Source organism: Streptomyces sp. NPDC002619, from assembly GCF_042889305.1.
Lineage (GTDB): Bacteria > Actinomycetota > Actinomycetes > Streptomycetales > Streptomycetaceae > Streptomyces.
In genome coordinates, this window is sequence record NZ_JBIAQV010000008.1 from 55863 (window position 1) to 160821 (window position 104959).

At 67.3% G+C, this 104959-nt stretch carries 93 protein-coding genes, 2 tRNA genes and 2 pseudogenes (1 of these 97 running past the window's edge); 32 read left to right on the top strand and 65 right to left on the bottom strand.

Annotated features, from left to right (window positions below):
* The 16 genes and pseudogenes from ACFYXB_RS15870 to ACFYXB_RS15945 form a co-directional block, all read right to left on the bottom strand.
* Positions 1-477, bottom strand: partial view of an MraY family glycosyltransferase gene (locus ACFYXB_RS15870; RefSeq protein ID WP_389582205.1) — the 5' portion only. It extends 849 nt beyond the left edge of the window; 477 of the gene's 1326 nt are visible here — the first part of the coding sequence; its start codon is at positions 475-477; its stop codon lies off the left edge, out of view.
* A 138-nt stretch (positions 478-615) separates the two neighbouring features.
* Complete coding sequence (gene glyA / locus ACFYXB_RS15875; protein ID WP_389582208.1) at positions 616-1854, bottom strand: serine hydroxymethyltransferase; 1239 nt, start codon at positions 1852-1854, stop codon at positions 616-618.
* A 307-nt stretch (positions 1855-2161) separates the two neighbouring features.
* The gene (locus ACFYXB_RS15880) at positions 2162-2842 is read right to left on the bottom strand and encodes a protein-tyrosine-phosphatase (protein ID WP_351350259.1); all 681 of its coding nucleotides are present in this window, start codon (positions 2840-2842) and stop codon (positions 2162-2164) included.
* Positions 2839-3486: an L-threonylcarbamoyladenylate synthase gene (locus ACFYXB_RS15885; protein WP_351350261.1), complete on the bottom strand. Its 648-nt coding sequence runs from the start codon at positions 3484-3486 to the stop codon at positions 2839-2841. Before ACFYXB_RS15885 ends, ACFYXB_RS15880 begins: the two co-directional genes overlap by 4 nt.
* Positions 3487-3538: 52 nt before the next feature.
* Entirely contained in the window at positions 3539-4384 is an 846-nt protein-coding gene (prmC, locus tag ACFYXB_RS15890; RefSeq protein ID WP_351350263.1) for a peptide chain release factor N(5)-glutamine methyltransferase, read from the bottom strand.
* Between the two features lie 39 nt (positions 4385-4423).
* The gene (prfA, locus tag ACFYXB_RS15895) at positions 4424-5500 is read right to left on the bottom strand and encodes a peptide chain release factor 1 (RefSeq protein WP_388504726.1); all 1077 of its coding nucleotides are present in this window, start codon (positions 5498-5500) and stop codon (positions 4424-4426) included.
* Between the two features lie 105 nt (positions 5501-5605).
* Positions 5606-5830 carry a 50S ribosomal protein L31 gene (gene rpmE, locus ACFYXB_RS15900; protein ID WP_055720582.1) on the bottom strand — a complete coding sequence of 75 codons (225 nt, stop codon included), beginning with the start codon at positions 5828-5830 and terminating at the stop codon, positions 5606-5608.
* A 138-nt stretch (positions 5831-5968) separates the two neighbouring features.
* A complete protein-coding gene (locus tag ACFYXB_RS15905) occupies positions 5969-7105 on the bottom strand; it encodes an LCP family protein (protein WP_389582214.1) in 1137 nt (378 codons plus the stop codon).
* Positions 7106-7301: 196 nt separating this feature from the next.
* Complete coding sequence (locus tag ACFYXB_RS15910; RefSeq protein ID WP_389582605.1) at positions 7302-9038, bottom strand: trypsin-like serine protease; 1737 nt, start codon at positions 9036-9038, stop codon at positions 7302-7304.
* A 319-nt stretch (positions 9039-9357) separates the two neighbouring features.
* Entirely contained in the window at positions 9358-11367 is a 2010-nt protein-coding gene (gene rho / locus ACFYXB_RS15915; RefSeq protein ID WP_389582217.1) for a transcription termination factor Rho, read from the bottom strand.
* Between the two features lie 403 nt (positions 11368-11770).
* Positions 11771-12700 (bottom strand): homoserine kinase, encoded by a 930-nt coding sequence (gene thrB, locus ACFYXB_RS15920; protein ID WP_389582220.1) that lies wholly within the window; start codon positions 12698-12700, stop codon positions 11771-11773.
* 349 nt (positions 12701-13049) lie between these two features.
* A complete protein-coding gene (gene thrC, locus ACFYXB_RS15925) occupies positions 13050-14108 on the bottom strand; it encodes a threonine synthase (protein WP_389582223.1) in 1059 nt (352 codons plus the stop codon).
* A gap of 6 nt (positions 14109-14114) precedes the next feature.
* Positions 14115-15407 carry a homoserine dehydrogenase gene (locus tag ACFYXB_RS15930; protein WP_351350276.1) on the bottom strand — a complete coding sequence of 431 codons (1293 nt, stop codon included), beginning with the start codon at positions 15405-15407 and terminating at the stop codon, positions 14115-14117.
* Positions 15408-15572: 165 nt separating this feature from the next.
* The gene (lysA, locus tag ACFYXB_RS15935; protein WP_389582227.1) at positions 15573-16964 is read right to left on the bottom strand and encodes a diaminopimelate decarboxylase; all 1392 of its coding nucleotides are present in this window, start codon (positions 16962-16964) and stop codon (positions 15573-15575) included.
* A 107-nt stretch (positions 16965-17071) separates the two neighbouring features.
* The gene (nrtL, locus tag ACFYXB_RS15940) at positions 17072-18067 is read right to left on the bottom strand and encodes an ArgS-related anticodon-binding protein NrtL (RefSeq protein ID WP_389582229.1); all 996 of its coding nucleotides are present in this window, start codon (positions 18065-18067) and stop codon (positions 17072-17074) included.
* Between the two features lie 375 nt (positions 18068-18442).
* Positions 18443-18904 (bottom strand): annotated as a pseudogene (locus tag ACFYXB_RS15945) (response regulator); the annotation flags it as partial.
* Positions 18905-19057: 153 nt separating this feature from the next.
* On the opposite strand from ACFYXB_RS15945, the gene ACFYXB_RS15950 reads away from it, so the two are divergent.
* Positions 19058-19129 (top strand) — tRNA-Arg (locus ACFYXB_RS15950).
* 250 nt (positions 19130-19379) lie between these two features.
* Here ACFYXB_RS15950 and ACFYXB_RS15955 read toward each other — a convergent pair.
* The 15 genes from ACFYXB_RS15955 to ACFYXB_RS16025 all read right to left on the bottom strand — a co-directional run bounded on the left by ACFYXB_RS15955 (position 19380) and on the right by ACFYXB_RS16025 (position 29135).
* Positions 19380-19742: a hypothetical protein gene (locus ACFYXB_RS15955; protein WP_389582232.1), complete on the bottom strand. Its 363-nt coding sequence runs from the start codon at positions 19740-19742 to the stop codon at positions 19380-19382.
* Between the two features lie 467 nt (positions 19743-20209).
* Complete coding sequence (locus ACFYXB_RS15960) at positions 20210-21583, bottom strand: tyrosine-type recombinase/integrase (RefSeq protein WP_389582234.1); 1374 nt, start codon at positions 21581-21583, stop codon at positions 20210-20212.
* Positions 21580-21774: a helix-turn-helix transcriptional regulator gene (locus tag ACFYXB_RS15965; protein WP_389582236.1), complete on the bottom strand. Its 195-nt coding sequence runs from the start codon at positions 21772-21774 to the stop codon at positions 21580-21582. The genes ACFYXB_RS15960 and ACFYXB_RS15965 overlap by 4 nt, the downstream gene beginning before the upstream one ends.
* Positions 21750-23069, bottom strand: a complete 1320-nt coding sequence (locus tag ACFYXB_RS15970; protein WP_389582239.1) for a replication initiator — start codon at positions 23067-23069, stop codon at positions 21750-21752. The genes ACFYXB_RS15965 and ACFYXB_RS15970 overlap by 25 nt, the downstream gene beginning before the upstream one ends.
* A 130-nt stretch (positions 23070-23199) precedes the next feature.
* Positions 23200-23448, bottom strand: a complete 249-nt coding sequence (locus ACFYXB_RS15975) for a SpdD protein (RefSeq protein WP_389582242.1) — start codon at positions 23446-23448, stop codon at positions 23200-23202.
* A 14-nt stretch (positions 23449-23462) separates the two neighbouring features.
* Complete coding sequence (locus ACFYXB_RS15980; RefSeq protein WP_389582245.1) at positions 23463-23657, bottom strand: hypothetical protein; 195 nt, start codon at positions 23655-23657, stop codon at positions 23463-23465.
* Positions 23658-23668: 11 nt separating this feature from the next.
* On the bottom strand, positions 23669-23860 hold the full coding sequence (locus tag ACFYXB_RS15985; RefSeq protein WP_389582248.1) for a mobile element transfer protein: 192 nt from the start codon (positions 23858-23860) through the stop codon (positions 23669-23671).
* Positions 23860-24060 (bottom strand): hypothetical protein, encoded by a 201-nt coding sequence (locus ACFYXB_RS15990; protein WP_389582251.1) that lies wholly within the window; start codon positions 24058-24060, stop codon positions 23860-23862. The genes ACFYXB_RS15985 and ACFYXB_RS15990 overlap by 1 nt, the downstream gene beginning before the upstream one ends.
* An 18-nt stretch (positions 24061-24078) precedes the next feature.
* Positions 24079-24714: a DUF2637 domain-containing protein gene (locus tag ACFYXB_RS15995; protein ID WP_389582254.1), complete on the bottom strand. Its 636-nt coding sequence runs from the start codon at positions 24712-24714 to the stop codon at positions 24079-24081.
* The gene (locus ACFYXB_RS16000) at positions 24714-24920 is read right to left on the bottom strand and encodes a hypothetical protein (protein ID WP_389582257.1); all 207 of its coding nucleotides are present in this window, start codon (positions 24918-24920) and stop codon (positions 24714-24716) included. The genes ACFYXB_RS15995 and ACFYXB_RS16000 overlap by 1 nt, the downstream gene beginning before the upstream one ends.
* A gap of 82 nt (positions 24921-25002) precedes the next feature.
* Positions 25003-26382, bottom strand: coding sequence for an FtsK/SpoIIIE domain-containing protein (locus ACFYXB_RS16005; protein ID WP_389582260.1), 1380 nt, complete (start codon positions 26380-26382; stop codon positions 25003-25005).
* Between the two features lie 5 nt (positions 26383-26387).
* A complete protein-coding gene (locus tag ACFYXB_RS16010) occupies positions 26388-26738 on the bottom strand; it encodes a hypothetical protein (RefSeq protein WP_389582263.1) in 351 nt (116 codons plus the stop codon).
* Between the two features lie 125 nt (positions 26739-26863).
* Complete coding sequence (locus ACFYXB_RS16015) at positions 26864-27592, bottom strand: GntR family transcriptional regulator (RefSeq protein WP_389582265.1); 729 nt, start codon at positions 27590-27592, stop codon at positions 26864-26866.
* Between the two features lie 89 nt (positions 27593-27681).
* Positions 27682-28119 carry an ATP-binding protein gene (locus ACFYXB_RS16020; RefSeq protein ID WP_389582268.1) on the bottom strand — a complete coding sequence of 146 codons (438 nt, stop codon included), beginning with the start codon at positions 28117-28119 and terminating at the stop codon, positions 27682-27684.
* 275 nt (positions 28120-28394) lie between these two features.
* Complete coding sequence (locus ACFYXB_RS16025; RefSeq protein WP_389582270.1) at positions 28395-29135, bottom strand: GntR family transcriptional regulator; 741 nt, start codon at positions 29133-29135, stop codon at positions 28395-28397.
* 80 nt (positions 29136-29215) lie between these two features.
* Here ACFYXB_RS16025 and ACFYXB_RS16030 point away from each other — a divergent pair, with 80 nt between their 5' ends.
* The 6 genes from ACFYXB_RS16030 to ACFYXB_RS16055 all read left to right on the top strand — a co-directional run bounded on the left by ACFYXB_RS16030 (position 29216) and on the right by ACFYXB_RS16055 (position 40399).
* Positions 29216-30310, top strand: a complete 1095-nt coding sequence (locus ACFYXB_RS16030) for a DUF1152 domain-containing protein (RefSeq protein WP_389582273.1) — start codon at positions 29216-29218, stop codon at positions 30308-30310.
* Between the two features lie 819 nt (positions 30311-31129).
* A complete protein-coding gene (locus ACFYXB_RS16035; RefSeq protein WP_389582276.1) occupies positions 31130-32710 on the top strand; it encodes a type I restriction-modification system subunit M in 1581 nt (526 codons plus the stop codon).
* Positions 32697-33506 (top strand): hypothetical protein, encoded by an 810-nt coding sequence (locus ACFYXB_RS16040; RefSeq protein ID WP_389582279.1) that lies wholly within the window; start codon positions 32697-32699, stop codon positions 33504-33506. The genes ACFYXB_RS16035 and ACFYXB_RS16040 overlap by 14 nt, the downstream gene beginning before the upstream one ends.
* A complete protein-coding gene (locus ACFYXB_RS16045) occupies positions 33503-34675 on the top strand; it encodes a restriction endonuclease subunit S (protein WP_389582280.1) in 1173 nt (390 codons plus the stop codon). Before ACFYXB_RS16040 ends, ACFYXB_RS16045 begins: the two co-directional genes overlap by 4 nt.
* The gene (locus ACFYXB_RS16050; RefSeq protein WP_389582283.1) at positions 34672-37788 is read left to right on the top strand and encodes a type I restriction endonuclease subunit R; all 3117 of its coding nucleotides are present in this window, start codon (positions 34672-34674) and stop codon (positions 37786-37788) included. The genes ACFYXB_RS16045 and ACFYXB_RS16050 overlap by 4 nt, the downstream gene beginning before the upstream one ends.
* Before the next feature lie 544 nt (positions 37789-38332).
* On the top strand, positions 38333-40399 hold the full coding sequence (locus ACFYXB_RS16055; RefSeq protein WP_389582286.1) for a SpoIIE family protein phosphatase: 2067 nt from the start codon (positions 38333-38335) through the stop codon (positions 40397-40399).
* 358 nt (positions 40400-40757) lie between these two features.
* Here the strand turns inward: ACFYXB_RS16055 and ACFYXB_RS16060 are convergent, their stop codons facing one another.
* The gene (locus tag ACFYXB_RS16060) at positions 40758-41861 is read right to left on the bottom strand and encodes a PP2C family protein-serine/threonine phosphatase (RefSeq protein WP_389582289.1); all 1104 of its coding nucleotides are present in this window, start codon (positions 41859-41861) and stop codon (positions 40758-40760) included.
* 1107 nt (positions 41862-42968) lie between these two features.
* Positions 42969-44000, bottom strand: coding sequence for a PP2C family protein-serine/threonine phosphatase (locus ACFYXB_RS16065; RefSeq protein ID WP_389582292.1), 1032 nt, complete (start codon positions 43998-44000; stop codon positions 42969-42971).
* Between the two features lie 292 nt (positions 44001-44292).
* On the opposite strand from ACFYXB_RS16065, the gene ACFYXB_RS16070 reads away from it, so the two are divergent.
* Positions 44293-45306, top strand: coding sequence for an AraC family transcriptional regulator (locus ACFYXB_RS16070; RefSeq protein ID WP_389582609.1), 1014 nt, complete (start codon positions 44293-44295; stop codon positions 45304-45306).
* Between the two features lie 428 nt (positions 45307-45734).
* Here the strand turns inward: ACFYXB_RS16070 and ACFYXB_RS16075 are convergent, their stop codons facing one another.
* From ACFYXB_RS16075 to ACFYXB_RS16100, 6 genes are all read right to left on the bottom strand, one after another.
* Entirely contained in the window at positions 45735-47114 is a 1380-nt protein-coding gene (locus ACFYXB_RS16075) for a tyrosine-type recombinase/integrase (protein WP_389582295.1), read from the bottom strand.
* A gap of 80 nt (positions 47115-47194) precedes the next feature.
* Positions 47195-47389: a helix-turn-helix transcriptional regulator gene (locus ACFYXB_RS16080; RefSeq protein ID WP_389582298.1), complete on the bottom strand. Its 195-nt coding sequence runs from the start codon at positions 47387-47389 to the stop codon at positions 47195-47197.
* Positions 47386-48543 (bottom strand): AAA family ATPase, encoded by a 1158-nt coding sequence (locus tag ACFYXB_RS16085; RefSeq protein WP_389582301.1) that lies wholly within the window; start codon positions 48541-48543, stop codon positions 47386-47388. The genes ACFYXB_RS16080 and ACFYXB_RS16085 overlap by 4 nt, the downstream gene beginning before the upstream one ends.
* Positions 48540-49439 carry a bifunctional DNA primase/polymerase gene (locus ACFYXB_RS16090; RefSeq protein ID WP_389582303.1) on the bottom strand — a complete coding sequence of 300 codons (900 nt, stop codon included), beginning with the start codon at positions 49437-49439 and terminating at the stop codon, positions 48540-48542. The genes ACFYXB_RS16085 and ACFYXB_RS16090 overlap by 4 nt, the downstream gene beginning before the upstream one ends.
* A gap of 90 nt (positions 49440-49529) precedes the next feature.
* Positions 49530-49994, bottom strand: coding sequence for a hypothetical protein (locus ACFYXB_RS16095; protein WP_389582305.1), 465 nt, complete (start codon positions 49992-49994; stop codon positions 49530-49532).
* Between the two features lie 3 nt (positions 49995-49997).
* On the bottom strand, positions 49998-50462 hold the full coding sequence (locus tag ACFYXB_RS16100) for a hypothetical protein (protein WP_389582308.1): 465 nt from the start codon (positions 50460-50462) through the stop codon (positions 49998-50000).
* Between the two features lie 37 nt (positions 50463-50499).
* Here ACFYXB_RS16100 and ACFYXB_RS16105 point away from each other — a divergent pair, with 37 nt between their 5' ends.
* On the top strand, positions 50500-51006 hold the full coding sequence (locus tag ACFYXB_RS16105; protein WP_389582310.1) for a hypothetical protein: 507 nt from the start codon (positions 50500-50502) through the stop codon (positions 51004-51006).
* On the top strand, positions 51003-51476 hold the full coding sequence (locus tag ACFYXB_RS16110) for an NUDIX domain-containing protein (RefSeq protein WP_389582312.1): 474 nt from the start codon (positions 51003-51005) through the stop codon (positions 51474-51476). Before ACFYXB_RS16105 ends, ACFYXB_RS16110 begins: the two co-directional genes overlap by 4 nt.
* Here the strand turns inward: ACFYXB_RS16110 and ACFYXB_RS16115 are convergent.
* Positions 51469-51804: a metal-dependent phosphohydrolase gene (locus tag ACFYXB_RS16115; RefSeq protein WP_389582314.1), complete on the bottom strand. Its 336-nt coding sequence runs from the start codon at positions 51802-51804 to the stop codon at positions 51469-51471. The two genes, ACFYXB_RS16110 and ACFYXB_RS16115, sit on opposite strands and share 8 nt — an antisense overlap.
* Before the next feature lie 554 nt (positions 51805-52358).
* Here ACFYXB_RS16115 and ACFYXB_RS16120 point away from each other — a divergent pair.
* Both ACFYXB_RS16120 and ACFYXB_RS16125 read left to right on the top strand, forming a co-directional pair.
* Positions 52359-52715 (top strand): PRC-barrel domain-containing protein, encoded by a 357-nt coding sequence (locus ACFYXB_RS16120; RefSeq protein WP_389582317.1) that lies wholly within the window; start codon positions 52359-52361, stop codon positions 52713-52715.
* Between the two features lie 93 nt (positions 52716-52808).
* Positions 52809-52979: a hypothetical protein gene (locus ACFYXB_RS16125; protein WP_389582320.1), complete on the top strand. Its 171-nt coding sequence runs from the start codon at positions 52809-52811 to the stop codon at positions 52977-52979.
* Positions 52980-53257: 278 nt separating this feature from the next.
* Here the strand turns inward: ACFYXB_RS16125 and ACFYXB_RS16130 are convergent, their stop codons facing one another.
* The gene (locus tag ACFYXB_RS16130) at positions 53258-53674 is read right to left on the bottom strand and encodes a PAS domain-containing protein (RefSeq protein ID WP_389582323.1); all 417 of its coding nucleotides are present in this window, start codon (positions 53672-53674) and stop codon (positions 53258-53260) included.
* A 669-nt stretch (positions 53675-54343) separates the two neighbouring features.
* Between ACFYXB_RS16130 and ACFYXB_RS16135 the strand changes: the two genes are divergently transcribed.
* The gene (locus ACFYXB_RS16135; protein WP_388510227.1) at positions 54344-54760 is read left to right on the top strand and encodes a hypothetical protein; all 417 of its coding nucleotides are present in this window, start codon (positions 54344-54346) and stop codon (positions 54758-54760) included.
* 87 nt (positions 54761-54847) lie between these two features.
* Positions 54848-55090 (top strand): hypothetical protein, encoded by a 243-nt coding sequence (locus ACFYXB_RS16140; RefSeq protein WP_389582326.1) that lies wholly within the window; start codon positions 54848-54850, stop codon positions 55088-55090.
* 183 nt (positions 55091-55273) lie between these two features.
* On the opposite strand, the gene ACFYXB_RS16145 is transcribed toward ACFYXB_RS16140, so the two are convergent.
* Together ACFYXB_RS16145 and ACFYXB_RS16150 are read right to left on the bottom strand one after the other, a co-directional pair.
* Positions 55274-55362, bottom strand: a tRNA-Ser gene (locus ACFYXB_RS16145).
* A 158-nt stretch (positions 55363-55520) separates the two neighbouring features.
* Positions 55521-56138, bottom strand: coding sequence for a TetR/AcrR family transcriptional regulator (locus ACFYXB_RS16150; protein ID WP_389582330.1), 618 nt, complete (start codon positions 56136-56138; stop codon positions 55521-55523).
* 415 nt (positions 56139-56553) lie between these two features.
* Between ACFYXB_RS16150 and ACFYXB_RS16155 the strand changes: the two genes are divergently transcribed.
* The 3 genes from ACFYXB_RS16155 to ACFYXB_RS16165 all read left to right on the top strand — a co-directional run bounded on the left by ACFYXB_RS16155 (position 56554) and on the right by ACFYXB_RS16165 (position 60210).
* Entirely contained in the window at positions 56554-56784 is a 231-nt protein-coding gene (locus tag ACFYXB_RS16155) for a hypothetical protein (protein WP_389582333.1), read from the top strand.
* Between the two features lie 137 nt (positions 56785-56921).
* Positions 56922-58196: an FAD-dependent monooxygenase gene (locus ACFYXB_RS16160; protein ID WP_389582336.1), complete on the top strand. Its 1275-nt coding sequence runs from the start codon at positions 56922-56924 to the stop codon at positions 58194-58196.
* A gap of 1111 nt (positions 58197-59307) precedes the next feature.
* Positions 59308-60210 (top strand): hypothetical protein, encoded by a 903-nt coding sequence (locus ACFYXB_RS16165; RefSeq protein WP_389582338.1) that lies wholly within the window; start codon positions 59308-59310, stop codon positions 60208-60210.
* An 822-nt stretch (positions 60211-61032) separates the two neighbouring features.
* Here the strand turns inward: ACFYXB_RS16165 and ACFYXB_RS16170 are convergent.
* The 3 genes from ACFYXB_RS16170 to ACFYXB_RS16180 all read right to left on the bottom strand — a co-directional run bounded on the left by ACFYXB_RS16170 (position 61033) and on the right by ACFYXB_RS16180 (position 64390).
* Positions 61033-62244, bottom strand: coding sequence for an HTTM domain-containing protein (locus ACFYXB_RS16170; RefSeq protein ID WP_389582341.1), 1212 nt, complete (start codon positions 62242-62244; stop codon positions 61033-61035).
* Positions 62241-62834: a DUF5819 family protein gene (locus ACFYXB_RS16175; RefSeq protein WP_389582344.1), complete on the bottom strand. Its 594-nt coding sequence runs from the start codon at positions 62832-62834 to the stop codon at positions 62241-62243. The genes ACFYXB_RS16170 and ACFYXB_RS16175 overlap by 4 nt, the downstream gene beginning before the upstream one ends.
* 602 nt (positions 62835-63436) lie before the next feature.
* Positions 63437-64390: a helix-turn-helix domain-containing protein gene (locus ACFYXB_RS16180; protein ID WP_389582347.1), complete on the bottom strand. Its 954-nt coding sequence runs from the start codon at positions 64388-64390 to the stop codon at positions 63437-63439.
* A 736-nt stretch (positions 64391-65126) separates the two neighbouring features.
* Between ACFYXB_RS16180 and ACFYXB_RS16185 the strand changes: the two genes are divergently transcribed.
* On the top strand, positions 65127-65795 hold the full coding sequence (locus ACFYXB_RS16185) for a hypothetical protein (protein ID WP_389582349.1): 669 nt from the start codon (positions 65127-65129) through the stop codon (positions 65793-65795).
* Positions 65796-66218: 423 nt separating this feature from the next.
* Here ACFYXB_RS16185 and ACFYXB_RS16190 read toward each other — a convergent pair whose 3' ends face one another.
* From ACFYXB_RS16190 to ACFYXB_RS16215, 6 genes are all read right to left on the bottom strand, one after another.
* A complete protein-coding gene (locus ACFYXB_RS16190) occupies positions 66219-66506 on the bottom strand; it encodes a hypothetical protein (RefSeq protein ID WP_389582352.1) in 288 nt (95 codons plus the stop codon).
* Between the two features lie 737 nt (positions 66507-67243).
* The gene (locus ACFYXB_RS16195; protein ID WP_389582355.1) at positions 67244-68302 is read right to left on the bottom strand and encodes a zinc-dependent alcohol dehydrogenase family protein; all 1059 of its coding nucleotides are present in this window, start codon (positions 68300-68302) and stop codon (positions 67244-67246) included.
* Between the two features lie 30 nt (positions 68303-68332).
* Positions 68333-68779 carry a hypothetical protein gene (locus tag ACFYXB_RS16200; RefSeq protein WP_389582358.1) on the bottom strand — a complete coding sequence of 149 codons (447 nt, stop codon included), beginning with the start codon at positions 68777-68779 and terminating at the stop codon, positions 68333-68335.
* 488 nt (positions 68780-69267) lie between these two features.
* Positions 69268-69429, bottom strand: a complete 162-nt coding sequence (locus ACFYXB_RS16205; protein WP_389582360.1) for a hypothetical protein — start codon at positions 69427-69429, stop codon at positions 69268-69270.
* Positions 69430-69634: 205 nt separating this feature from the next.
* Positions 69635-70510: an alpha/beta hydrolase gene (locus ACFYXB_RS16210; protein ID WP_351359130.1), complete on the bottom strand. Its 876-nt coding sequence runs from the start codon at positions 70508-70510 to the stop codon at positions 69635-69637.
* Between the two features lie 1137 nt (positions 70511-71647).
* Positions 71648-72658, bottom strand: coding sequence for an NAD(P)-dependent alcohol dehydrogenase (locus ACFYXB_RS16215; protein ID WP_389582363.1), 1011 nt, complete (start codon positions 72656-72658; stop codon positions 71648-71650).
* A 661-nt stretch (positions 72659-73319) separates the two neighbouring features.
* Here ACFYXB_RS16215 and ACFYXB_RS16220 point away from each other — a divergent pair.
* Both ACFYXB_RS16220 and ACFYXB_RS16225 read left to right on the top strand, forming a co-directional pair.
* Complete coding sequence (locus ACFYXB_RS16220; RefSeq protein WP_389582365.1) at positions 73320-73847, top strand: YbhB/YbcL family Raf kinase inhibitor-like protein; 528 nt, start codon at positions 73320-73322, stop codon at positions 73845-73847.
* A 92-nt stretch (positions 73848-73939) separates the two neighbouring features.
* Positions 73940-74356, top strand: coding sequence for an SRPBCC family protein (locus ACFYXB_RS16225; RefSeq protein WP_389582367.1), 417 nt, complete (start codon positions 73940-73942; stop codon positions 74354-74356).
* A gap of 200 nt (positions 74357-74556) precedes the next feature.
* Here ACFYXB_RS16225 and ACFYXB_RS16230 read toward each other — a convergent pair whose 3' ends face one another.
* A complete protein-coding gene (locus ACFYXB_RS16230) occupies positions 74557-74772 on the bottom strand; it encodes a transposase (RefSeq protein ID WP_389582370.1) in 216 nt (71 codons plus the stop codon).
* 555 nt (positions 74773-75327) lie between these two features.
* On the opposite strand from ACFYXB_RS16230, the gene ACFYXB_RS16235 reads away from it, so the two are divergent.
* Positions 75328-76581: a PP2C family protein-serine/threonine phosphatase gene (locus ACFYXB_RS16235; protein ID WP_389582372.1), complete on the top strand. Its 1254-nt coding sequence runs from the start codon at positions 75328-75330 to the stop codon at positions 76579-76581.
* 72 nt (positions 76582-76653) lie between these two features.
* Here the strand turns inward: ACFYXB_RS16235 and ACFYXB_RS16240 are convergent, their stop codons facing one another.
* A complete protein-coding gene (locus tag ACFYXB_RS16240; protein ID WP_389582375.1) occupies positions 76654-77256 on the bottom strand; it encodes a TetR/AcrR family transcriptional regulator in 603 nt (200 codons plus the stop codon).
* A gap of 109 nt (positions 77257-77365) precedes the next feature.
* On the opposite strand from ACFYXB_RS16240, the gene ACFYXB_RS16245 reads away from it, so the two are divergent.
* The 4 genes from ACFYXB_RS16245 to ACFYXB_RS16260 all read left to right on the top strand — a co-directional run bounded on the left by ACFYXB_RS16245 (position 77366) and on the right by ACFYXB_RS16260 (position 85613).
* Positions 77366-78730 carry a carboxypeptidase regulatory-like domain-containing protein gene (locus tag ACFYXB_RS16245; protein WP_389582378.1) on the top strand — a complete coding sequence of 455 codons (1365 nt, stop codon included), beginning with the start codon at positions 77366-77368 and terminating at the stop codon, positions 78728-78730.
* A gap of 994 nt (positions 78731-79724) precedes the next feature.
* A complete protein-coding gene (locus ACFYXB_RS16250) occupies positions 79725-81335 on the top strand; it encodes an FAD-dependent oxidoreductase (RefSeq protein ID WP_389582381.1) in 1611 nt (536 codons plus the stop codon).
* A gap of 52 nt (positions 81336-81387) precedes the next feature.
* Entirely contained in the window at positions 81388-82668 is a 1281-nt protein-coding gene (locus ACFYXB_RS16255) for a cytochrome P450 (protein WP_389582384.1), read from the top strand.
* 878 nt (positions 82669-83546) lie between these two features.
* On the top strand, positions 83547-85613 hold the full coding sequence (locus tag ACFYXB_RS16260; protein ID WP_389582387.1) for a SpoIIE family protein phosphatase: 2067 nt from the start codon (positions 83547-83549) through the stop codon (positions 85611-85613).
* 449 nt (positions 85614-86062) lie between these two features.
* Here ACFYXB_RS16260 and ACFYXB_RS16265 read toward each other — a convergent pair whose 3' ends face one another.
* Positions 86063-86416, bottom strand: a complete 354-nt coding sequence (locus ACFYXB_RS16265) for a DUF6233 domain-containing protein (protein WP_351366161.1) — start codon at positions 86414-86416, stop codon at positions 86063-86065.
* A gap of 187 nt (positions 86417-86603) precedes the next feature.
* On the opposite strand from ACFYXB_RS16265, the gene ACFYXB_RS16270 reads away from it, so the two are divergent.
* Together ACFYXB_RS16270 and ACFYXB_RS16275 are read left to right on the top strand one after the other, a co-directional pair.
* The gene (locus ACFYXB_RS16270; RefSeq protein WP_389582613.1) at positions 86604-87353 is read left to right on the top strand and encodes an SDR family NAD(P)-dependent oxidoreductase; all 750 of its coding nucleotides are present in this window, start codon (positions 86604-86606) and stop codon (positions 87351-87353) included.
* Positions 87354-87991: 638 nt separating this feature from the next.
* On the top strand, positions 87992-89083 hold the full coding sequence (locus tag ACFYXB_RS16275; protein ID WP_389582389.1) for a PP2C family protein-serine/threonine phosphatase: 1092 nt from the start codon (positions 87992-87994) through the stop codon (positions 89081-89083).
* Positions 89084-89536: 453 nt separating this feature from the next.
* Here ACFYXB_RS16275 and ACFYXB_RS16280 read toward each other — a convergent pair whose 3' ends face one another.
* From ACFYXB_RS16280 to ACFYXB_RS16290, 3 genes and pseudogenes are all read right to left on the bottom strand, one after another.
* Positions 89537-89752 (bottom strand): hypothetical protein, encoded by a 216-nt coding sequence (locus ACFYXB_RS16280; protein ID WP_389582391.1) that lies wholly within the window; start codon positions 89750-89752, stop codon positions 89537-89539.
* Between the two features lie 150 nt (positions 89753-89902).
* A complete protein-coding gene (locus tag ACFYXB_RS16285; protein ID WP_389582394.1) occupies positions 89903-92233 on the bottom strand; it encodes a SpoIIE family protein phosphatase in 2331 nt (776 codons plus the stop codon).
* A 519-nt stretch (positions 92234-92752) separates the two neighbouring features.
* Positions 92753-93496, bottom strand: a pseudogene (locus tag ACFYXB_RS16290) (PP2C family protein-serine/threonine phosphatase); the annotation flags it as partial.
* Positions 93497-93593: 97 nt separating this feature from the next.
* On the opposite strand from ACFYXB_RS16290, the gene ACFYXB_RS16295 reads away from it, so the two are divergent.
* On the top strand, positions 93594-93731 hold the full coding sequence (locus tag ACFYXB_RS16295; protein ID WP_389582397.1) for a hypothetical protein: 138 nt from the start codon (positions 93594-93596) through the stop codon (positions 93729-93731).
* 184 nt (positions 93732-93915) lie between these two features.
* On the top strand, positions 93916-94914 hold the full coding sequence (locus tag ACFYXB_RS16300; RefSeq protein ID WP_389582400.1) for a pentapeptide repeat-containing protein: 999 nt from the start codon (positions 93916-93918) through the stop codon (positions 94912-94914).
* 48 nt (positions 94915-94962) lie between these two features.
* Here ACFYXB_RS16300 and ACFYXB_RS16305 read toward each other — a convergent pair whose 3' ends face one another.
* From ACFYXB_RS16305 to ACFYXB_RS16330, 6 genes are all read right to left on the bottom strand, one after another.
* Positions 94963-95169, bottom strand: a complete 207-nt coding sequence (locus ACFYXB_RS16305; RefSeq protein WP_389582403.1) for a winged helix-turn-helix transcriptional regulator — start codon at positions 95167-95169, stop codon at positions 94963-94965.
* 592 nt (positions 95170-95761) lie between these two features.
* A complete protein-coding gene (locus ACFYXB_RS16310; protein ID WP_351365838.1) occupies positions 95762-96118 on the bottom strand; it encodes a hypothetical protein in 357 nt (118 codons plus the stop codon).
* Between the two features lie 589 nt (positions 96119-96707).
* Positions 96708-96878 carry a hypothetical protein gene (locus tag ACFYXB_RS16315; protein WP_389582406.1) on the bottom strand — a complete coding sequence of 57 codons (171 nt, stop codon included), beginning with the start codon at positions 96876-96878 and terminating at the stop codon, positions 96708-96710.
* Positions 96879-97745: 867 nt separating this feature from the next.
* Positions 97746-98771 (bottom strand): IPT/TIG domain-containing protein, encoded by a 1026-nt coding sequence (locus ACFYXB_RS16320; protein ID WP_389582409.1) that lies wholly within the window; start codon positions 98769-98771, stop codon positions 97746-97748.
* A 165-nt stretch (positions 98772-98936) separates the two neighbouring features.
* Positions 98937-99683, bottom strand: a complete 747-nt coding sequence (locus ACFYXB_RS16325) for an IPT/TIG domain-containing protein (protein ID WP_389582411.1) — start codon at positions 99681-99683, stop codon at positions 98937-98939.
* A 1075-nt stretch (positions 99684-100758) separates the two neighbouring features.
* Positions 100759-101799: a Ku protein gene (locus ACFYXB_RS16330; RefSeq protein WP_389582413.1), complete on the bottom strand. Its 1041-nt coding sequence runs from the start codon at positions 101797-101799 to the stop codon at positions 100759-100761.
* A gap of 67 nt (positions 101800-101866) precedes the next feature.
* Between ACFYXB_RS16330 and ligD the strand changes: the two genes are divergently transcribed.
* Complete coding sequence (gene ligD, locus ACFYXB_RS16335; RefSeq protein WP_389582416.1) at positions 101867-102742, top strand: non-homologous end-joining DNA ligase; 876 nt, start codon at positions 101867-101869, stop codon at positions 102740-102742.
* A gap of 209 nt (positions 102743-102951) precedes the next feature.
* Here ligD and ACFYXB_RS16340 read toward each other — a convergent pair whose 3' ends face one another.
* Complete coding sequence (locus ACFYXB_RS16340; protein WP_389582419.1) at positions 102952-103755, bottom strand: nuclease-related domain-containing protein; 804 nt, start codon at positions 103753-103755, stop codon at positions 102952-102954.
* Between the two features lie 98 nt (positions 103756-103853).
* On the opposite strand from ACFYXB_RS16340, the gene ACFYXB_RS16345 reads away from it, so the two are divergent.
* Both ACFYXB_RS16345 and ACFYXB_RS16350 read left to right on the top strand, forming a co-directional pair.
* Positions 103854-104360: a protein phosphatase gene (locus ACFYXB_RS16345; RefSeq protein ID WP_351364441.1), complete on the top strand. Its 507-nt coding sequence runs from the start codon at positions 103854-103856 to the stop codon at positions 104358-104360.
* Positions 104361-104467: 107 nt separating this feature from the next.
* Positions 104468-104611 carry a hypothetical protein gene (locus ACFYXB_RS16350; RefSeq protein WP_389582422.1) on the top strand — a complete coding sequence of 48 codons (144 nt, stop codon included), beginning with the start codon at positions 104468-104470 and terminating at the stop codon, positions 104609-104611.
* The last annotated feature ends 348 nt before the right edge of the window (positions 104612-104959 follow it).

Consider the following 104959-nt stretch of genomic DNA (forward strand, 5'->3'; position numbering starts at 1 on the left):
GTTGACCGCGTTGATGGTGATGACGACCAGGGCCACCGTCAGGAGGGTGCCCTGCCACTGGGTCAGGGCCACCGTGCCGACGCCCGGCACGGGCACCCAGAGGATCGTCAGACCCTGCATGACCATGACGCCGGCGGCGATCATCTGTCCGCCCAGTTTGATCAGGGCGTCGATCTCGAACTTGTCGTCCAGGACGCCGATCAGCCAGATCAGAGCCGCGCCGGAGAGCAGCGCCCGGGGTTCGTTGGACTTCTCGAAGACCCAGTTGAGGTTCGTCAGATGGTCCGCGACCAGCAGTCCGGCGCACAGGCCGAAGAACATGGCGATCCCGCCGAGGCGCGGAGTGGGCTCCCGGTGCACGTCACGTGCCCGGATCTCCGGCATTGCTCCCGCCACGATCGCGAACTTCCGTACCGGCCCTGTCAGCAGGTACGTCACCGCGGCCGTGATGCAGAGCGTCAGCAGGTATTCACGCACAGGCTTCCCCACAGGTCTCGCTGGCCATCACAGCCCCATACCCTAGCGACGCAGGCATATCTATGGGGACTGCCGGGTAGCGACGATGGTTGCACGTGTGGCTGTGAACCAGGTGTACGGGACTGCGCCTACCCCGCCTCAGCTGGGGTAGGGCGGAAATCTACCGGCCAGTTCCCGCACCTCGCCACGCGCCCCCGGGACATCGATTTCCCCGCGCAGCACTCCCGCCATGAGCACGGCGATCCGGGCCATCTCCGGCTCGCCCATGCCCTGGGTGGTCAGCGCCGCCGTGCCCAGGCGCAGGCCGCGGGCGTCGCCGTGCGGCAGCGCGCAGCAGTCCAGGACCATCCCGGCCGCGGCGAGCCGGCCGCGGGCGGCCCGGCCCTCCACACCGAGGGGCGCGGGGTCGGCGGTGATGAGGTGCGTGTCCGTGCCGCCGGTGGTCACGGCCAGCCCCTCGGCGTCCAGCTCGGACGCCAGGATCCGCGCGTTGGCGACCACCTGATGGGCGTACCTGGTGAACGCCGTCGTCGCCGCCTCGCCGAACGCGACGGCCTTCGCCGCGATGCTGTTCATCTGGGCGCCGCCCTGGGTGAACGGGAACACGGCCCGGTCGACGCGCTCGGCCAGCTCGGCGCCGCACAGGAGCATCCCGCCGCGCGGGCCGCGCAGCACCTTGTGTGTGGTCGCGCACACGATGTCCGCGTACGGCACCGGGCTGGGCGCCGCTCCCCCGGCCACCAGGCCGATGGGATGGGCGGCGTCGGCGATGAGATAGGCGCCCACCTCGTCGGCCACCTCGCGGAAGAAGGCGTAGTCGATGTGCCGGGGATAGGCGATGGAGCCGCACACGATCGCCTTCGGCCGGTGCGAGCGGGCCAGCGTCCGCACCTGGTCGTGGTCGATCAGGCCGGTCTCCGCGTCCACCCCGTAGCCGACGAAGTCGAACCAGCGTCCGGAGAAGTTCGCCGGCGAGCCGTGGGTGAGGTGCCCGCCGTAGGGCAGCCCGAGGGCCAGGACGGTGTCTCCGGGGCGCAGCAGGGCGGCGTAGGCGGCCAGGACGGCGGAGGAGCCGGAATGGGACTGGACGTTGGCGTGGGCGGCCCCGAAGAGCGCCTTGGCGCGGTCGACGGCGACCCGCTCGGCGACGTCGACGATCTCGCAGCCGCCGTGATGACGGGCGCCGGGGTAGCCCTCGGCGTACTTGTTGGCGAGGGGCGAGCCGAGCGCGGCCAGGACGGCCGGGGACGTGAAGTTCTCGGCGGCGATCAGCTGGAGCGTCGTCGACTGCCGGTCGAGCTCCCCGAGCAGGATCTCGGCCAGCTCCGGGTCCTGGCGCCGCAGCACATCGGTCTCGAGGGTAGGGGTGACCGACATGGCGGGCTCCCGGGCGGTCGACGGTGAGGTACGTCCAATGTAGGCCGGGGGCCGGTGGGGTGCGCGGTGTTGGGAGCGACGGGGGGACAGCGCCCGTCGGGTGGAGTACGGCGCGGTCGGCCGGATGCGCGGGAGGGGCAAGGCTCGCGGGCACAACCTCAGCGCGGGACGCGGGGCTCAGCGCTGTGTACGGGCCTGAGCATCGGACGCTGCCTCGTCACTGCGTGCAGTCCTCGGCGTGGGGCGTGGGGCTCGGCGCTGCATGCGGGGCGGCGCCGGGTGCGGCCCCCTCACCGCCGCGGGTCGGTTACATCCGTGCCGGTACGCCGGTCAGGGCCGTGACGACCGGGTCCAGGGCCTCGTGTATCTCGTCGCCGATCGACCGGAAGAAGGTCAGGGGGGCGCCGTACGGGTCGTACACCTCGTCGGCCTCGGCCGTGGGCGCCAGGAGCCACCCGCGTAGAGCGGCGGCGGCGCGGACCAGGGCGCGTGCGCGAGCGACCACGCCGTCCTCCAGGGGCGGCAGGGTCGCCGGGTCTATCGCCCGCACGAGACGGGTGAACTCCTTCAGCGTGAAGGTGCGCAGGCCCGCCGAGTGGCCCATGGAGATCACCTGGGCGCGGTGGTCGCGCGTCGCCGTCAGCACCAGGTCGGCCATGATCACGTGCTCGTCCAGGAGTTCCCGCCCGGTGAAGCCGGAGGCGTCCGCGCCGAACTCACCGAGGACCGCCTCCGCGTTGGCCTCCATCGGGGCGCCCTCGTGGCCCCAGGTGCCCGCGCTCTCCACGATCAGCGCGCGGCCGAGGACGCCGAGCCGCTCCGTCACGAAATGGCGGGTCAGCCGCTCGGTGATCGGTGAGCGGCACACGTTGCCGGTGCTGACGTGGAGGATGCGGAAGCTGTCGCGCGGAAGCCCGACGAACGTCGTCGTGATCTCCGCGGCACTCTCCCAGTTGCCTATGCCACGCCCCGCCTGAGGGGCCGTCAATTCGCCACCTCAAGGTCGGGTACGACCTTCCGCAGCTCGTCCGGAGAGATCGCGCCCTCGCGCAGCAGGACCGGCACCTCGCCGGTGACGTCGACGATGGACGACGGCACGTTGCCCGGGGTCGGGCCGCCGTCGAGGTAGACGGAGACGGAGTCGCCGAGCATCTGCTGGGCGGCGTCACAGTCCTCCGGCGCCGGATGCCCCGTGAGGTTCGCGGACGACACGGCCATCGGGCCGACGTCGGTGAGCAGCTCGATGGCGACCGGATGCAGCGGCATGCGGACGGCGACGGTGCCACGGGTGTCCCCCAGATCCCACTGCAGGGACGGCTGGTGCCGGGCGACGAGCGTGAGGCCGCCCGGCCAGAACGCGTCGACCAGTTCCCAGGCCATCTCCGAGAAGTCGGTGACGAGGCCGTGCAGCGTGTTCGGGGAGCCGATGAGCACGGGGGTGGGCATGTTGCGGCCCCGGCCCTTGGCGTCGAGGAGGTCGGCCACGGCCTCGGCGGAGAACGCGTCCGCGCCGATGCCGTAGAGCGTGTCGGTCGGCAGGACCACGAGTTCGCCCCGTCGGACGGCGGACGCGGCTTCACGCAGACCTGTCGCGCGGTCGGTCGCGTCGTTGGTGTCGTATCGCCGTGCCATGTCTAGCGGGCCTCCTCGTACACGTACTGCTGGCTTGAAGTCCGGTGCCGGTTCACGGCAGCGCCCTGCGGGCGGTCGCGAAGCGCGGGCGCTTGTTCAGGTCGGGGTGGTCGGCCGCGTCGGCCCAGCCCCGTTCCTCGGTGAAGATCCACGGCACCTGGCCGCCCTGGGTGTCGGCGTGCTCGATGACGACGACACCGCCGGGGCGCAGCAGCCGGTGCGCGGTGCGTTCCAGTCCCCGGATGAGCTCGAGGCCGTCCTCGCCGGAGAACAGGGCAAGCTCGGGGTCGTAGTCGCGGGCCTCGGGGGCGACGTACTCCCACTCGGTGAGCGGGATGTACGGCGGGTTGGAGACGACGAGGTCGACGTGGCCGTCGAGGTCCGGGAAGGCGTCCAGGGCGTTGCCCTGACGCAGGTCGACCCTGGAGCCCTCCACGTTCTTGCGGGTCCACCGGAGGGCTTCCTCGGACAGCTCCACGGCGTGCACGCGCGAGCGCGGGACCTCCTGGGCGAGGGCGAGCGCGATGGCGCCGGAGCCGGTGCACAGGTCGACGATGAGCGGCTCGACCACGTCCATGGCGCGTACGGCGTCTATGGCCCAGCCGACGACCGACTCGGTCTCCGGCCGGGGCACGAAGACGCCGGGCCCGACCTGGAGCTCCAGGTACCGGAAGTAGGCCCGCCCGGTGATGTGCTGCAGCGGCTCGCGCTGTTCACGACGGGCGATGACCTCCCAGTAGCGGGCGTCGAAGTCCGCGTCCTTCACGGAGTGCAGCTCGCCCCGCTTCACGCCGTGCACGAACGCGGCGAGCTCCTCCGCGTCGTTGCGCGGCGAGGGCACGCCGGCGGCGGCCAGCCGCTGGGTGGCCTGGGCCACCTCCGCGAGCAGCAGGTTCACGCTGGTCCTCCGTGTCGTACTCGTGCGTGCGTACGGTCCTTATGCGGCTGCGAGCTTGGCGGCCGAGTCCGCGTCGACGCAGGCCTGGATCATCGCGTCGAGGTCGCCGTCCAGGACCTGGTCAAGGTTGTACGCCTTGAATCCGACGCGGTGGTCCGAGATGCGGTTCTCCGGGAAGTTGTACGTACGGATCTTCTCGGAGCGGTCGACCGTGCGGACCTGGCTGCGGCGGGCGTCGGCGGCCTCCCTCTCCGCCTCCTCCTGTGCCGCTGCGAGCAGTCTGGAGCGCAGGATACGCAGTGCCTGCTCCTTGTTCTGCAGCTGGCTCTTCTCGTTCTGGCAGGAGGCGACGACTCCGGTGGGAATGTGCGTGATGCGCACCGCGGAGTCGGTCGTGTTGACGGACTGGCCGCCGGGGCCGGAGGAGCGGTAGACGTCGATGCGGAGGTCGTTGGGGTTGATCTCGACGTCGACCTCCTCCGCCTCCGGGGTGACCAGTACACCGGCGGCGGAGGTGTGGATACGGCCCTGGGACTCGGTCGCCGGCACGCGCTGCACGCGGTGCACGCCGCCCTCGTACTTCAGCCGGGCCCAGACGCCCTGACCGGGCTCGGTGGCGCCCTGGCCGCCCTTGGTCTTCACGGCGACCTGGACGTCCTTGTAACCGCCCAGCTCGGACTCGGTGGCGTCGATGATCTCGGTCTTCCAGCCGACGCGCTCCGCGTAGCGCAGATACATGCGCAGCAGATCGCCGGCGAACAGCGCCGACTCGTCGCCACCCGCGCCCGCCTTGATCTCGAGGATGACGTCCTTGTCGTCGCTGGGGTCGCGCGGGACGAGCAGCAGCCGCAGCTTCTCGGTCAGCTCCTCGCGCTGCTTGTCCAGCACCTTGACCTCGGCGGCGAACTCCGGGTCGTCCGCGGCCAGTTCGCGCGCGGTCTCGATGTCGTCGCCGGTCTGCTTCCAGGAGCGGTACGTGGCGACGATCGGGGTGAGCTCGGCGTAGCGCTTGTTCAGCTTGCGCGCGTTGGCCTGGTCGGCGTGGACCGACGGGTCGGCGAGCTTCTTCTCCAGGTCGGCGTGCTCACCGACGAGTTCCTCGACGGCCTCGAACATTTTCGGCTCCTGTACTGCTTGGGGAAGGGAAGGGCGGGCGACCAAAAACGCCGGTCCCGGCGCGCCTGTGGAGGGCGCGGCCGTGGACCGGCGAATTGGAGCTCGCTACTTCTTGGAGCCGGCTGCAGCCTTGCCGAAGCGGGCCTCGAAGCGGGCCACACGGCCACCAGTGTCGAGGATCTTCTGCTTGCCCGTGTAGAACGGGTGGCACTCGGAGCAGACATCGGCACGGATGGTGCCGGACTCGATGGTGCTACGGGTGGTGAACGACGCGCCACAGGTGCAGCTGACCTGCGTCTCGACGTACGCGGGGTGGATGTCGCGCTTCAAGGTTTCTCCTAGGTTTCGGGAGGGCGCCGGGTCGCTGCCGCGGGGTGCGGAGCGTGAACCGGGGCCGACGTACCAGTCTGCCAGGACTGGGGCCATCCCCCAAAACCGGGGGTTGCTGTGATCTATTCCCCTTGCTCCTTACGGGGCGCTCACGACGCCCTTGGCTTTGCCTGTGGCCGTTCCCTTTGTGGCCGCTTCGGGAATCGGCTGGTCGTTCTTCAGGGCCTTCCAGACCAGCTTGGCCTTGGACTCGGCGACTATGACGCGGTTGAGGTTCGACGGGTCGTACTGGACCGGCATCGTGACCATGGTCATGTGGGACGCGCTGATGCCCTTCAGGCCGTTCGTGAAGTTCATCAGGGAGTTGACCGAGCCGAGGTCGGAGTCGGTGGTGACGGCCTTGGTGGCGGTGTCGGCGAGGTCGTACAGCTTCTTCGGGTTGGTGAAGACGCCAATCTGCTTGACCTGGTTGACCAGTGCCTTGATGAAGGCCTGCTGGAGCTGGATGCGGCCGAGGTCGGATCCGTCGCCGACGCCGTGCCGGGTGCGGACCAGGCCGAGGGCCTGCTCGCCGGTGAGCTGGTGCGTGCCGGCGGTGAGTTTCAGATGACTGTCGGGGTCGTCGATCTTTTTCGTCGTGGTGACCGAGACCCCGCCGAGCTCGTCGATGAGCTTCTGGAAGCCGCTGAAGTCGACCTCGAGGTAGTGGTCCATGCGGACGCCGGTGATGGACTCGACGGTCTTCACCGCGCAGGTCGCACCGCCCGTGGAGTAGGCGGAGTTGAACATCACGCCGGTCGCGGCGGGGTGCGCGGTGCCGTTGGTGTCGGTGCACTCCGGGCGGTCGATCAGGGTGTCGCGTGGGATGGAGACCACGCTCGCCCGCTTGTGGCCCTTGTAGACGTGGACGATCATCGCCGTGTCGGAGCGGGCGCTGCCGTCGTCGGTGCCGCCACCGAGCTTCTTGTTGGCGCCGGAGCGGGTGTCCGAGCCGAGGACCAGGATGTTCTCGGAGCCGTTGTCGGCCTTCGTCGGCCGGTCGGTACCCAGGGCCTGGTTGATGTCGACGCTCTTGATGTTGCCGTTGAGCTTGAAGTACATGTACCCGACGCCCACACCGCCCAGGACGACGATGCCGGCCGCCGTCCACGCCGTGGCCTGCAGGGCCTTGCGACTCCCCGTGCGGGGCCTGCGGCGGCGGCCCTTGCTCCCGTGGCTCGGGACCTTCGTGCCGGGCTCGGGTATGCCGGGCTCCGGCGTGCTCTCGGCGGACATGGGCTCCTCGGTTCCGTTCCGGTCGGTTACCCCCTGCTTTCAGGGCCAGGTGCGGTCGTCACCGCACCATCGTCGCTCCGCCTGGTCAGACGGCGAAACTCGGGAAAGGGTTGCACAATGCACTGTGCCCGCCCGGTGAACGGGCGGGCACAGGATGTAGAGGTTTATTCCGGATGGACCCGGCTCACCTGGGATTTCAGCCCCAGATGTCGTACGCCTGGTAGCCGGTGCCCATCGAGACCCTTGTGCTGAAGATCTCACTGGTGCCCTTGCCGCTGCCCTTGTACAGGTACAGCGTGCCGCCCTTCGTGCGGGCGAAGAAGTCGGCCTTGCCGTCACCGGTGAAGTCGCCGACCGCGGCGAAAGCGTCGAAGCCGGACCAGCCGGTGCGGACCTTCACCCGGGTCGAGAACGCGCCGGTGCCGGACTTGCCGGTGCCCTTGTACAGGTACAGGTCACCGCCGCTCGTGCGGGCGAGCATGTCGGCCTTGCCGTCACCGTTGAAGTCGCCGTGTCCGCGCAGGGAGTTGTACTGGCTCCAGCCCGTGCCGACCTTCACCCGCGTGGCGAAGGTGCCGTTGCCCTTGCCGGGGTAGATCCACAGCGTGCCGCTGGAGTCGACGGAGAGCAGGTCGGGCAGGTAGTCGCCGGTGACGTCGCCCGGGGCGACGATACGGCTGCGGGTCCTCCAGTCGGTGAAGATCTTGGTCTGGGACCAGGAGCCGCTGGAGATCACGTAGTGCATCCAGTAGACGTTGCCGGTGGCGCTGTCGCGGACGACGAGGTCCTGGATGCCATCGCGGTTCAGGTCGGTCTGCAGGACGACGTTGACGCCGTCCCAGTTGCCCCAGGAGATGCGGGCGGCGAAGGACGAGCCCTTGGAGTCCTTCTCCCAGCCGGTCTTGGTCCTGGCTTCACGCACCCACAGATCGGCCTTGCCGTCGGTGTAGCTCAGGTTCGCGTCGTCGATCTGCGCATAGGCGGCACCGACATACGTGGTGACCTTCGAGAAGACGCTGTACGCGCCCTTGGCGACACAGTTCTCGACGCCCCAGGAGACGACGCCCACGATCCGGCCGTTCACCACGAGCGGGCCACCGGAGTCGCCGTTGCAGGCGGAGGTGGTGCCGGTGTCGGAGCCGGTGGCGGGCTTGCCCGCGCAGACCATGTGGCCCTTGACGAAGTCGGCGGGGTAGGTGCCGGCGCAGGTGGTGTCCGAGTTGATCGGCAGCGTGGCCGTCTTCAGCGTCTCGGAGATGTCCTGGGTGGTGGAGCTGGTACGGCCCCAGCCGTAGAGCTTGGCGCTGGTGCCCGAGGCGTAGGAGGCGGTGTCGCCGGACGTGGTCATCCGGATCGGCGTGGCCTTGACCGGGGCGCCCAGAGTCAGAACGGCGATGTCGTTGTCGAGCGTCGTCGGGCTGAACGACGGGTGGTTCCACTGACGCAGGACACTGGTGACGGTGCCGCCGTGCAGGTCCGGGTTGCCGGCGCTGTCACTGGTCGGCAGCTGCGCGGTGCCGGTGACGATCGCGCCGTAGGCCTTCCAGTTGTAGGCCTTGTTGTTTTCGTCCCGGACGCAGTGCGCCGCGGTGAGGATCTTCGTCGGCGAGATGACCGAGCCGCCGCAGAAGAAGCCGAGGTCGTCGCTCTCGTCGGCGGTGCCCATGTCGTCGTAGTACCAGAGCTGCGCCATCCACGGCGCCGTCGAGATGGTGGTCTCACTGCCGCCGATGATCTTCGGGTCGACGGTGGCGGTGTTGCTGCTGGTGGTGCTCGCGCTCAGCGACGACTTCTGGGTCGTCTGCCCCGCGGTGTCGTCACTGGCGAGGGCGCCCGAGACCCGCTTCTCCAGCGTGGCGAGCGAGGGCTGCGCGACGACGGGCTTGACGGTCGGCGTCGGCAGCGCGGTGGCGGCACCCGCGGACGAGGTCATCAGCGCGGCGGTGACGGCGGCGGCTACACCGGCCGCGGCGAGAGGCAGGACGAAACGTATCCGGCGTCTGTGACGACCGCTGCCGGACAGGGGCGTGGTCAAGGAAGTCCCCCCACAGAGACATAGAGATGGAAGGGGTGCACGATGCACCCACTGGTATCTGCGCCAAAAGGCCGCCCCCCGTCACACATGTGACGGGGGGCGGCCTCAAACGCCCCGAAAGGGGCGCGGGACTGTATTAAATTTGCGGCTCCGCCGCGTGGGCGCGATCAACCACTGATCACCCGCAGCCGACGAACGACCACAAGCTCAACGGCGATCAGTCACCGTTACCGGGCGTCGGCGTCGTCTTCTGGATCTGCAGCAGGAACTCGCCGTTCGACTTGGTCTGCTTCATCTTGTCGAGCAGCAGCTCGATCGCCTGCTGCTGGTCAAGCGCGTGCAAAACCCTCCGCAGCTTCCAGACGACCGCCAGCTCGTCGCTGCCGAGCAGGATCTCTTCCTTACGCGTACCGGACGCGTCGACATCGACGGCCGGGAAGATCCGCTTGTCGGCGAGCTTCCGGTCGAGCTTGAGCTCCATGTTGCCGGTGCCCTTGAACTCCTCGAAGATCACCTCGTCCATGCGGGACCCGGTGTCCACCAGGGCGGTGGCGAGGATGGTCAGCGAGCCGCCGTCCTCGATGTTCCGCGCCGCACCGAAGAACCGCTTCGGCGGGTACAGCGCGGTCGAGTCGACACCACCGGACAGGATGCGGCCGGAGGCCGGCGCCGCCAGGTTGTACGCACGGCCCAGACGCGTGATCGAGTCGAGCAGCACGACGACGTCGTGGCCCAGCTCCACCAGGCGCTTGGCGCGCTCGATGGCCAGCTCGGCGACCGTGGTGTGGTCCTCGGCCGGACGGTCGAAGGTCGAGGAGATGACCTCGCCCTTGACCGACCGCTGCATGTCGGTGACCTCTTCCGGACGCTCGTCGACGAGGACGACCATCAGGTGGCACTCGGGGTTGTTGTGCGTGATCGCGTTGGCGATCGCCTGCATGATCATGGTCTTGCCGGTCTTCGGCGGGGCCACGATCAGACCGCGCTGGCCCTTACCGATCGGCGACACGAGGTCGATGATGCGGGTGGTCAGCACGCCCGGGTCGGTCTCCAGACGGAGCCGGTCCTGCGGGTACAGCGGCGTCAGCTTGTTGAACTCCGGGCGGCCACGGCCGTGTTCGGGCGCCATGCCGTTGACGGAGTCCAGGCGGACCAGCGCGTTGAACTTCTCGCGCCGCTCGCCTTCCTTGGGCTGCCGGACCGCACCGGTGACGTGGTCACCCTTGCGCAGGCCGTTCTTGCGGACCTGGGCGAGGGAGACATACACGTCGTTCGGACCCGGCAGGTAGCCCGACGTACGGATGAAGGCGTAGTTGTCGAGGATGTCCAGGATGCCCGCGACGGGGATCAGGACGTCGTCGTCGGCCAGCTGCGGCTCGTTCGCGCCGAACTCGTCGCGGCCACGACGGCCCCGGCGGTCCCGGTAGCGGCCGCGACGGCCACGGCGACCGCCCTCGAAGTCGTCCCCGTCCTCGTCGGGCCGCTGCTGGCGGTCCTGGCGGCCGCCCTGCTGGCTCTGCTGCTGGCGCTGGCCGCCCTGGCCCTGCTGCGGGTCGTCGCCCTTGCCCCGGCGGTCCCGGTCACGGTCACGGTCCCGGCCGCGCTCACGGCGGTCGCGGCGGCCGCGGCCGTCGCCGTCACCGGCGTCGCCCTTGGCCTCGCCCTGCTGCTGCGCGGGCGCCTCGGCGCGGGTCTCGCTCTTCGCCTCGACGACGATCGTCTCGGGGCTGCCCGCCTCGGCGGTGGCACGGCGCCGACGGCGCTCGGCTGGGGCGTCCTCACCGGCACCGCCCTGCTCGGCCGGAGCCGAGAGCTTGGGGGACGGCTGGCCGGGGATCTCGATCTGCTGCTGGGCCACGGCCTTCTCGGCGGCGGCCTCGCTCTTCGCCTCGGCCTTGTTCTCCGCCTCCTCGCCGGTACGGGTCCGGGAGGTGCTGCGGCGCTTCGGCTTGGCCTCGGTGTCGCTCTCGGCCTTGGCCGGGGCCGCACCGCCTCCGGCCTGCGCCTCCTTGATGACCTCGATCAGCTGGCTCTTGCGCATCCGCGCGGTGCCCCTGATGCCGAGGCCGGACGCGACCTGCTGCAGCTCGGCCAGCACCATGCCCTCGAGGCCGGTACCGCGGCGCCGCCGGGAGCCGGCACCGGTGGCAGGCGCGGAGGCGTCCGTGGCGGGCGCGGCAGCGGTCTCCTCGACACGTGCGCCCATCAGATCGGTGGTGTCGCTCACGAAGGGTCCTTCCCTGGAGCGGACGTCGGCCTGTCTGGCTCGGCGACCGGTTGTGCTGTCCGGCTTCGGTCCCATCCTTGTGGACCGTGCCGGGGCGGTGGTCCGCCTAAACGGCGGAAGAGATATCTGGTGATGGCGCTACCACTGAGCCGTGGCACTCGGTGTCACGTGGAGTGGTCGCACCGATTCCGGAGCGTGCCCAGCGTCCCGCTCAGTGCCCGCATACGTACTGCCCAAGTACGGGATACGGAACATCGAGTGGCTTGGGAGACTCCCGGAAGAATGTCTGTCCCGGACGGGGACAACAAGCACCTCGCCATGGTGGGGTCGGGTGCAGACTTGAGGTTAACACTACCGGATCCAACAAACATTCCCCCTCTCCAAATCCGGCAACCGTACGTAGTCAATTGTCGCCGGGGGCCATGAGCGGCAGCACACTCGCTCCCTGCAGGTCGAGGCCGAGCCGGTTGGCGGCCCAGTCCACGCCGGCCAGGGCCTCGATCTTGTCCGCGGTGCCGGCGTCGGCCAGCGCCATGACGGTGGGTCCTGCGCCGGAGATGACGGCCGGGATCCCGTCCGCGCGCAGCCGCTCCACCAGCGTGGCGCTCTCCGGCATGGCGGGCGCGCGGTACTCCTGGTGGAGGCGGTCCTCGGTGGCGGGCAGCAGCAGCTCGGGGCGCCGGGTGAGGGCCTCGACGAGCAGGGCGGCACGGCCCGCGTTGGTGGCGGCGTCGACGTGCGGCACGGTGCGCGGGAGCAGGCCGCGCGCGGTCTCGGTGAGGACCGGCTTTCCAGGCACGAAAACCACCGGAACGATGGAATCATCGGGGTCCATCCTGATGGCGCGGGCGGCGCCGGCCTCCATCCAGGAGAGGGTGAAGCCGCCGAGCAGACAGGCCGCGACGTTGTCGGGATGCCCCTCGATCTCGGTGGCGAGCTCGAGCAGGGCGGCGTCGTCGAGGCGGGCCTCGCCGCCTATGGTCACAGCGCGCGCGGCCACGATGCCGGCGCAGATGGCGGCGGAGGAGGAGCCCAGGCCACGCCCGTGCGGAATGCGGTTGGCGCAGACGATCTCCAGGCCGCGGGGCTGCCCGCCCAGCAGGTCGAAGGCGGTGCGCAGGGACCGTACAAGAAGGTGGTTCTCGTCACGCGGGAGCGTCTCGCTGCCCTCACCCGCGATGTCGATGTGCAGCCCGGAGTCGGCCACCCGGACGACGACGTCGTCGTAGAGCCCCAGCGCGAGGCCCAGGGCGTCGAAGCCCGGACCGAGGTTGGCGCTGGTGGCGGGGACGCGCACCCGGACGGCGGCGGCGCGGAACGCTGGACCGGCCATCGCTCGTTGACTCTCCTTGAGCTGCGTGATGGTCGAATGACATTCGATACATATGTGAGGGCCCTCGGGCCGCGAAGACGGCGCGACGCCCTGCCACCTGCGAAGGCATATGCGGCGGGCGGGTTCAGTACAGCCTATCGAAGGAAGGTTCTGTGGCGACATAGGGCGCACAGGAGGCGCACGATGCGTGTCGCAAGCCCCCCGTGCACCCCTGGTAGGGAGTCCCCGTGTCAAGACGCCACGGGGACTCCCGGGGTTGCGCGGTCGAGGGTCGCTCGAGCGGGGCCCGAGCGACCCTCGTACGACCCTTGTACGGCCTTCAGATCTACGGCGCTCAGATCCACGGCCCTCAGACGAGGCCCAGGCGCTCGGCCGCCGTCGCCGCGTCCACCGGTACGGTGACCGGCTGCGGGGCGCCCGCCACGGCCCAGTCGGGGTCCTTGAGGCCGTTGCCGGTGACCGTGCACACAATGCGCTGGCCGGGGTCGACCTTGCCCTGCTCGGCCGCCTTCAGCAGACCGGCCACGGACGCGGCCGAGGCGGGCTCCACGAAGACGCCCTCCTGCGCGGCCAACAGCCGGTAGGCGCGCAGGATTTCACGGTCCGTCACCTCGTCGATGAAGCCGCCGGACTCGTCCCTCGCCTGAAGGGCGTACTTCCAGGACGCGGGGTTGCCGATACGGATCGCGGTCGCGATCGTCGACGGGTCCTTGACGACCTCGCCCCGCACGATCGGGGCACTGCCGGAGGCCTGAAAACCCCACATTCGGGGGGTCTTGGTGGACACGCCGTCGGCGGCGTACTCCCGGTACCCCCTCCAGTACGCCGTGATGTTGCCCGCGTTGCCCACCGGCAGCACATGGATGTCGGGGGCGTCGCCGAGCATGTCGACGATCTCGAAGGAGGCGGTCTTCTGCCCCTCGATGCGCGCCGGGTTGACCGAATTGACCAGCGCCACCGGGTAGTTGTCGCTGAGATTGCGGGCGAGGGTGAGGCAGTCGTCGAAGTTGCCGTCGACCTGGAGGATCTTCGCGCCGTGCACCAGGGCCTGGCCCATCTTGCCGAGCGCGATCTTGCCCTGCGGGACGAGTACGGCACAGACCATCCCGGCGCGCACCGCGTACGCGGCGGCGGAGGCGGAGGTGTTGCCGGTGGAGGCGCAGATGACGGCCTTCGCCCCCTCCTCCTTGGCCCTGCTGATGGCCATGGTCATGCCGCGGTCCTTGAAGGAGCCGGTCGGGTTGGCCCCCTCCACCTTCAGGTGGACCTCGCAGCCGGTGCGCTCGGAGAGCACCTGCGCGGGCACGAGCGGCGTGCCGCCCTCGCGGAGCGTCACGATCGGCGTGGTGTCGGATACCGGCAGCCGGTCCCGGTACTCCTCGATGATTCCGCGCCACTGGTGGGTCATTGCTGGTTACTCTCCTTCAACCCGCATGATGCTGGCGACACCCCGCACGGTGTCGAGCTTGCGCAACGCCTCGACGGTCCCGGACAGGGACGCGTCGGACGCACGATGAGTGACGACGACGAGGGAGGCCTCCCCGTCCTTGCCCTGCTGCCGAACCGTATCGATGGACACCCCGTGCTCGGCGAACACGGTGGCCACCTGGGCCAGTACACCCGGTTTGTCGGCGACGTCCAGGCTGATGTGGTAGCGCGTGACGACGTCGCCCATGGGCGAGACCGTCAGGGCGGCGTACGCCGACTCGCCCGGACCCGTCGACCCGTTGAGCCGGTTACGGCAGACCGCGACGAGGTCGCCGAGCACGGCGGAGGCGGTGGGAGCGCCGCCCGCGCCCGGGCCGTAGAACATGAGCCGGCCGGCGGCGTCCGACTCGACGAACACGGCGTTGTACGCACCGCGCACGGAGGCGAGGGGATGGCTCAGCGGGATCATCGCGGGGTGCACGCGCGCGGTGACGGACGTCCCGTCCTTCGAACGCTCACAGATGGCGAGCAGCTTGATGGTGCAGCCCATCTGCTTGGCGGAGGCGAAGTCGGCGGCGGTGACCTCGGTCATGCCCTCGCGGTAGACGTCGTCGAGGCGCACGCGCGTGTGGAAGGCGATCCCGGCCAGGATCGCGGCCTTGGCGGCGGCGTCGAACCCCTCGACGTCGGCGGTCGGGTCGGCCTCGGCGTACCCCAGGGCGGTGGCCTCGTCGAGGGCCTCCTGATACCCGGCCCCCGTGGAGTCCATCTTGTCGAGGATGAAGTTGGTCGTGCCGTTGACGATGCCGAGCACGCGGTTGACCTTGTCGCCGGCGAGGGACTCGCGCAGCGGGCGGATCAGCGGGATGGCACCGGCGACGGCGGCCTCGTAGTAGAGGTCCTTGTCGTGTTCGTCCGCCGTGGCGTGCAGGGCGGCGCCGTCCTGGGCGAGGAGCGCCTTGTTGGCGGAGACGACGGAGGCGCCGTGCTCGAAGGCGGTGGTGATGAGGGTGCGGGCGGGCTCGATGCCGCCGATGACCTCCACCACGACGTCGATGTCGCCGCGTTTGACGAGGGCAGTGGCGTCGGTGGTGATCAGTTCGGCGGGGATTCCTTCCCGCACCTTGGAGGGCCGCCGTACGGCCACGCCCGCGAGCTCGACCGGGGCTCCGATCCGCGCGGCGAGGTCGTCGGCGTGCGTCGTCATGATGCGCGCCACCTCTGAGCCGACAACCCCGCAGCCCAGCAGCGCCACCTTCAGCGGACGCGTACGCATCATCCGACCTCGTTTCCTCATACCGTCGACGGTTGGACCAGTCTCACGCACCGGACGGGAGTTTCTACCCTTCGTCCGGATCGTGAGACATCTATTCCATTTTTCCGGGACCGGAAGACGGGAGATCTTCCGGTGCCTTCGCTTGTTGTGCTGGTTGTTCTGGTGCGGTCATCCGACGTCGAGCCGCAGGAGGTCCTCCTCGGTCTCGCGGCGGACGATCACCCGGGCCCCGTCGTCGTTCACCGCGACGACGGGCGGCCGGAGCACGTGGTTGTAGTTGCTGGCCATGGAACGGCAGTACGCGCCGGTGGCCGGCACCGCGATCAGGTCACCCGGTGCCAGGTCCGCGGGCAGGAAGGCGTCCTTGACCACGATGTCGCCGCTCTCGCAGTGCTTGCCGACGACGCGGACGAGCATCGGCTCGGCGTCGGAGGCGCGGGAGACGAGCGCGACGCTGTATTCGGCGTCGTACAGCGCAGTGCGGATGTTGTCGGACATGCCGCCGTCGACGGAGACGTACGTGCGCAGCCCGTCGAGGGGCTTGATGGTGCCGACCTCGTAGAGCGTGAAGGCGGTGGGCCCGACGATGGCGCGCCCCGGCTCGACGGAGATGCGGGGCGTCCGCAGCCGGGCGGCCTCGCACTCCCGGCTGACGATCTCGGTGAGGGCCTTGGCGATCTCGTGCGGCTCACGGGGATCGTCGTCGCTGGTGTAGGCGATCCCGAGGCCACCGCCGAGGTCGATCTCGGGCAGCTCGACCCCGTGCTCGTCGCGGATGTCCTTGAGCAGTCCGACGACCCGGTGGGCGGCGACCTCGAACCCGGACATGTCGAAGATCTGCGACCCGATGTGGGAGTGGATCCCGATGACCTCGAGCCCGTCGAGTTGCAGCGCACGCCGCACGGCTTCGGCGGCCTGCCCACCGGCGAGCGGAATCCCGAACTTCTGGTCCTCATGGGCGGTGGCGATGAACTCGTGCGTATGGGCTTCCACACCCACGGTGATCCGGATCTGCACCTTCTGCCGCTTGCCGAGTTCCTGCGCGATGTACGCGACCCGCACGATCTCCTGGAAGGAGTCGAGCACGATGCGCCCGACGCCGGTCTCGATCGCGCGGCGGACCTCGCCGGTCGACTTGTTGTTGCCGTGGAAGGCGATGCGGTCGGCGGGCATGCCGGCGGACAGGGCGGTGGCCAGTTCGCCGCCGGAGCAGACGTCGAGGTTGAGCCCCTCCTCGTCCAGCCAGCGCACGACGGCACGCGACAGGAACGCCTTCCCGGCGTAGAAGACGTCGGCGTCGGGCCCGAAGGCGGTACGCCACGCCCGGGCACGGGCCCGGAAGTCGGTCTCGTCGAGCACGTAGGCGGGCGTACCGAACTCCTCGGCAAGCCGCTTGACGTCGACCCCGCCGACGGTGACGACGCCCTCGGTGTCCCGGGTCACGGTCTGGGCCCACACCTTGGGGTCGAGGGAGTTGAGATCGGTGGGCGGCGCAGAGTAGTGCCCCTCGGGCAGGACGTCGGCGTGCCGGGGCCCGGCGGGGTGTGCGGAACGGCTCATGTCGGTGGCTCTCTGACTCTCAGTCTCGTTCTCTGGGCTCTAGGGATTCGCGGGGGCTCTCGGAGGATGTCGTTACTCTCGTGGGCTCTCGTGTCTCTCTCGGGCTCTTAGAGGTGTTCGGGCGCGTCGATGCCGAGCAGGGACAGGCCGCCGGCCAGCACCGTCCCGACGGCTTCGGCGAGCGCGAGCCGGGCGCGGTGGGCGGCCGAGGGTTTTCCCTCACCGTGCGGAAGAACGGTGAGAAGGAAGGGCAGTGCGGCATCGGCGACGGTGACGAGGTGCCGGGCAAGCCGATCCGGGGCACGGTGCGTGGCGGCCGCGGTGAGGGTGCGGGGGTGGTCGGCCAGGGCGGTGAGGAGGGGGCGTACGTCGGTCTCGGCGACGTCACCGGGACGGGCTAGGTCACCGGGTTCGGCGGTGAAGCCGAGGCGGGCGGCGCCACGGCCGACGGCCCGGGTACGGGCGTGGGCGTAACGGATCCGGAAGAGGGGGTTGCCCTCGCGCTGGACGAGATGATCGGCGGTGATGCGGGGCCTGTCGTGCGGGGCGGGGTGCAGCAGGGCCCAGCGGGCGGCGTCGGGCCCGAGCGGCGCGGGGTCCTCGGGAGTCGGCACCGGCCGCAGATTGACGGGCTCACGGTGCTCGATCTCGACCCGCCCGCCCTGAGTCGCCACGATCCGCACCAGCGCGTCGGCGACGACCTCGGCCCGAGCCTCGTACGGCACGCGCAGCTCGACGACCTGCCCGGCGAGGGCGTCACTGTGCCCGTACACCGCCCCGAACTCAAGGATCTCCCGCACGAGCGCGGTGGCGTCGAGCCCCTGGCGGAGGCTGATGTTGAGGAACCCGGGCCCGGTGACGACGACGCCCTCGACGCCGTCGGCCTCCTCGATGTGGGCCTTGAGGATCTCGGCAACGCGCAACGGCTGCTGCTCGGCGGCACGGGCCAACTGCAGGGCGATGTTGCTGGCGTAATCGCCACACCCCCCGGGCCCCGGCACGGTGACCACGACCCGCTCAGGCACGGTGACACTCAGCTCCCCCGCCTCGACAGCACGCCGCACCGCGCTCAGCACGGTACGGGAGAGCTCTACGGGGGTCACGGGACAAGCGTATGGGAGGAGGGGGGCGGGTATGCGAGCAGGTTTGGGGTGGGTCCGGGATGTGGACGGGGTGGGGGGACGTCGTTGGCCCTTGGTCCGGGGGACCGGGCAGCGCCGTCCACCTAGCCGAAGTACGGACCAGGAAGTCGAAGACATGAAGGAAGCGGAGGAAGATCAGCGCCTGGTACGACCGGCACGCTCGGCGGACATTTCGGCGCCGCCGATGCCGTCGTCACTGAGGTCACGACTCAGGTCACTGTCGAGGTCACCGCTGGGAGGTTCCGGAAAGCCACGGCCGAGGTCCGGCCCAAGGGTGTCTCCAAGGTCACGAAGGTCACCGACGAGGTCACGGCCGGAGTCGTCACTGAAGCCCTCACCGGAGCCGTCACCGGCACCACCCGGCACCCCATCGCCCGAGTCCCCGAGCCCCAGCCCGTACTCACTCCCCGATCCCATCCCCCTCCCCAGCTCGATCAACTCCCGTACGAGGTGTACGAGTTCGGCGGGCTCGAAGGGCTTGGCAAGAAAGGCATCGACGCCGGCGTCGAGCCCACTCTCCACTTCAAACTGCGTACAGGCACTGACGATGGCGAGGGGCAGATCACGAGTGCGGGGATCGGCACGCAACCGAGCGGCGGTACGCAACCCGTCCAGCCGGGGCATGACGACGTCAAGCGTCACGACATCGGGCCGCACCTGATGAACCACATCAAGACACTCGGCACCATCGGCCGCGGTCACGACCTCGAGACCCTCCAGCTCGAGATTGACCCTGATCAGCTGCCGGATGACCTTGTTGTCGTCCACAACAAGCACCCGACCCGACGCGCCTGGCACCCCTCGAGAGTAGGTCCGCACCGGCCACCGCGTCCGCGTTTTCCCCACTTCCACCCCCGCGAGCGACGCCCCCGAAAACCGGTTCCTGATCACCCCGACAGAGCTGGTAGTGTTCTACCCGTCGCCGCGAGCAAACAGCTACGCGCCGGACACGCCCCCGTAGCTCAGGGGATAGAGCAACGGCCTCCGGAGCCGTGTGCGCAGGTTCGAATCCTGCCGGGGGCACCCAGCATGAGGTGCCCAAAGACCCCGTCACCAGCGGAAACGCTGAGGCCGGGGTCTTCGCGTATGTGCAGGCGTGTGCGACTCGAAGCGGGCGTATGCCGGGGTCTGTGGACTATTCGTGGACAGGATCTTTGGACGTCTACCCAGGTCAGCCCGACAAATGAGAAGGCCCCCGGACACGTCCAAGCTCCTTCGTTCCCAGACATAACGGAGGGGCGGCCGGACCGCTCCGACCGCCCCACGCGCGTGATCACCCCGCTAGGGCGTCCAGGGCGTCAAGCCCGTGGTTGCAGCACCCGCCGCAGTACATGCGCTTCCGGCCCTCCGCGTCCGCGATCCGGTACGCCGAGCCCTCGGCCCGCAGGTCCGTTCCGCAGTCGGCGCACATCAGGCCCATGCGAAGGGCCTGCTTGTCGGTCCACCACAGCCAGTGGCACGCCCACACCCCCCTACACACTGCCATGCCCTCCGGCCGGGGCTCCAGGTAGACGAACTCGAAGACCTTGCGCGCGTCCTCCGGCAACTCGTCCATGTGCTCTCGGAGGGACGGCATCCAGCGCACAAGTGCCGCCAGCTCCGACCACGGGACACGGACCTCCCGTCCCTTCCGCATCTCCCCTTCTTGCGACCCCGGAGGCATGAGTCGCAAGCCGGTGATCGTGCTGCGGACCCCCAACAACTTCAGGTCCGCCGCCACAGCGTCCGCGTCGGCGCTCCCGTCGAATACATCGTCGTCCGGCCGCCAAAGCGCCAGGCCGTCACGATTCAGGACGCTGTTCGCACTCACGGTGGCGACCACGCGGCTCTGTGCCTCTCGCTGTTCCGGCGTAGCGTGGCCTTCCCCCCCGTCCCCTGCGCGGCTTGTTCGCCTTCTGTCGTCACATCTACTCCTCCTCCACCGGGGCCGAAGGTGCGTCACGGCCCCACCCCAGGCCTCAAGACTCGATCAGGTAGCGGACACATGCGGCTCCTCCGGCCTCTGCCGCGTGAATGAGCGCCAAGCGGCGGCCCTTCAACGCACCAAGTAGTTCCTACCGGACATGTCCATCTGTGGAGTATGAGGGTTCCTTGGGTGGTTGATCATTCATACTCCCGTAGCAACTCCTCGATCTTGCGGTTGGCGATCTCCTGACGTCCGTCGAGGCACTTGGCATAGCGGCTCAGCAGGACCTCAACGCTGTTACCCGCGCGTTCGGCGACCTCGGTCGGATCTACCCCGGAGTTGAGCCATGTCGACAGCGCCGAGTGCCGGAGGTCGTACGGTCGGGCAGCGAGCGGCGAGGCGACCGCAGCCGGCGGGAGCGCCAGCGCACGGGCCTCCTGCCAGACGCGGTAGTACGTGGACGAGCCGACCACTCCCCCACGCTCGTTGGTGAACAGCCGCCCGTCCTCGGCGGTGCCGAAGGTGTCGAGGTGTTGCCGGAGGATGGCGACGAGCTGGGGCGGGATCGGCACGATGCGGACCTCCTCCGCCGGCCGGTTCTTCAGGCCCCGGTCGTCGTGGGTCTCGCCGGAGTCCGTCCACTGCTTGCCGACACTGGGACGCGTCCGATTCAGCAGGACGGTCCCCCAGCCGACCTCGGGCAGCTTCACGTCCGCGCTGGTGAGGCCCACGGCCTCAGCCGGTCGCAGAGCGCCGTAATACATGCAGGCGAACAAGCCAACGAGTCGACGGCCACGCGCACGGCCGTACCCACCGACGTACGAGACCGCGGTCAGCAAGGCACGAGACTGCTCGGGATTGGCGACCACCCGGGGATCCACCTCCCCGGCGACCTTCGGCTTCTTCCACCTGATGCCCGTGATCGGGTTCTCCTTGAACTCCCCGAGGTCCACCGCGTAGTGCAGCGCGTTGACGAGTGTCCGACGCTTGCGCCGGACGGTCTCCGCGGCCGCCGCCGTCCCATCCAGCTTCAACTTGAGTGAGTCCAGGACGGCCCTGCCGATCGCGGCGTCACCGAGGTCCGAAAGCGGACGCGACGCCTTGGCCACCCAGTGCAAGGTGTTCGCGATCTCGCTCGGCAATTCGCGCTCGTCCGGGCCCGGGAGGACGAAGGCCCAGTTGCGAAGCGCCTTCCTGATCAGTTCCTCGGACGGCTGTCCCGGTCGCTCGTCGAGGAGCGCCATCGTCACGGCGGTCAGCGCCTCATTGATCCCGTTGCGCGTGTTCGGCGCTGCGTGCGGCCACTTCATGGCGAGGTACTTCAGAGCGAAGGCGTACCAGGTCATCGAGGCCGCCTTTTCGACCATCGAGTCGGGCAGCCCTGTCACCGTGTCGAACTCTTCGCCGGCATGAGTGGCGCGGAGCAACTTGGACCGGTAGTGATCCGCTAATCCTTTGGTGCGGAACTGTTCGGAGAACACGTTCCCGGTGACAGTCCATCGGACGTCATAGGAGGACTTCTTGGTGCTCCTCTTCCGGACGCCCCATACCTTCACGTCGAGTGACTTCACGCCGCTGCCTCCAGCTGCCGCAGCCAGGTGGTGAAGTCGCTCCGCCAGACTCGTAGCTCACCGTTGGGCAGCTTGAAAGCTGCCGGGCCATGCCCCAACTCACGCCACCGGTAGAAGGTCCGCCGGGAAACCCCGCCCAGCTCGTCGAGGACCTGGGGCACGGTCATCAGCTCGTCGCGTCGGCGGTCCATGTCGGTTCTCCTTCCGTTCCGGGGGCGGGTTCGAGGGAGGCGGTGAGCCAGGCCTCAGCGCTGCTGAGACCGGTGCCGGCGAACACCCAGTGGGCGAGGACGAGCGTGGTTTCGCCTTCCTGCGGCATGGCCGGAGCGGCTTGGGCTCGGCGCCATTCGGCGCGGGCGTCGCGGAGGGCGCCGAGGGTGGTGGAGTAGCGGCGGGACTTGGTGGAGAAGTGGCCGCGGAAGCCGAGCATGTGGGCCCAGGCCCGCAGGCGGAGGTCTGCCAGCTCACGGCGTACACCCAGGGTCCAGGCAGTCCGGATCATGCGCCGGGCATGTTCGGTGATCCGCGCTTGCGCCAGCTCGGCTAGGAAACGTAAGGGCCGGTCGAGGGTGCCCGTCGCCGTCTCGGCGCCCTTGGTGGCGTACTTGGCGACGTATGACGCGACGGCCCGCTCGGTCAGCTCCTGGCCGCCCTCGAAGTCGGCGGAACGGATCGGGCGGACGTCGAGTTGGCGGCCGAAGACGAAGGCGTGCGGCCGGCCGTCGACTTCCGTTCCCTCCACTCGCGCGGCAGTGGCGGCAGCTCGGATGGCGTCGGTCAGCAGCTCGGCCGTCGCCCAGGCCGGGGGTGCGGTCTCACCGCCTTCCGGGCCGTCGAGGCGGATGACCGCGTGGAAGTGGACGGCACCCCGCTTCTGGTACTCGGCCACCTTCGCGAAGGAGACGCGCGCGTGATCGCGGAAGGCTCGTTGGGTGAGTCCGGCTCGCTTGGCGACCTCCCGGCGGAGGTAGATCGAGAAGCGCCGCCACAGAGCGCCGGCATGCGCGTTCCAGAGCACGGCCGCTTCGTAGTCGTAGGCGTCCTCGTCGAGGGGGGTCCCCAGGGCCGGGTCCTGGTCGTCGTGGCGGATGCCGCAGCGGCAGGGACGACCGCTGGAGGGGCGGTTGTGGACCGGGCCGAAGCTGGGGGCGGTGAAGGTGGCGAAGACACGCGGGTGCGTGGCGACCCGTTCGGGGGTGCCCTTGCCGCCACGCAGACCGGCGGTGATCAGGTGGTAGGTGTCGCGTCGGTAGGTCTCGGCGCAGGCCGCGCACCGGGTGGCCCGGCGGTTGTTGCAGCGGACGAGGAGCTGACCGGCCGGGAGGGCGGTGGAGTCCAGGTGGTGCAGGGTGCGGCCGATCTCGCCGGTCGTGGTGTCGATCTCGTATTCGGTGCGGTGGCCGTCGAGGCGGACGGGGCGGGTGCAGCCGCCCAGGCCGGACAGCTGGCGGGCCAGCTCGGGCAAGGTGCCGAGGGAGGCCAGCATGGAGAGTTCCGCCAGCGGGGGCGGTGTCTGCCGGGTGATGATGGCAGTTCCTTTCGACTGTTTCGGCGGTTGCGAGGGACGGCCCCGGGGCGGCGGGATGCTTGGCGGCGTTTGCCGCCCCGGCGGCCGGTCAGCGCTTGTTCGCGCCGTTGATGAGCGAGCGCAGGACCACGGCGGCGATGGACACGGACACGGCCGTGACGGCGACCGCCGCCAGGAGCGCGGTGAGCACGACCCCGACGACGACCACCGCGGCGACCGCGCCCACGTAGGGGGTGAGGGAACCGCCGGCGGAGGGCACCGGGGCGTGGCTGTGCTGGGGGCTGATGGTGTTCGACGTGGGCAGGGTCGGGATGTCGGGCAGCTTTGGGCGGAGCACGGCGTGCCTCCTTGTCAGTGGTGGGTGCCGTTGACGACGTCGACCCCGGAGCGGGTGCCGGAGTCGATCGCGGGGGCGAGGAAGGTCCGGGAGAGCAGGAAGCCGAACAGCGCGATCACGACGACGATCCAGACGCGGACGCCGAGGAACTTGATCGCGCCCCAGGCGATGAGGCCCAGGACCAGGACGAGCGGCAGTGAGACGGTCACGGGAGCTCCCTTCAGCGGACGCGGCAGCGGTGGGTACGGGCGGCCAGCTCGGCCGCGGCACGGGTGTCGTAGTCGGTGGAGAAGCCGCAGCGCGGGGCGGTGCAGGCCGCGGTGTGCCTCTCGCGGCCCCGGGCGTCGTAGTAGGTGGCGACCTGAACGGGGCCGATGCGGACGACTCGGCGGAAGCGCGGGTTGGCGGGCATCAGGGCAGCTCCTTGGAGTCCTGGTGGTTCTCGCCGGTGAAGTTGGTGACGTGGTCGACCAGCCACCGCCGGATCTCCTCGCCCTCGTCGAAGTCGGCGGTGAGGATCACGGGTTCGGCGATGAGCATTGCTTCGGTGAGGCGGTTCTGTCGGGTCAGCTCGGCAGCGCGGTTCAGCGCGCGGAGCGTGGACGGACGCACGGTGGGATGTCCTCCGGGTCAGGTGAGGTGGGCGGTGATGGCTTCGGCGAGCGGCATTGGGACGCCGAGGCGGGCACGCAGGGTCGAGGTGTCGATGGCTGTCCCGGTCCGCGTCCGGTGTTCGTCGGCGACCTTGCGGGCCAGGGCGACGAGGGCGGGCGGAACGGGCACAGGGGCAGGGACAGGGAGGGGTGCCGGCGAAGTCTCGGGGCGCGGCTCGGGAGCCGAGTCGGTCGAGGCTCCGAGGTCGTCGCTGTCTGTCGGGACCGGTTCCGGCGACGGCTCTGGTCTCCGTGAGCCGTGCGCGAGAAGCGTTCCGCCGAGGAAGGCGATCGCAGGCCATCCGGCGACGAGGATGCGCAGCCAGTCCGGCACGTCGCCCAGGTCGAGAAGGCCGGCGGTCGCGACGTTCGCGCCGAGTGACGCGGTCAGAGCGACGACGAACCAACACCACGCGGCCGGCTTCGACCCGCCGGAACGGAGCCGGTGCCAGGCGGCGACGAGGAGCAGGTCTACGGAGACGGGGTAGGCCCACGCCTTCCATCCGTTCTGCCCCGCCGCCGCAGCCAGGTCGTGCAGGTGGGCAAAGGACAGCGCCCCGGCGATGACGGCTTGGACCAGGACCGCGTCCACGCGGACGGCGGGGCGGGCCATCACGACGACTCGCCGGGGTAGTCCGGGCCATCGTCGGGGTCGTAACCGGGCAGGAAGACGTCAGGCGGCGGCTCGGGCAGGGACGCGGCCAAAGACGGCGCTACCGATACGACGAACTCCTCGTCGGCACCCGACGTGTCGGCGTAGAGGGCGAGTTGACCGAGTAAGGAGACGGTCCGGAGGAAGTCTTCGCAGTCGGGGCACATGGCGAGTGCTCTCCTTCTTTTGGGCGTGACGGGGTAGGGACTCGGCGCGTGAACACGGCGCCGGTCTTGGGATCGGGCGTGGTTACTCGGTGACCGGCCGCGGACTGCTCGACGGCCCGGCGGGCTTCTCAAGAGCCGCAGGACGGGCGTACGGCCGGAAGGGCGAAAGGGCCGGTACGTCGGGGGCTAGGTGAGCCGAGGCCCGGCAGATGGCCGCAGCGTCGGCGAGGGTGAGGTTGGGGGTACGGATGCGGGACCAGCCGCCCGAGGTGTCACCGACGACGGCGAGGCCGGGTCGCTCGGAAGCGATCGCGCAAGCGGCCGATACGGCCTCCGGGGCGATGTCCCCGAGAGCCATCTTGGCCGACGCCTCGTCGTTGACCCGATGGCAGACGCGGCCGGTGAGCTGCGCACGCAGCATGGTCGCGCCCTTGCCCAACTCGGCGCCGAAACGCTGTCCGCAGACCTCCAGGTAGATGCCGGCCGCTCGGCCGAGCTGGGCGAGGCGGATGAGCTGGGTCACCATCTCGTCGCGGCGTTCTTCCTCCTTTCGCGTCGCGACGAGGAAGAGTTCCGCCACCTCGTCGACGAACAGCACGACGGGCGCCGGACGTTCGGCTTCCGGCAGACCCCAGATGTCGGAGGTGATCAGTTCGTCCGGGGTGCCCGGGGCGACTCCCTGCCGGGCCTTGATCAGGTCGTATCGGTCCTCCATTTCCTTGACGAGCGCGGGCAGCAGCCCGGCCGCCTGGTCGGGGTCTGTGGCCAGCGCGGACAGCCGGGCGGCGAACGGTGCCAGCTCGACACCGCGCTTGCAGTCGATGCCGACCAGGACGACCGACTGAGCGGCCAGGCCGGCGAGCAGGTTCCGCAGGTACATGGACTTGCCCGACAGCGTGGCGCCGAGGACGAGTTCATGCGGTACGGCGCGGTAGTCGCGGACGTACGGGATCGCGTCCTCCCGCAGGGCCACGGGGACTTGGAGAAGCCCCAAGGCCGTACGGCTGCGGGGCATGCGCACCTTTCGTAGAACGTCGAAGCCGACGAGCCGCAGTTCGACGACCCCGGGCTTGACGTCCCGGACGTGCACGGCGTGGACGCCCCAGGCGTGCCGCAGCCGTTCGGCCGAGGCCGCCACATCCGCCGGCTCTTGGCCGGGAGCCAGACGCAGTCGCACACGCAGGCCGGTCGCGGTGGGCCGGATGAGGCCCCGGCGGGGCGGAACCGGCCGGATCTCCCGCCGGGTGGTGGCCTTGACTGCCAGGGCGCGCCACCGCGGAGGCTCGACGGTCAGGCCGCAGGCGTCCATCGTCGAGGTGTACGAGGCCAGCAGCCGGGCCACCGACACCGGGAGCCCGACCGTGGGCCAGTACGCCGCCGGGTGAGCGTGCCGGACGTAGGCGGCGCCGCCTATCACAGCGAGCGACCCGCCCAGCTCGGCCACCGTCGCCAGGTCCGTCACGTCGATCAGCCCGCCTGAGCCATCGGGAAGTCGCCGGGGGCGACGGCGGTGGCCCGGTAGGCGATGCCGTGGCGCTGCTGGCCGTTGAACACGCTCTCCCACGGTCGGGCCACCAGTCCCGGCAGCGCGACCGGAGCGCCGACGGTCAGCCCCTCCGTGACTCCGCTCTCCGGGATGGTGACCTGGATCAGCGACGACTCGCCCTCGTCGATGTAGACGACGCCGACGGTCATCAGTGCCTCGCCGCTCACGGCGTCCTTCGCGATCTCACCGGTCTGCCGGTCGCGCACCTTCGGCGCCGGCGCTTCGGTGAGCAGGATCGTGGCGGTCGAGGCGTCAATACGGATCACACGCACTGAGATGTCTCCTTCTGAGTCAGCCAACCAACCTGACAGGTTGACTTAGCAAGTTCGAAGCTAGGATTGCCAGGTTGACTTGTCAAGCGTGATTCGAGAGCGATTTGAGGCGCCGTCAGGCAGCTTCAGTTCAAACGGTAGGTGTCCTCAAGTTCCTGCCGATCGGCAGGAAGGAGCACGTCAGAGACTTGCAACGCTTGCCCGGAAGCGTCGCAGGCGACCACGAGGACGCTCAGGACGGGGACACCGTCCGGTAGCCCGAGCAACGCCGCTTCGGCAGCGTCGGGCAGCCGCGCGGAAACCCGTTCCGTCACGTGATCGAAGCGCACCTTCTTGCGCGCCTCCAGGTGCTCGCGCACGCCGGTCGTCAACGCATCACCGCTGGCCAGCTCGGTCCCCTCGACGAGGCCGGCGGGGAAGTACGACGAAACCAGCTCGACCGCTTCGCCGTCCTCTTCGACCAGGAACCGACGCATGGCGACCTTGGCTCCCTTGGGCAGCCCCAGAGCTGAAGCCACACGCGCCGGAACCGCAACCTGACCGACCTCAACCAAACGCCCGGGGGTCTGCGACTCGTCACGCGCCAGGACCTCAAGGCCGCGCCGATCCTTCTCTTCGACGACCGCGGGCCGTCCGCGCACGATCGTCCCGTACCCCTGCCGGGACTCCAGCCAGCCATCCCGCTTCAGCAGCTCCAGCGCCCGCACGACCGTGGGGCGGGACATCCCGAACGCCTGCACCAGCTGGTTCTCACTGGGAACCCGCGTGCCAGGCGCGTACGTACCGTCCTCGATGCGACGCTGAATCGTCACCGCGAGGCGCACGTACTTGGGTGGCTCCACTTCATACGCCATGAACGCCGCCTGTCGAGATTGGCCAAGTCAACCGGTCAACCAGACTAGCGACTATCCCAGTGCAGCAGTAGAAGTGGGGCACACCTCCCTCATGCGGGCCAGGCATCGGCCATCACGAAGGAGACCACCGTTCCCCCGAAACGGCTCGGCCCGGAGTACCACGACTCGGCGATGGAGTCGACCAGGAGCAGCCCGCGCCCGTGCGCGTCACTGGCGTCCGGCCGGCGAAGGCGCACGCTCGCCGGGAACCCCGGGTTGTGCACCTCCACACGCAGCGAAGTGGCCTCCCGGAACCACTCCACACGCACTACCCACTCCTCGTCCGCCCGCCCGTAGAGGATCGCGTTGGTCACCAACTCCGAGATCATCAGCGTGCAGTCGTCGACCGAGCAGGCCGGGTTGTACGGGGCGATGAACTTCCGGAACCAGCGCCGGGCCCGGGGCACCGATTCCGGAGTCGGATGTAAGGTCATCGCTCCGAGCCGCGGCGAGTCCTCGCTGGGGCAGCGATCGATCACGTAGGCCATCCACGCTCACTCCTTGCCGCTGCCGTCACAGTCGAGGCAGCGCCGCTTCGACGAGGCACGCGTGCGGTCGTTGACGGTGGCGAGGGCCACCGACGTGCGCGAACTGACGCGTTTCCAGCCGCGCCCCCGGCATCCCCGGCAGGCTAAGCGCGTGCCCTGATCCGGTCGCTGACTCGTCACGCCATGCCCCCTTCTCCAAGTGGCCTTAGCCACTTAATGGATGGTGGCATTAGCCACTTCCGTCGCGCAAGCCGTTCGCGCGAACTAGCCCGCCATCAGGTGAGGGGGTAGCCCTGCTCGAAGGCCCAGCGGTGCGGCGGATAGGTCGCCTCGGCGAACTCCAGCGGCCGGTCCTGGAGGTCGTAGACCACGTGATGGACGACCAACACGGCCGAACCGAAGTCCAGTTGCAGGTCAGCCGCCTCTTCGTCGGTGGCGCTCCGGGCACACATGCGGTCCTCGGCGTAACTGCCCTTCCGCCCCGTCATGTTCTCGACGTACATCAGCGTCCCTTCCTGGATCCGTTCGGGTTCCAGGAGCTTGGGCGCACGCTGGCCGACATCCGGCGCGAACCACGACGTGGACAGGGTGATGGGGCCGTCCTGATTGTTGGTCACCCGCCGGCGGTGCACCGCCCGACGATCCTTCGTCAGCCCCATAGCCTCAGCGACATGATCGGGCGCGTCCATCCAGCCCGCCGACGTGATCACCGCGTACTCGCCGGGCGTGTAGATCTTCCCCGTCTGCCGAGCGCGACCGTACAACTCCCGGGCCCGCCGGTTGACTTCCAGACTCCGCACGTAGGTACCCGACCCCTGGCGCTTCTCGACGAGGCCCTGAAGGCTCAGCGCCTCCAGCGACCGGGCCGCGGTAGGCCGGGACACCTTCCAGTCCGCCGCCAGTTGCCGTTCCGAGGGCACCTCGTCCCCCGCCCGCAGGTCACCGCGAAGGATCTGATCACGGATGTAGTGGGCGATCTGGAGATACTTCGGCTGAGCCTCCTCGATCTGTGGCACGACCCCTCCTCGTTTAAGTGGCTATGGCCTCTGGCCACTATAGGGTGAGTGGCCAGCACCGAAGCCCGTAGTGTGGAACCATGACGCGGTTGATCGTCGCAGCAGGAGGAGGGGGCGACGCAGTCGCCTCCGCAATGCTTCACGCCGCTCTGTACGGCGACGAGGACCAGGCGGTGATCCTCACGTACGCCTGGGACCGCCTATTGGTCGACCCGGTCCCGGGGCCGCGAGGAGCCGACAACTTCAGGGGACTCGAACCCCTCACTCACTCCGTCCGGTCGGTGCCAGCCAAGGCGCAGCCGATCGCGCCGGCAGGCTCCACGCTCCCCCGACTCGCGGCAGAGCTCCCGCACACCTTCGCCTTGCTCGACCCGCACCACGGCGCCGAGGGCATCACGCGCCAACTGGAAGAGCTGGCGGACTACTTGGCCGCCACGTCGATCGATCTGCTGGACGTCGGCGGAGACATTCTCGCCCGAGGCGACGAACCCACGCTCAAGAGCCCACTCGCCGACGCCCTCACACTCGCCGCCTGCTGTCAGGTCAACGCCCCGATCCGGTTGCTGATCGCAGGCCCGGGCCTGGACGGCGAGATCCCACCCGACGACCTGCGCCCCCTGCTCGGCTCCCTCGTCCACACCTTCACAGCGAAGGACGTGGAGGTGATCGGCAACGTCCTGGAGTGGCACCCCTCCGAAGCAACAGCGATGCTCGCGGCGACAGCCCGCGGAGCCCGGGGCATCTGCGAGGTGCGCGACGCCGGCCTTCCCGTTCCCCTTACCGATGAGGACCCCACGGTCCACGAAGTCGACTTGGACGACGCGGTCAGCCGCAACAGCCTGGCCCGCGCCATCATGACGACCGCCACCCTGGAAGAAGCCGAGGCATACAGCCGCGAGATCTGCGGTTTCTCGGAAATCGACTACGAGCGCAACAAGGCAGCCTGGCTCACCGAGCAGCCGCCCACGGAGCTCGACGCTGCTGACGTACTGTCCCGACTCGACGAGTTCCAGGCCGAAGCCCGAGCGCGTGGAGTCACCCACACGACGTTCCGCCACATCACGGAGGCCCTGAACCTCAGCGGCTCCCAGCGAGGCGAGCTACGCCAACTCCTCATCAGCAGCTGCCCCGAGCAGTACGCAGCTCCTCTGTGGCGCATCCCAGCTGACGACTGAGTTACAACCTTCTTCACGGGATCAAGCCCCGGCTGCGCTCCGCTCCGCCGGGCGCGCTTCCCGGCTCCGCTGCGGGCGACGCTCCTGCCTTCGGCCCGCTCCGCCCGCGCTGCGCCGACGCGCGCCCACATGTGGGTAGAGCCAGTGGCTATGAGGCGATCACCGCAGAGCGCGGCCCACGGTCAGGGCAATGCCTCCGGCGGGGGATCGGCCGGCACCGGGATGGAGGGGGCGCCATTCCCGGCTGCGGGTCCGTAGGGGTGTGTTGTGGGGAGCTCCCATCCCGTCCGCCGTCGACCCAGGCGAAGCCGAGCAGACGCGGCCCATGGCGTCCAGGTCGTTCGTGCAGTGGCGCGCTCCACCTGGACGCCATGAACCACGCCCGCTCCACGATGTGTGGGTCGACGGCGGACGGGATGGGAGCTGGGGAAGGTGGAGGGTTGAGCCAACGCCATCACGGCGCCGCTCAGGGAGTGAAGAACATAGAGATGTGCCGATAGGCCCGGACAGGCTTGTATGCCCACAGCAACAAGCGGCAGGCTCCACGGCCGACCCCGGCGGACCAGATCGGCGCCTTCGCTCCGCAGCGCGGTGACGAGCTTGGCGCCAGTGTCGTGATCACACCAGCCACGAAGAGATCATCTTACTCCTGACCAGCAGTTACGGGACACCGTCTAGGCCCCCGAACCTGTCACCCGTAACTGCAGGGCACCCCATCATGATCGGAACCACAGCTGCCGTGACTGTGTCGCCGGTACCCTAGGTGCGCACTTCGAGGCAACGTGATCGCGCCGTGGCGCGGAGGAGAATAACTGCAACATGGCACCGACCACCAAAGAAGGCCAGCGGGCAGAGCTGCACAAGACGATCTGGCGTATCGCGAACGACCTGCGCGGCAGTGTCGACGGCTGGGACTTCAAGAGCTACGTGCTTGGCATGCTCTTCTACCGCTTCATCTCCGAGAATCTGACGGCATACATCAACCGCGGCGAACATGAAGCTGGAGATGAGTCGTTCGACTACAAGGTGCTTCCCGACGCGCAGGCCGAGTTCGCTCGTGAGGAGGTCGTGGCAGAGAAGGGCTTCTACATTCTGCCGTCGGAACTGTTCGCCAACGTCCGCGAGCGTGCCGCGCGGGACGAGAACCTCAACGAAACGCTCGCTCGGGTCTTCAAGAACATCGAGGGCTCGGCGCTGGGAACCGACAGCGAGGACGCTCTAAAGGGGCTGTTTGACGATCTTGACGTCAACAGCAACAAGCTCGGAGGAACGGTCGCCAAGCGCAACCAGAAACTCGTGAAGCTGCTTGACGCCATCGGCGATCTGCCGCTGGGGCGGTTTGAGAACAACTCGATCGACCTGTTCGGCGATGCCTACGAATACCTGATGCAGATGTACGCGGCCAACGCGGGCAAGTCCGGTGGCGAGTACTACACGCCGCAGGAGGTCTCTGAACTGCTGGCGCGCATCACAGTCGTCGGCAAGAAGCAGGTTAACAAGGTCTACGACCCGGCGGTCGGGTCGGGCTCGCTGCTGCTGAAATTCGACAAGGTACTCGGCAAGAACAACGTTCGCCGGGGTTTCTACGGTCAGGAGATCAATCTGACCACGTACAACCTTGCCCGGATCAATATGTTCCTACACGACGTGAACTACTCCGACTTCAACCTCGCGCACGGCGACACCCTCATCGACCCGGCGCACTGGGACGATGAACCGTTCGAGGCGATCGTCTCCAACCCGCCCTACTCGATCAAGTGGGAAGGTGACGCGAACCCGCTACTGATCAACGATGAACGGTTTGCGCCGGCGGGCGTGCTGGCGCCGAAGTCGAAGGCCGACCTGGCCTTCACGATGCACATGCTCAGCTGGCTCGCCGTCAACGGCACGGCCGCAATCGTAGAGTTCCCTGGGGTGCTATACCGCGGGGGTGCGGAAAAAAAGATCCGGAAGTACCTGATCGACAACAACTACGTCGACGCGGTCATCCAGTTGCCTGCCGACCTGTTCTTCGGAACCACGATCGCCACGTGCATCCTCGTGCTGAAGAAGTCAAAAAAAACCAGCGATGTACTCTTTATCGACGCTTCAGCCGAGTACAAGCGTGTCGGAACCAAGAACATGCTGCTCAAGGAGCACCAGGCGAGGATCCTTAATGCATTCACCACGCGTGAGCCGGAAGATCACTTCGCCACGCTTGTCGGAATCGAGGACATCGCGACGAACGACTACAACATCGCTGTGTCCTCTTATGTAGAGTCAGAGGACATTCGCACGGAGGTCGACATCGTCAAGTTGAACGTCGAGATCGCCCGCATCGTGGCGCGGCAGGCGGAGCTGCGCACGTCGATCAACGCGATCGTTTCCGAGCTGGAAGCGGGGGGAAATGCGCCTGTCTAAACTCCTCTCCGATGCTCCAGCAGCGGCAACCATGCAAGTGGATGGTTTTCTCGATGGGCGCGCATTAAAGTGGGGCAAGCACAAGAGGATCAAAGTAGGGAAGGTCCTCCGCAATTTTCATTGCCGCACCTGTGACACTCAGCGAACCTTCGTGTCTGGAGATGAGCTGTCATGTTTGGGTCTCGGCGACAATCAAATCAGTATCGATGCCACACTGCAATGTATCGAATGCCAGTCATCCGTGGAGATATGGTTCCTCATCGGCAGCAATGGTGATATTTCTGGTGTCGCACCAGAAGTGCGTATCGAGCGCTACACAGAGAACCTTCGCGACCGCGCTGACCGGATTGACAGTCATCGTGGGCCGTTCTCGGATCTGGTCAAGCGAGCGCAGCTCGCGTATGAGAACCAACTTGGTGCCGGATCGATCGTCTACCTTCGCAAAATCTTCGAGCTCGTCACGTTCGGAGTGGCCGAGATTGCCGAGATCGAGACAAAGAAGAATAACGGGAATAATCAGCCCTTTGCTCTGGTGCTCCAGCAAGTGAATGAAGTTCGCAATATTATCCCGCGACGCTTCTCAAGTGATGGATATCAGCTATTTCGTGAGCTCAGCAATATTATCCATGGCGAGTCAAGCGAAGAAGAGGCGCTCCAGAAATACAAGCCCTGCCTCCAGTTGGTCCTAGGTGTCGTTGACGAAGTAAGTCGCGACAACGAATACGCGCGAGCGATCGAAGAGTTGGGCTGGAACGTCGAGAATATTAGTGAGATCACAGGAGGGGGCGTCGCGTGAGTCGTATCGATGAAATGCTTCAGGAGCTGTGCCCGGACGGGGTCGCCACGATGGCTCTTGGGGGGCTGCTCGACTACGAGCAGCCAGGAAAGTACCTGGTCTCCTCGACTGACTATCACAATGACCACGAGACGCCGGTACTGACGGCAGGTCAGACGTTCATTCTTGGATACACAAACGAAGTGGACGGCATCTATCCAGCTTCCACTGAGCATCCGGTTCTGATCTTTGACGACTTCACGACAGCGTTCCGGTGGGTTGACTTCCCATTTAAAGCGAAGTCGTCGGCGATGAAGATGCTGACCACTAAATCCAATGCTCCCGCACTCCTTCGCTATGTCTACTTTGCGATGCAGTGCATTAGATACGAGCCTCAAGACCACGCCCGGCACTGGATTGGGAAGTACTCCCATTTCCATATCCCCGTGCCGCCTCTCGAGGTTCAGCGGGAGATCGTGAGAGTGCTGGATCATTTCAGTCAGCTGGAGGTTGAACTGGAGGCGGAGCTGGAGGCGCGCCACCGCCAGTATCAGTACTACCGAGACAAGCTGGTGAGCGAGGCTATCGGGGCGGAGTATCTTCGCCTCGGTGACGTTGGTTCCTTTGTACGTGGACGTCGTTTCACCAAGGACGATGTGGTCGATTCTGGAATTCCAAGTATTCACTACGGTGAGATTTATACCGAATACGGAACCTTCACTAACGAGGCCGTTAGGCAGGTCCGTGTAGAGCTTCGCGATCAACTCCGGTATGCGCAACCTGGGAGCGTAGTATTCGCCGGTGTTGGCGAGACGGTTGCAGACGTGGGTAAAGCTGTTGCATGGCTAGGAAACGAGCCAGTGGCGACGCACGACGATACATTTGTTTTCACCTCCCCACTGAACCCTAAGTATGTTGCTTATGCGGTGCAGACAAAGGAGTTTCATCGCCAGAAGGAACGCCATGTGTCGCGGGCCAAGGTGAAGAGACTCTCAGCGGCTGGGCTCGCCGATATCAAGATCCCAGTCCCGAATCTGACTGTTCAGGAGAGGATCGTCGAGACGCTCGGCAATTTTGATGCTCTCGTCAATGACAGCAATTTCGGGCTACCCGCTGAGATCTCATTGCGCCGCAAGCAGTATGAGCACTACCGCGATCGGCTGTTGACGTTCAAGGAGGCCGCGGCATGAGGGAAGCGCAGGCACGCAGGTACGATCCGGTCGCCGTCTCGGCTGAAAGTACCGTCGTTGCTGAGTACGTCCCCGATGCCTCTGGAGCCGCGGCATACCAATCGGAGGCGGCACTTGAACGGGAGATGATCCGCCTGCTGGAATCGCAGGCATATGAGTACCTCCCAATCACATCGGAGGTGCAGCTTGTCGCTAACCTGCGGGTCCAGCTTGAGGCGCTGAACCACGTGTCGTTCTCGGATTCCGAGTGGGAGTCGTTCTTCTCTACTAGGATTGCCGGACAGAACGAGGGCATAGTCGAGAAAACGGTGCGGGTCCAGGAAGACCACGTTCAGATTCTCAAGCGTGACGATGGTTCGACGAAAAACATCAATCTCATCGACAAGAAGAACGTCCACAACAATCGTCTGCAGGTCATCAACCAATACGAGGTTGACCGAGGCGAGGGCGGTACGAGCTTCGCGAACCGGTACGACGTGACGGTGCTAGTCAACGGTCTACCGATGGTGCATATCGAGCTCAAGCGCCGTGGGGTGGACATCCGTGAGGCGTTCAACCAGATCAACCGGTACCAGCGCGATAGCTTCTGGGCAGGCTCTGGGTTGTTCGAGTATGTGCAGTTGTTCGTGATCAGCAACGGCACGCTGACGAAGTACTATTCCAACAGCACCCGCTCGAAGCACCTCAAGGACAACCAGAAGGCTGCCGGCGCGGGTAAGGGCAAGAAGTCAAGCAACTCGTTCGAGTTCACGTCGTGGTGGGCGGACGCGCAGAACAAGCCGATCGCGGAGCTGACCGCGTTCGTCAAGACGTTTTTCGCCAAGCACTCACTGTTGAACGTGCTGACGAAGTACTGCGTGCTGACAGCCGACCGTGACCTGCTGGTGATGCGGCCGTACCAGATCGTGGCGACGGAGCGGATCTTGCGGAAGATCGAGTGCTCGACGAACCGCAGGACGCTTGGCACCGTCGAGGCGGGCGGGTACGTCTGGCATACGACCGGGTCGGGCAAGACGCTGACGTCGTTCAAGGCTGCGCAGCTGGCATCGAAGCTACCCGATGTCGCGAAGGTGTTGTTCGTCGTCGACCGCAAGGACCTCGACTACCAGACGATGCGCGAGTACGACCGCTTCGAGAAAGGCGCCGCCAACTCGAACGCGTCCACGGCGATCTTGAAGAAGCAGCTGGAGGATCCGAACGCAAGCATCATCATCACGACGATCCAGAAGCTGTCGACGTTCATCAAGGCGAACCGAGGACACGAGGTGTTCTCGGGTCACTCTGTGATCATCTTCGACGAGTGTCACCGGTCGCAGTTCGGCGACATGCACACCGACATCACGCGAGCCTTCAAGCGGTACAACCTGTTCGGATTCACCGGTACCCCGATCTTCCCGGTCAACTCCTCGAGCGGCGGTAACCCGCTGCTGAAGACCACTGAGCAGGCTTTCGGCGACAAGCTGCACACGTACACGATCATAGACGCGATCACGGACAGGAATGTCCTGCCGTTCCGAATCGACTACATCAATACGGTCAAGGTCGGCAACCCAGACGATAAGCAGGTCTCGGCGATCGATCGGGAGCGCGCCCTGTTGGATGTGCGCCGACTCCGCGAGATCACGACGTACATCCTGGCCCACTTCGATCAAAAGACGAAGCGGCAGACGAGCTATGAGCACGCGGTTGTCGCCAATGTTGTGGAATCGACCCGGACGAGGCGTCAGGTAGAGGCGCTTCGTGAGAAGAAGCGAGTCCGCGGCTTCAACGCCCTGCTCGCCACCGCCTCAATCGAGGCAGCGCAGCGCTATTACTTGCAGTTCAAGCATCAGCAGGAGGCGCTCACCCCGGATCAGCGGTTGAAGGTGGGCATCATCTTCTCCTACGGCGCGAACGAGGCCACCGATGACGGGATTCTTGACGACGAGGCGTTCGACACCGACGCCCTGAGCGGAGACGCGCGCACGTTCCTGGAAGATGCGATCCGGGACTACAACGCGATGTTCGGCACCAGCTACGACACCAGCGCCGACAAGTTCCAGAACTATTACAGGGACCTGTCGCAGCGAATGAAGAACCGCGAGATCGACTTGGTCATCGTGGTGAACATGTTCCTCACCGGCTTCGACGCGACCACGCTGAACACGCTGTTCGTCGACAAGAACCTAAAGATGCATGGTTTGATCCAGGCATACTCGCGCACCAATCGGATCCTCAATTCAGTCAAACGCCACGGGAATATCGTCGTCTTCCGTGACCTTGAACAGGAGACGAACGCGGCGCTCGAGCTGTTCGGGAACAAGGACGCCAAGGGCATTGTCATCGTGCCGTCCTACAGCGAGTACTACAGCGAGTACGTGGAGAAGGTCACCGAGCTGCTACAGACCTTCCCGCTTGGCGCCCCTATCATCGGGGAGCAGGCCCAGAAGGCGTTCATCAACCTTTTCGGTGCCGTACTGCGGCTGCACAACATTCTGACCGAGTTTGACGACTTCGCCGGCCAGGACCTGTTGTCAGAACGCCAGCACCAGGACTACCGCAGTGTCTACCTCAACTTGTACGCCGAGTTCCGTGCAGAGACCGCCACGGAGAAGGAGCGCATAAACGAGGACGTCGTATTCGAGATCGAACTGGTCAAGCAGGTCGAGATCAACGTCGACTACATTTTGATGCTCGTTGAGAAGATGCGGGCCGAGCGCGGGGACGGTGAGGACAAGGAGATTCGCGCCCAGATCTCGCGCGCGGTCGACGCTAGCCCGAGCCTGCGGAGCAAGCGCGACCTGGTTGAAGAGTTCGTGAACTCGCTGTCTGTACACGGCCCTGTCGATGAACAGTGGCAGGCGTACGTGGAGGCGAAGCGAGATGCCGAACTCGCGGCGATCATCGAAGAGCAAAAACTCAAGCCCGAGCAGACCCGGGCGTTCATCACGGCCGCGTTCCGGGACGGGCAGATCCGTACGACTGGTACGGAGATTACGAAGATCCTTCGCCCCGTCTCTCGTTTCAGTCGCGATGGCGGCCACAGCGACAAGAAGAAGCGCGTGATCGAAACATTGACACGGTTCTTCGAGCGGTTCTTTGGGCTGGGTGCTGGAGGAAACGACTACCAGTAACGGTTCTTTCGTCTTCGTCGAGCAGGGGCAGAAGAGCCGCGACAAGTTCATGTCCTCTGGCCAGAACGTCGCGATCAAGGGGCAAACCGTTGGCTTCTACCTCTTCAGGCGCACCCAACACATGACAGCTGCTCGTCAAACTCGTCCGCATCCAGAGATCGTGGACTATCTGTGGACGAGTTCCGACCCACCGCGCTGCGTGGTAGCGCTGACCTGTGCATACGCCAGAGACCGGAGCGGCCTCCGGAGCCGTGTGCGCAGGTTCGAATCCTGCCGGGGGCACTCGCCTAGGATCAGCAGAAATCAAGCGCTGACCAGGGCGGATGCCGAGCGAAGAGGGTGGGAGTCAGTCTCACTGACTCCCGCCCTCTCTCGTTGTCTCTCGCTGTTCGCGACACACCTCCGACACACTCAGATGACGACCCAAGCCGAGCAGGCCGGCCCCCAGACCCATATCTGGACCCCCGACGTCCGACACGTCTCGCGAGGCGAGGGAGCGGCGCGTGGGAGCCAGGAGCAGGCTGGATGGTGGAGGTGGGTTGCCGTGGCGCACAACGAAGCCATCTCGCCCGTCGAGGACGCTGCAGTACTGGAAGCCCTGTTCGACCAGTCCCCTACAGGCCTGCTGATCTTGGACACGGAGCTGCGAGTCCTGCGGATCAACCTCACCCGGCCGGTTCTGCACGAAGCGCCCCCTGAACAGATCGTGGGCCGACACTTCACGGACGTGTATGACCTTTCCGCGCCCGGTGAGGTGGAGGCGATGCTGGACGGCGTGCTGGCGAGCGGCGCGCCCGCGCGGGGGCGACTGGTGGGGGTGCGTCCGAAGAGCGCGCCGGGGCCGGAGTACCTGTTCTCCGTCTCGGTATCTCGCCTGGAGGGCCCGCAGGGGAGGATCTTGGGAGTGCTGGTGGAGATGCTCGATGTCACCGAACGCGAAAAGGCACGCGCCCGCCTGCGCGTCCTGGGCTCGGTGCGCGAGCAGGTGGGACGGACCCTCGACGTGGTGGCCACCTGCGAGGAACTGGTGCAGGCCGTGGTGCCGGACCTCGCCGACATCGCCGTGGTGGAAGTGGTGGACGCCGTCGTACGCGGCGAGGACCCTCCGCTGAGCCCTCTGGGACGGGAGGTGCCGCTGCGCCGTGCCGCCTTCGGCCACAGCGGCGGCAAGGAGCAGATTCAGGCACATCCGGTGGGTGACGTGCGCGCTCTGCCGTTCCCGACGCCTCACGCCCAGACGCTCGCCGACCTCAAGCCCCGCCTCGTCGCCCTGGGACCCGACACGCCCTGGCTGGCAGCCGTCCCGCCGCGCGTCGCCGAGGCGATCCGCGCATCCGGTGCCCACAGCCTGATCACTGCACCCCTGACGCTGCGTGGAACCGTGCTCGGCCTGCTGAGCCTCTACCGCGCCAACCAGACGGACGTCTACGACGAGGACGATGTCACCCTCGCCCTCGCAGCGGCCGCTCACACCGCGCTGTGCATCGACAACGCCCGCCGCTACACCCGCGAACACACCATCGCCTCGACAGTCCAGCGCCATCAGTTGCCTCCCCGCCCGGCGTCGCAGACCACCGTGGAAACCGCGCACCTGCACGTGCCGTCCGAGGTGGGCGGAGGCGGTGGGTTCGACACCTTCGCCCTGTCCGGCGCCCGCACCGCACTGGTGGTCGGCGAAGTCGCCGGCCAGGGCATCCACGCGGCCATCGCCCTGGGACAGCTACGGACCGCCTTCCACTCCCTGGCCGCACTCGACCTGGAGCCCGACGAGCTCCTCGCACGCCTCAACGACACCGCCATACGCCTGGCCCAGGAACGCGCAGCTCTGCCGCCCGGCGACCCCATGCACCGAGAGCCGCTCACGGGAAGCTGCGTCTACGCGATCTACGACCCGCTCGCCCGGACCTGCACCATCGCCCTGGCCGGCCACCCCCCACCCGTCATCGCCCATCCCGACGGGAGGACCGAGATCCCCCACCTGCCCGCCGGACCCCCTCTCGGCAGTGCCGAAGGACCCCCCTTCGCCGCCACCACGATCTCCGTCGCCGACGGCAGCGTCCTCGCCTTCTACACCGCACCCCTCCTGCACACCTCCCCGTCCCCGGACACCCTCCAACGGGTGCTGGCCCACCCCGACCGGCCACTGCAGGATCTATGCGACGACGTGCTCTACCGGCTACGGAACGACACCCGCCACGACGACGTCATCCTCCTCCTCGCCCGCACCCACACACTCCCCGCCGACCAGATCGCCACATGGCATCTCGACCAACACCCCAAAGCCGTCGCCACGGCGCGTACCCACGCCCAACAACAGCTCACCCTGTGGGAAGTGGACGAGGAAACCTCCTACACCACCGAAATGATCGTCAGCGAACTGGTCACCAACGCCGTCCGCTACGGCACCCCGCCTCTGCGGCTGCAGCTCATCAAGGACCGCACACTCACCTGCGAGGTCCACGACGGCAATCCCGTCGCGCCGCGGTTGCGCCACGCCAAGACCATCGACGAAGGCGGGCGCGGCCTGTTCATCGTCGCCCAACTCGCACAGCACTGGGGCGTCCGCTACTCCCTCGGCGGCAAGACCGTCTGGGCCGAGCAGACTCTCTGACCCAATCGACCAGCGCGTCAGGCAGGTCGAATGCGGCAGGACAGAAAACCAACGAGGCTCCTGCGCCGGTGGGTTGAAACTTCGAACACCTCCCTCAACGGCACGGAAGCCGTGCCTGCTGCGTGCCCGTTCCTGCGGGACTCAGCGGGGGCTCACGGGGAACGATGGCACCGAGTGCGTCGGCCCAGGTCAGGGACTCCGCAGGTCAGCAGCCATCCGCATCCGGCGTCTTCCAAACTGGTGCTGGGCCGCACGCGAGGTGTCGCGTCCAATGGGTGTGATGAGTACGGCAGTTGACCAGTCTCGTGCTCAGTCGTCGGCAAGGTCTGACCGAGCACGCGGAAGTGGCGGGCGGGGTTCATAGGCGCATGACGACCAGGGCGGTGTCGTCGGTGGCGTCGCCGGGTGGGAGTAGGTCGGTGAGCATGGCGTCGGCGAGGGTTTCGGGGTCGTCCGTCTGGTGGCGGGCCAGGGAGTCGGCGAGCCGGGCGAGGCCGGTGTCGATGTCTTCGCGGCGGCGTTCGATCAGGCCGTCGGTGTAGAGCGCGAGGACGGCGTCCTCGCGGAAGGCCGCGGCGGCCTGGATCCGGGGGGCGTGTTGAGGACGGGCGCCCAGTGGGGGGTCGGTGGCCTGGTCCAGGAACTCGACGGTCCCGTCCCTCTGTAGGAGCGCGGGTGGGGGGTGGCCGGCGCTGCTGTAGGTGATGGTGTGGGTGTCCCAGTCGATGAAGGTCGTGGCCACGGTGGTGTTCTCGGCGCCGTCGATGGTGCGGGCGTACAGTCCGAGGGTTTCCAGGGCGCGGGCGGGGCCTTCGGCGACGGGGGAGGCGGCGCTGAGGGCGCTGCGCAGTTGTCCCATGACGCCGGCCGCGGACAGGCCATGGCCGACAACGTCGCCGACGGCGACGGCGATGCGGTCGCCGGGCAGGTCGACCAGGTCGTACCAGTCTCCGGCCACATTCAGCGCTTCGGCGGCGGGCCGGTAGCGAACGGCCGCCGGGTGGCGGCCGACCGGGCGGAGAGCGGGCAACATGGCTTCCTGCAAGGTCAGCGCGACTTCACGGGCACGGATGAGTTCGGTGACGTCCTCCACCCGGTGCAGCAGCAGCGCCACCCGCCCGTCCGGGCCGAAGACGGGGATGGTGGTCAGGTTCCAATACCGTTCGTGTCGTACCCCAGGCTGACCGGGGTCCTCCAAGTCGAAGCGCTGCAGCGCTAGGGTGTCGCGCTCACCGGTGTCCGCCACCCGGCGTAGTGACGCCAAGACCTTGAGCAGGAAGGGCCGGTCGTTCGCGGAGCGGTCCTCGAGCAGGAAGCTACCGACCAGTTGCTCGCGGGTGCGGCCCACGATGCGCATGAGCTCCGGGTTGACGTCCACGAAGATCAGCTGCGGGGTCAGCAACGCCACCGCCCCGGGGAGGGCTCGGAACACCGCTGCGTAGTCGACCTCCGGTTCCGTCATGCCTTTCCCGCCTTGCCGCCGCTGCCGGTGTCTCCTTTCACGATAGGAGTGGCATGGTTTTTCCTCTTGCTTCAAGCGGATGTATCGCTGGGATCCGGAGGCCATCAGGCCTGCGGGCGCTGGTCAGCCGAACCCTAGAATCGAACGCGCGAACGACGCCTCGCCGTCTCGCCTGAAGCTGCTGCACTTCGCGTGTCCGGGTGTCCGGTCTGGAGCGCTGCAACACACATGGCGCGGTGTTACAGCCCTCTTGCCGCTCGCCCGGCGGGGCCTTCGGTGGTCCGGGCGGAATGCTCTCCTCCGGCAAATGCGCGGCAAAGCTGAGCTCCAGAGGGCCCTGCGCGCGACAAACGCGCAGGTCGGGCGCCTATATCATCGAGAGCGCCCACCTCTCTTCTAAAGCGCCTGGTCGCTCGGTGCGTGCCAGAACCGTGCACATGGAGCGGCCAACCACGGTCGATAGCGGTCGGCGTCAGCCGAGATGCGCCGGTGAGCTGCGAACTCTCCTGAGCTGGCTCCCGGGGCAGCACCTCAACCGCACCACGCCATTCACATGTTCGTCCATGAGGGCGGCGGGCCCAGCCAAGCTCGGGCCGCGCCGACCACCCGATTCGGGCTACTCCCCGGCCTAGTCCGCCACCGGGGGGGCACCCGCTGCAACCGTTGGTCCGCCGTGGCGCTGGCCCCGCGGACCCGACCTCCGAGTGAGCAGCGAGTGAGGGACGTGTGCGGAAGGAGCGCCATGGACGTTCGCCCAGTTCAGAGGCACATTTCCGTACTCCTAGCGCCTGCCCTCCGGAGCCGTGTGCGCAGGTTCGAATCCTGCCGGGGGCACTCGCCAGTCAGCCAGCAAGAATCAAGCTCTGACCAGGGCGAATGCCGACATGCGAGAGCGGGATCCAGTCTCACTGGGTCCCGCTCTTTCTCGTTGCCTCTCAGCGTTCGCGACACACCTCCGACACACCCTCCGGGCTGGCGTTCGCTGGACGCGGGGCAGCTCAGGGGACGCCGTAACGGCCGACGGGAGTCGAAACTGACCGTCCGCTTGGAGCGTCGGCATCGTGAGTGGAAGAGCGGCGGAGGCGATACCCGCTCCTGGGCCAGGCGTCAGCGCCTGTGCACGACCAGGGCGGCCAGGTCGTCGGCGCAGGTGCCGACGACGTAGGCACGGAGATCCTGCCGGAGGTGCTCGAGGAAATCGGGCAACGGGGCGAAGCTCCATCGACAGACGCGCTGGGCCAGGGGGTAGAAGCTGCCGTCGGCGTCGCGGGCCTCACTCACACCGTCGGTGTAGAGCAGCAGACGGTCGCCGGTGTGGAAGGGGATGGTGTCGACCCGATAGTCGGCGTCAAGGAGGTCGGCCATGTTGACGGGCGGAGACGGCGCGCTGGGTACCACCTCGCGTACCTCGCCGCCCTGCAGCAGCAGCGGCGGGGGGTGCCCGCAATTGAGCACACGGGCGATGGGTTCCCCGGCGGGGATTTCCACGAGCACGATGGTGGCGAAGCGCTCCAGCGTGTCGGGGAGGTTCCGGCAGTACCAGGACATGCTCGTGTCCAGTTGCTCCGCCAGGGACGGCAGGTCAGGCGCACCGGGTGCGAGCACCCGGAACGCGCTGAGGATGACCGAGGCGGCGTCGACAGCCGGGAGCCCCTTGCCGCGGATGTCGCCGATGATCAGCCGTACCCCGTGCGAGGTCTGCGTCGCCTCGTAGAAGTCGCCCCCGATGCAGGCCTGCGCTGCGGCCGCCTGATAGAGCACGTCGAGATCGATGTGCTCTATCTGCTGGGGAAGCGGACGCAACAGCGCCCGCTGCGCGATCTCCGCCACCGTGCGGACCTCAGCCAGGGTGCGTTCGTGTCGCTGCCGCATCCGGCTGACATAGGCGGCCGCCAGGGCAATGGCCGCGATCGCAATCAATGAGAAGTTGCTCGCTGTCTGGCCTATGTCGTGCTGGGCGTCGGCGACCCCGAGGCTCGCTAGCACGGCCAGCAGTCCGATGACCAGCGTGCCGGCCACGGGGAACATCGCGGCGGCCAGTGCCGGCGCCGCGTCGAGCAATCGGGAGAACTGCAACTGGGGCGTGAGCAGGGCTGTCGCCGAGACCAGCGCAATGACCAGCAGGGGAGCTAGGAGCATCAGCGAGAACGGTCGGCCCACTCCCCGTAGCGGCTGTACCGCCGAAAGCAGGCCACCGGGTGCACCTGGTGTCATCATCCCTTATCCACCACCTTCTCTCCGAGCCATTCGAGTCGTTGTTCCGCTGTCCTGGCTGATAGGCGATGGTAGGGACCGTGGCCCGGCCCGCGCTGTCCGTATTACGCTGGCCAATGTCCCATTTCCGCTAATTGTCCCGCTCCGCCGATCAGGGGGGTGTCCCAAGCGGCTAGATATTCCCGGTGGCACGGGACAGGGAGTTGCAAGGTTGGCCATGCGACAAGGTCCGTCTGCGACGTTCGCCCAGGGGATTCCCAGGAGCCCATACGGCCGTTTTGTTGCGAGAACCCATGACCTCGATGAAGCGCGCAACATCAGCGCCCGAACCTATTACCCACACCAACTGATCGCCCTCGACCGATCGGCTGTGGACTACACACTGGAGGAAATCCAGCTAGGACCGCTCACTCTCGGTCGCTTGCACTACGGCACAGAGATCCGCATCGACTGCGCCAGCCTGGACACCGCATATCAGGTCAATGCGGCGCAGTCCGGTGCGGTGGATGCGGTGTGCGGTGGTCAAGAAGCAGTGATCACACCGGCCACCGCCGCGGTCTGCAACCCGATAGGGTCCACCCAGCTGCGCCGCTGGAGCGCGGATGCCACCCTGCTGGGATTGAAGATCGACCGAGCGTTCCTCGAACGCCAGGCGCGAGCACTGATCGGCGCCGAACTACGCGCACCGGTGTCCTTCCGGATGGACGTGAACCTCAGCGACCCTCACCACGCGATCTGGCTGCAGCTACTCCGCGTACTGGAAGCACTACTGAACGATCCGGAAGGCAACGTCCTCGACGTGCTCGGAGAACGGCTGCCCGAGGCGGTGGTGAGCACCATGCTGCTGACCTTGCCGAACAACTACTCGGAGTCCCTGAACAGGGCACAGGACCGTTGGGCACCGACCGCGGTCAGGCGGGTTGTACAGGCGATCGAAGAACAACCCGAGCACCCTTGGACGGCGGAGCAGCTCGCCGAGGTCGCAAGAACCAGCGTGCGGTCCTTGCAGGCGTCGTTCAGGCGCACCCACGATCGCACCCTGTTCACGTACCTGCGCGAGGTGCGACTGGACCGGATACACGCCGAGCTACGTCGCGGGCACTGCCAAGTCAGCGAGATCGCCGCAGAGTATGGCTTCTACAATCTGGGCCGGTTTTCCGGCTACTACCACGCGCGCTTCGGCGTGCATCCCAGCACAACGCTGCATGAGTCCCGTTCGGGTGGTCAGTAATGGGTTCGTCAGTCGTCAGTTGCACTAGAGCTCTCACGTGCCTACGGGGGTCGATGCCAGGCTCGACTGCGGACCGCTTTCCGGGATGCATCAAGTTTCCAGTGCGCCGATCTTCGATACTTCACCACTAACGGAGCGCCGTTTTCGTCAATTTCAATCAGTCGACCAAGCTAGGGTGCTTGCGTATCGTCGTGTCACGGGCGATCCCCTTCACAGCTTCCAGATCTTCCGGAGGTTCTGTCGCCGCCGCCAGATCGAGGCCTATCAAGGTCTCTGTGGTGAAGATGAACTTTGCGAAGGCTCTCCCTTCTCGATAGAACGCGTAATGCCCCAAGAGCTTTGGAGGAGGGCATTGTTCACGGCTCTTGGACGTTGAGAGGGCGGTCCAGAGTCTCTGGGCCGCCCTCTCAACGATCGCGTGTTGGCCGCTACAGGGCGTCGGCCTCCTCCTCAAGCGACTTGGCAATCTTCACGTTGGCAGCCTCCTCGTGACCGTCGACGTAGCCGTGGTATCGGCGGTGGATTACCTCTGGGGAATTGCCTACGCGGCGAGCCACCTCAGCTATGGGCACTCCGGCGTTTAGCCATCGCGTGATGCAGGTGTGCCGAAGGTCGTATGGGCGCCCGGCCAATGGCGAATTCGCCCGTTCCGGGGGCAGCGCGTACTTCCGCGCCTCCTCCCACACCCGCCAGTAGGTGGAGGAGCCGACCACTCCCCCGCGCTCGTTGCCGAACACGCGACCTTCCTTAGCTGTCCCGAACTCCTTCAGGTGCGCCCGGAGGATGACGACCAGGACAGGCGGGATGGGCACTGGCCGGTCGCTGGCTGCCCCACGCGCCTTCAGGCCCCGGCGGTCGTGCCGTTCCCCGGTGTCGGTCCATTGCTTGCCGGAGACCGGTCGCGTCTCCCGCAGCGTCAGCGTGCCCCACCCTGTCTCCGGCAGGTGGCAGTCCGACAGTCGCAGCCCGACCGCCTCTGCGGGACGGAGCCCGGCATAGTAGAGGGCCGCGTAGAAAGCCACGAGCCTGCGCCCACGGCAGCGATCCCACGAGCCGACGTAGGAAACCGCGGTTAGCAACTGCCGGGCCTGCACGGCGTTCACGAGGACACGGCGGTCCACCACGTCGCTGGAACCGACATGCTTCCGGCGGGCGCGCTGAAGCGGGTTTTCAGGGAGCTCCCCCACGACCACGGCGTGTTCAAGGGCTGTGTTCAGGGCGCGGCGGCGCCGCTTGTACGTGTCGCCCGCAGCTGGGGAGCCGTCCAGCTTGTACCCGAGGCGATACAGCACATCCTCGAACACCTCGGGGTCGGCCAGATCACCCAACGGCCGGTCGGTCGTCGTGACCCAGTCGTACGCGGCCTTGAGTTCGGCCGTCGGGTCCTCCCCGGAGTTCGCGGGCACGATCCCCCACCGGAAAGCCAGCCGAAGGGTCTCGTCGTCGGGAGCGCCGTCCCCACGCTTGACCATGGCGAGCGTCACTGCCGCAAGGCCGTCCGCCATGCCCTCACGGGTCTTGGCCGCAGCCGTACGCCACCGCCCGGCCACGTACTTCCGGCAGAACTCGAACCACCTCAACGGCGGTTCGGCGTCCGCTGCTTCGACGGCTTCGGCCGCCGCGCGCACCTCGGACTCAGGCAGCCCCGATTCGATCTCGAACGCCTCGCCGCGCCGGCTCATGGCCTGCCACAGCTCGGACCGGCGGCTCTCTGCGAGGGCGGACGTGGTGAAGGTGTCGCCGTGCACCTTCCCTGCGACCACCCACCGGAGGCGCCACGGGCGGGATTTGCGGCCGGTCTTGGACACCTTCCACAGCTTGACGTCGAAGGAGTAGCCCGGCCGGGCGGACCCGCGAGGGCGCCCGGCCGGGGTGTTGTTCTCGGTGCTCACGCAGCGTCCTCCCGCTCCGCGAGCCAGCGCTCGTACTCTGACCGCCGGATCCGCACGTCGCCGTTCGGGAGCTTGATTGAGCGGGGTCCCTTCCCGAGTTGGCGCCACCGGTAGAAGGGCGACGGGGCGACCTTCAGATCAGCGATGACCTCTTTGACGGTCATCTTTTCGTCCCGCGTACGGGCGCTCATTCCGCCATCCCTTCGGCTTCGTCCGCACCGGACAGGCCGGACAGCTCCAGTTCCGACTGTCCGGGGTGTTCGTGCTGGTCAGCCTGGGTAACCGGACAGCCGAACAGTGCGGACACCTCTTGGCCGCCCTCTATCCGGGTCTCGGTGTCCGGGTAGTACCGGCCGCCGGCGTCCTTGCTCAGCTGTCCGGCGTCAGCCATGCGGCTGCACGTCCGGCGGATCGTGTCGATGTCGACGTGCGGCAGCTCGCCCGCCATGTCCTTCGGCTTGGCGCCGGGGTGGGAGCGGACGTAGCGCAGGATCGTGGCGCGGGTGTCGCTGACGGTGTGGTCGGAGACCGGGCCGTCGAGCAGGTGCCAGGCGCCGGAGGCGGGTTGGAAGCTGAGGGCGTACTCGGCTTCGTCCACGTCGCGGCCGGTGACGTGCAGGATGCCGTCGGCCTGTCCGCGGGCCCGCTTCAGTACGAGCGTGGCGTCTGCGGCTCCGGCGATGCCGTTGGTGCCGGAGACTTCGGTGAGGAAGTCGCCGGAGCCTGCCTTGCGGACGTGGTGCACGAGGACGACGGCCACGCCGTAGTGGTCGGCGAGCCGCTTGGCGTAGCCGACGGAGACATAGTCAGCGTCGTACGCCGACACTCCGGCCGGAGCCTGTCCGCGCATCTTGGCGAACACGTCGATGACGACCATGCGCGCATCCGGGCTGCGCTCCAACCACTGGGCAATGGCCTCGGTGCCGCCCTGGGGGAAGGGCGGGCACTCAGTGACCAGGATCAGCCCCGCAGGCGCAGGCTGACCCCCAAGGAGCTTGCCCATACGGGTCTGGAGACGGCGCGGGGTGTCCTCCAGTGCGAGGTAGAGCACGGGACCGCCCTGGACGGGCACGGAGTCGAACGCGGTGCCGCCGGCCGCGACCGATAGCCCAAGTCCGAGGGAGAGCCAGGACTTGCCGACCTTGGGCGGTCCGGCGAGCACGCTGACGCCTTCGGCGAGGATGCCGGGAACGGCCCATTTCGGCTCGGGGAAGTGGGCGGCCATGAGCTGATCGGCCGTCCATGCGGTCCGTGGGCGCTCCCGCTTCGGCGGCGACGTGGGGATCGTCTCGGGGGCGCTGGGCACGGAGTACAGGTGCAGGGGCGGGATGGGGTTGGCGTTCATGCGGCGACCGTCCGGGGGCGGCGTGCTCCGGCCCTGAGCCCGGAGGCGATGGTGCGGCGTGCCTCGCGCTCGCCCTGGGCGACTTGGAGCGCGGCCGTGAGGAGCCAGCCGGTGACCTCGGCTTCGCTCAACTCGCCTCCGGCGACGAGTTGTCCGAGGGCGACCGCGGCGACGTAGAGCGCGTTGTTGTGCTCGTGCGGGCCGGAGCCGGTGATCCGCTGCACTTCGCCGCTGACAGCGGAGCGGAGGAAGGCGGTACGCCGGCCGCGTCCGGTGAGGGCGACCGTGATGGGGGTCTGCGGGGCCAGCGGGGCCGGGCGCAGGAGTTCGGCGAGCCAGCCCGGCAGGGGCGCCACGGGGGCGTTGCGGATGGCCTCGTACGGGTGGCCGTCGAAGGTGCTACCCGCGCCGACCACGAGTCCGCCCCACGCGCGGGTGTCGACCTTCCAGCCCAGTCCGCGGGCGCTGTCCCCGGCAGTGTTGCGCAGGGGCTCACCCTCAGGCGCAAGGAAGTACAGGTGAGTGCCGCCGCTCCACGTGCGGACCGTATGCGTGTGGCCGGGGAAGGGCTGGCCGTGGCGCTCGCAGAGCACAGCAAGCACGTCGGCGCCGTCGGTGATGCCGTGCTCGGCCCACGCGGCCGGCGGGGTGTCGCCCGGGTGCTTGGGCTTGTCCAGGTCGATGACGATCAGGCCGGAAGGGCCAGTGGCGATGCCGACGTTGAAGGCGGCGACGGACCACGCGCGGGTGATGCGGTCCGGGTCGGTGGTGGCGCGGGTCTCCCAGTCGGAGACGGCCGGGCGCTTGTCGCCGGGGACGAGGGGGAAAACGCGCCAGTCACGCGACGCTGCGCTGAGCGCGGCGGTGAGTTGGGCAGAGCCGTTTGGGTGCGGCATGCCGGGGGTTCTCCTGTTCTGTCTGCGGATGGGCAGGGAGAACCGCGGCGGCGGGCGACCTTGCTGGGGAGTCCCGCCGCCGCGGCGTTGCTACTGGTTCTTGGCCCAGTGGGCGTACTGCTGCCGGACGTAGTGGCGCGGGTCGCAGATGACGGCCGTGTCGTCCAGCTCCATCAGCCGCTGCCCGGCTCGGGAGGCGAGGTCGGCCGCGTCGCTGGTGACGCTGTCGGCTTCATCGCTCAGCGCGATCCGGTCCAACAGCGCGGCCTTACGGAGCCAGAACTCCCGGTTCAGCCCGCCGTAGAACGGCCTGTCGGCCGCCGTCCGGGCGGTCCATCCGATCTCGCTGACGATGCTTAGGGCGAGCGTGTACGCCTCTTCCGGCGTGGGCCAAGCCTCCGGCTCGGGGCGGTGGTCGGCTGTGACGTACAGGCGCCGACGCTTTCCGTCGCGGCTGGGGTACTGGCGTGCCGAGCCGGTGTCGAACGCAGCGGCCAGGGCGCGGCTGATGCGATCGATGTCCGCCGGGTCGCAGATGACGCGGATATCGAACATGGCTCAGTGCTCCTTGTCGGTGTCGATGGCGGGGAGTGCAGGCAGACCTGCGGATTGCAGGGCCGTGGGGTCGAAGCCGGGCAGGGCGGCGCGGGTGACGAGGGCCTGGGCGAGCTGTTCGGCGTAGGCGGCGCCGGACCGGGCCACCTCGATCTGGGCCCCGGCGCGCAGGGCTTCGACGCGCTCGATGTGGGCGTGTTCCTCGCGTCGCGCGCTGGTCTGCCGCTCGTACGCCACGCGGTCGCGTCGGTCGGTGCGCCAGTACCGCGCGGCGAGCCCGTAGGCGACGGCGGTGGCCAGCACCCACAGCAGCAGCGGCAGGGACAGTCCATCGGCGTATCCGGCGACCCCGGCGAGGGCGAGCCCTCCAGAGGCGGCGAACGCGGTCCCGGCGATGACGCTGTCTCCGGCGCGGCCGAGGCTCGCGCACACTCCGGCCGCGGCAGCGGCGAGGGACAGCGCGGCCAATCAGCGGCAGGACGCAGCCGACGCTGAGGTCCTGAAGGTGTACCCGCACCGCTCCTACGTTCCCCCGGAACTCTGGTTGCAGCTCTTCGGCCGGGCGGAGCAGGAGATCGGCGTACTCGTCCACGCGGGCGTGTTCCTAGCGGAGAACCCACGGTGGCCCCAGCTACTGAGGCAGAAGGCATCGTCCGGCGTGCGGGCCCGAATCCTGCTAGGCGACCCCGAGAGTCAAGAGATCCAGCGGCGCGGGGAAGAGGAGGAGATCGGCGAGGGCGTCGCGTACAAAGTGCGTGAGGTCATGAAGCTCTATCGTCCGCTGTACTCGGTCCCCGGTATCGAGTTCCGGATGCATAGGTCAACCCTCCACAACTCGCTATACCGTTCCGACGACGAGTGGCTAGTCAACACGCAGGTGTACGGAGTGAGCGCCCCCCTGGCCCCGGTGCTGCACCTCCGCCGTGTCGCCGGCGCAGAGCTGGTCTCGACTTACCAGCAGAGCTTCGAGAAGGTGTGGTCCGAGGCCGTCCCCATCGAAAGGTCCTTATGAGTCGCCGCACCGACTATTTCAACGATCCCGCCGCGCCGAAGGCCAACAGCATCGTGCCCGCGGTAACCGCGTTCGTCGTAAACGATGCGGGCGACGTACTCCTGGAGCGACGTTCGGACAACGGCCGCTGGGGCATGCCCGGGGGCGCCCAGGAGGTCGGGGAGAACATCGCCGGTACGGTCGTCCGGGAGGTTCTGGAAGAGACAGGGATTGACGTCGAAGTGGTCGGCCTGGTCGGGATTTTCACCGACCCTGGACACGTCATCGCCTTCGCGGACGGAGAGGTGCGTCAGGAGTTCTCGCTCTGCTTCCGGGCCCGGCCAGTCGGTGGCGAGATCAAGGTGAGCTCGGAGTCCTTCGCAGTGCGGTGGGTTCCCAGAGCGGAGCTGGATTCTCTGGACATCTCACCGACCACGCGTCGACGCCTAGAGCAGGGGTTCCGCAACGCTGAAGTCCCTCTGATCAGCTGAGCTCCAGCGCCACCGCCTCGGCACGCTCCCGTACCCGGGCCACCCTTGCCATGAGCTTGGGCCGAGCCGCGGATACCGCCTGGAAGACGACGTGCTCGGGACCGTATCGCTCCAGGAGCTCTGAGAGCCGCTCAGCAGGGTCCACCAGATCCCCGACTGGACTACTGGTCAGGTCACAATAAGTGATCGCGTCCACCAACTCAGGTTCGGCGGGCCCAAACTCGTTGAGTTCTTCGTCCAGCCCGAGTTCGGATGCCTCCCATGAGGAGGACGTGTGGAAGGCCACGATGCTGCACAGCCGCGCGTCAGCCCTCACGACGTCGCGCAAGTACCGGGCTCCGTCGATCATGTGCTGTCCGGTGTCCACGGCGGCCCGGCGCCGCTCCTGCCTTCGGCCCGCTCCGCCCCGGCTGCGCCGACGCCGCCACACGTGGATAGGGGCCGGAGGCCATGCCGCGAGCACGCGACCATCGAGGCCACGGTCAAGAACATGCCTCCGGCGGATCGGCCGGCACCGGGATGGAGGAGGCACCGTTCCCGACTGCGGGTCCATCGTGGCGTGTGTGAGGGGCTCCCATCCCGTCCACCGTCACCCAGGCAGAGCCGAGCAGAAGCGGCCCATGGCGTCCAGTCGTTCGTACAGTGGCGCGCTCCACCTGGACGCCATGAACCACGCCCGCTCCACGGTGTGTGGGTCGACGGCGGACGGGATGGGAGCTGGGGTGAGTGGTGGGTTGGCGGGGCGGCGACGGCCTGCGATCAGGCGTTTTCGACAGCAGGCACTAGCGGTCAGAGTAGGATGAAGAGGTGGTAAGCCTCGCGTAGCCACTCCTCCTATCGGATGCAGTGCCTGCGGGAGGCGCGGGCCGCAAGGAGCAAGGCATGATCCATTCAGCCGATATCCGCGAGTGGCGCAACCGGGACGTGATCGATCCCAAGGGACACAAGATCGGAGCCCTGGAAGCGGTCTACGTGGACACCACCACTGACGCGCCGACCATGGCGACGGTCCGTACCGGACTGCCGACTCGGCACCGACTGGTCTTCGTGCCCCTCGACGAGGCAACGCTGGGCCCCGGGTACGTGAAGGTGGCGCACGGGAGAGGGCTGGTGAGGAAGGCGCCGTCCATGGGCATGGATGACGTCCTGCCGGTCGAGCGGGAAGAAGAGGTCTTCAAACACTACGAGAGGCCTTACGAGCGCGGTACTGGGAGCGGGCGCCGTCTCGCACGCCGCTGACCAGCCTCCATCGCAAGAGCGCCGACGCCTGACCAAATCGCTGGTCACAGCGGGGGTCATCGACCGCGGCAGAGGCTTGAGGATGTGCTCACCATGGCGCTTTTCTTGTTCCTGATCCTCGTGGCCATCGTCCTGGGAATCATCGGCGTGGCGGTGGAGGGGCTGTCCTACCTCCTGATCATCGGCATCGTGGTCTTCGTGGCAGATCTGGTCCTGTTCGGTATGCGCTGGTCCCGGCGCTCTCATCGACACTTCGTCCGGTGATGCCACAGTCAGCGAATCGCCAGCTCAGACCCGGCCCGCATACGCGATCTTCCAATCTGGTGCTCCAGGCCAGAGAGAAAAGCCACGCTTGTCAAGACCGCGTGCGGAGGCTGACACCAGCGGCTGACACCAACAAGCGCGAACAGCAGCGGTCCACGCCGTACCTCGGTGGACGATCGGCCGAGGCGTAGGACCGGCTGAGCGACGTCGACGGTCCCCGGTGATCGACCTGATAAGGATGAGGCTAGATCTCAAAGCCTGTGCCAGCGTGGGCGTTGTCATCGACCGATTGATGGCCTGAACGGGATCAGCAGGCTGGCCAGGTCGTTTCGCGCATCCAGTGCGTGCACCCAGACCAGTTGCTCGTCACTTGCGGGATCCTTGACCGGCCGGGCCTCGATCAAGCAGGCAATGGGTGCTCCGCCTCGCCCGGGGAAGTCCAGCACCCGCATCGCGACCGTCTTCGTCCTGGCGGCGTGGGCCACGAGGCTCTCGGCCGACATCCGCTGGCTTGCGGGCCACAGATCACCGAAATCACGTCCCAGGCACTGCTCAGCGAGGTCACGTCCCAGGCACTGCTCCGCCGGCCTGCCCAGCGCTGTGGTCATCGCAGCGTTGAGGCTGCGGATGGCACCGTCCAGCGTCAGAAGAGCCGCCGGGTCATCTCCTCGAAGGAGTTCGTCCGAGGCGTCCATCTGTGGCTCCCTGGCATGTACCAAAACAGCCTATTCAGCCATAGTCACGCATTTTACCTTCGCATGGGCCCAGAGAGACCCATACCGGCCCGCTCACAGCGTCCCAACGCTTTCCCGATTCCACGGCCGCCCGGCCGTCCGTGTTCATGCGCCCCTGTAGTTCCGCCACGGCGCGGCTCACGAGGAAGTCCCAGCCATAGGGGAACCGGGCACGAGTACGCCGGAGAGAGTGGGGCAGGGCCGCATGGCAGGCGTCTATGTCCGGCAGCGTGGCGAACGCCTGCCCCGTCCAATTGCTCCCCCATGCCATGCCTACGGCCATGCTTGCCGGGCAGAGGGTCGGCTGTGCCCCCGTGCCCGTTGCGTGCCCGGTCCGGCGGGACGCAGCGGGGACTCACGGGGAACAGCGGCCCGATCGCGCTCCGGCCCAGGTCAGCGAGTTGTCAGGTCAGCCGCCATCCGCTACGGCGTCTTCCAAACTGGTGATACGGAGACCCACACCAGCTGCGGACGCGTCTGAAAGGCCGCTGAGGTTCACCCTCTGCCCAGTTGGGGGTAAGGCGCTGTCTTGTTGGAGTGGCGCATCTTTAGGATCACGTCATGACTACCGATGCCCCGCTCACCCGAGAGTCGTTCCGGCGCCTCCATCCGATTAGCGCCCCCAGGCCGGTGCCTCAGTTGCCCGATCGTGTCTGGACTGACGAGGACTGGGACCGGATCCGGCGCGGATATCGAGCCCGGGACATGGATGAGAAGTGGAACGTCTTCGCCGAAGCCGATGTCGTTTTCATGCACCGGAGTTGGACTGGTCGCGGTGTCTATGAGGCGTCCTTTGCCCCCGTGACTGGTGGTGGGAGGAGGATCGCCTCTGCTGTGGTGGAGGCTGATGGGGAGCGTTATCGGAGCAGGGGCGACGAGTACGACCGTCTGATGATGGAGCTGATCATCAGCGCGATTGTCCTTGGTGAGCCGGCCACCGACCTCCGAGCCGGACTCGTGGAGCTGACTGCTCGGGCTTCGGGGAAGAGCGATCTTCCCTCGGGTGTGGTGGAGCACAGTGCTCTGGGATTGCGTTCTGGATCATGAGCTTTGGAGCCAGGAGAGTGCTGTCACGGTCTCGGGTTACGTGCCTGGATCAAGCGTTGCAAGCGCCGGATCTCGTCGTGTGCCGCCGTGGCTGAAGACTTGGTGATGATCACGCTGACTGGCGACCAGGCCCTCTTGCTGTCCGACTGGCTGGAACGCATGGAGGGATCCGACGCTTTCGACGCCCTGGTAGACGACCGGGCCGTTTGGTCGGCCTTGCACCGGATCTCGGGCACGCTCGACAAGTCGCTCGTAGCGATCTTCGCGTCCGACTATGCCGAGCGTCTCCAAGCAGCTCGACAGCGGATCAGCGACGCCGACGAAGGCTGACGGACGACGTTGCCCCGGTCCGTGCCACCCCGTGCCGGACGCCACAGGAAAGAGCAGTCCGTGCCCCTGCCGTGCCCGATCAGACGGGGACCGGGGGGAAGCACGGTGCCGGCACGTACGAAAGAAGGGGCGCACCCGTGTCTTGGGGCACCCCTTCTGCCCAGCGCCTTCGCTGGCCTATTGCGGAGAGTGTGGGATTTGAACCCACGGTGACATCGCTGCCACGACGGTTTTCAAGATCGCTCGGGTGTTGACTCGCCCATTGAGACTCCGCCGACCTCATCCGTTATGCGGAAAGGCGGCTTCAGCTGTTTTTACCAGCCCCGCCGCCGGAATCAAGACCGTTTTGTCCTGGCGGAAGTGTTTGGTAATGCAGCGCTGCCGTGGATGATGACGGGGTGTTGGTCCAGGTAGAAGCAGTGCGACTTGCCTACGGGGCTCGCATTCGAGCCGCGGGCGTTGGCGCCACACCAGCCTCGGGCAGGCCACCCCGGCCGGGCTGGTCGTCGTGAGAGGGCTTGCGGGCTGGGAGTCTGCCGTGCAGGAGGAGGCTGACGATCTGGTCTATCACTGCCTCGCCGGGCGGTTCGCGGCTCACCGCGGCCAGGTAGACGATAGTTCCGGAATAGATGTCGACCATCAGCGACGTGTCGGTGTCTAGCGGTAGCCGGCCTTCGAGGCGGGCCCGCTCCAGCAGTTCCACGACCGACGCGCGGCGCGGTTCGATGAGGTCGGCGAAGGCTCCGGTACCCGTGGGATCCTCGATCACATCGGCGAGCAGCGCCGGGAGGATCAGGCAGGTGGGCATGGCGGAGACGAGATCGATGGTGAGCCGGACGGCGGTGCGTAGGTCGGCTTCCAGATCGCCGGTTGCATGGATGGGGGGAAGTGGGACGTCACCGCTGAGGGCCTCGATCACGAGCGCTGCCTTGTTCGGCCACCACCGATAGATCGTCGCCTTGCTGACTCCGGCCCGCCGTGCGACACCTTCGAAGGAAAGTCGCTGATATCCGACCTCGCTGAGCAGGTCTTTCGTGGCACGGACCACGGCTTCGTGAGACTCCCTGCGCCGCCGCCTGGAGCGAGGCGCGATGCAGTTGCGCTGGTCGGCGTGCTCAGCAGCCGAAGGGTCTTGCCGGCCGTTGTGCTGCTTGGGAGTTACCACCGTGAGCCTCCCTTGTGAGCCACTGGCGCGCACCCGTTGACTTTGCCCGAGAAGTTACCCTATTTTGGCGGTACGAGGCGTTTCGTACCGTTAGAAGCCCTCTTGTACTCAATAGTAAGATCCCGCGAGCCCCACGGGAATGCGCTGCGGCGCACACTCCCGACGGGTGGATCATCGTGCACCAGACCTGCGCGCAGGATCTGAGGCGTCGAGGCGTCCTCTTTGGCCGCCAGAGATCTTTTTTCGACCCCCAGAAGGGGGCATCATCATGCGTGCGAACAGGACCAGGATTCGGCGCATGGCCGTTGTGGTCTGTACAGCGCCCATCCTCGCCGTCGCGGCCGGTGCCGGCGCTGTCAGCGCGGCCGCTTCCACCCCATCGTCCTCCGTCTCCTCCGTCTCCTCCGTCTCCTCCCACGACGGCGGCTGGGGCTGGGGTGACCACGGCGGCCACGGCGGCTACGGCGGCTACGGCCACGGCGGCTACGGCGGCTACGGCGGCTACGGCCACGGCGGCTACGGCCACTGAGCTTTAGCACAGTGAGCTACCGATCAACAGCCGACAGTGTGTGAGTGCTGCCTCCGGATGCCCGGGCTTCTGGGGCATCCGGAGGCTTCTTGAGTGGCAGGCGTCCCTCCGGCCGGCAGTCGGGGCGGTGAGTAGCGGTGAGAATCGTGTGCGTCGGTGCGGGGCCCGCGGGGTTGTACTTCGCGATCTCGGCCAAGTTGCGCGATGCCGGACACGAGGTCACTGTGTTGGAGCGCGATCCGTCGGCGGCTACCTACGGCTGGGGTGTCGTGTACTGGGACGACCTGCTGGACGTCCTCTACTGCAACGATCCCGAAAGTGCGCGAGAGATCGCCGCGAGGTCCGTGCTGTGGCAGGACCAGGAAGTGCGCGTGCACGGCCTCAACGGCGAGCAGACGGCCTACTTCGGAGGTTACGGCTACAGCATTGGCCGATCGGCCCTGCTCGACATCCTGGCGCGCCGTGCCTCACAGCTCGGCGTCGACGTCCAGTACGGCCATCACGTTGCGGAGCCCTCGGCGCTTCCCCAGGCGGACCTTGTCGTTGCCGCCGACGGCGCGAACAGCCGGATCCGGGGCCATCACAAGGAATTCGGCACGCGCGTCGAGGTCGGTCTCAATCCCTACATCTGGCTCGGCACGGAACAGCCGTTTCGCAGTTTAGTGTTCAGCTTCGAGCGGACATCCGCCGGATGGATCTGGTTTCATGCCTATCCCTCGGTCGCGGGAATCAGCACCTGCATCGTCGAATGCTCACCGCAAACCTGGAAAGCTCTCGGACTCGACCTGCTCGGCGACGATGAGGGAGTGCAGCTGCTGGAGGGCATCTTCAAACGCGCGCTCGACGGCCACCGCCTGCTCAGCCAATCACGGGGTGCACCGGCGCATTGGCAGCGCTTCGCGCACGTGACGAACGACAGCTGGTACCACGGCACGACGGTGCTGCTCGGCGACGCCGCCCACACCACCCACTTCACGCTGGGGTCAGGCACCAGACTGGCGATCATCGACGCAGTCGTCCTCGCCCACAGCCTGCGCGAATACCTGGACGTCCAGGGCGCGCTGCGGGAGTACGACCTCCAACGCCGCGCGGAACTCCATCCGGTGCAGGCAGCAGCCCGTACGAGCATGGCGTGGTTCGAGCACGTGGACCAGTACCTCGACCGCGATGCGGTCGCCTTCGCGCACGCCATGTCGGTACGCCACGCCGATCAGAGCCCCTGGCACCACCAACTCCACCTCGCCACCCAGATCACCGCCGTACGCGGAGCACGGCGCGCCTTCGCCACTGGCCGACGCTGGTACCTCGCCCGCCGACGAGGCGAGTACACGGGGGCGCGGCAGCGGCCTTGGATCGGCGGGCGGCGAGTCCCTGCGGAGCGTCTCAGCACCCCGTCCCGGCGCACCCGGTAACTGAGCGGGCCGCCCCGGGCGGACCGACAGAGCAGGATCATGGTGTGCGTAGCGTGGGTACTGCGAAGGGAAGTAGCCCCGCGAACCGGTCGTCGACACACTGGAATTCAGCGCCGGGTTCCCGGTGACCGGGCCCGTACCCGGTTAGGGACGGGCGGGCAGGACCTTCGGCCCTTTGTCGACGACGTATGCGTGTCGAGCGGTGCCTCGTGCGGCCGCGCCCGGGAACGGAACCCATCGCGCTGTTCACTGCGGCTTCCCTCGCAGGCTGTTCACCCGCACCGTCATCTGGGCACGCGCCCTCCAGAGCCGAACCCGCGTCAGCGGCCCATCCGACGCCCTCTGCCTCACCCACCGTCCCGGCCTGCGCAGCCTCGGCCAAAGCCACCGAGGCACTATCCAGGTCGGGCGACTTGCTCGTGACTGCTGTGCCTCTGAGCGACGCAACGCTGACCGCTGCCGGAAAGATCGTGAAGCAGGCTCAGGACCTGAAAATGGTCTCTGACTCTGTGTGCCAGCTTGAGACCGGTAACGGGGGCAAGCCGAACCGGGAGACGGTGTGCGAGTCGGCCAAAGAGTTGGACCGCGACGGCGGGCTGAGGGCGCAAACTCAAGCGGAGACCGCCGCGGACGCAGCGCCACTTGCACGAGTGGTGACGTCAAAGCTTTCAAAGACCAACTGACAGCGGTCGCAGACCCGAGCACTGCCGGCACAGTCGCACTCCAAGCGCAGTACTGTGGCGATCTTCCATAAGGCGACTCACCGGGACATCGAGTGCCTGTCGAATGCGTGTCGAAGTCCGGTTGCAGGCTTCCTCAGTTGAGGAGGAGCTGCAGGCCAGTAAGTGGACGGGACTCAACCCGCAAAGCGTCTTCTAAGCGCTTGACCGCAGGTTCGAGTCCTGCCGGGGGACCCCTACACCCCTCACGGAACAACCGGCCGAGCTATCACTCTGGGCATCCGAGCGAACGCACCCTGCTACCCGCATCGCGAGCAGAACCACAGGAACCGCACACACCCGCGGCCCGGCGACCCGTCTGCGCCGAGCCACCCCAACGGCCATGGCCCGGCCCCCTGACACACTGACCGCAGCCGTACGCAGGGGGACACATGAGTGAGCGGGATGTCGACGCGCGGGTCGAGGAGCTGACCCGGGGACTGCGGCGCATGGCCGCGGGGCTGTTGGAGGCGGCGGCCGAGCATCCGGATGCCGCACGGGCGCGGGAGTTGTCGGCGGCGGCCCGGGTGCTGACGAACGACGTGCTGGCGCGCCTGGACGGAGAGGCCGTCGAGGACTCCCCGGCGCACCGAAGCGAGCCCGAGGTGCAGGACACCATACCGCTGGCGAAGAACGCGGCCTCCGAGTCCGGGACGGCGCTCGACGAGTTGGTGGAGCTGTATCTGCCGAACTACGCGCGGCGCCTGGACGACCCGGTGATGACCGACCCGGACCTGCCCTACGAGCGGGAGAGCCATTTGCACCGGGTTCGTTTCGGGCGCGGCAAGCCCTTCGAGGACGCGCCGCTGTGGAACGATGACGTGCCCAGCCGGGGGAAAGCGGTGGTCCGCGGCATGACCTCCAAGGCGGAGGTGCTACGCCGTCTGCACCACAGCTACGTGATCCGGCGGGACCTGGACAGCCCGGAGGGCGAACTCGCGGTTCGGGTGCTGCAGGGATGCAAGGCGATCAGTCGCTCCCGCGCAATCGACGACGGCGAGTTCGTCGACGAGTCGGATCTCGCGCTGAAGCTGGAGGCCCTGCAGTGGCGCGCCCTGGTGATCGCCGCAGGTCGAGGCGAGTACGCCCGTGCCCAACTCCGTACCCAGCTACGACAGCTGGAGGTGCTGGCCGCATCTGTCCTGGAGCTGGACACGGCATTCCGGCAGCGTAGCAGTGACCCCTCCCTGGGGGTCCGGATCGCCGGGGCCGTGCACGGGGTGAAGGCGGTGCTCCGGCACTGGCCGCCGAAGGTCGAGGAGGCCGTTACGGAATCAGGTCATACGATGCTGTAACCCCCGGATGTACCAGCGCCTTAGCGATCCGAAACCCCGCTCGCAGCTGGTAGTGCTAGGGCGGCCGTGCCGCCCTAGGCGAAGCACCACGGGTACGTGAAAACCAGGGGGTTCGCGGATTCTCAAGGCATTGGCGTGGTGAACCCGCTGAGGTAGGTCGTCCTTCTGCTGAGGGTCCGTGGGTTCGTGGCCCGCATGCTCGAGTGGGGTCGATACCAGAGAACCCGGTGAGGGCTGCGCGGACGTAACGGTCCCGCTGGTGGCACTGCTGATGCTTGTCCTGCCGGCACGACCCGGCGGGAGTCGTCCCATCCCCGCTCGAAGATGGCGGGCGAGTGTCCGTCCGACCATTCCACGCCCCTTACGCCGGGAGGTTCTTCGGCGACCGCTCCAGGTCCGAGATCACCTTCCATGGCCTTCTCCCTTCAAGCACAGGCTCGTCTCCTCCTTGGCCCCGCCTCTCGGCGGGCTCAAATGACGACGCTGCAGGCTTCACTTCATGTTGCGGACTGGCCGCTTGCACACCCCTGACGGGTGCTTGTCACTCCACTTCGACGCCACCCTTTCGAGGGACGCCGGGAGTCAGCTACCGGGGACCCTGGCGTCTCCCCGGACCGGACTTCCACCGGCTGGCTACCCTGGACTCGGCGCCCGGTTACATTGCTTCACCTCCTATGAGCTGGGACGATGCCCGAGCTGCTGGACATGCGCTTGATCTTTTAGACGATGCGGTCACCGTCCAGTGACGAGTCCGGCTCGGCGGGCGCCACCGCCATGACCGACCCGTTGACGGCTACCGCCATCCGTCTTCGTTTCCGTCAGTCAGTACTTCGCTCTTAAGGGCACCTGTGGTGTCGGCGCCACAGCTCGCCTCCGTGAGACCGCGCGCGCCACGCGGTCGCCTGCCCGACGCAGCAGTGCAGTTGGGAGGAAGAGCGCGTCGGCCGAGATCATCGCCAACGCGAAGAAAGGCAGGCCGAGCAGGATCCCGATGCCCGCGTGCATGGACATCATGATCGCAACCATTACGGTTCTCACGCGGCTGTTGAAAAGGGTGAAAGGGAAGGCGACTTCGACGATCACCGTGCCGTAGGTCAGTAGCAGGACGATCAGACTGCTATTGGCGACGGCGTGGGACAAAGCGGGCCACGGGGTGACGTCGCCGAGGTGCAGCACGTAGTAGAGCGCCGTTCCATTCTGCCAAAGGGAGCCTTGGACCTTGTACCAGCCGGAAACCGAATAGATTAGGCACACCTGGGCTGCGATCACGAACACTGCACCCGCGTGCACCACGTTGCCGACCATTTCCATGACGGTGCGGGGCTCTCCGGGGCCGTAACGTCGCACCAGCCACCACGCCAGCTGCGCGAAGACGAAGCCCCAGAGCAACAGCGCCCAGCCGGTATCCAGCTTGCCCAGCCCGGTGACCAGGGCGAGCACGGCAGTGAAGAAAGCCCACATCACGATCCCGACCACGTCCCGGCCACCGTCGCGGCCGTGCGCGGCACGCCGCGCGTCCAACGACCAGGCCCGGCCGCAGCGGGTGAATACCAGATAGATCGCCATGACGTGGATGACATCTTCGCCGCCGTCCCCCACGAAGGGGTTACGGTTCTGGAGCGCCAGCACACCAATCATGGAGAGCAGCGAGGCGGTGCGGGTCCGCCACCCGAGGAGCAGCATCACCGACGCGGCGATCACCGCCACGTAGACGATCTCGAACCACCATCGGCTGTCATGCCACATGAGTGCGGTGAACGCGTGGTTTGTCGTGTTCCATTCGCGGGCCATGGCCCAGCTCCAAGGGCTGTCCGCCCCGTAGAGCTCGTTACGGTGCACCCACTCGCGCAGCAGCAGGGCGAGCCAGGTGAGTGAGAAGCCGATTCGAATGACGGCTGACTGGTACGGCGCGATGACATCGCTGGTGATACGCGCGAGACCTCGCCTGACAGCGGCGCCAATGCCGCGCGACAGTCGGGCGGATGGGGACGGTTCGGATACGCGGCCAGGCGTGGCCGGAGAGTGCGTGGTCACTTGAAGTCCTCCGCCTTGACGGCCCACCACGGTTGAACCACATAGCCGGTCTGCGTGTCGATCTGCTGAACACTCCACGGGGGATGTCCCACCGGCGTGTTGGCCGAGCGCAGCTGAATGAATTGCACGGTGCCGCCGTTTACCTGTGGTCCCAGACGATGGGCGACGATGCGCAGGAGGTACTGCTGCATCAGCTTCCCGTACAAACCAACTGGACGTCCCTCGTTGTCGAGCGAGTCGACGAAGTTGGTCCAGGCGAGATGAAGCTCGTTCTGGTGCGCTTGGCTGGGGAGAGGATTGTGCACGATCCGCTCCTCATCCATCGCGGTCAAGTCCACCCAGCCGGTATCGGTGAGGCTTCCGCTGGGCATCTGGACTTTCGCGCGAGCCTGCACGTGGGTATTCGCCGATTGCGGATTGGGGGCGAAAAGCTGCCACCCCTGCACAAACTCGGGGACGACATACTTGTCGATGTCCGCGGCGTGCTGCTGGGAGAAGGAGTTCGAGGGGGCGTTGTAGAGGAAGAGCATTGCCAAGTGCACGGCGGCCGCGACCACGACACCCACCACCGCGAGCGCAATGATGCTCACCGATACAGATGAGAGACCGCGCTTTCGGCTCGCCCTGTCGACATGCTCCAAAGACGATCCGGTGCGGTGGCCCGCACCTCCCGAAACTTCTCCGGTCGGCGCGCGCCTGTCACTCCTAGTCCGCATGCCTCACCCCACGTGGCCTTGCGCGCCGCCCTGCGCGTTGCCCTGGACGCGGACGGGGGCGCGTCACCTAGAACTCCGATCGCCGTGTCATCCCGGCGACAAACTGGAGGCTGGAAGTGCCCCGTCCCTTTATGTTCCCTCGCGTTCGCCAGAGTGTCGACCGGGGACGGGCAGACCGCCGGTGTCCTCGCGAATTTCGAGAGATGGCCTACCCCAGGGCCCCGGCGTTCTCGGGATTCATCCCAGTTTGTTCGATAGCCGGACTGACCTGACTGGCCACCCCGGTACTGTCGTCAGCAGGCTCCCCGCGCATGACAGCGAGACGCAGACCGGACGTTTCGCGAGAACGCCGGAGCCCTGCAGGCTGACCACCGCTCCACCCTTACATTCGCTATCCTCGGCGCATGTTGGGGGTGAAGGTGATAACGACAGATCTGCTGGATGCAGAGACAAGAATCATCGAAACGGAAGCGCGTCTACATAAAATAAGGTTCTACAGGAGAATTGCCCGTATTTGCCTTGTCGTTGGCCCGTTGATCGTCGCAGGCACAGTTTTCATCCGAGCCGAGGTCGTCCGCGAATTCCTCGGCACGGTTCAGCAGTGCCGTTGCGGTAGGCCGGTCCTGATGGCGTGCCGTCGCGACGGCGGCACGCAGGTGGATCATTCCCATCAGGCTGAGTGCCGCCGGGTTGTGATCGGTGACCTGAGACGACAGCCAGGCTGCGGCCGTGTTGCCCAGTTCGAGGGCGTCGTCATAGCGCCCGTCGGCCAGCAGGGCGTGCGTACCCGAACGTGCGGCGGACGCCAACACTAGCGGGTCATCCGACTCGTCAGCGGCTCGCATCGCGCGCTCGGCTGCGAGCCACGAGATGTCCGACTCACCGATCTTGGCGAGTGTCGTAGCCGCAAGGTGGTGCGTGCGGGCCGACACCGCACAGCAGTCGCCATGGTCTTCGCCGCGGTGCGCCGCTCGCTCCTCCACCTCCTGAGCCGTCTGAATCAGGGCAGGCAGTGCAGCGATGACGCTGCCGAGCCGACCGCCCTGGTAGTCGTTCCACGCATGCTCCACGCGCACAGCCACAGGAACAGGCGTCGGGAGCTGAGCCTCAGCGTCTGGCCCGAAGAGGGGACGGGACAGCCGGCGCGGGCTCATGAGGGCGTCGCGCACGGCGGGGACGTCGTCCTGTTGCCGCTCGTCTTCCACCAGGACGGTCTGTCCGAGCGGGTCTCCGAGGGGTACGCGAAGAATGCGCGACAGCTCCGCGAGCATGTCGATGCGGGGTGGCTTCCTGCGACCGGTCTCGATCTTCGCCAGCCAGTCAGTGCTCCGACCGACCAGGCCGGCCAGCACCTCTTGCGTGTAGCCGCGGCGCTTTCGATAGAACGCGATGCGCTCACCGATGCTGAGGTGATCTCCAAGACCACGCATGGGGTGTTGCCTCCCGCTGCTGAGTAGAGGCGCCTTTCACGGTACCGACGCGGCGAGGAACGGGTAAGTGATCTCAGCCGTTCCGCCACCCATGACCAGCGTGTGGCACTGAACGGGAGAGGACCCGGACGGACTGTCCGGGTCCGATGGGAACCGCCCTAAGAGGTGTCCGCACCGTCCGGCTGTCCGGTTACGGCTCTCACCTGCGCTAACACCCCGGACAGCTCAAAGTGCTGGTGTGCCCGGTCACAGGCGGCTGAGCCGACCTCTCATTGGACGTAGGAGCCGAAGGCGACTTCCAAACCCATCTACCACAGAAAGAGCGAACAGAAGGACCGGGATTTTCCCTACGCGATCGAGCAGCGAGGCCGGTCGTCCGACGCGCGGCAGCACGGCCTGCGGCGTGCGACCCCGGTGTGCAGGGTTCTGCACGTGTCTTGGCCAGTCTCCATACCGCACTCTGCCTCGTCCTGTCCGCAGCGACACGCTGTCCAACGGGGGTGAACGGGCGTCAAGGGATCGCCCTAAAGGGCTAATAGTAAGTCAATCTGCTTATATCTACGATGACTTGATGCACCACCAATCGTGAGGGAAGCGGCCTGCGAGTGCTGCGAATACCCCGATTGGCGGCCTGACAGCAGATCTCCGATATTCCCGACATGACAGGTATGGGGGGCATTAGTACGTTCAATCATGCCGGCCGCTGAGCCGGTGCCTCAGAGACAGGAGCAGCAACATGAAATCCCCCCGTCCCAGGATTGTCACCGCCGGTCTTGCGGCTGCCGCGACCCTGGTTGCGACCGGCATCACGTACGCCTCGGCCGCCTCCGCGCCGGTGGCCCAGGTCGCCCCGGCAGCGGCCGCAGCGGCCCCCGCAGCGGCCCCCGCAGCGGCCCCCGCAGCGGCCCCGGCAGCGGCCCCGGCAGCGGCCGCAGCGGCCCCGGCAGCGGCCCCGGCTGGCGGCGCCGCACCCTTCGGCAACAACGGAGGCAACGGCTTCGGAGGCAACGGCTTCGGAGGCAACGGCTTCGGAGGCAACGGAGACAACGGCTTCGGAGGCAACGGCTTCGGAGGCAACGGCTTCGGAGGCAACGGCAACCGCCACGACGAGGACAGGGACTTCGAGGGCCGGATCCACGTCAACGAGCGGTCGTACTCCTCCCGCGCGGGCGACTGCATCACCGTGGTCAGCGGCCTGGGTGCCAGGACCCTGAACATCCGCAACGACAGCCGCCGGACGGTCGAGGTCTTCCGCGGGGCGGTGTGCGACAACGGCGCTCCCGTCGCCGTGGTCGGCCCCCACAGCCAGAGCGACGGCGTGTTCGTCCGCCACACCGAAGGCATCCACGTCGAAGACGGAGTGGTCGGCAGCTTCCGGGTGATCAGGCATTACAACGACTGGTAGTCCCGAGCCGGTTGCACGATGAGAAACCCCGGCCCGCCGTAATCGGGCCGGGGTTCCATTGTCCGACATCCCGCACGCCCCTACCCGTGCGGCGCGCGAGGCGGTCAGGGACATCCGCGTATCCGTGCGTCAGAGGCGGGTCTCCGCCGCCGTCCGGCGGTGATCATCAGCGATCTGCGCTGCCTGGGTATCCGGGACGCTGCCACTGTCGAGGCAGGACCGTCCTTACCAATAGTGCCGCCGCCCGAAGACCGCGCGTCCGAGAGAGCGGAGAAGGAACAGAACGGCTCCGATGACGACGAGGTTGACCCCGATTGTCCATAGAATGGCGATCTTCGCCACGTACCCGATAACGAGAAGAATGACGCCATGAGTGACCATGGGGTCCTCGCTCTATGGCTGTGTGTTCCTGCCAGGCGCCTCTCAGGCGCCGGCGGGACGGGGCCATCCGACCTCCGAGAGCAGTTCCTCGAACAGCGCCCGGTAGTGAACCATGGCGTTCCGCATTTGTTCGGTGGTCGCCTTCTGCCGGGTGCCGAGCTCACGCTCCGCTGCCCGTCGGCCGCCGGCCTCCTCCCCGGTCCGCTCGCACTCTGGACCGAACCGCCTGCGCAGGCGACGACGCCGCATGAGAAGCGAGGACCCCAGTGCTATGAGGGCAACCACCACCACGACGGGGATGATGATCGCCAGTAGTGTTCCGGTTGTCATCGGGCGCAGCTGGCGCGAGTCCGGGGCACTCTTTCAGAGGGCCGCGACTACGACTGTGCCCACGGACGGGGTGAGCGTCGAGGAGACGGCACCGCAAGCCGCAGCGCGGTAGAACTTTCCCTACCTCATCAAGTGTTGCAGCCCGTCGGCGAAGCCGACCTCTCAGTGGACGCAGGAGCCGGAGGCGACTCCCGATCTGCTCTGCCCTCACGAGGGCGCGCCCTGGCCCCACTACGGACCCGCTCCCTGCCTGATACGCACCATCTGCGACACAAGAGGGCACTGCACGCCTCCCGCGATCAAGGAACCTGCTGTTCAGAGCCCATTCGCAAGCCCAACTCTGATTGCGCTCCGGAGCCGTGTGCGCAGGTTCGAATCCTGCCGGGGGCACTCGCCCACAGTCAGCAGAAATCAAGCTCTGACCAGGGCGAATGCCGACAGAAGAGGGTGGGAGTCAGTCTTACTGACTCCCACCCTCTCTCGTTGTCTCCCAGCGTTCGCGACACACCTCCGACACACCCTCCGGGCTGGCGTTCGCTGGCTGCGGGCCAGCTCAGGGACGCCGTACCGGCCGACACGGAATCGGATCCTGGCCGTTCGCTTGGAGCGTCGGCATCGTGAGCGGAAGAGCGGCGGAGGCGATACCCGCTCTTGGGTCAGGCGTCAGCGCCTGTACGCGACCACCCCCAACAGCCTGCCCGCCCGCCGACAGGCTGGCGCTATCCAAATACCGCGTCCTACCTGTCACCTTTGTCCCGGCGATCTTCGAAGACGAAGAGTGGTTTGGCGCCATGTGCGGGTGTTTCGGCGAGCGAGATGGCTTCAGTGAAGCGTTCAAGCGGGAACGGCTGGCCTTGGGGGATGCTCAGCACTTCATCAGCGACGAGACTGCGAACCTCGGATAGCGCGCGCAGCGCATCCGCAGCTGAAGCAGTCCCGAACCAGCGGTTCAGCCAGAAGCCACGGACTGCTTTGGTCTCGTAGATAACCGAGCGTGCCTGCAGCGGGATCGTCAGCGCTGCCGGGTCAGTCTGCCGATGGGTGGAGAGCGCGCCGTAGACCACGACCTCTCCTCCCGGCGCCAATGCCTGGGATACCTGGGCACCCACGGGGCCCGCGACACAGTCGATGGCTTTGCGCACGCCGGCCGGTCCTGCTATCTCGGCCACACGCTGCACCAGGTCCTCGTCCTCAGTGCAAATGACCTCGTCACCGCCAAGCGCTTTGATCTCCTCAACGGCATCGCGCCGCCGCACGACATTGATCGTCGGAATACCCAGATGCCTGGCCAGCTGAATGACGAGCCGGCCGACGGTGGAGCCCGCGGCCGTCTGCAACAACCATTCACCCGGCTGTACGTCGAGTTCGCGAGTCACCAGGAGCAGCGCGGTCAACGGGTTGACGGCGAGTTGACAGGCACTGGAGTCGCTCAGGCGATCAGGGACTGGCAGGAGCCTTCGTGTATCGGCGACAAGGTATTCCTGCCAAGTGCCGGCCACATGCGGCCCGGGTACCGCCGGGACAGCAACGGCCACCACGCGCTCGCCGATCTTTAGTCCCTCGGTATCAGGGCCCAGGGCCTCAATACGGCCCACGCATTCCATGTGACCCCCAACAGTGGGAAACTCAGGGGAGAAACCGTAGCGGCCACGCAGCACATGCAGATCGCTGGCGTGAATCGGAGTCGCCTTCACGCGGATCAACGCCTGACCGGCTTCCGGCGTGGGAACAGGCCGGGATTCCAGCCGAAGGACATCGGTCGGCTCGCCAACCTTTTCGGCTACGAGCGCGCGCATGGATTGTGGCATGGGCATGAGATCTCCCCTTTAGCCGCGCTCGGCATCGGCCGACGGGGCAGCGAAATACTGTGCGTACCGTGTCCCAGCAAAGTGCTCGCCCAACAGCCGAGAGAAAAGCAGGACCGACGGCAGCGGACGGTGGTTCACCACAAGATGTTGCGTCTGTCCCACTGGGTTCCTGTAGACGACAGCGATGTTTGCGATCGGCTCACCGCGCACCTTCGACGCATAGTCCTCGACGAAGCCATTCTCTCCGTACTCACCGATGTAGATGAAGTCCTGGTACTCGTACAGAGTGCGCGCATAGGCCAGCACCGTGCGAACGTCCTCGGCCCCGCGCACGATCCCGTTCAGAACCGAGCCCTCCATCGTCACATCGTCGGCAAGGTTGTCCAGCCAAGGGGGGTAGTAGTCCGTGCGCTGCCGCGCCGGGTCGCCGCTGCCCAGATACGTCGGCGTCGTCTTGTCGGTCATTTTCCAGCCGTTCTAGTGGGGAACCAGCTCCTGCGAGCAGCCCTAACGAATCCGATGAAATAACCGTAACACCTTTACCTATTTCCCCCGGTTCCGCCACGGTTGTCGTACAGTTGTTCGATTCATGCCTCTCAAGAGGGCAGGAAGGCGGGTGTGGCCCGTCCGAGTTCCCACAGGTGGGTTACCTGCGTCGTAGCCTCATTGGACCAAGTCGGGGCCTTGGTGCCCCAGGATCCGAGCGCGGCGGCGCTTGACCCGGCCAAAGTCGCTGTGCCGACCGCTCTGTACAGTGCGCGGCGAGGGGACGCCATGAACTGATCGGCCGAGTCCAGCCGGGTGCCTGCCGGCACGTCGGTCAGAGGAAACCTCAGCAGGGCCCGCGCGCTGCCAGTGGTGGTGTTGCCGACCGACAGCCGCCAGTTGTCGTCGTAGTTCGACGCCCTCACCCGTCCGTCACGGCCAGATCCTCCTTTCCGCTCACCGGCCGTTCAGGCAGGCTCGAAGAACGGCTCGGGCACGGAGTCGGCCACGGAGTAGGGCCAGAATCTGGGATCGGTGAGGATCCGGTACAGGAATTCCGTGGCAGTCATCTCGTAACGGTCCCAGTTCTCGGCGTCCTCCATCTTGGCGAGGACCGGACATGCGTCCACCGCGCCGTCCTGACCTGCCAGAAGAACATGTCGGCCGCACGCGAGGTTCCCCAGTGGAAGACACACTCGCCACCAGAAGCTGTTCTCGGACGACAATTTCCGATCGTGCGCCGGGCCCACGTCTGAAGGGTAGGACAGCCTTTAGCTGGTCGTTGCGGATAGACGATGAATTTCCGGGACGTCGAGCAGTCACTTCGACCCCGCACTACTGGAGGAAATCCAGCAGTTGGCGTGTGGTCTCCTCGGGTGCCTCTTCCGGAATGAAGTGACCGACCGGTACCGGTTCACCGCGAACGTCATCGGCCCATTCCTGCCATATCGCGAGCGGATCATCGTAAAGTTTCGCAACCGAACCGCTCTGGCTCCAGAGGAAGAGCACGGGGCAGGATATCTTCCGGTTCCCGCGATCCGCCTCGTCCTGCTGGTAGTCCAAGGTTGGGGATGCGCGGAACTCCTCGCAGATGGCGTGCACCGTATCGGGGTGTTTGAACTTCTCGATGTACTCGCCGCGTATCTCGGCTGGGAAAGCGTCCTTCACCTCGGCCCACGTGTTGAGCATGAAGTCGACCATGCCGGCTGGTGCCGCGTTGATGAACTGTTCCGGCACCGGTTCCGGCGCAGCGAGGAAGGACCATTGCCAGTAGAGGAGGCTGAAGTCTTTGTCGGCACGATCGTACGCGTCGCCGACGGGAACGACGTCCATAACGGCGAGCCGGAGAACAGCATCCGGGTGATCCAGTGCGAGACGGTAGGAGCAACGCGCCCCTCGATCGTGTCCCACAAGGCTGAACTGGTCATAGCCCAGACGCCGCATGACCTCGAGCTGGTCGCGGCCGATCGCGCGCATGCTGTAGGGCTCATGATCGGCGGTACTGGGCGGCTTGCCGCTGTCGCCGTACCCACGCAAGTCGGTGGCGACCACGGTGTAACGCTCAGCGAGGTGGGGCGCTACGCGATGCCACATCAGATGCGTTTCCGGAATACCGTGCAGCAGCAACAAAGGCGGTCCGTTGCCGCCTCGGCATCCGTGAATCGACGCACCCTCGGTAGAGATGTCGAACTCTTCGAATCCATCGAACATGGCCACGAACCCCCTCGAGACTTAAGGATCGTCTTGCCCTGTCGTAACCGACGATCAGAGTCAACGGTGAATGTCTCTTGCCCTTGACCAGCCAAGTAGCCGACAGCGTCAGCCTGTCGGCGGCATAATTACGCCTTGGTCCTCCCTCTAATCGATGCCGGGGCCTGATCTTCATTGGTGGCCACGACCCCAAGTTCCCCCACAGCGTCACCAGGTGTTCGGCGACCAAGTGACAGTGCGACCCAGAGGTTCGCTCGTGGCACGCGGCACTATGTCAGCCCGCTCGAAATACGGGCGCTGCAGGCCCTACGGCCATACAGATTTAGTCTATCCCCGGCGACAAGTGGGTGCAGCTCCGAGCCGTGACGGTACCTCACGGCACCCTGGCCGCGGTCGTGTGCACGGCCTAGCGAGACGTCTGTGGTAATGCCCCATTCTTCGAGCAGAGATGCCCATCCCAGTTTCTGAGCACGCTGTGGCAACGATTGGTTTCGAATCTTTCCCGAAGACCGCGGCAAGGGCACGTTCGACTTCTTCCTGCGTGTCCACCTCGTGAACGCGCACGAAGACCATGCGAGCCTCCCGCTTTCTCTTCGCCCCCTCTTCCGCTCTACGATCGTTCCCGGCCTTAGCAACACGTGGGATGGCGGCAGGGGCTTGGCCCTCATGTTCGGCGTCCTTCAATCCCTCAGATGGCGTTTCGGGTGCTTCAGTTCTTTGGCAACAACGGTGCGTTGATCCACGCGGCCCGAAGCCCTCGCTTCAAGGCCATCCGGACTCCGCTCCCGGATGAGAATGAGCATCGTGACCCACTCGACCAACGCGTATGGCAGATCGAGTGCGGCAGAATACGGAACCAACACGGCTCCTCTGTGCCTGTCGGTTGAGACTTCGAACACCTCACCCAACGGCACGGGAGCCTCGTGCGTTGCGCATCCCGTCGGCGTCACCCGACCGGTGGCCACACTGAAAAGGCCCGGTGAGTGATGGGGTGACAGTGCTGGCCACCGTCGCGTAACCGCCGGATGCGACGCTGTCCGCTCCCTTCTGGGGGAGCGGACAGTAACTTGTGCTCGGCGTCAGGTCGCACGTGCTGCTGGCGACTGCCTGCCGCTGGCCTCGCCTACCGCGCGATCTTCATTCGAAGACGATGACCTGGCGTCCGACGACGTCACCGCGGCCGAGGGCCTCCAGGTTCTCGTTGATGTCTTCAAGCTTGACTTTGGTGACGTCGTGCTTGACGAGGCCGGCTTCGGCGAGGGAGAGCACCTCAACGAGATCCAGGTGGTTGCCCCAGAAGGAACCGAGGTAGGACAGTTCCATCCCCACGAAGGGGAACTGTTTGTGCTCGACGTGGTGGCTCATGAGGCCCACGGCCGCCAGTACCCCCTCCGGGCCCAGCAGGTCGAACCCCATTGAGATGGACGCGTTGCTGCCGACGCAGTCCAGGATGGCGTCGATCGTCCTGCGGCCGGTGAGCCTTTCCAGTTCGTCCTGGATGGCCTCGGTGGACTTGTCGCGGACGTTGATCCCGTGATCCGCGCCGTTCTCCTTCGCTACGTCCAGTTTGCTGTCCTTGCGCGCGAGGGCCACCACGGTCGCTCCGCTTCCGAGCAGCTTCGCGTACTGGACCGCGTAGCTGCCCAGGCCGCCTATGCCCGTGATGGCGACGGTGCGGCCGGGGCCGAGCTTGCCTGTGTCCCGGAGTTTCCTCATCCCCCGGTAGGGGGTCATGCCCGCGTCGGTCATCGGGGCGAGTAGCTCGGGCGCCTTTGCGGCGTTCTCTGAGACCGGAATGGCGTGGCGGTACTCCACGGCCATGTACTCGGCGAAGCCTCCGGGAGGGCCGAAGCCCACCCACCTGCCGTTGCCGCTGCACAACTGTTCGTTGCCTTCGCGGCACTGGCGACATGTGCCGTCTCCCCAGCTGGGGTTGACAACGACCATGTCGCCCTCCGAGTAGCCCACCGTTTTCGGTACGGCGCTGCCCAGGCTTGCTACTCGGCCTGTGACCTCGTGGCCGGGGATGTAGGGAAGGTCCACGGGGAACGGGCCTTCGAAGTAGCCCTCGAGGAGTTGGTAGTCGCTCCGGCACATTCCGGTCGCCGCGACCTTCAGTAGAATCTCGTCCGGCGCGGGGTCGGGCACCGGAACCTCTTCGATTCGAAGGGGTTCTTTGTATCCGTGCATCCTGGCTGCTTGCATCTGCATGGGGGTGCCTCGCTTTCGCTGGCAAGCAGCGGTGCGGGCCGGCGCAGCGTGACGGTATCCGGGTTTCGTCGCCGGTCATCGCGACCGCCGCTTCGGATATCACCAGGTTCTTGCACCTGCCGCTGCCACGCATCCGGAGCTTGGCGCGCAAATACCGCGCTGCGGCAGCCTGCCATACCCCGCGCTGATCTTCCTCCCCCCGCAGACGCCGCTCGCAATTCCCTCTGTTTTGGCCTCAGGGCCTTCTTGAGACGAATTCACCGAACGTCGGAAAGTCCTCCGGCCAACGACCACTATCTGTGGCATCCAATTACGACCGACCCATCGAGCGTGCCATACCTTCGCGTGCGGTGGTCCGGCTACCCGTCGAGGCCTACGGTTGATCAGTGAGTGTGCGGCGCTGGATGGAGTGGCGCGGGCTCGGGATCCGGGTCTGGCTGCGGTGCGGCGTGCGGCACGGGTCAGGATGGTGGCGTGTGCGGGGTTCTATGTCGCGCGGTACGGGCTGGGTGATCGGACGGTCGTGGCCTACCTGCCGTGCGGCCCGGCCGTAGAGCACGAAAACATGCACCTCGGGCTGCGAATGCGAGGAATTCTCGTGATCAAACCCTATGGTCCTTACGATTTCATGCCGCCGATCGGGAGCTTCTCGTTGACCTCGGAGTCGGTGACCGACGGTGAACAACTGGCCCTTGAACAGGTGAGCGGCATTTTGGGAGCGGGCGGATCGGACATCTCACCGCAGCTGAGCTGGTCCGGGTTTCCCGAGGAGACGCGCAGTTTCACGGTCGCGATGTTCGACCCAGACGTGCCGACTGCCTCGGGCTTCTGGCATTGGGCCGTGGCCAACCTTCCCACCTCCGTGACCGACCTACCGGCCGGGGCGGGAGACGGTGGCGACATGCCTGGCGGCGCGGTGACGCTGCCCAACGACGCGGGCTGCAGAAGGTACCTCGGTCCGGCGACGCCTCCAGGCAATGGCCCGGACCGCTACTTCCTCGTGGTGCATGCCGTCGACGTGGAAAAACTGGAGGTGTCCGAGACAACGACACCTGCCCTCATGGACTTCCTCCTGTTCACTCACGCAATCGCGCGGGCAACCCTGTACGGCACCTTCGAGCGATGAGCAGGCCCTGACGGCCTGCCTCAGCAGTTTCCGGGCGGTGTGCAGGCTGCACTCCCAGCGGAACCCGATTCGACAGGCTCTGGAGGCACGCTATGGCATCGACTTCGGTGAGCCGGATCATCCCGGCCTCCCCGGACCGCGTGTGGCAACTGATCGGGGGCTTCGGTTCGCTGCCTGACTGGCTGCCCTTTGTCTCCTCCAGCACTCTGGAGGACGGAGGACGCATCAGGCGGCTCAGCACTCCGGAGGGCGACGCCATGACAGAGCGGCTGGTCACGTTCGACGAATCTGAACGTCGATACAGTTACGCCATCGTCGAGGCGCCGTTTCCCGTGACCGACTACCTCTCCTCTCTGCGGGTCCATGCTGTCTCGAGTGACGCCTCCGTAAGTGAAGTTCAGTGGTCGGCACGCTTCATCCCCACGGACGCTACAGACTCCGAAGTCGTCGACATCTTCACCAAGTTGTACAGCGAAGGCCTGGACGCGCTGCACAAGAGGCTGTCCTGAAACAAACCGGCCTCCTCGGTTCAGCCGGGGCGCCTCCGGGTTGAGGCAGTCCGCATGGCCGTGAAACAGGCCCGTCAGCGGAACGGGGCGGGGCATGCCGTCCAGGTCAGCCGCTGACGACTCGCCAGGACTTCAGTCGGGGGATCCCATGCTGGTCCAGGAAGGTCTGGAAGGCGGTCGGCGGCCGTGGCGGGGGGGGTTTAGCCGGTGGGTGGCAGACCGCTGAGGCGCTCGATGTTCACGGCGATAGCAGTGAACACGTGCTGCAGGTGGGCCTTCGGCTGTCCTCGGTAGCGGTAGCGGCGCATGCCGTGTCCGTGGGCGAACTCGTTGACCGTGTCTTCCACACCGGAGCGGACCGCATAGCGGGCCTGCCAGCCGGGCGTCTGTTGCTCAGCGCGGACGCGGACTTGCAAGTCGCGGAGTTCTCGTGGGGAAAGCCCACGTTGCGGGCGCTTTCGCGGGAGGTGGTGCACTGGGTGCGGACCGGACCGGACAGGGCTGGCACTGGCCCTTGGTGAACCGCGCCACGATCAGCGGGGCCGCGGTGGACGAGGAGGTCGGGTAGGGCCCCGCCACCCCCGCTCGCACCCACTCAGCGGCATCGTTGCCTCTCGTGGTCCAAGCTGCCGCCAGGGAACACCTCTCACCGCTCGGCGAACGCCCCCAGTTCCACAGCTGACCGAGGCCCCCGGCGGCCGCTGGGATTGCCAAGGAACAGGCGCACGGCCGCTGCGCGGAGGGCCGCGCGGGTCTCGGCCCTCTTGCGTTCCCGGAGCCCCGGAGCTGGTGCCTGCATGGAGACCCGGTCCTTCCGCGTATCGGCCGGCATCATACTGCACTGATGAAAGTTTGCATTACTGCAAACTGCCTCGTAGCGTGGTGGCGTGACAGGGGCATATGGACATATTTCAGGTAGCTCCGTCCACAAACAGGCTTCTGCGAACCGTCTCCGCCTAAGGATAAAAAACATGGGTGTGCAGGTCAGGGGGGTCATCGCAGCCCGCGGCACCGCCGTTCGGTCGCTCAGGCAGGTAATCGCCCAGAAGCGGCTCTCCCGGCGGATGCGGGAAGAGGGCCGGCCGTTCTCGCCGGCGCTCCTGTTTCCGCTGCTGGTGATCGTGCTGGACTCGGTGGCGGCCTTCTTCACGCCCCACCTGCAGTTCTACCGGTTGATCGGGGCGGCCCCGGCGCTGGCCGCGGCGATATTCTCCGTGGCCGGCACGCTGGGCATCGGGCTGCTCGCCCTGATGGCCGGGTTCGCCATCGCCGCCGCCGAGCACAATCTGGGCCGGGCACCGGGCAATTTCACCCTGCTCGCGATCGTGGTCGTCACCCTGGCCGCCGCCTACGCCAGCCGGGTACGGCAGAACCGGGAGCACACCCTCGCCGAGGTCCGCTCCGTGGCGGAGACCGCGCAGCGGGTGCTGCTGCGCCCACTCCCGCAGCACCTCGGGCACATCGACGTCGAGGTGCTCTACCAGGCCGCCGCCGCGCAGGCCCGCATCGGCGGCGACTTCTACGAGGCGATGCAGACCCCGTACGGGGTGCGGCTGATCATCGGCGACGTCCGCGGCAAGGGACTTCCGGCCGTCGAGGTCGCCTCGGTCATCCTCAGCACGTTCCGGGTGCTGAGGATGACCGCGCCCGACCTGCCGTCCCTGGCAGGACATATGGAGACCGTCATGAGCCATTACTCCCGGAACCTGCCCGGCGATGCGCTGGAGCGCTTCGCCACCATCGTGCTCGTGGAGATCCCCGCCGGGGAACCGATCGCGCGCGTGCTCAACTGCGGCCACCCCGCGCCACTGCTGTTGCACGGCGGCGAAGTGCGCGAGGTGGAACCCAGCGCGCCGTCACCGCCCATCAACATGGCCGCCCTGCTCGGCGACCACTACCAGGTCGACACCATCCCCTTTGGCGCCCGCGACCGCCTGCTGCTCTACACCGACGGCGTCAGCGAGACCCGCGACCGTACCGGGGCGTTCTACCCCCTCGCCCAGCGCGTCCACCGATGGGCCCTCGTCCCGTCCCGCCAACTCCTCGACCGCCTCCACCAGGACCTGCTCGCCTACTGTCACGGCACCCGCGACGACGACCTCGCCGCCCTCGTCGCCCGCCGCGTCACACCAGCCGGCCGGGAACCGACGGAACTCGACCGCGCTATCCCCGTACAGCGCAGCCCCACTGGACCATCCGGCGCGCCTACTGCCGGGCTCTCTTAGCGTCGCCCGATTGGCGTGATCTGGCCGTCGCCAGCCTCTCCAGCAAGCGGGCGACCGGCGGCGCTCGCCGGGTCAGGTCAACTCGGGGGGAAGGCCGGCGGCGAGCCGGTCAAAGGCTTCGCCGACGAGCGCTTGCAGGCCTGCGGTCCCGGTTTCCGGTGCCCAGACGCTAAAGGCCGCGCGGAACGCTGACGCCGCGGCGCCCGCGAGGAGCTGCGAGTAGAGACTGTCGCCTGTCTGCCCGGCGCGTTTGGCGAGGGCATCGGCGAGCCTGGTCTGGTTGTGAATCATCCCGTGGACGATCGTGGTGCGCAGTTCGGGGTATGCCGTGAGCACCCTGTCACAGGCCTGCCAGCCGGTGCTGGCGGCGAGGCTGGGGAAGGACTGCTCGATCGCCCGGCGCACCGCGGTCAGCGGCGGCTCGGCGGCCGGGCGCGCGGCCAGTCCCGTGATGACTTCTTCGATGAGGTGCTTGTCCCAGGGCAGGAGCGCCTCCTCCTTCGCATCGAAGTAGTTGAAGAAGGTCCGCGCGGAGACCCCGGCCGCCTCGCAGATGTCGCTCACCGTGACGGCGGCGGGGCCACGCTCGAGGAACAGGCGCACGGCCGCTGCGCGGAGGGCCGCGCGGGTCTCGGCCTTCTTGCGTTCCCGGAGCCCCGGAGCTGCTGCCTGCATGGAGACCCGGTCCTTTCCGCCAAGCGCGAGTGTGTATCGACTGGCATCATACTGCACACTGCACTGGTGTAATTTTGCATTACTGCAAGCTTTCTCGTAGCGTGGCGGCGTGACACAGAGGCATAGAGCCAGAAAACGCGTCGGCGAAGTCGTGCGCACGCTCGTGATGGGCTTGTGGCTCCCGGCGCTCTTCCTGGCCGGGATACTCTTCTCTTACCTGCCGGCCTTCCATCACCCGGCGCCGCATCACGTCAGCATCGCAGTGGCCGCTTCGCCGGCCGCCACGGCGCGGCTGCAGCACCAGCTCGACGTGGCGGCGCCGGGTGGCTTCACCCTCCGGCCGACGGCCGGCGCCGCCGATGCCCGTGCTGCCGTCCTAGACCGCAGCGCGGTCGCGGCATACGTGCCACGCGGGCACCGTCCGCTGCTGTACGGGGCCAAGGCAGACGGCGCCGCCCTGGAGACGGTTGTCCGCCAGACCTTCGCCGCCGTTGCGGGACGGGCCGGCCACACGCTCGCCTTCCGCGAACTGGTCCCCACCGTGCCGGGCGATGCCTCCGGCTCCAGCCTGCTGTACGTCGTCCTGGCCTGCGTTGTCGCCGCCTACTTCATGGTGATCACCATGCAGCGCGCGGTGGGCTTCGGCCGGTGGGCACACGTGGCCACCAGCATCGGCTGGGGGGTGGTGGTCTCCGCTGTCGCCTACCTCGCGGCTGCCTATGTGGTGCAGGTGATCCCGCCGAATCCACTGGACCTGCTGTACCTGTTCCTGCTGACCCAGGCCGTGTCGCTGACCGCCTATGGCCTGGTGCCCTTCTTCGGCGGATTCTTCCCCGGGATCGCGATCACGTTGTTCGTCCTGCTCGGCGTGCCCAGCAGCGGCGGCGCTGTGGCCGTCCAACTCGTGCCAGGCTTCTTCGGCTTCTGGCACCCGATCCTGCCCATGGGGAACGCCGCCGATGCCCTGCGCAGCGTCAGCTACTTCGGCAATAGCCAGCTGTTGCGGCCCACAGCGGTGCTCTGCGCCTGGATCGCTGCCGGCGCCACGCTCATCCTGCTCGGCTACCTCAGGCATCAACGGCGCCTGGCGCAGGAGGCAACAGACCAGACCAGGACCGAGTATGTCCCCGGGCCCCCTGCGGAAGATCCCACGGTGATGCTGCCCGAGCCCGTCGCCCTTGCCCCACACCAGCACCATTTCGGCGACGAAGAGCCGATGCTGACCGGGCGGGTCACCGATCCGTCCGGTCAGCCGCTGCCAGGCACCACGGTCACCGTGATCGACCCGCGCGGCCGCCAGCTTGTCCGCACCCGCACCGACCAAAACGGAGAATACGCGGCCACCGGCTTCAGCGATGTCGCCGCCATGGTTATTGCCACCATGCCGGGCCGCCCAGCCGCGGTCGCGCAGCTTCTCCTCGATCCAGCGGCACCCGTAAACCAAAACCTCGTCCTTGGCCGCCCAGCTTCCTGAGACCCGCGAACCAGACGGTTCGGGACCTCGAGGACGGGTGACCCCTGCTGGCTGACCGGCCCGGCACCGGTCCCGGTCATCAACCCAGGACTGCGGGAGACTGCCACTGCACGCCGACCAGGCAGCGATGGGTGAAGAAGTCCTCGAGGGCACGGGCGAAAGGGCCCATCGACCGTCCGGGGCGGCGGGACCGCTCCAGCAGGGCCTGGGGCGGGTTGGAGTGCTCGTCCTGCAGGAGGCGGCCGAGGTCGGTGATGAGACTGCAGGCCCGGGAGACACAGAAGCGGGCCGCGACATGCGCGACGAAGTCGTCCAGCCAGGAGGGTGGGGTGGCGACCTGTTCGCGGAGGTGTTCGCCGCGGGTGAAGGGACGGCCGGGGTGCTATTGCCAGCAGGCCGAGCGCAGCCCCAGGCCGGCATGCTGACGCAGCTGACCACACTCGCGGCAGTTCCGCTGCGGCTGCTTGTCCTGCCGGGCCGGGAGCACCGAATCATGAGGCTTTCCTACGTGGCCTTGGGGCGGATGCGAACAGTCTCCATGAGCGTGCGTGACATCGGTTTCCGGCAGGGGCAGTGCTGGCGTGCCACAGCCGTGCCACATCGGGCGGTCAACCACGGTCAACGGCGGTTCGCCTCAGTCGCGCTGCCTCGCCAACCTGGGAGCTCACCAAATCCGCCATGGCCTGCGCATCCTCCAGGAGTCCCACCACCAGGCTTACAAAGCGGTCATACTCTTGAGCCCCGGTCGAGGCCCCTCCTGGCAAGCACCTTGCGGTACACGTGGCCGGATCGCCTTCTTGCGGGCGCTTCGTATGCATGTCACACAATTGGGGGGTGGGACACACGGCGCGCGAACGACTCCGGACCGTAACCACCGGTCCGCGGCGGGATGCGGTCCCCGGCGTGCCATGCTCCACTGAAAGAGATGTGACGGCGTGCGCGCGTGCTGGTGGGACGAAACGGCCGATCCGCAGGGTTCGGAAGGGACGTCCACATGAAGATCGTCGTGGATCTCACGCGGTGCCAGGGATACGCACAGTGCGCCTTCGCCGCGCCGGATGTGTTCGTCATCCGAGGTGACGAGGCGCTGCTGTACGACACCGATCCGGGCGACGCGCAGCGAGAGAAGGTCGCGCGGGCCGCGGCTGCCTGCCCGGTGCAGGCCATCTTCCTCGACCGTGAGGACGCTCAGCACCGGCCGGCCGGGCCCGAGGACGGGACTGCCCCGGGCCCTGAGCAGGCCCTCGGGCGCGCCGGGCGCATCGTCATCGTCGGGGCGTCCCTGGCTGGGCTGCGGGCCGCGCTCGTGCTGCGCCGGGAGGGTTTCACCGGCTCGCTGACCGTGATCGGGGACGAGCCTCATCCCCCGTATGACCGGCCGCCGCTGTCCAAGCAGGTCCTCCTGAGCCAGGTTCCGGCACGGCGGACCGCACTGCCCCGCCGCGACGGGCTCGACGCTCACTGGCGGCTCGGGGTCGCGGCCACGGGTCTTGACCTGAGCGGCAAGCAGGTGCTCCTGGCCGACGGCGAGAAAGTGGGCTTCGACCGGTTGCTCATCGCCACCGGTGTGCGGGCCCGCCCGTGGCCGAACGAGGCGGAGGCCGGGCTCGACGGACTGTTCGCACTACATACGCCGGAAGACGCGGACGAGCTGCGGCAACGGCTGGCAGCCGGCCCTGGCCGGGTGCTGGTCATCGGTGCCGGGTTCACCGGCTGTGAGGTCGCCTCCGCCTGCCGCGAGTTGAACATTCCGGTGACGGTTGTCGAACGGGGTCGGGCCCCGCTGCTCGGGGCGCTGGGCGCGGTGATCGGCGGGGTTGCGGCGCAGATCCAGCGCGACCACGGGGTCGACCTGCGGTGCGGCGTTCAGGTCGAGGCGGTGGAAGGCGATGACAGCGGGCGGCTGCGGCGAGCCCGTCTGTCCGACGGCAGCACCGTGGACGTCGATGTGGCGGTGGCCGCGCTCGGCAGCATCCGCAACGTCGAATGGCTGGGGAGCTCGGGGCTGGCGGCAGGGGTCTGGGGGGTGGCGTGCGATGCGGGGTGCCGCGCCGTCGACGTCAACGGCGTTGTCACGGACGATGTGTTCGTCGCAGGCGACGTGGCCCGCTGCCCACACCCCGTCTACGACTACCAGTATCTTGCCCTGGAGCACTGGGGCAACGCGGTCGCCCAGGCGGAGATCGCCGCACACAACATGATCAGCGCCCAGAGCGAGCGCTGGCCGCACCTGGCGCTGCCGGAGTTCTGGTCCACCCAGTTCGGCACCGAGATCAAGTCCGTCGGCGTCCCGACCTATGCCGACCAGGTTGTCATCGCCCAGGGATCGGTGGACGAGCGCCGTTTCGTCGCGGTCTACGGCTACCGCGGGCGCATCACCGCGGCGGTCGCCTTCAACCAGTCCAAGTGGCTGGAGTTCTATGAGGGGTTGATCGACCGGGCGGCGCCGTTCCCGCCCTCCTTCCACACCGTCGACCAACCCATCGACGGTCGCCCGGTCGCGGCCGAGGTCCCAGTCCGGCCCACCCCTGAGGCCACCGTCGTGGTGACCGGCCACGGACCCAGCGAACGGCGAGCCACGTTGGTCCGCAGAACATACCTGTGACCTGCCCGAGCCACCGCACGTCCAGATCCCCGAGGGGCGGGAGACGCCCACCATGGCCCAGACCAGCATCTGGCAGCAGATCCTCGACTACTCCCACCGCGCCGACCCTTATCCGCTCTACGCCGAGCTGCGCAAGACACCCGTGGTGCAGGCGGAGGACGGGAGCTATGTCGTGAGCACCTACCGGGAGATCGTCGCCCTGCTCCACGACCCACGGCTCAGCTCGGACCTGCGCAACCTCCCCGAACAGGGCGCCGACGCGCCGGCTCAGGCGCCCGAAGAGGGCCCTTCCGAACTGCCGCCCACCTTCATCGAAATCGACCCGCCCGAGCACGACCGAATCCGGCGCCTGCTGACTCGGAACTTCGGCCCGCCCCGCCGCCCCGCCCGCATCGACAGCATGATTCCCGACATGTTCGAGATCGTGACGAACCAGATCGACGCCTTCGCAGAAAAAGACCGGTCGGGCACGTCCCGGGTCGACATCGTCGACGACTTCGCCTATCCGTTCCCGGTCACGGTGATCTGCGGGCTGCTGGGAGTGCCCCGCGAGGACGAAACGCGCTTCCAGGCATTGTCCGACGCAGTCGTCAAGGCCGCCGACCCGACCACGGGAGGGCTCGCGGAGCGGCGGCGCCGACGCGCCGAGGCCCGCGCCGACCTCGGTCAGTACTTCGCCCAGCTTCTCAACGCCCGCCACGGCCGACGGAGCGACGACCTGCTGTCCGGGCTGATCGGCGGTGACGGTGCAGAGGCGCCGATGCCACGGGAAGAGGTGCTGAGCAACGCGGCCCTGCTGCTCACCGCCGGCCACGAGACGACAGTAAACCTCATCACCAACGGCATGCTCACCCTCCTGCGGCACCCCGAGGTGCTCGACCGGCTGCGCCGCGGCGACGAACCCGATCTGGCCGCCCGCGTGGTCGAGGAACTCCTGCGCTACGAACCACCGGTGCAGTTTCTGTCCAACACTCGGAACACCGTCGACGACATCGAGGTCGCCGGCACCACCATCCCGAAGGGCTCACCGGTCACCCTCGTGCTGGCCGCCGGCAGCCGCGACCCGGACTTCGTCCCGGACCCCGACCGCTTCGATCCGGACCGCGAACACAACGAGCACCTTGGCTTTGGCGGCGGCGTCCACTACTGCTTCGGTGCCCCACTGGCCCGTCCCGAGACGCAGATCGCGCTCACCGAGCTGGCACGCCGACTCAACAACCCCCGACTCGTCGCCGACCCACCGCCCTACCGCACGAGTCCGGGCCTGCGCGGCCCCCGTCACCTCCTGATCGAGATCGACGGCGTCAACCCCGCACAACACCGGCCCCCGTGACCAGGCACCGCACCGCACCCGACAGACCACACTCCGCCGTACGCCGACACTTGGCCCCGCCACGGCGATCAGCGCGTCCTCCCCTCACTCACGCAAAGGGGTAGCCCGAGGAACTTCGTAACGCCCTTGCGGTTGAACCCGTCCTCCCCTCATGCGAGGGGGTAGCCCGTACGCCGGGCGCAACGGCGCCGCCTTCCCGAAGTCCGCCCCTCACACGAGGGGGTAACCCGTTGGGGTCGACGTTCCCGGGCTGGACCTCGCTGTAACAGGGGGGAGGGTGTCGTACCTGTCGCACCGTCGCAGCGGGCCGGATGACCTGCGAGCGGGCGCTACGGTTGCCCACGCCGCTGTCACGGGTCTCGCCCGCCAACCCGCGGGCCTGTGGTGGCGCGGCGTCACACAATGTTGCAGCCCTCCCCCAGGGACGGACTCCGAGCCGGATACGCTCACCATGGCTCCTACCGGCCGGTAGCGTGCGCCTCCGAGTGAGTGGCGATCGAGACGGATACGCGGTCCCGGCACTTCAGATATTCGCGCAGGTCAAAGGCACAATTCCGCTCCCCCTGCGCTTGCCCTCCGGAGCCGTGTGCGCAGGTTCGAATCCTGCCGGGGGCACTCGCCCAGGATCAGCAGAAATCAAGCTCTCACCAGGGCGGATGCCGAGAGAAGAGGGCGGGAGTCAGTCTCACTGACTCCCGCCCTCTCCCGTTGTCTCTCGGTGTTCGCGACACACCTCCGACACACTCAGATGACGACCCAAGCCGAGCAGGCCGGCCCCCCAGACCCATATCTGGACCGCCGACGTCCGACACGACGCGCGAAGCAAGGGAGCGGCGCATAGGAGCCAGGAGCAGGCTGGATGGTGGAGGTGCGTTGCCGTGGCGCAAAAAGAAGCCATCTCACCCGTCGAGGGTGCTGCAGTACTGGAAGCTCTGTTCCACCAGTCCCCTACAGGCCTGCTGATCTTGGACACGGAGCTGCGAATCCTGCGGATCAACCTCACCAGGCCGGCTCTGCACGAAGCGCCCCCTGAACAGATCACGGGCCGGTACCTCACCGACGTATATGACCTTTCCGCACCCGGTGAGGTGGAGGCGATGCTGCACGGCGTGCTGGAGAGCGGCGCGCCCGTACGGGGGCGACTGGTGGGGGTGCGTCCGAAGAGCGCGCCGGGGCCGGAGTACCTGTTCTCCGTCTCGGCATCTCGCCTGGAGGGCCCGCAGGGGAGGATCTGGGGGGTGCTGGCGGAGATGCTCGATGTCACCGAACGCGAAAAGGTAGCCGCTCGCCTGCGCGTCCTGGGCTCGGTGCGCGAGCAGGTGGGACGGACCCTCGACGTGGTGGCCACCTGCGAGGAACTGGTGCAGGCCGTGGTGCCGGACCTCGCCGACATCGCCGTGGTGGAAGTGGTGGACGCCGTGGTACGCGGCGAGGACCCTCCGCTGAGCCCTCTGGGACGGGAGGTGCCGCTGCGCCGTGCCGCCTTCGGCCACAGCGGCGGCAAGGAGCAGATTCAGGCACATCCGGTGGGTGACGTGCGCGCTCTGCCGTTCCCGACGCCTCACGCCCAGACGCTCGCCGACCTCAAGCCCCGCCTCGTCGCCCTGGGACCCGACACGCCCTGGCTGGCAGCCGTCCCGCCGCGCGTCGCCGAGGCGATCCGCGCATCCGGTGCCCACAGCCTGATCACTGCACCCCTGACGCTGCGTGGAACCGTGCTCGGCCTGCTGAGCCTCTACCGCACTGACCGGAGCGACCTCTACGACGAGGACGATGTCACCCTCGCCCTCGCAGCGGCCGCTCACACCGCGCTGTGCATCGACAACGCCCGCCGCTACACCCGCGAACACACCATCGCCTCGACAGTCCAGCGCCATCTGTTGCCTCCCCGCCCGGCGTCGCGGACCACCGTGGAAACCGCGCACCTGCACGTGCCGTCCCAGGCGGGCGGAGGCGGCGGGTACGACACCTTCGCCCTGTCCGGCGCCCGCACCGCACTGGTGGTCGGCGAATGCGTCGGCCAGGGCATCCACGCGGCCACCACCATGGGACAGCTACGGACCGCCATCCACTCCCTGGCCGCACTCGACCTGGAGCCCGACGAGCTCCTCGCACGCCTCAACGACACCACCATAAGCCTGGCCCAGGAACGCGCAGCTCTGCCGACCGGCGACCCCATGCACCGGCAGCCACTCACGGGAAGCTGTGCGTACGCGGTCTACGACCCGCTCGCCCAGACCTGCACCATCGCCCTGGCCGGCCACCCCCCACCCGTCATCGCCCATCCCGACGGGAGGACCGAGATCCCCCACCTGCCCGCCGGACCCCCTCTCGGCAGTGCCGAAGGACCCCCCTTCGCCGCCACCACGATCTCCGTCGCCGACGGCAGCGTCCTCGCCTTCTACACGGCATCCCTCCTGCACACCTCCCCGTCCCCGGACACCCTCCAACGGGTGCTGGCCCACCCCGACCGGCCACTGCAGGATCTATGCGATGACGTGCTCTACCGGCTGCGGAACGACACCGGCCACGGCGACGTCATCCTCCTCCTCGCCCGCACACACGCATTCCCCGCCGACCAGATCGCCGAGTGGCATCTCGACCACCACCCCAAAGCCGTCGCCACGGCACGCGCCCACGCCCAACAACAGCTCACCCTTTGGGGAGTGGACGAGGAAACCTCCTACACCACCGAGATGATCGTCAGCGAACTGGTCACCAACGCCGTCCGCTACGGCACCCCGCCTCTGCGGCTGCAGCTCATCAAGGACCGCACACTCACCTGCGAGGTCAACGACAGCAGCTACAGCGCACCGCGGTTGCGCCACGCCAAAACCATCGACGAAGGCGGTCGCGGCCTGTTCATCGTCGCCCAACTCGCGCAGAACTGGGGCGTCCGCTACTCCCTCGACGGCAAGACGGTCTGGGCCGAGCAGACTCTCTAACCCAACACAGCCTCGTCACCGTCAGGACCGCGTGCCGGGTCGCCCGGCCAGGACCTCCACGACCAGCCCCGGCATCGTCAATGGGTAGGTCTCGCCTGCGGGAACGGGCTACGCCTGCTGCTCTTCGGTTCCGCAGGGAGAGTGGGCGTGCCAGAGCCTTCGCACCGGCGCCCGGCCCGCGCGAAGGCTCCGAGGGCAAAACAGTCCCCGGTAGTGCTGCGCGTGTCCTGAAGCTTCAGTCGTCACTGTCGTCTCGGTATCGCGCCGGCTTGCCGGGGGCCTAAACCACATCCTGTCCAAGTCACTCCGCCGACTAGACGTCCTCATCGACTTTGCGACTCTTTCGGTGTTATGGCCTAGTAACCAGGATGCGCGCCATATGTCATGAGTCAATAGGTTTTTGGTAAATTCCACAGGAAGCTCCTGCGGCACCCGGCCCGCCCTGCGGCCTACGCCATGAAGCCGAGCGCGGTATCAGCACGGCAGTGCGTGCAGACCGGCACCTGCTGCCGCAGCGCATCCAGCGCCTGCGCCCGCGTGACACCGACACACCGGCTGCTCTTGACGACCGTCCAGCAGTCGCCCACCCGCACGGCGACCAGGTTGTTCTTGTTGAGGCCCCGCTCGACCAACCACTCAGGCGGAGGCGGCCGCAACTCCTCACCGCGGCGGCGCTCGGCCTCCCGGCGCTGCTCATCGGTAATCCACCGGTCGAGCTGCGCCAGGTCCGCCGTCGCCTGCTGGACCACGACACGGCGCGCGAAGTGCAGCAGCTCCAGACGAGACGGCGAGCCGTCGTTCACACGTTCGATCCTCGGAGTGTTTGGGCTGGCCAACACCCACGGGTCCATCCCCTGCGCCGTCGAAGTCCGACAGTTTGCCATCGGAGGTCGTCACCCGCAGGAATACCCGCCGCATGGGTCAGCGCTACCAGATGCAGTGAAAGATCCCAGATGTAATGAAACGAGATACTTCAAGGAAGTGGACATCATGGGACTGCTCGATGAGAAGGTGACCCTGGTAACCGGTGGCTCGACCGGGATCGGCCTGGCCATCGCTCGCCGGTTCGCCGACGAAGGCGCCACCGTTTACATCACCGGCCGACGCAAGGCCGAACTGGACGCGGCCGTGGAAACCGTCGGCGAACGGGCCATCGGCGTCCAGAGCGATGTCTCTCATCTCGACGATCTCGACCGGCTCTTCGCCGCCATCGAGGAGCTCAGCGGACGGCTGGACGTCGTCGTGGCCAATGCCGGAGTCGCCGAACTCGCCCGACTGGGGGAAATCACCGAAGAGCAGTTCGACAAGACCTTCGGCGTCAATGTCAAGGGCACCCTCTTCACCGTCCAGAGGGCGCTTCCGCTGCTCCCGGACGGAGCCTCGGTGATCGTGCTCTCCTCCATCAATGCATCGAAGGGTTTCGAGGCGATGGGCGTCTATAGCGCCACCAAGGCAGCCGACCGCAACCTGGCCCGCACCTGGGCCGCCGAGCTCGCGCCCCGTGGCATCCGGGTCAACGCCATCAGCCCCGGCCCCATCGAGACCCCAGGCATCCGTGGCCTGGGAAACCCGGCACAGGGCGAACAGCAACTGGCGGACACACTCACGACGATGATTCCGCTCGGCCGGATGGGCAGTGCCGACGAAGTCGCCGCCGCAGCTGTTTTTCTCGCCTCGGACCAGAGCTCCTTCACCACGGGAGCCGAACTCTTCGTCGATGGCGGCCTCGCCCAGATCTGAACTCGACCGTGCACAGCTTCTTCCGCCGAGGCTGACATCTCTCCGCGCTGGTCCCCGGAACGTCCAGCGGGAGGGGCCATTGCGGCCACAGGATCACTGTGGCCGCAAAGCGGACGACGCGGCAGGAGCACACCTGCAACCAGCCTCGAGCTTTCACGTGGGCTGGCGTCTGAGACGTGATCGGACGTGGGCATGCTGCGGGCCGAGCCGGGCGTGTTCGGGCTGATGACCTCCGACCCGACGGTCTCCCGGCTCCTCCTGACTCCGCTCCGAACCCGGGCCCTCCCTCGACGGGGATCAGTCGGCAGAAACATGCACCGCTGTCGTGGTGATCAATAAGGGTGCAGATCAGGGCCCTCGCCGGTCAAACACCCGAAGGGCGCACCCGGAACCTTCAGTGGCCGGCAAAGCTGCCCGACTGCGGAGGGGCCACTCCGTCGTACTGAGGGGCTGCAAGCCGCGGGCGGAGGTGCTTCTGGCGGAATTTGCATGATTCTCGATGGCGTACCCCGGTTGGGTGACGGCCACCGTGTGGTGGGACGCGGCATGGGCGAGCAGAGTGAGGTGAGAGAGCGGGGCGGGCGGGCGGGCAGTTAGCCTGAGCTGGCCAGGAGCCCAGTCGACGTCGGGAGCAACACGTGGCAAGGCTGGGAGTGTGGAAGTGGGTGGGAAAGCGGAGCCGCCTGCTGCCGGCCATCCTGCTCCTCTTCGCCGTGTCGATGGACCTCGGCACGCCACGCACCGTCAGCGCTGCGGCCCTCTACGCGGCTGCGGTCTTGGCGGCCGCCCCCCTGCTGTCCCTGCGCGGTACCGTCCTCACTGGCGTGAGTGCGTTCCTCCTCGACTGGGCCATGTTCCGTTATTTCGGCTATCGCCGGAGTGCGGTCGCGTTCAGCGAGCTGGGCATGGTTGCGACAGTGACCGTGATCGCGGCCTTCCTCAATCGCCTCTTGTACCACCGAAAAATGCAGCTGCAGTCCGTACGCGATATTGCCGCCGCTGTTCAGCGTGCCGTCCTGCCGCACCCGCCGGAGAGAATCGGTCCGCTGCGCTTCGCCGCACGATACGAGGCTGCTCAGACGGATGCGCAGATCGGCGGGGACCTCTACGCGGTGGTCGACACTCCGTTCGGCGTGCGCTGCGTGATCGGCGATGTGCGTGGCAAGGGGATGGGAGCAGTCAGGGCGGTCGCGGTCGGCATCGGGACTTTCCGAGAGGCAGCCCTGCAGGAGCCCAGCCTGACCGGCCTCGTGGAACGGCTGGAGCGGGCCGTCGTCCTCGAGGCTCAGCAGTCAGGGGGCCTGACTGAGCTTGAAGGGTTCGTCACAGGCGTGTTGGCAGAATTCCCCCGGCGGGGAAACGAAGTTCGGTTGGTCAACCGCGGGCACCCGGCGCCTCTGCTGTTCCTGGGAGACACAGTGCAGTACGTCGAGCCCGGTCGGCCAGGTTTGCCCCTGGGCCTGGCCGCCCTCGGTGTCGACGCTGAGTGCGTCGACACGGTGACGTTCCCCGAAGGGGCAAGTCTGCTGCTCTACACCGATGGACTCACCGAAGCCCGGGACGAGACGGGCACCTTCTACGACCCTGTCGGCAGGTTCACGGGACATCGGTATCCCGGCCCGGATGCCCTCCTTGACGCCCTGCTTGCCGACGTGGTCCGGCACATCGGGGGCCAGACAACTGACGACATGGCGCTGCTGGCCATCACCCATACACCCAACAACGCATGACCGACGAGCGCTCGCTAGTGGCGCTCCAACCTCTGTCACGTCGCCGTCTCGCCGACGGCGGTGACGGCAGCGCTGACGGCAACCAGTTCGGACCCGGCCGGACGTCAGCAAGCATCAGCGCAAGGTGGCCCGGATCCGGAGTGCTCGGTCCGGGCCGCCGCCCACACCTTCTACGCGCTTGGCCGCAGGTTCCAGTCCTGCCGGGGGCGCCGCTGAGAGCTCTCCCGTTGGGAGGGCCCTTTTGCTGGTCAGAGCGGGTGGCCCTCGACCCGACCCCCGGGCACTCCTGCGACGATCAAGGGAAGGCTCCGGGACTGTCCGCTGCCACCGAGTTCTTGCGGGTCGCTGTGTCGAATACGTGTCGAAGTTCTCGGCTGGGGAATCAGCCGGCAGCTCGGGGCAGACCCCCGGCGGCTTCGAGCCGCTTCTGCAGATCTGGAAGCTGCCCGTGACTCATCGGGCGTAGATGGCCAGCAGCACCTGGACGATGTTCCCGGCCCATTCCGCCACCTGGTCGGGCGGGATCCCGTCGTTGAACCCCTTCGTCAGGCGCGTGTGCCAGTGGTCGTACACGCGCCTGCCCGTGGGTGACGCTACGACGTCAGCGGTGCGCGGACCGCCCCACGCCCGGCGGATGACGGAGCCGGCGAGCTTTTCGGCAGCTGACATCTTCGTCTGACTCATCAACGGCCGTGGACTTCAGCGACCATGGGCTGCCTGTCACGACCGATGCGGCTACGGAGTTCTACGGCGGAAGCTGCAATGGATCGAAGTCTTGAAGCGGTGTCGCCGCGTGCCACAGTCGTGTTCCTGGGTGAGTCACGGAACGCTCTGTCGCAGGTCCCTCGGAACGGCACCGCTTGGGGGCACCCCTGTTGGCTGCTGCGCCCAGACGGTCTTTCCCTGATCCCCGTATCGGGCACCCCACTGGTCCGCGAGGGTGGCGATGATGAACAGTCCTCGGCCTGTCTCGTCGATAGTGCGGGCGTGTTTCACCTGTGGAACGCTGGTAGCCGAGTCGCTGACCTCGCTGGTCAGCATCCGGTCGAAGATCAGTCGTAGTTGCAGGGGTGGAGCGCCGTAGCGGACAGCGTTGCCGACGAGTTCGCTGACGATGAGTTCGTTGGTGAACGCGGCCTCCTCGTCCACACCCCAGGCTTCCAGCTGGTGCCGTGCTGCTGCGCGCGCGATCGGTGCGGCCTCGGGGTCCGCGGGCAGGGCGAGCGTCAAAACCTGATCTGCGGGAAGCGCTTTGATACGGGCGAGCAGCAGCAGTGCCTCGTCCGTCGGGCGGCAGCGTCTGAGCGCGTCCGCGATGGCATCGCGCAGGTCTGGCAGGCTCCGCGCGCCGGCGTTGTCCAGCAGCGGGCGCAGGGGCCCCGCCAGTACTTTGTCTGCGATCGAAGACGTGGCCATCTCCAGGGTGGCCCCTTCGGGGAGACCGACGGTTGTTGCGGGAAATGGCGCGTTGCCTGTTCCTGCGAGGAAGGGGCCGGGAGCAACGCGCAAGGTGTCCGACGTGCCGTCGGGGAAGAGAGCGACCGGCTCCGGAAGGCCGGCGCGGGCGATGGTGCAAGTCAGAGCGACCGGGTCGTAGATCGCGATGACGCAGCCGGCAGTGAGCGGCTCCCGGTGAAGAGGATCCCCGGGCGGCAGCGCGGCGCGTTCGGCTGCGAGGCGAACCGCGGTGTCGTTCAGCCGGGCCAGCAGTTCATCAGGGCCCAGATCCAAAGGGGCGAGTGAGTGGAGGGACGTGCGGAGTTGTCCCATCGTGACAGCCGCCGTGATGCCGCGTCCGGCGACCTCGCCGACAACCAGCGCGGTCCGTGCGCCGGGCAGCGCGATCGCGTCGAACCAGGCGCCGCCGCCCTCCGGACCAGGAAGGTGCAGCTGGCAGACCTCCACGGAACTCGGTGTGTCCGGTTGCTGGGGAAGAAGCCTGCGCTGGAGGGTTGCTGCGATGGTCCGCTCACGGTTGTAGCGGCGGGCGTTGTCGATACAGAGAGCGGCGTGTGCGCACACGTCGGACGCCAGCTGCAGGTCCTCCTCCTCGAAGGGGTCTTCTTGCTGGTGGCGGTAGAAACTGACCACGCCCAGAGCATGGCCGCGCAAAACCAGCGGTGCCGTGATAAGAGAATGGGCCTCGGATTGCCTGATGGAGTTGGCACGGGCCGGGTCGGCGGCGAGCCACGAGCTGTCCTCGTCGATCGGGACAAGGCGCGGGCGAAGGTCGGACAGCACGCCCGAGTAGGGGGTGCCGGATGGCAGGGGGCGCACGTCCCCGACCGGGTACGCCGATATCCGCCCACGGAAGGCCGTCCGGCGCAGCGGAACGTCCTGGGGGACGGGGACCAGTGGAGGCTCCTCTCCACGGACGACACCCTCGATGACCTCGACAACGGCGATACCCGTGAAGGCCGGCACCACCGCGTCCACCAGCTCTCGGCACACTGCGAGCACGTCCAGCCGCCGACCCACCCGGGCGCGAACCGCGTCCAGAAGAGCCAGGCGTCTCTGCGCGTTCTCACGCTCGGTGACGTCGACCGCGGACGCCAGCAAACCGAGTACAGTCCCGTCGCCGCCCTCTAGACGAAAAAGGGAGACGGAGTAGATGCGGCGCCTGTGCACGCCCGGAGCCTCGACACCCCGGACGAGCCGGTTCAACACCGGCTCGCCGCTCTCCAGGACTCTCTGAGCCACCGCGAGCTGTTCCTCGAGGTCATCCAGTTCGTACACCTCGGTGAAGCGCTTACCGAGCAGGTCTCCCACTGGCGTATCGCGCAGCCCGCGGGTGGCGGTGTTCATGCGGACCACACGCAGCTGATCGTCGAAGACATGCAGGCCCACGGGGGACTGGGTGAACAGGGCCTTCAACACCGCCACGTCCTCCGGCTGTGAAACGGCCTCCGTCACTGCGCATACCCGCCAAACGACAGAAGAGCCACACAGCTCCGGCTTGACCAGCACTGGGGGCACATCGGAGAAGGCATCCCTGCGCCAGTCGGTGGTATCGACGTCGCGCATCAGCGTGGCGACGGACTGGCCGACAGCCTCCTCAGCGGACCACCCGAACAGCTCCTCAGCGTGACGTCGCCATTCGGTCACCCGCCCACCCTCGTCAATAATCATGAGCACGTCGCCGTGGGGCATGGAAAGCACCTCCGCCCTCATCCCCTGGTCTGCCAGCCAGGAGCACCACACCGATCGGCACCGTGCACCCCCCACCAGTTCAAACGCGGAGCGGTCCCCCGGCAACCCGACGCGGGCGCTTGAAACTGTCAGGTGGGTCGCCGAACGCCCTGCGGATGCCGACGACGAGCTGTCAGGCCGCTCTGGACGGGCGGTCCGACCCTTGTCCGCGACACACCTCCGACACAGTCTGTGTCGCTGCCACCCTCTGACGAACTCCGCCGCAGGTCAGCGACCCAGGGCGGCTTCGCCGCCCGCCGTGGGGCGGGTAAATGGGTACGACGAACGCCCCGTAGCCCTTGATCAACACCACGCCGCGGGGTGGCGACGTAGGAGGCGAGGTCAGCTACCTGCGGTTTTGCCCACGCCGGTTCGTATTTACGCGTCAGAGCCATGATCGATGGAGCGGCCGCAGGTCACCGCCGCCGATGATCAGTTGTGGCCCGACTGAGCGCGCTGCTGCGGACGTGGCGGGCCGGGTCATAGGCGCACGACGACGAGGGCGGTGTCGTCGGTGACGCCGTCGGGCGGGAGCAGGTCGGCCAGCAGGGCGTCGGCGAGGGTTTCGGGGTCGGCTCTCTGGTGGCGGGCCAGGGAGCCGGCGAGCCGCGCGAGGCCGGTGTCGATGTCTTCACCGCGGCGTTCGACCAAGCCGTCGGTGTACAGCACGAGGCATGCGCCCTCGGCGAAGGGCACGGTGGCCTGCAGCCGGGGGGCAGGTTGAGGACAGGCGCCGAGTGGGGGGTCGGTGGCCTGGTCCAGGAACTCGACGGTGCCGTCGCTTTGCAGAAGGGCCGGCGGGGGGTGGCCGGCGCTGCTGTAGGTGATGTCGTGGGTGTCCCAGTCGACGAACGCGTTGGCCACTGTGGCGTTCTCGGCGCCGGCGACGGAGCGTGCGTACAGCTCGAGGACTTCCAGGGCCCGGGCGGGACCGTGGGCGGCGCGGGAGGCGGCGCTGAGCGCGCTGCGCAGTTGCCCCATGACGCCCGCCGCGGACAGCCCGTGACCGACCACGTCGCCCACGGCGACCCCGAGCCGTTCACCGGGCAGATCGACCAGGTCGTACCAGTCACCGCCCACGTACAGCGCGCCGACGGCCGGCCGGTAGCGCACGGCCACCGGATGGCGTCCAACCGGGCGAGGAGCGGGCAGCATCGCCTCTTGCAGGCTCAACGCGACTACGCGGGCGCGGATGAGTTCGGTGACCTCCTCCAAGGTGTGCGCAGCAGCTTGCTCGAGCGGGGCGTCGCGCCGCAGGACATCCGGTACGAGGTATTTCGGCCCCGACCTCTGGCAGGCGGACCTGGACTAGATCTTGATCATGACGAAGGTGGAAGACGGTGTCTTCCAGGCGTCCCGCGGTCCGCTCCACCTCGGTGAGGTCCTGCGGCTGTTCCGAGGCCGGCCACCCGAGTCGGCCAGTAGTCAGCGCCCCGACATCGCGACAGACCTGCGATAAGGGACCCGTGATCATGGTCGCTCTGTGCCATGTCCCCTCTCGATGGCGACGCCCTTGTTGACACCCGACGTTTCGCGAAATGATCGGCAACTGGTTCGCTGCGACAGGGGGCGTTGTGGAGTTGCGGAGAAGAGCAGCTGCAGCGTGGGCCATCGGGGTCAGATGGGGTAGGAACCAACGTCGGGTGGCAGCAGCAGTCGTCGCATCTCTCTTCGTCTTGGGCGTCATATTAGTGATCTTGGGGCCGATCTCATGGCTGGTGGCCGGTAAGACTGTGCAGCGTCTTTCCGGCAAAGATCGCGCAGATGCCATAAACACCGTGCGTCAGACACTGCTCGCCGCCATAGCCGGAGCGACAGTCTTCGCCAGCCTTGCCTACACGGCACGTACCTACCTGCTGTCCCGTCGGGGTCAGGTGACCGAGAGGTTTCGGGCCGCGGTCGAGAATCTCGCCTCGGACAAACTCGAAGTGCGCTTGGGATCTGTCTACAGTCTTGAACACGTGCTATCGGAGTCGGCGGTAGACCATGCAGCGGTCGTGAAGGTGCTGGCGGGGTTCGTCCGAAATAACACCCACAGGGGCGCGACGCGCGAACCGTCAGCTTTTCCTGAGTTGCGAAATGGACTGCGAACCGCGCCCGACTGGGAAGTTGAACTCTCCGCTGACATACAGGCAGCAGTTGAAGCCTTGGCGCGTCGCCCAAAGCGAAATGAACCCCGTCGCGTCGACCTTCGCCATACGAACCTTGCCGGGCTCAGTCTGCGCCATTTCGAGTTCGAATCTCCGCCACGCCTGGAGTGGATGTTCCTTACCTCGGCGGACCTTCGCAGAGCTGATCTACGAGGCGTGAACATGAAACGCACTATTCTCAATAATGCAGATATGTGCTTTGCATGGCTTGTCAATGCACGATGCGACCGAGCTGCATTGTGCAGGGTTGACCTACGAGGCGCTCTCCTGAATGGAACGAACTTCTTTGAGGCGGATCTCAGTGGCGCAGATCTCCGGGAAACCGACGGGCTTACCGCTAAGCAGCTTGCTGCAGCGACCATTGATGAAGAGACCCGACTGCCTGACTATCTGGTCGGCGATCCCTGGGTTGCTGCCCGCTTGGCCGACTGCCGTGTATGGGCGGCAAGCAATCAACAACGCTTCTGCGCCCCGCCAACACCTCAGCCCTAGCCACGACCGTGCAGCTCAATCGGTCCCACAGGTACAGCGCCCCGGAGGTTATTCCCCCCGGGCGTCGTACTCGGCGCGGGACACGCTGATCTCCTCCGCATGGCCGTCGGCCCAGCCGGCCAAGTCGCGGACGACCCGGAGCAGCGAGCGACCGCGTTCGGTCAGCGCGTAGTCGACCTGTGGCTGCCGCCCGGCGGAAACGCTCGGTGAACTCTCCGGCACGGATCCGGGGAAGTCGGTCGACATATGTCGCATGGACGGCAACTCCTTCCCAGGCAACCGTTCGCCACCCGAAGAGAGCAGACACCGACGGGTACGTGACCCTGCGGACCGAGGTGTGGGACGCGTCGGGCAACCGAACCGTCCAGACCATCAACCGGGCCTACGCCCTGAAGTAGACCGCCCATCGAGGCCGGGGCCGGGGTGCCGCTTCTGTGGCCCCCGGCCCAGCTCTCGTTCACGAGCGGCCCCCACCTGCGGACGGTGCCCGCAGTGACGCCGAGGAGGTCGCTCTCGACGAGTGGCGGAAGGCGATGATCGGGCCCGACGCTCCTGGGACCTTCGGCCCGGTCGGCCCGGACAGGTGTGCCGGAAACGCCTAGTGCGAGTTCATCGGTGCTGCCGGCTGACCGCCTGAGGCGAGCCCACGCTGTGGCCGGGCGGTGGGTACGGGTGGGACGGGTCGTGTCGCATCAGGAGTTCCGCCGCTCTGCGTGCTTCCGCCACGGCATCACCGCATTCACGCACCAAGCCTTCATATATCGGCAGGTGATGGTGATTGTTTTCGGGGGGCCTGCTTGTCACTGTGCCGGTCGTCCTTCCGTGGCCGGGCGTGCCCGTGTCGTCTTCAGGCCCTGTTGAGGCGAGCCGCGATTCCGTGGCCGATCAGCAAATACACAACAGCCGGGAGGCCGTAATTGAGGAAGACGCGTAGACCCTCTGTATCCATTGTGAAAATGTCCTGTGCCCAGCCGCCCAGCCAGTCCGCTGTCCCGTGGATGAACCGGACGAACGCGTTCGCCTGGTTCGCGTCGAGCAGGAAGAGCAGGATCCACAGGCCCAGCAGTGCGGCCGCGACGTCGGCGATCGTGCTGATCACCAGGGCTGTCCGCCGCGCGGTGGACTGGTTGCCCGCGGGGCGTTCCGGCCTGGGCGGCGGCTGGTCGTACGTCGGGTATCCGGAAACGGGGTCGATATTGCTCACGAGAAATCCGATCTGACGCATCGTGCTGTCGACAGGTTGCCCAGGCGATGAGACTCAGCCTCGGAAACCAACCCACTTCTTCCAGCATCTGCGTTTGCGGGCGTTATCGCGTTACACGCCTTCCCGGACCACCCACATGTCGCTGCTTCGCATGGTTACTCACTTGTTCCCACGTCGTGGAGCATGTGCGGATTACATGGAAGTACCGCCATGTTGGCCGCAACGTTCGGGCAGTTGCGGGTCAGGCCATTCGCTTGCGTGGTTGTGACCTCTTCGCGGCTGTCTCCTTTGTCGCGGATGTCGACTTCTTGGCCGGCAGTGCCGGCATCGACGAGAGCCGTTGTGTCGGACAGTGGTCGAGACGGCTCTCGTGAAACTCGATCCGCACCGCGACATGATCGCCGGAGTGTCGAGCCGGGCTGTGCCTGCCGTGGCGGCCTCGTCACCACGGCAGGCCCTCTGCGGGGCACCGCGCCTACTACGGGGTGACCGTCTACTCCCCAGTACTGCAGGACTGCAGCGGGGCCTGCGGCGGCGGCTGAGTGGTGTCATGCCGCGAGGGATCCAGGCGTCGAGGTGGTGTGTGAGGTCACGACGCGCAGTAGACGATGGGGGTGAGGAGATAGCCCTGAGTGGTCGAGTTGTTGTGGAAGTTGATGGTCCAGCTCTCGTGGCCCGAGCTCATGCTCTGGTAGCTGTTGACGGGGATGACCTCGTTTCCCCCCATCCACCCGCCGGCGACCGCCTTCTGACTGGCCAACGGGCAGACGGCCACCAGAGCGGTTGTCTGGCCTGGCCCCAATGACGATGGGCTTCCCATTACCTGAGTGATGTTGGCGGTACCCGAGGGACCCGTCGGCCCCGCCACACCGGAAACCCCCGTGTCACCCTGAGGACCCGTCGGCCCAGTCCCTCCATACGGACCTGTCGACCCACTCTCCCCCTGAGGCCCAGTGACCCCGGCAATCCCCTGTGGCCCCGTCGAACCTGTCACACCCTGCGGACCCGTAGACCCCGCCACGCCCTGGGGACCCGTCGAACCTGTCACACCCTGCGGGCCCGTGGGCCCCTGTGGCCCCGTGGGTCCTGCGCCCAATTCGCCGCACGACGGTACGGGGCTTGCGACGCGGACGTAGCGGGCGGACACCCAGCCGGAGCGGTCTGCGAGCTTGTACCACGTTGTGTTTCCGTCGACGTTCTGACCGGACGTCTTGCACGAGATGCTGACCCGGGCTCCTTCGGCGTAGCTGCCCAGACCGGCGGAGTCGGTGGTCGGCAGGGCGCGGATGGTCAGGCCGGTCGCAGCCGTGACGATCCCGTCAACCGCCGCCCGGGACGCGTAGCCCCGTGTGTTTGCGGCCGCAGCCACTGATGGTGCGGTGAACGCTGGCCCCTGAACTGCGGCTGCGGGCCCAGAGAGCTCGCAGGCCAGTCCGAGGCTCACCGCTGCCAGGATCAGCGGTGAAACCGCGTTACTTCGCATCGACAACCACCACGCCTTCCACCGTGTATGCGATCAAGGAGAACGAGAAGAGGAAATCGCACATTGCGTCCGCGATGGTGATATGACACGAGCAAATGAAGATACTCCCGCGCATACAGGGTGTTTCTTCGACCGACACGTACGTCAGATGGCAGGGCCGGTGATGCGGGTGTAGGTCAGACCGTTGCTGACGCCGGCGGTCGTGGTCACGGTCACGGTGACGGTTCCGGCAGAGCCCGCGGGGACGAGGGCGGTGATCTGGGTGGGGGACAGCACGGTGAAAGCCGCGGGGGCGGTGCCGAACTGGACGCCGATGGTGGTGGTGAGGCCGGTTCCGGTCAGGGTGATGATGCGTCCGGCGTATGTGGGGCCCTGGCCGGGGGTCAGGGCGGTGAGGGTGGGCGCGGCAAGGTAGAGGTAGCTGCCAGGGTTGCTGACGCCGCCGGGGGTTATGACCGTGACGGGGGCGGCACCGGCCGAGCGGGTAGGGGTGACGGCGGTGATCTGCGTGGCCGAGTTGACCGTGAACGAACCCGCCGCCGTCGTGTCGAAACGAACCGTCGTCGCGTTGAGGAATCCACTGCCCGAGAGGGTCACGGTGGTGCCGCCCGCTGTCGTTCCGGAAGAGGGCGCGACGTCGGTCACCGAGGGTGGCGGAGCGTAGTAGAAGTAGGCGGCGGGGTTGTCGGGGTTGCTGGTGCCACCGGCGGTGGTGACCGTGACGGGGGCGGCACCGGCCGGGTGGGCAGGGGTGACGGCGGTGATCTGAGTGGCCGAGTTGACCGTGAACGAAGCCGCCGCCGTCGTGTCGAAACGAACTGCCGTGGCCCCGGACAGGTTGGTCCCGGTCACGGTGACCACCGTGCCACCGGAGACCAGACCTTGAACGGGAGTCAGAGCGGTGACGGCGGGCGCCCCGACATAGGTGTAGGTGACCGGCTGGGTGGTGGCGCCTTCGCCGGTGGTGACGGTGACAGTGACCGTGCCGGCGCCAGGGGGAGCCACCGCGATGATCTGCGTGCTTCCGGCGGGGGTGAACGAGGTGGCGGCAAGGCTGCCGAAGCGGACGGCCGTCACGCCTGTGAAGCCGGTACCGATCAGGGTGACGGTGGTCCCGCCGGAGGACGGTCCCTGGCTGGGACTGATCGAGGACAGGACAGGGACGGCCATGGCTGAAACTCCTCACGCACCGCTGCGGTCGGCACTGCATACAGAACGGTTCAAGTACGGGTGCCAGTACTGGGGTTGGGTCAGTGCTCAAGCCCGTCCGGGCATCCAGGAGCACCTGGTGGCCCGGACGGGGATGGAACGCCTCCGCCTACGACGGCTGCTGGTTCAGAGGCTGGGGCTGGAGACGTAGGTGTAGCCGGCGACCGCGGTGGCGGACGCGGCCGGGTTGGTGACCACGACGTCGGCGGGGCCTGCGGTGCCGGACGGGGTCACCACCGACAGGGTGGTGGCGTTGATGACGGAGAACGGTGCGGCCGCACCGTCGAACGTGACCGAGGTGGTGCTGTCGAGGTTGGTGCCCGTGACGGTCAGCGCCGTTCCACCGGAGGCGGGACCCGAGGTCGGGGAGATGGTGCCGATCGTGGGGTCGTCGATGTAGGTGTAGGACAGGCCGTTGTTGGTGCCGCCCGCGGTGGTCACACTCACGGCCACCGGTCCGGCGGCCCCACCCGCGGGCACCACGACGCTGAGGGACGTGTCGGAGATCACCGTCGGAGTGGCGGTGACGCCGCCGAAGGACACACTGGTCGCCGTGGACAGGCCGGTGCCGTTGATGGTGATGGTGTTGCCGCCGACCAACGGCCCGGCGCTGCTGACCAGGGAGGACTTGAACGGGGCGCCGACGTAGAAGAACGGCACCGGGTTGCTGTTTCCGCCCGGTGTCGTCACCGTGACCTGAACGGTGCCGGTACCCGACGGTGAGATGGCGGTGACCTGGGTCGGCGAGACATTGGTGACGCTCGTGGCCGGACGCGTACCGAACGTCACAGCGCTGGTGTTGGACAAGTTGGTGCCGGTGATGGTCACCAGCGTGCCTCCGCCGGTCGAACCCTGGTTGGGAGAAATGGGCATGGGGACACTCCTTCTTCTGTGATGGCCAGGCGGGAGTTGTTCTTCGCCGAGGACATGCGAGGAGCCGGCGGAATGGTCATGTTCTGCTCGCCGCTGCACAGCGCAGCAAGCCACCGCTGACGACGGACGCTGTCAGCCTTTGACCGACCGTGCGGAGGGGAACACGGGCTCAGAAGTGCTGCCGGGCCCGGCGTGGACGAACGGGCACAGGCCCCGACATCCGGCCCCAGGCGCACAACCGCCTGTGCCGATTCCCTGGGCACGGGAAAAACCGGCAGGCGCTGCCCGTTGCGATGTTCCCCCGGCTCGGGGATGGGCAGCCCGCCGGTTTCGCACTCTCAGTGACCCATACATCCGATCGAGTGACAAGAGGCGGTCAGCCAAGTCACCCGAATGGAGTAAATCTGCCTTGTGGCGCCCCTCTGCAGTGCTGAAAAAGCCCAGGCCAGACCCCTCTCGCCGGCAGGGCGTCGCCGAGCCTCCCGCCTCGCCACCCGGAGCGGCGCCGTGCCGGGGAGCAGGCTCCGGCGTCACGCAAAGCCCTTGTTGTGTCATGCCGAGAAATCCGGACTTTCTCGGGCTCGGGCATCGCCGAGCGCACCGCATACCGCAATCCCCGGATATACGGGAGGCTGTTTTCCTGAACAGTTACGGGCAGACGAAAAACGGCCACCTTTCGCCTTGAGTACGGCCGTGGCCCACGTTTCCGGCGGAGGTGAACGCGATAAAACCCCAGGCAGGCTGGACATGCAGCGAAGGTGAAACGATTATCCTCACCTGTTCGAGTGATACGCCCACAAACTACTTGCCGGTGCCATGCCGAGATCGATTGGATGTGGATATCCAACCGGTGGGCCGCCCATCCTCTCCGGGGGATGTGGCAGCGAGCCTTTATGTAATCCTCCTCCGGGAGGAATTACAGAGGGGCGAGATTGCCACGATGGGCACCTCCGGTAGGGGAATTGGATCCGATCAGCCGGTGCCTCCCAGGCACCGGCTGACGCGGCTTCTCGTCCTTGCGCTACCGCGGCGGGGTGTACGGCACTCACGCTCACCTTTCCAGCGGCCGGGCCGTTCAAGCCGTGCGCTTGCGGGGCGTCGCCTTCTTCGCGGCGGTCTGCTTCGAGGCCGCCCTTGAGGGGGACTTGGCGGTCGAGCCCGTCGTGGACTTCGCTGTCGTCTTCGTCGTCCTGGAAGCCGTCTTCTTCTGCGTGGACTGTGCCGACTGGGCGGTGGACTTCTTCTGGGATGCTGCCGTCTTCTTTGTCCTGGATGTCGGCTTCTTGTCTATTGGGGTGATCTCGGCCGTCTCCTCGGGTGCGGGCTCCTCGCCCCGGGACTCCTTCGCCGCCCGCACGCTCTTCTCCAGCGCCGCCATCAGGTCCAGGACCTTGCCCGCGGGGGCCGCGGCGGGGGTTTCGGGGGGTGCCTCGCCTGAGACCTTCGCGGCGATGACCTCCTCCAGGGCCTGGCGGTACTCGTCGTGCAGGTCCTCCAGGTCGACCTCGCCGAGGGTGTCCATCAGGGCGTCCGCCAGGTCGAGTTCCTTGTCCCGGACCGTGACGTCCGTGTCTGGGGCGACGCCCTCGGGGGCGCGGACCTCGTCCGGCCAGAGGAGGCCGTGCATCGCGATCGCGTCCCCGACCACCCGCAGCATGCCCAGCCGCTCCCGGCCGCGCAGCGCGTACTTGGCGATCGCGACCTTGTTGCTGCGCTTCAGCGCCTCCCGCAGCAGGGTGTACGGCTTCGCGGCCTGGGCGCCGCCCGCCGCGAGATAGTACGCCGCGTCCATCTGGAGCGGGTCGATCCGGTCGGCCGGGACGAAGGCCACGATCTCGATCGTGCGGGCGGTCGGGATCGGCAGGTGGGCCAGGTCCTCATCCGTGACCGGGATGATCGTGCCGTCCGCACCCTCGTACCCCTTGCCGATCTCCGCGCCGCTGACCTCACGGTCCTCCAGTTCGCAGACCTTGCGGTAGCGGATGCGGCCGCCGTCCTCGGTGTGGATCTGGCGGAAGGAGATCGCATGGCTCTCGGTGGCGTTCACCAGCTTGATCGGGATACTGACGAGGCCGAAGGAGATGGCGCCGTTCCATATGGATCTCACGTGCGGCACCCTTCAGTCCGATAGACGGGTGAGTGTTTGTGATGTTTTGTTACGAGACCTCTGCAATTGTCATCGTATGACGCCTATCACCGAGGTGGAGGGGCGACGGATCGCTCTCAGCAACCTGGACAAGGTGCTGTATCCGGCCACCGGCTTCACCAAGGGCGAGTTGCTGCACTACTACGCGACCGTGGCCGACGTACTGCTGCCTCATCTTCGGGACCGGCCCGTGTCGTTCCTGCGATATCCCGACGGGCCGGACGGGCAGGTCTTCTTCACCAAGAACGTGCCGTCGGGTACGCCCGAGTGGGTCACGACCGCCGAGGTGCCTCGGTCGGAGGGGCCGGCGCGGATGGTGCTGGTGCAGGACCTCGCCTCACTCATGTGGGCGGCGAATCTCGTCACCGAGTTCCACACGCCTCAGTGGGTGATCGGGGCGCCCGGGGAGGCGGACCGGCTCGTCTTCGACCTCGATCCCGGGCCGCCGGCGACGGTCGTGCAGTGCTGTGAGGTCGCCCTGTGGCTGCGGGAGCGGCTCGCTGTGGACGGGATCGAGGCGCACGCCAAGACGTCCGGGGCGAAGGGGTTGCATCTGCTGGCGGCCGTGCGCGGGGCGTCTTCCGCGCGGGCGTCCGAGTATGCGAAGGGGCTGGCCGTGGAGGCGGAGCGGGAGTTGCCTCGGCTGGTGGTGCATCGGATGACGCGGAGTCTGCGGGCGGGGAAGGTGTTCGTGGACTGGAGTCAGAACGCTGCGCGAAAGACTACGGCGGCGCCGTACACCGTGCGGGTGGGGGGTGAGCCGACTGTTTCCGCTCCGGTTACGTGGGAGGAGGTTGAAGGGTGTCGGGGGGTGCGGGAGTTGGTATTTCGGGCGGGGGATGTTGTTGCGCGGGTGCGGGAGTTTGGGGATCTGATGGTGTCGTTGCTCGGTGAGGGGCGTGTGCTGCCCTGACGCCGTGAGGGCGGCGAGGCGGTGCCGTGCGAGCGCCGTCCGCTGCAGTGCAGGGTTTTCGCTCGCCCGCGCTTGCGGGGTGCCGCTGCGCCCACCCTCCCCCACTCTCGGCTTCGCTCGAGCGGGGGGACCCCCATCGCCCCAGCGGCACGACTGCCCGCAGCCAGGGCACGTATGGCGGCTGCCCTCCAGCTACGGACGGGACGGATTCACACCCTCCCCCACGTGTTCCGGTCCCGGGCCATCGCGTGCAGCGCCTCCACGTCCGCCGGTTTCAGGACTCCTCCCAGTCTGGCCAGGGACGGCAGGTCCGTGTCCTGGAGTACCCGGACCTCGCGTGGCGGTGCCGCCGCCGAGATGGTTGCCTGGGCCGTCAGGGCCAGGATCGGGTGGACCTCCGCCGTCAGGGCGTACGACGCTCGGTCGGCGGCGGCGCGGACCCGGCGGAGCAGGGGGTAGGGCTCGTGGCGGCCCAGGGTGACCATCGGGTCGGCCAGTAGGACGCGCTGCTTGCGGGCGTACAGCGCATGGACGGCGAAGAGGCCGCCGGGGCCGATCAGCAGGTGGTGGAGGCGGTCGCCGCCCGGCAGTGGGATCGAGTGCAGGGTGTGCCAGCCCGCGCCGTCGAGGCGGTCCAGGGCCTCGCCCACCACCTGCTCGGCCAGCAGGGCCCGGCGTCGCGGGTCCGGGCGGAGCCGGTGGGGCGGGCCCGGGTCGCGGTCGAGGGCGACCAGGAGGGCCTCGCCGGGGCGGTTCGGGGCCAGGTCGTCGTCGGGGTGGAGCGACAGACGTGCCAGCTCCGCCGGGGTCGGGACCGGGGGCGGTCCGACCGTGACCGGGCCCGTCAGGAAGGGGCCCAGCGCTTCGAGGACATCCGCTCTGCGGTCCTCGCTGAGCAGGTTGATCCGGGCCGCCTCACGGTCGTACCAGGCGACGTTCCTTCCGTCCATGAGGCAGACGTACAGCCGCTCCTGGCCGTGCCGCCAGGTCGGTACGACGCGTAGTCCGTTCATGCGTCATCACCCCTCGACCATGGGAACAGGCGGGGTGCTTCAGGGGCAAGAACCCGGTTACCTTTGAGACCGGCCCGGAGGGTAGTTGGGGAGGCGCCGTGCGTACCCGCAGGAAGCAGCCCGACGTACCGGTTCCGGACAGTCCGTGGAATGAGATCGTGCCGGGCCTGTGGATGGGCGGACACGAGTTCAGGGGCCGCTCGGGGCAGGTCGAGTTCGCGGTCGTACGGGACGAGTTCGATCTTGTGCAGACGCTGATCGGGCTGCCTGGGCATGGGCCGGACCCGGGGGTCGAGCACCATGTGTGGCCGATTCCCGACGGCCCTCTGGACGGCACGCAGCTCGCGGGGGTGATCCGGCTCGCGCGGGCCGCGGCCGAGGCGCTGGACGGGGGCCGCGAGGTGCTCGTTCGCTGCTACCACGGGTACAACCGCTCGGGGCTGGTCGTGGCGCACGCGCTGGTCCACCAAGGCAGCACCGCAGACGAGGCGATCCGGCTCATCCGCGCCCGCCGCTCGCCCTGGGCGTTGCACAACGAGCTGTTCGTCGACTACCTGCGGGCGGGGCTGGCGACGGCCCGGTTGCTGGAGGAACTGGCCGAGTGACGGGGAATGTACGGGAGGGTGTACGGGCCCACTGTCGACCCCAGGCCCCAGGCCCCAGGCCCCAGGCCCCAGGCCCCAGGCCCCAGGCCCCAGGCCCCAGGAGCACCGTGCCACCCCGTCGCCCCGTCCGTACCGCTCTCACCGCGGCCCTCGTGGTCCTGCTGGGGGTGACCGTCGTGGGGTGTGGTGACACAGGCGGACTGCGCGGCTCCGGTGCGACCCCGACCGCGATCAGCCCGACGAAGCTCTGACCCGCCCTGCGACCGGCGTCCAGCCCGGCCTGGCCGTACGACGAGGCCGGCACGGAGCCCATGAAGGGCCTCACGGCGCCGGGCGACGACATCCGCAAGGTCGATCCGATCGCCGTCGCGCGAGGCTGGGGTCGGGGCTGGGGCCGGAACCGGAGCCAAGACGGAGACCGGAGCTAAGACCGGAGGCCGGAGCCGAGACCGGAGGCCGGAACCAAGACCGGAGGCCGGAGCCGAGACCGGAGGCCGGAACCAAGACCGGAGGCCGGAACCAAGACCGGAGGCCGGAACCAAGACCGGAGGCCGGAACCAAGACCGGAGGCCGGAACCAAGACCGGAGGCCGGAACCAA

What these genes read in the sequence shown, in the direction of transcription:
- ACFYXB_RS16340 (WP_389582419.1), bottom strand. Translation starts at nt 103,755, where the DNA reads ATGAACGGACTACGCGTCGTACCGACCTGGCGGCACGGCCAGGAGCGG.
- ACFYXB_RS15930 (WP_351350276.1), bottom strand. Translation starts at nt 15,407, where the DNA reads ATGATGCGTACGCGTCCGCTGAAGGTGGCGCTGCTGGGCTGCGGGGTT.
- ACFYXB_RS16110 (WP_389582312.1), top strand. Translation starts at nt 51,003, where the DNA reads ATGAGTCGCCGCACCGACTATTTCAACGATCCCGCCGCGCCGAAGGCC.
- ACFYXB_RS16125 (WP_389582320.1), top strand. Translation starts at nt 52,809, where the DNA reads ATGGCGCTTTTCTTGTTCCTGATCCTCGTGGCCATCGTCCTGGGAATC.
- ACFYXB_RS16190 (WP_389582352.1), bottom strand. Translation starts at nt 66,506, where the DNA reads ATGACAACCGGAACACTACTGGCGATCATCATCCCCGTCGTGGTGGTG.
- ACFYXB_RS16130 (WP_389582323.1), bottom strand. Translation starts at nt 53,674, where the DNA reads ATGGACGCCTCGGACGAACTCCTTCGAGGAGATGACCCGGCGGCTCTT.
- ACFYXB_RS16270 (WP_389582613.1), top strand. Translation starts at nt 86,604, where the DNA reads ATGGGACTGCTCGATGAGAAGGTGACCCTGGTAACCGGTGGCTCGACC.
- ACFYXB_RS16320 (WP_389582409.1), bottom strand. Translation starts at nt 98,771, where the DNA reads ATGGCCGTCCCTGTCCTGTCCTCGATCAGTCCCAGCCAGGGACCGTCC.
- ACFYXB_RS16255 (WP_389582384.1), top strand. Translation starts at nt 81,388, where the DNA reads ATGGCCCAGACCAGCATCTGGCAGCAGATCCTCGACTACTCCCACCGC.
- ACFYXB_RS16020 (WP_389582268.1), bottom strand. Translation starts at nt 28,119, where the DNA reads ATGGCCTACGTGATCGATCGCTGCCCCAGCGAGGACTCGCCGCGGCTC.
- ACFYXB_RS16155 (WP_389582333.1), top strand. Translation starts at nt 56,554, where the DNA reads ATGGCCGTTGTGGTCTGTACAGCGCCCATCCTCGCCGTCGCGGCCGGT.
- ACFYXB_RS16210 (WP_351359130.1), bottom strand. Translation starts at nt 70,510, where the DNA reads ATGTTCGATGGATTCGAAGAGTTCGACATCTCTACCGAGGGTGCGTCG.
- ACFYXB_RS16030 (WP_389582273.1), top strand. Translation starts at nt 29,216, where the DNA reads ATGACGCGGTTGATCGTCGCAGCAGGAGGAGGGGGCGACGCAGTCGCC.
- lysA (WP_389582227.1), bottom strand. Translation starts at nt 16,964, where the DNA reads ATGAGCCGTTCCGCACACCCCGCCGGGCCCCGGCACGCCGACGTCCTG.
- ACFYXB_RS15970 (WP_389582239.1), bottom strand. Translation starts at nt 23,069, where the DNA reads ATGCTGGCCTCCCTCGGCACCTTGCCCGAGCTGGCCCGCCAGCTGTCC.
- ACFYXB_RS16095 (WP_389582305.1), bottom strand. Translation starts at nt 49,994, where the DNA reads ATGTTCGATATCCGCGTCATCTGCGACCCGGCGGACATCGATCGCATC.
- ACFYXB_RS16180 (WP_389582347.1), bottom strand. Translation starts at nt 64,390, where the DNA reads ATGCGTGGTCTTGGAGATCACCTCAGCATCGGTGAGCGCATCGCGTTC.
- ACFYXB_RS16120 (WP_389582317.1), top strand. Translation starts at nt 52,359, where the DNA reads ATGATCCATTCAGCCGATATCCGCGAGTGGCGCAACCGGGACGTGATC.
- ACFYXB_RS15885 (WP_351350261.1), bottom strand. Translation starts at nt 3,486, where the DNA reads ATGGCACGGCGATACGACACCAACGACGCGACCGACCGCGCGACAGGT.
- ACFYXB_RS16305 (WP_389582403.1), bottom strand. Translation starts at nt 95,169, where the DNA reads ATGCGACATATGTCGACCGACTTCCCCGGATCCGTGCCGGAGAGTTCA.
- ACFYXB_RS16295 (WP_389582397.1), top strand. Translation starts at nt 93,594, where the DNA reads ATGACGAAGGTGGAAGACGGTGTCTTCCAGGCGTCCCGCGGTCCGCTC.
- ACFYXB_RS16225 (WP_389582367.1), top strand. Translation starts at nt 73,940, where the DNA reads ATGGCATCGACTTCGGTGAGCCGGATCATCCCGGCCTCCCCGGACCGC.
- ACFYXB_RS16200 (WP_389582358.1), bottom strand. Translation starts at nt 68,779, where the DNA reads ATGACCGACAAGACGACGCCGACGTATCTGGGCAGCGGCGACCCGGCG.
- ACFYXB_RS16035 (WP_389582276.1), top strand. Translation starts at nt 31,130, where the DNA reads ATGGCACCGACCACCAAAGAAGGCCAGCGGGCAGAGCTGCACAAGACG.
- ACFYXB_RS15905 (WP_389582214.1), bottom strand. Translation starts at nt 7,105, where the DNA reads ATGTCCGCCGAGAGCACGCCGGAGCCCGGCATACCCGAGCCCGGCACG.
- ACFYXB_RS16250 (WP_389582381.1), top strand. Translation starts at nt 79,725, where the DNA reads ATGAAGATCGTCGTGGATCTCACGCGGTGCCAGGGATACGCACAGTGC.
- ACFYXB_RS16015 (WP_389582265.1), bottom strand. Translation starts at nt 27,592, where the DNA reads ATGGCGTATGAAGTGGAGCCACCCAAGTACGTGCGCCTCGCGGTGACG.
- ACFYXB_RS16065 (WP_389582292.1), bottom strand. Translation starts at nt 44,000, where the DNA reads ATGCTCCTAGCTCCCCTGCTGGTCATTGCGCTGGTCTCGGCGACAGCC.
- ACFYXB_RS15965 (WP_389582236.1), bottom strand. Translation starts at nt 21,774, where the DNA reads ATGGACCGCCGACGCGACGAGCTGATGACCGTGCCCCAGGTCCTCGAC.
- ACFYXB_RS16090 (WP_389582303.1), bottom strand. Translation starts at nt 49,439, where the DNA reads ATGCCGCACCCAAACGGCTCTGCCCAACTCACCGCCGCGCTCAGCGCA.
- ACFYXB_RS16285 (WP_389582394.1), bottom strand. Translation starts at nt 92,233, where the DNA reads ATGCCCCACGGCGACGTGCTCATGATTATTGACGAGGGTGGGCGGGTG.
- ACFYXB_RS16195 (WP_389582355.1), bottom strand. Translation starts at nt 68,302, where the DNA reads ATGCGCGCGCTCGTAGCCGAAAAGGTTGGCGAGCCGACCGATGTCCTT.
- ACFYXB_RS16240 (WP_389582375.1), bottom strand. Translation starts at nt 77,256, where the DNA reads ATGCAGGCAGCAGCTCCGGGGCTCCGGGAACGCAAGAAGGCCGAGACC.
- ACFYXB_RS16060 (WP_389582289.1), bottom strand. Translation starts at nt 41,861, where the DNA reads ATGACGGAACCGGAGGTCGACTACGCAGCGGTGTTCCGAGCCCTCCCC.
- ACFYXB_RS15995 (WP_389582254.1), bottom strand. Translation starts at nt 24,714, where the DNA reads ATGGCCCGCCCCGCCGTCCGCGTGGACGCGGTCCTGGTCCAAGCCGTC.
- ACFYXB_RS16000 (WP_389582257.1), bottom strand. Translation starts at nt 24,920, where the DNA reads ATGTGCCCCGACTGCGAAGACTTCCTCCGGACCGTCTCCTTACTCGGT.
- ACFYXB_RS15910 (WP_389582605.1), bottom strand. Translation starts at nt 9,038, where the DNA reads ATGACCTCGTCCGCGGGTGCCGCCACCGCGCTGCCGACGCCGACCGTC.
- thrB (WP_389582220.1), bottom strand. Translation starts at nt 12,700, where the DNA reads ATGGCCGGTCCAGCGTTCCGCGCCGCCGCCGTCCGGGTGCGCGTCCCC.
- ACFYXB_RS16085 (WP_389582301.1), bottom strand. Translation starts at nt 48,543, where the DNA reads ATGAACGCCAACCCCATCCCGCCCCTGCACCTGTACTCCGTGCCCAGC.
- ACFYXB_RS16325 (WP_389582411.1), bottom strand. Translation starts at nt 99,683, where the DNA reads ATGCCCATTTCTCCCAACCAGGGTTCGACCGGCGGAGGCACGCTGGTG.
- ACFYXB_RS15955 (WP_389582232.1), bottom strand. Translation starts at nt 19,742, where the DNA reads ATGCGGAAGGGACGGGAGGTCCGTGTCCCGTGGTCGGAGCTGGCGGCA.
- ACFYXB_RS16185 (WP_389582349.1), top strand. Translation starts at nt 65,127, where the DNA reads ATGAAATCCCCCCGTCCCAGGATTGTCACCGCCGGTCTTGCGGCTGCC.
- ACFYXB_RS16070 (WP_389582609.1), top strand. Translation starts at nt 44,293, where the DNA reads ATGCGACAAGGTCCGTCTGCGACGTTCGCCCAGGGGATTCCCAGGAGC.
- prfA (WP_388504726.1), bottom strand. Translation starts at nt 5,500, where the DNA reads ATGTTCGAGGCCGTCGAGGAACTCGTCGGTGAGCACGCCGACCTGGAG.
- ACFYXB_RS16235 (WP_389582372.1), top strand. Translation starts at nt 75,328, where the DNA reads ATGGGTGTGCAGGTCAGGGGGGTCATCGCAGCCCGCGGCACCGCCGTT.
- ACFYXB_RS16080 (WP_389582298.1), bottom strand. Translation starts at nt 47,389, where the DNA reads ATGAGCGCCCGTACGCGGGACGAAAAGATGACCGTCAAAGAGGTCATC.
- glyA (WP_389582208.1), bottom strand. Translation starts at nt 1,854, where the DNA reads ATGTCGGTCACCCCTACCCTCGAGACCGATGTGCTGCGGCGCCAGGAC.
- ACFYXB_RS15985 (WP_389582248.1), bottom strand. Translation starts at nt 23,860, where the DNA reads ATGCCCGCCAACCCGCGCTTCCGCCGAGTCGTCCGCATCGGCCCCGTT.
- ligD (WP_389582416.1), top strand. Translation starts at nt 101,867, where the DNA reads ATGACGCCTATCACCGAGGTGGAGGGGCGACGGATCGCTCTCAGCAAC.
- ACFYXB_RS16040 (WP_389582279.1), top strand. Translation starts at nt 32,697, where the DNA reads ATGCGCCTGTCTAAACTCCTCTCCGATGCTCCAGCAGCGGCAACCATG.
- thrC (WP_389582223.1), bottom strand. Translation starts at nt 14,108, where the DNA reads ATGACCCACCAGTGGCGCGGAATCATCGAGGAGTACCGGGACCGGCTG.
- ACFYXB_RS16050 (WP_389582283.1), top strand. Translation starts at nt 34,672, where the DNA reads ATGAGGGAAGCGCAGGCACGCAGGTACGATCCGGTCGCCGTCTCGGCT.
- ACFYXB_RS16280 (WP_389582391.1), bottom strand. Translation starts at nt 89,752, where the DNA reads ATGTCAGCTGCCGAAAAGCTCGCCGGCTCCGTCATCCGCCGGGCGTGG.
- ACFYXB_RS16165 (WP_389582338.1), top strand. Translation starts at nt 59,308, where the DNA reads ATGAGTGAGCGGGATGTCGACGCGCGGGTCGAGGAGCTGACCCGGGGA.